Below are 109,009 nucleotides of genomic sequence, written 5' to 3'. Positions count from 1 at the left end.
CGCCGCGATGGGCGGGTTGGCGGGACAGTCCGCGCGTTCGCAAAGACCGCGGCCGGCGCGGGCGGAAGGGCCGGCCCCGATCGTTTTGGCGACGGTGATAGAAAGCGCGGTTCCCGAAAGTTGCCTGCTGGCGCCGCGTGAAGAAGACGATTCCGCCGAGTCCTCCGGCAAAGTCCAGGCCAATCCCGACCGGCAGCCGGCGAGCGGCGAACGCGCCAAAAAGAAAGTCATCGCCTGCGGCTGAAAGCGTTTGCGAATACGAAAACTCATGGCCTTTTCCGATCCGGTTGAACCGGATCGGAGGGCATATGGATTTTTACGGCAGCGGAAATTCGAGCCGGGTCCGCACGCCGTTCGGCGAGACATCTCGTGTGCAGGTTGCGCCCAGCGTCCGGGTCATCGCCACGAGGATTTTCGACCCCAGTCCGGTGCCCTTGCTCCGCTCGGCGGGATCGAAACCCTTGCCGTCATCCTCCACGTTGAGAAAACCGCCTTCGGCGGTCCCGCCGACGGAGACGCGGATCACACCCTTCTGCTGCGGCGGATAGGCGTATTTGAAGGAGTTGGTGACCAGTTCTCCGACGATGACGCCAAGCGAAACCGCCTTGTCGGTGGGAACGACGAATTTTTCGGCGTTCAGCTCGACACGATGGTCATGATCGCTGTCGCGCAGGGATTCCGCCAGTTCCGCTGTCAAATGCCCAAGATAATCGTCGATTTCGACCAGACCGAGCTGGTCCGAGACGTAAAGCCGGCGATGGACACTGGCTATGGCGACGATGCGCCGCTGCGTTTCGTGCAAAGCCGCGATGGCGGCGGGATCCGACAGGGCGCTGGCCTGCATCCGGACCATGGCGGCGGCGAGGGCGAGACTGTTGGCGATGCGATGGTTGACCTCGCGAAGCAGGGTCTCGGCGCGGTCGCGGGCCGCGCGGACTTCCTTCTCGTTGCGCTCGCGCAGCCTTTGCCAGCGCCATCGATCGAGAACCTGTTCGATGGCGACGGCCAGCAATTCGAAAAACGCCCCGTCCATGTCCTTGACGACATATTCGTCGGCGCCGGCGTGGATCGCCTGGATCGCAGTCTTGGCGTCCCTGGCGGCGGTGACATAGACGACAGGCGGCCTCGCCCCGCGCGGCCCTAACTGGCAAAGCACGTCAAATCCGGTCTCGCCTTCCAGCGTGTGATCGAGCGCAATCACGTCGACGCCGCCTTGTGCGAGAAGCGCCAGGCCCTCGCTCCCGCTCTGCGCGTGCGCGACCTCGTGTCCGCGCTTTGACAGCGCCCTCTGCGCCAAGGCGGCGAAGCCGGGATCGTCGTCGATATAAAGCACCCGGATGGGATCGTTGGCCTCTGCGCCATAGGACATGTCAATCGACCTCCGGAACCTGCATGACGGACAAGAACAACCCAAGCTGCCGGATGGCGTGTGCGAAGTTTTCATAGACCAGCGGCTTGGTGATGAAGGCGTTTGCGCCGAGATCGTAGCAGCGCTGGATTTCGCGCTGGTCGTCGGCGGTGGTCAGGACGATGGCGGGAGAGCGGCGCAGATGGGCGTCGCCTTTGATCCGGGCGAGGATGTCGATCCCGGTCATGTCCGGCAGGTTCAGATCGAGCAGGATAAGGCACGGCGCGCCGGATTTCTTCCGCCCGCAGCCCTCGCCGAACAGGAAGGCCAGCGCGCTGGCGCCGTCGCGGAAGCAGGCGATGTCGTTGCTCACGCCGGCGCGCCTGATATGTTTCTCGATCAGTCGCGCATGACCTTCGTCATCCTCGATCATGACGATCAAAACCGGCTTTTCGTCCCTGATGTTCATCATTTCGCCACATCGCGATTTTGGTCGATGATCGTGTCGAGATTGCGAGCCAGAGAGAAGCGGAACACCGAGCCCGAAACGCCATCCGATTCGACGTTTATTTCGCCTCCGAGCCGGCGCACCAGCGAGCGGACATGGGCGAGACCAACGCCTTCGCCGGGTCGATCCTGCGCGCCGGCGCGGCGGAACAGGTCGAAAATACGCTCCTGGTCCTTTGGCGCGACCCCTCTTCCATTGTCGCGGATTTCGAACCAGGCCAGCGCGCCGCGTCCCTCGCCGCTGATCGTGATTTGTCCGGCGCGGTCGCGGGCGAAATATTTCACCGCATTGTCGAAGAGGTTGGTGAAAATCTGCTTCACCGCATTGGCGTCGCTGACGATGTCGGGCAGGGGCGCCACGATGGTCGCCTCGCCGCCGCTCTCCACCAGCCGGCGCCGGATTTGCGACAGGCAATCCTCGACCAGTTCGCGCATATCGATGCGCTGGGGATGCAGGGGCGCGCGTCCCAGCCGGGACAATTGCAGAATGGCGGTAATGAGCGCATCCATCCGCGCCAGAGAGGATTGGATGAAGCGCAAGGCCTCCGGCCCGTCTTCGTCGACGGCGGCGTAAACTTCCTTCATCCGCTTGAACGGCGCTCCGGCGCGTTCGGCGTCGACATAGGCTTTGAGCACCTGGCCGGCATTTTCCAGTTCGCGCGTAAAACCCATGATATTGATCAACGGCGCGCGCAGGTCGTGGCCGACGATATGGGTGTAGCGCTGGATTTCCTCATTCGAACGCACGAGCTGGCGGGTGCGCTCGGCCACACGGGCTTCGAGCTGCTGGTTGGCTTCGCGCAGATCGCTCCGCGCATGGAGCAGCTGGCGATTGTGCCAGGCCATGGCGCCGATGGACAATATGGACAGCGCCAGAATGCCGAACGCGCCTTCCAGATTGGTCCAGCGCAGCTCTGCCGCCGTCACGCTCAATTCGTCACGATAATGAAGGCGGACCTCGCCGAGTTTTTCCCGCGCTTCATTCACCGCCGCCCTGATCCGCAGCTTCGCCTCGGCGCCGGTTCCCCCCCGCACGATATCCAAGGCGGCCTCGACGTCACCGGCGCGGGCGAGATCGACCGTCCTGGCCAGCTCCGCGAATTTCGCCTCGACCTCGTCGCGCAGCGACGCATCGATGGCGGGGGCGGCCTCGCCAAGCTCGGAGCGCAGGCTGCGATAGTCGGTGACAGTGGCCAAAGCCTTTTCCCTGGCGGCGGCAAGATCAGCCAGAAAGGAATCCTTTCGCGTCAGAAGATAGCCGCGCTGCCCCGTTTCGGCCTCGAGAATGGTCTCCATGAGATCGGCCAGTTCGCGATCGGCTTTCGCCACAGCGGTCGCCTGGCGCAGGTCCTCCTGAACCTTCAGCGCATATTCATTGGCCTTGACCGAAATCCACAACAGGATCGCCGCTGCCGCCGCCGCCAGCAGGACATTGTAACCGAGAAGGCGCTTGTCGACATTTTTTATCATGCGCATTCCCTTCGTCGCCGCTTGAATACCCAGGGACGACGGCGGCATTATAGCGGGCGCGGACCGGCGGCGACGCCCAACCGCCGCGAGGCTCAGGAGCGCCCGACCAGTTGCATGACCAGCGAAACCAGGAAAAGTATCAGGAACAGGCCGAAAAGGATTCGCGCGATGGAGGACGAAGCGGAGGCGACGCCGCCAAAGCCGAGGGCGCCGGCGATTACGGCGACGACAAGAAAAACCAGCGTATAGTAAAGCATGACGCGGCTCCGTGGCTCGGAGAAGAAGAAAGAGCCGCAAGCACCCGGGATGGCGTACGAAGCTCGCGCCCTTGACGATCAAACGCCTTGGAACTCGCGTCGTTCCGGGGGCGTGGCCTTGATGAAACTTTTACGCCGGCTGCAAGTAAGGAAGGGAGCACCTTCTCAAGCTTGAGGGATGGGGAGTCGCATGTCGAAGAAAACGGTGGTCGTAGGCATCGCCTTGATGAGCGCGATAGCGGCTTATGCCGAGGCTGGCGCGCGAACCGACACCGAATGGCGCCTGCCAGGCGTATTGTTCAACGCCATGGTCAGCGAAAAAAACGTCGCGATCACGCGGGCCGTCGCCTATGGCCCAGGGCCACGGCAGAAGCTCGACATCTATCGTCCGGCGCCGGAGGCCGACCGCAAGGCCATCGTCATGTTCTTTTACGGCGGCGGCTGGCGCCGGGGCGAGCGCGCCACTTACCGCTTCATCGGCGCGGCTTTGGCGGCGCAGGGCTATACCGCGGTGATTCCGGACTACCGGCTCTATCCCCAATCCGTCTTTCCCGCCTTCATGGAGGATGCGGCGCTGGCCTATGCCTATGTGGCGAAAAACCTGGCCACCGGCGCCGAAAAGCGGCGGATCGTGCTGATGGGCCATTCCGCCGGCGGCTATATCGCGGCGCTTCTGGCGCTCGACAAGCGTTATCTGGCCGAAGCCGCGCCGGACGCGCCGCCGCCCGCAGCCGTGGTGGGACTGGCTGGACCCTATTCGTTCGATCCGACCACCTGGCCGCGCACGCGTAAAATTTTCGCCGCCGCCGCCGCAAATCCGGACCGCGCGCGTCCCGTGGCCTTCGCCTCGGCCGAGACGCCGCCGATGTTCTTTTCGCGCGGCGCCAACGATCAGGTCGTCGCCGCCTTCAACGCCGACGATCTGGCCAGCGCCTTGCGCGCGAAAGGCGTTTTTGTCGAGAACAAACTCTATCCGGGGCTCGGCCATGTCGGCCTTTTGCTGACTTTGTCGCGGCCTTTCCGCTGGCGCGCGCCGGTTCTCGACGACAGCATCGCCTTCATGGATCAAGCGCTTGGCGAGGCGAAGGTTACGGCGCTTCGTTGATCGGGCGGAAAGGCTTTGGCAGCTCTCCCTTTTGCCTCAGGCTATCGAATCTGTTCAGCCCGAAAGGCTCATTGCCATTGGCGTGGACCAGCAGGATGGCCCCGCCAGGCGGTTTTGCCGGCGAAACCGCCAGCCAGGCGTCGGAGCCGAGCGGAATCAGATGGTCGCGCCGCAGCGTCGCCATCCACTCGCGGTCGGAAATCAGGCCGGGGAAGCGGAAGAACACCGAAGGCGTCTCGCCATTGGCGATCAGCAGCCGCTCCAGATCGAGGACTTCGCGGTCTTTGTCCAGCCCCGGCTCAAGCAGGAAATTCTGTCCGTCGGGCAGTCCCGGACGGTAAGGATGGCTATAGGAATGGTTGACGAAAGTGATCGCCAGCCGGCCTTCCGCTTTTTCCCGCCGCAGCCAGGCGAAATCCGCCGGATGATGCGTGAGCCACAGGCCGGAGACCGCCAGGGCGACGGGGGCGGCTTCGCCCGGCTTTTCGAGCGATTGCAGGAATGCCCGGTCCAACGGCTTGCGCGAGGGACAAAGATCGCCGGTGAGATAGGCGCCTTCGCCGCGGCCGTGTTTAAGGCCGGCGTTTTCCAGCCAGGTCGCGCCAGCGCTCGGTTGTTTTCCCATGTCCGCAGCGTAATGATCGACCAGTTCGAGAAAGCGGCTCGTTCCTTGCGCCTCGCTGCAGTCCGAGCCGTCGGCGTACTCCAGGCTTGCAGCGAGGGTTTGGGGATCCACCGTCAGCAGCAGCTTTTCGCCGCCGACGCGCATTTCGCGGACGGCCACCCTCTGCTTCCCCGCCGCGCTGCAGGTTTTCAGGATCACCCGATAATCTTCCACCCGCTGCAGGGGCTGCAAGGGTGCGCCCAGCGGAGCCTCGACCTTTGCCGGGGATGGGCGATCGGTGGCCCTTGCGCCGGTGGCGGCGAGCGGCCAGAGTGCGAGCAGGAGAGCCAAAGCTTTATTCATGCGTGGATCAATGACAAAAAAAAATGTCCGGACCAAGCCTTTTCATATTGCAAGAGAAGTCCCCGGAAGCGAGGCGTCAAAACTGGTTTCGGCGCGTCTCGGGCGGGAAATCGCCGGAAACCATGGCCCTCGCGACGAAAAACTCTTCACACTGGCGGCGCGCGATGAAAACGGCGACTGGATCGGGGGCGTCAACGGCGTGATGCACTGGCGCTGGCTTTATGTCAGCCAGTTCTACCTGGCGCCGGGCTGGCGCCGCAACGGCCTTGGCCGCGCCCTCCTCGCAGAGGTGGAAAATTTCGCCCGCGAAAACGCCTGCGTCGGGCTCTATCTCGACACGTTCGAAGCGGGCGCGATGGATTTCTATCTCAAATGCGGCTTTGCCATCGCCGGACGAATCGAAAATTTCCCCCCCGGCGCGGCGCGGACTTTTCTCAGCAAGGCGCTTTAGAAAATTCAGCGTTTTCGCGCGGCGAGCGCTTTTTCGATCTCCGGCCCCAAAATTTCACCCACGACATATTCGGAGCCGCGCTGCGAAAAATGGCCGTAATCGATGGCCATCAGATCGTCGGGAAGATCGTCGCCAAGCCGGCGGCGGCAGCCTTCGTCCTCGCACAGCTTTTCGACCAGCGACACATAAGTCGCTCCCGCGCCAAAATCCCTTTGGCGCAAGGCGGCGTCGACGGCGAGGTTTTTCGTGTCGAGGCCGCTTGTGGAGAAGACGGGAGACATCCCGTCATTCAAAAGCTCGTTGGCCGCCAGTTGCGGCAGGCTCGGCGTCCATGTCGGAATCTGGCCGGAAATGATGACATGGCCGACGCCGCGCGCGCGCAGGGCCGAGGCGCCGGCGCGGAAATTTTGCAGGAAATCGCGATAGGCCCAGGCCGGCGAATTCAGGAAAAGGCCGAAATAAGCGCCGACGACCACAATCTCGGGTTTCAGCGCTTCGACCTGGGCAAACACATAGTCGTTGATCACACGGCAGCGTTGCGTCGCCGTCACGCCCCCCGCCGACAGATCGATCTTTTCGACCAGCGGCGCGCAATAGCTGGCGTTGAGTTGCAGGATATTGGCCCTGTCGCCGAATCTGGCCTTGAGCCCGGGATAAAGATGCGCCCCGTGCGAGTCGCCCAGCAGCAGGATGGTCGGCTTGGCGGGATCGGCTTTTTGCAGGCATTGCGGCGCGAAAGCTTCGGCCACATTCGCGGCGGTCAGGGCCTCATCCTGCCGATCGTCGTAACATTGGCCGGCGCGATAGAACTTCTGGTCGAACCCATGCGGCGGAAAGGCGAAAATCGCCGCGACCTGGGCGGGATAGCGGCCAGGAAAGCCTTTTTCCGCTCGCGTCAGCATTCCGATCAATCCGAGCGCGATGAGAACCGAGGCCAGTCCCGCGACGGTTTTTCGCGGACGCCGCACGGAAAAGGCGAATACGGGACGCTCAATGAGGCGATTGGTCAAGACGGCGAGAATCAGCGCCAGAACGGCCAAAGCCAGCCGCAGGCCCAACGGCGTCAGGTCGCCCCAGCGCAAAAAGGCGAAAGCCAGCAAAGGCCAGTGCCAGAGGTAGAAGGGATAGGACAGGCTGCCGAAAAACTGCATCGGCGGCGCGCGCAGGATTTTCTCGCTCCACCGGCCCGGAAAGGCGATGACCAGCGCGCAGCCCAGCGTCGGAACCGCGGCGCGCCAGCCGGGAAAAGGCTGGCTTTCCTCGAACAGGAAAATCGCGCCTGCCATCAGCGCGATTCCAAGGAGCGCCAATCCTCCTTGTCGCGAAGTGGCGAGCGGCTCACGTAAGAACTCGAAGCGCGCCACGGCGGCGCCCAGCGCCAGTTCCCAGGCGCGGCCCCAGGGAAGATAGAATGCGGCGGTGGGGTTTTCGACCGTCTGATGGAGATTGAAGCCGAACGACAGCGCCATGAACAGCAGGATCATCGCGCCGATTGGCAGGCGCAGCCGGGCGGCGACCAGCAGCAGCGCCGGCCAGACGATGTAGAATTGCTCCTCGATGCTCAGCGACCACAAATGCAGCAGCGGATTGCCCTGCGTCGCCGGGGCGAAATAATTGGCCTCCGACGCCAGGCTGAAATTGAGGATATAGGCTGCGGCTTCAAGCTGATGCTGGCCGAGCACGGTCAGCGCGGGCGGACTGAGCCAAAGCAGTCCGCAAACCCAGACAAAGCCGAGCACCACCGCCAGGGCCGGAAAAATGCGCCGCACCCTTCGCGCGTAGAAGCGGCGCAAGTTGAAACGGTCCGCCGCAATTTCCGAAAGAATGATCCGCGAGATCAGATAGCCGGAAATGACGAAAAAAATATCGACGCCGACGAAGCCTCCGGGCGCCAGCCGCCGCTCGACGTGAAAGGCGACCACGCTGACCACCGCGATGGCGCGCAAGCCGTTGATGTCGGGGCGAAAATTCAGGCGCGGAAGGGACGGGGCCACCACTGCCGGGCGAGCCGCGCCGCGGGACTCGTCGATCTTTAAACCCTCATGGGCATCAGCACGTAAAGCGCGCTGGCGCCGTCACGGTCCTGCACGATGGTCGGCGAGCCGGAATCGTTGAGCTTGAACAAAGCCGTATCACTGTCGAGCTGGTTGGCGATGTCGATCAGGTAACGGGCGTTGAAGCCGATTTCCAATGGCGCCGCGTTGTAATCGACCTCCAGCTCCTCGATCGCCGAGCCGGAATCCGGATTGGTGACGGAAAGCACCAGCTTGCCTTCGGAAACCGCGAGTTTGACCGCCCGCCCGCGTTCCGAGGAAATGGTCGAGACGCGGTCTACCGCGTCGGCGAAATCGCGGCGCTCGACGGTGAGGAACTTGTCGTTATGCGCCGGAATGACCCGGGCGTAATCGGGAAAGGAGCCGTCGATCAGTTTCGAGGTCAGCACCACCGCGCCGAGGGTGAAGCGGATTTTCGCCGCGGAAAGCTCGACTTCGACTTCAATATCGGGGTCTTCGATCAGCTTCTGCACTTCTGCAACCGCCTTGCGCGGCACGATGATGCCCGGCATGCCTACGGCGCCCGCCGGGGCCGCGGTCTCAAGCCGCGCCAGCCGGTGGCCGTCGGTCGCCACCGCCCGCAACACGGGCTGTCCGTCGGCCTCGGAGACATGCATGAACACCCCATTGAGGTAATAGCGGGTTTCTTCGTTGGAGATGGCGAATTGCGTCTTGTCGATCAGGCGGCGCAGATCGCCGGCCGGCAGCTTGAAGCGATGGCTGAGTTCGCCCGCCGCGAGATCGGGGAAATCGCTCTCCGGCAGGGATTGCAGGCTGAAGCGCGAACGGCCCGAGCGCAATTGCAACTGGCTGTTGTCGCTCCCCGTCTCCAGCGAGACCTGCGCGCCGTCAGGCAATTTGCGCACAATTTCATAGAGCGTATGGGCCGGCAGGGTGGTGGCGCCGGCCTGGCCGACATCGGCGGGAACCGTTTCGGTCACTTCAAGATCGAGATCGGTCGCCTTGAGCTGCACTCCGGCGCCGCCGGCGCTGAGCAGGACATTGGAGAGGATCGGGATCGTCGTGCGCCGCTCGACGACGCGATGCACGTGGCCCAGCGATTTGAGCAGAGCCGATCTCTCAAGCGTGACTTTCATGGGGCGGCGATCCGAATTCACAAATTTCCGTTTTGCGGGGGCGCAACTTTGCAGCGGCTCGGCCGCCAAAGCAAGGAGGCGGGTGGCGATTGCCTGAAGTTTTAGCAGGTTTTAGCGGCGCCGCAGCGGAAGCGACGCAGGAAAAACTTAACCGGCCCTTAATTCGCCGACTTTAGCATCAAAACAGACCCCTCATCTCGGGAGTCGGACGGCGGAATCATGGCGCGGAAAAGATCGGGCGGCGAGCGCATCGAGCCTGGCTTCGGGGCCAGGGCTGGAGGCGCGCCTCGCGTCGAGGCGGAGGCCCGCTCTGGGAAAAGGGCGAGAGGCGACGAAAAGCCGGCGGCTAAAAAACGCAAAAGCTCTTTTCTTGGCCGGCTGTTCTATTGGGGCTTCGTCTTCGCGGTCTGGGGTCTGATCGGCGCCGGCGGGCTGGTCGTCTATTACGGCTCGCAACTGCCGCATATCGACCATCTCGCGGTTCCCAAGCGCCCGCCCAATATAGCCGTGCTCGGCGTCGACGGCAGCCTGCTCGCCAATCGCGGCGATACGGGCGGCGCGGCTGTTCGTCTACAGGACCTGCCTCCCTATCTGCCGAAGGCCTTTGTCGCGATCGAGGACCGCCGCTTTTACAGCCATTGGGGCGTAGACCCCGTCGGCATTTTCCGCGCCATGTTCCGCAATGTCCTGGGCCGGGGAGGAATCCAGGGCGGCTCGACCCTGACGCAGCAATTGGCGAAGAACCTGTTCCTGACGCAAGAACGCACGGTCTCGCGGAAAATCCAGGAGGCGATCCTGGCGCTCTGGCTGGAGCATCGCTATTCCAAGGATCAGATTCTCGAACTTTACCTCAACCGCGTCTATTTCGGTTCCGGCGCCTATGGCGTCGACGCGGCGGCCGAGAAATATTTCGGGCATACCGCCAGGCAGGTGACGCTTCCCGAGGCGGCGATGCTCGCCGGACTGATGAAGGCGCCGACCAAGCTCGCGCCGAACCATAACGAGGCGGCGGCGGTCGAGCGGGCCAATCAGGTCATTGCGGCCATGGCGCAGGAGGGTCATATCACCGAGGCCATGGCGCAGGTGGCCCTGTCCCGCCCGGCCCGTGCGGTGCGCGGAAGAGCCGGCGGCTCGCTCAATTACGCCGCAGACTACGTCATGGACGTGCTCGACGACACCATTGGCGCCATTGACGAGGATATCGTCGTCACCTCGACCATCGACCCGGCGATGCAGGCTTCCGCCGAGCGCGCGCTCACCGACGTCATGTCGAAACAGGGCCCGAAATACGGCGTGTCGCAGGGCGCGCTGGTTTCGCTCGACGGCAATGGAGCGATCCGCGCCCTGATCGGCGGCCGCGATTACGAGGACAGCCAGTTCGACCGCGCGGTTTCCGCGCGTCGCCAACCCGGCTCCTCGTTCAAGCCCTTCGTCTATCTGACGGCGCTCGAACATGGACTGACGCCCGACACTGTGCGGGAAGACGCGCCGATCAATGTCCGCGGTTGGCAGCCGGAAAACTCGACCCACAGATACATGGGCCCGGTCAATCTCACCACGGCGCTCGCTTTGTCGCTGAATACCGTGGCGGTGCGGCTGGGGCTGGAGGTCGGTCCGCGCGCCATTATCCAGACCGCGCGCCGGCTTGGCGTCAACTCGGATTTGCAGCCCAACGCCTCGATCGCGCTCGGCACCTCCGAAGTCACGCCGCTGGAGCTGGTTTCCGCCTATGCGCCCTTCGCCAATGGCGGCATTGGCGTGCAGCCGCATATCATCACCAAGGTGCGCACGGCCGACGGCAAGCTGCTTTACGCGCGAAAGGGCTCAAGCAACGGGCGCGTCGTCGAGCCGCAATATGTGGCGATGATGAATTCCATGCTGGAGCAGACGCTGGCCATCGGCACGGGCAAGAAAGCCGATCTGCCGGGCTGGGAGGCGGCGGGAAAGACCGGCACCAGCCAGGACTACCGCGACGCCTGGTTCGTCGGCTACACCAGCCAGCTGATTACCGGCGTCTGGATCGGCAATGACGATAATTCGCCCACCAAAAAAGCCTCGGGCGCCAATCTCCCGGTCGAGATCTGGTCGCGTTTTATGCGCGAGGCCTTGAAGGGGATGGTGGTGGCTGGTTTGCCGAGCGGCGGCTGGCGCAGCGAGAGCCTGACCGGGGGGCCGGCGGCCTCGCTATGGCCGCAGGCGGCGCCGCCCGCCGAGGCGCCGCGTGCCGCCGCGGTCCATATGGACACCTCGAACCCCGGCTTGCCGGTGGTGATCAACGGTCCTGGCCGCGTCGTCACGGAAGCGCCCGAACGCGACGAGGAGCCGACGCCGCCGGAAAACATCCCCAACGGGCCACCGGGCCGCCGCCCGCGACAGGCCGCCGACGACGGCAATATTTTCCAGCAGCTGTTTGGGCGGTAAAGGTATAGCCTATTGAAATTGTTAAAAAAATTTTAGTTCATTTTGATTGCCAAACGGGGTCCGCAGACGCAACCATAATCCCGCTCAATCATTGGGAGTGTGGAAGGAGTCGCGCCGGCAGAGGCGTGACGGGAGCGAGGAGAAATCCGATGAAACATCGGTTTGGCATCGCAAAATCGGCGGCCGTATCAGCGGCCATGCTCGCGGCCACCGCCCTGGCGGCGATGACGCCCGTGCAGGCGCAAAGCATGAGGACGGTCAATGGCCAGGCTTATTGGCGGGGCGATCCCGGCCCCATCGATCCGGGCGCTTTCTGGGCCGGCGGCGAATATAGATACGACCCGCATCATTATCTCGGATACTGGAGCCAGGATCCGGCCGATTATACCGACGTGATTTATGCCGATCATGCGGGACCGGCGCGTTGCGTCTGGCGCAAGCGCGTCGTCAACTCCAACTGGGAATATATGCATCCTTATGTGAAAGTGTGCCGCCCGTCCTGACGGGCGCTACGCACGCGCTGGCGATGGCGAGATCATCGAACGAAAGGCCGGCGACCAGCCGGCCTTTTTGTCGATCGGCCTCCTTTGTCGTCTCGCGCCGCCATGAGATTGCGTATATGGATTCCGCCCGCGGGCGTGGCAATGAAGGACCGATCGCATGCAAAATCGGGCTTGGTTTGTGAAAATATCCCTGGTTGGCGCGTACGCGCTCATGGCCGCCAGTCTCGCCTCGCCGGCGCAGGCGCAAAACATCAAAACCGCCAATGGCACGGCCTATTGGGACAAGGACCCGGGGCCGATCGATCCCGGCTCCTACTGGACCTCAGGTCAGTATAAATACGATCCCAATGGCTATATGGAAAGAAATTGGCGTGACCCCGACCAATTCCATCTGATGACGCTCTATGCCGATCATGCCGGCAAGCAGAACTGCGTCTTTCGCAGGCGCGTCGTCGTCAGCACCTGGGATTTCCAGCACCCCTATCTGCGGGTCTGCCGCCGTCCGCAGACCGACTAGCAGCGGCGCTCTGAAAAGCTTTGGTCAGAGGGCCTTGTCGAAGCGGTCGACCACCATGCCGAAGCGTTGCTCCCAGAAGGTTTCAGCCATCGGCATGGTGATTTTCCCGCCCTCGGACAAAGCGGCGAAAAACCGCTCAGCTTCCTCCGGCGTATCGACGGTGATCGAAACAGTGAGGCCCTGCGCCTTATCGTAAAGATGGTCGGCGCGATCGGAGCCCATCAACCGTGCGCCGCCGATGTCGATCTGCGCGTGCATGACCTTGTCGCCCCAGCTTTCCGGCGTCTGCGTCAGGCCAGGTAAATCCTTGAAGCGCATCAGGACGCTCGGCGTTGCGCCGAAAATCGCGGCGTAGGACGCGAAGGCTTCTTCGCAATTGCCGTCGAAGGTCAGTTGGGGCTGATCCGCATGGGTCAAGCTCCGGGCGGTGAAAGGGGAGAGCGAATAGAACTCAAAGCGCCTCGAGAAAGCGGATCGGCTTGCCCGTGGAAGGCGTCAGAACCTCGCCCTCCCACATCACGCGGGCGCCGCGCACAAAGGTCCCCACCGGCCAGCCGGTTACTTCCTTGCCGTCATAGGGGGTCCAACCGCAGCGCGAGGCGATCCAGCCGTTGCGGATGGTTTCGCGCCGCTTCAGATCGACGACGGTCAGGTCGGCGTCGTAGCCGACGGCGACGCGTCCCTTTCGCGCCAGCTGGAACAGGCGGGCCGGGCCGGCGCTGGTCAGGTCGACAAAACGCGCCAGGGTGAGACGGCCGGCCGCGACATGGTCGAGCATGATCGGCACGAGCGTTTGCACGCCGGTCATGCCTGAGGGGCTGTCGGGATAGGGCTTGGCTTTTTCTTCCAGCGTGTGCGGCGCATGGTCGGAGCCGAGCACGTCGACCACGCCCTGGTCGAGTCCGCGCCAGATTTTTTCGCGATGCCCGGCGTCGCGCACCGGCGGGTTCATCTGGATTTTCGTCCCCAACCTTGCGTAATCGTCGGCTGACAGGGTCAGGTGGTGAGGCGTAACCTCGACGCTGGCAACGTCCTTGTGCTGGCTCAAAAAGGCGATCTCTTCGCCGGTCGAGACATGCAGCACGTGAATGCGGGCGCGTTGCTCCCGCGCGATGGCGATCAGCCGTTTCGTGCAGGTCAGCGCGGTCTCGGCGTCGCGCCAGACCGGATGCGAGGCGGGGTCGCCGGGGACGCGCTCGCCCATGCGCTCATTGAGGCGAAATTCGTCCTCGCTGTGGAAGGCGGCGCGCCGGCGTGCGTGGCGCAAAATTTCCGCGACGCCGGCGTCGTCGGCGACCAGCAGCGAGCCGGTGGATGAGCCCATGAAGACCTTTATGCCCGCGGCGCCGGGCAGGCGCTCCAGTTCCGCGACATGCCTGGCGTTTTCATGGGTGCCGCCGACATAAAAGGCGAAATCGCAGTGCATCCGCCCGGTTCCCCGGGCCACCTTGTCGGCCAGCGCCTCCGGCGTCGTGGTCAGCGGATTGGTGTTGGGCATTTCGAACACGCCGGTGACGCCGCCGAGCACTGCGGCGCGCGAGCCGGTTTCGAGATCTTCCTTGTGGGTTGGGCCGGGTTCGCGGAAATGCACCTGGGTGTCGATGACGCCGGGCAATATGTGCAGTCCGGCGCAATCGACAATCGTCCGGGCGCTCGCCTGCGACAAGTCGCCAATGGCGGCGATGGTCTCGCCGATGACGCCGATGTCGCGTGCGCCGGCGCCGTCATGGTTGACCAGGACGCCGCCCCGAAGGATGAAATCGAAGCTTTGTTGCGGCATGGGGCCTCCGGGAAAAATTTTGCCCCGGCCGCGGACCGAAGCTTGCATGGTTACGTTATTATCACGACGTTCTTGAGTTTGCAGCGTACGTATACATCTACAATGTGCTGGGGGCGAAAGCCGCGCTCGGCCAAGAGGAATGTGGGGAAGGGAATGAAAGCGTCGCATTTGTCGGGTCGTGGACTCGTTCGCGTCGGCGGGGCGGAAGCGCGCGCCTTTTTGCAAGGGCTGGTAACCGGCAATGTGCTGACGCTCGGCGCCGACGAGGCGCGCTGGGCGGCGCTGCTAACGCCGCAGGGCAAGATATTGTTCGATTTCCTGATGGTGGCCAAATCTGAAATCAATGGCCAGGACGCCATTTTGCTCGACGTTAAGCACGAGAAAATTCCGGAACTTATCAAGCGCCTGTCGATGTACAAGTTGCGCGCGAAAGTGGACATCGCCGACGTCAGCGACCGTTTCGGCGTGATCGCGCTTTATGGCGGCCCAGTCGCCGAGGGCGCGCGCGATGGTCGTCATCCCGACATGGGAACGCGGTTGGTCGCGCCGGCGGCCGACATTCCGGCTCTGATGCCGACATTCGGCGGCGACGCCGGGGTCGAAGATTATGACGCGCATCGAATAGCGCTCGGCGTGCCCGAGGGCGGCGTCGATTTCGTCTATGGCGACGCTTTTCCGCATGAGGCGGATATGGATCAACTTAATGGCGTCGACTTCAAGAAGGGCTGTTTCGTCGGCCAGGAAGTCGTGGCGCGGATGCAGTATCGCGGCCTCACCCGCAATCGGGTGATGAAGGTTTTCCTCGAAGGCGCGCGGCCGGCGCCCGGCGCCGTCGTCATGGCCGGCGACATCAGGATCGGTGTGATGGGGTCGAGCGCCGGCGCGCGAGGCTTGGCGCTGCTGCGCCTCGACCGGGCGGAAGAGGCGGCGCAGGCCGGTCAGGCCCTTGTCAGCGGCGAGACAAGGTTGCGGCTGACCTGATCAAGCTTCGGTCTTCACCGCGGCGAATTGACTGAAAGCCTGCAGCGCGTGGCTGGCGTACATGACCGAGGGACCGGCGCCCATATAGATCGCCATGCCCAAAGTCTCCAGAATCTCCTCGCGCGTCGCGCCAAGGTTGGCGGCGGCCTTGCTGTGGAAGGCGATGCAGTCGTCGCAGCGCGTCGCCACGCCGATGGCCAATGCGATCAATTCCTTGGTCTTGGCGTCGAGCGCGCCGGTTTTTGTGGCGCTCTGGGCCATGGCGGAAAAGCTCTTCATCACTTCCGCCGCGCCTTCGCCGGCGCGCAGATCGCGCAATTGGGCGGAGAGCTTTTTCGCGGTCTCGGGCCATTCGAAAATCATCTTGAACCTCGCTGCTTGTGCACGCATATATATGCGAAACAGCGAATATATCAAGAAAAATGCGCCGCAACGTCGCCGCTCCGGCGCAACGCCTCTGGTTCGCCGCGTTTTCGGCGGGTTTTTGATCAGGTGTGGACCATTCGTTGATGCGAACTGACAGTCAGAAAATAAAAGCTGCCGATCGCTCCGAACAGAAAGATCGCCACGCCGGTCCAGCCCATGGCGTTCATGACGCCGGACATGGTCCCCATCGTCGCAACGATGACGCCAGCGCTGTGCGCGACGCCCGAGGGGGCCAGCACATGGCGCAGGTCGCTTTCGTCATGGAAGTCCTTGGCGAACCATGTGATCAGAGCCCAGCCCAAAAGCGCGACGCCGAAAAATCGCGCCATCAGTTCTGCGGAGCGCGACGCCTCCATGCCGTAAATCGCGCCGATCCTGTCGGGAATCAGCAGGTCGCCAATGCCGAACAGCAGGCCCAGTATTGAAATGATGGTCAGAAAAGTCTTGACGGACATGACGAGTCTCCCTGTATTTCCCTTCGGGCGACAAACGGTCGCCCTCGCGTGTGGGCAACAAGTCCAACCAAGTATAATCGGGAACCCAGGGGTTAAGTTCCTGAAGGGCAGGACGCCATCAATCGCGCCGGTCGATCCAGCGCCGTCCTTGGCTTCGTCCCGCGGATTGGCTAAATCTGGCGCATGACCGAGGCCCCGAAACGAATCGATGCTCCGAACAGGATCGCCCTCGCCCATCCCGACGGGCTGAATCGCTGCCCTTGGCCGGGACATGACCCAGCCTATCTCGCCTATCACGACGCGGAATGGGGGACGCCGGAATTCGATTCCCGCGCCTTGTTCGAAAAGCTGGTGCTCGACGGCTTTCAGGCCGGCCTGTCGTGGATCGCCATTTTGCGCAAGCGTGAGAATTTTCGCGCGGCCTTCGATGGCTTCGACCCGCTGAAAATAGCGGCCTATGACGCAGCCAAAGTCGAAAGCCTGATGCAGGACGCCGGGATCGTCCGCAATCGCGCCAAGATAACCGGCGCGATCGCCTCCTCCCGGCTCTATCTCGACATCGAGGCGAAGCAAGGTTTCGCCAATTATCTTTGGGATTTTGTCGACGGCCGGATGACGGTCAATCGATTTCGTTGCATGGAGCAGGTTCCGGCGCAAACGCCCGCGTCGGAAAAAATGGCGCGCGACCTCAAGGCGCGCGGCTTTACGTTCTGCGGCCCGACCATCGTCTATGCCTTCATGCAGGCGGTCGGCATGGTCAACGATCATCTCGTCGACTGCCATCGACACGAGGCCTGTCAGGCCCTTTACAAGCAGACGGGGCGCCGATGAACGACAAAAACCCGCGCGCCTGGCAACGCATGCTCTCCGGGCGGCGGCTCGACATTCTCAATCCTTCGCCGCTCGACGTCGAGATCGAGGACATCGCCCATGGCCTGGCCCGCGTCGCGCGCTGGAACGGCCAGACCCGCGGCGGGGTGATTTTTTCGGTGGCGCAGCATTCGGTGCTGGTCGCGGAAATCCTCGGCCTGCTCGATCCCGCCGCCCCGGCGCGCTGGCGCCTGTTCGCCCTGCTGCACGACGCGCCGGAATATGTCATCGGCGACATGATCACGCCGTTCAAGGCGGCGCTCGGCGAGGTTTACCGCGAGGTCGAGGCGCGGCTAGCCCACGCCATTTTCCTGCGCTTCTCGCTCAATCCCGAACCGTCGCCGGCGCTGCGGAAAATGACCAAACAGGCCGACCGCATTTCCGCTTATTTCGAGGCGACGCTCTACGCCGGTTTCGACGCCGACGAGGCGGCGCGTCTGTTCGGCGACCCGGCCGTCGACGCGAAACGCGTCGAAAGTCTTCTCGCGCCCATGCCGCCGGAAACCGCGCAGGCTTTGTTCCTGCGGCATTTCCGGGCTTACGACGGAGGGCTTTGAATGAGCCTCGTCTATGTCTGCCCGCTGAGCCGGGTCGAGCAGGTGGTCGCGCAAAGCGGGGCCGATTCTCTGGTGTCGCTGCTCAGCCCGTCACACCAACCGCCGCGTGTCGCCGCCATCGCGCCGGAACGCCACTTGATGCTCGGCCTGTCCGATATCGTCGCGCCGCTTGAGGGCCATGTGCTGCCGCAGCCAGGCCATGTCGCAAGCCTGATTGAATTCTTCCTCCGCTGGGAGCGCGCCCGTCCGCTGGTCGTGCATTGCTACGCGGGCGTCAGCCGCTCCCCGGCGGCGGCGTTCATAGGGCTTTGCGCGCTGGACGTCGCGCCGGAAATCGAGATCGCGAAAAAATTGCGCCGGTTGTCGCCTTCAGCTACGCCAAACAAGCGCCTGGTGGCGCTCGCCGACTCAAAGCTGTCGCGCCAGGGCCGGATGATGGCGGCGATCGATTCGATCGGACGCGGGGCGGATTGTTTCGAGGGCGAGGTTTTCTGCATGGAGACGGCATGAGCGAACTTCCGCATCCGTCGTTTGCAGTCGAAATCGGCCTGACCGCGGCCATTGTCGCGGTGCGCGGCGATACGCCGCTGATTCTGGTGGCGCGCGGCGCCGACGGCAAGGACGTTCGCGGCGGCGGCGCGGCTTTGCCTTCCGGTCCCTTCGATCCGGTCAATCACCGCACTTTCGAGATGGGCTTGCGCGCTTGGGTGGCGGAACAGACCGGCGTGCCGGTCGGCTATGTCGAACAGCTCTACACGTTCGGCGACCGCGGCCGCCACAGCCGCGCCGGCAGCCGCGATCCGCATGAAGTATCGGTCGGCTATCTCGCGCTCACCCGCCTTTGCGGCAAGGACATGGCCACCGCGCCCGGCGCCGGCTTTCGCGAATGGTATCGTTTTTTCCCATGGGAGGATTGGCGCAACGGCCGCCCGGCGCTGATCGATTTGACCATCATGCCGGGGCTGCGCGCCTTCGTGGAGCGCGGCAAACACGCTGGCGCCTCGACGCGTCGGCGCGGCCTGACGCGAATTGAGCGGGTGCGGCAATTGTTCGGCGAGGAGGGCGACCGTTTCGACGAGGAAAACGTCCTCGATCGCTACGAACTGCTTTATGAGGCCGGCCTGGTTGAGGAAAGCGTGCGCGACGGGCGCGAGCCAGCGCCCGGCGTCGAAGAATGGCCGCCGCTCGGCGAGAGCATGCAGGCCGACCATCGCCGCATCCTCGCCACCGCCATGGGCCGCCTGCGCGCCAAGATGAAATATCGCCCGGTGATTTTCGAACTGATGCCGGAAAGTTTCACTTTGACCGCCTTGCAGACCACGGTCGAGGCTATTTCCGGGCGCCACCTGCACAAGCAGAATTTCCGCCGTCTGGTCGAAGCCGCCGCCGTGGTGGAGGCGACCGGCGAAATGTCGCACGCCACCGGCGGCCGCCCGGCGGCATTGTTTCGTTTCCGCCGCGAAGTCTTGCAGGAGCGCCCCGCGCCCGGCCTGCGCGTCGGCATCAGGGGATGAGCTTGTGCCGCGGGCCTGGGGTGACTAGATTCGTTGCAGGACTCAGCATCGAGACAGGATTTTGCCGTGAGCGCAGCCGAAAACGCAACTGAACTGAGTTTTGAGGCCGCCATGCGCGAACTGGAGGAAATCGTCTCCGCGCTCGAAAAGGGCAATGTCGATCTCGACAAATCCATCGCGCTTTACGAGCGCGGCGAGTTTCTCAAGAAGCACTGCGACAGCCTGTTGAAAAGCGCCGAGGCGCGGATCGAGAAAATCGTCCAGGGCGCCGACGGAGCCGCCAAGGGAGTCGCGCCGCTCGACGTGGAGTAAGGCCAGGCCTCAGGCGGAGCCTTTGAGGTTCTGCAGGAGCGAATGCGACCAAAAGGCTCGTCTTTAAACGGTCGTCTAAAGACACCCTGTGGAGCTTACGCGAGGGTTTAGAGGGTGCAAAATGTCGGTTCTGACGCCTGCTTCGGTTGATGTCGTCGTCGTTCCGCAGGCGCGGGACATCGGCGGCTTCGGCGTGCGCCGCGCTTTGCCCGCCGCCCAGAAAAGGATGGTCGGGCCTTTCGTTTTCCTCGACGAAATGGGTCCGGCCGATTTGGCCGCCGGCGCGGGAATGGACGTGCGGCCGCATCCCCATATCGGTCTCGCCACCCTCACCTATCTGCTGGAAGGCGAGATCTTTCATCGCGATTCGCTTGGCAGCGCGCAGAATATCACGCCGGGCGCGGTCAACCTGATGGTCGCGGGGCGCGGCATCGTTCATTCCGAACGTTCGCCGCCTGATTTCCGCGCAACGGGGGGGCGCATGGCCGGCCTGCAATGCTGGCTCGGACTGCCGCTGGCCGCCGAGGAGACCGATCCGAGTTTCGATCATTTTCCGCGGGAAAGCTTGCCAATGCTTGACGGCGACGGTTTTTCCCTGCGTCTCGCCATTGGCTCGCTGCACGGCCTGCGTTCGCCGGTAAAGAGTTTTTCGCCCTGCTTTTTCGCCGATGTCGACCTCTCGGCCGGCGCAACCTATGTCTTGACCGCCGAACATGAGGAGCGGGCCTTTTATCTGGTCTCCGGCGAAATCGAGATCGCGGGCGTGTTGTTCGAGCCGGGGCGGCTGGTGGTCGTGCGTCCGGACGCGGAAGTCGCGCTGCGGGCGGTGGCGAAAAGCCGGCTCGTGGCCTTGGGGGGCGACATTCTGGAGGGGCCGCGATTTGTGTGGTGGAATTTTGTGTCGTCCAGCCGCGAGCGCATCCGCGCCGCCCGCGCCGACTGGGAATCGGGCAAGTTTTCCGCTATCGAGGGCGATCCCGAGTTCATCCCGGCGCCGGAATTGAAGGCTTTATGAGTTTTTCGAAATTTTTCGCCACGCGCGCGCCGGCAAAAATCAACCTGACCCTGCATATCGAGGGACGGCGCGATGACGGCTATCATGAATTGCACAGCCTGGTCGCCTTCGCCGGCGCCGCCGACTATCTGACGTTGGCGCCGGGCGAAGAATTTGCGCTGACCCTCGAAGGGCCGACCGCGCAAGCCGCCGGCGAGGGCGGCGACAATCTGGTGGCGCGGGCCGAGCGCGCCTTGCGCGAGGAAAAGCCCGGCCTGCGCTCCGGGGCCTTTCATCTGGTGAAGCGCCTGCCGGTGGCGGCGGGCGTGGGCGGCGGCTCCTCCGACGCGGCGGCGGCCTTGCGCCTGCTGGCTCGGGCCAATGGTCTTTCGCCCGACGATCCGGCGCTTTACGCGGCGGCGCGCAAAACCGGGGCGGACGTGCCGGTCTGCCTGACGCCTCGGGGAAAAATGATGAGCGGGATCGGCGAGCGGCTCGGGCCGCCAATAAAACTGCCGCCCCTGTTCGCGGTTCTGGTCAATCCGCGCCAACCGGTGGAAACGCGGGCGGTCTTCGCCAAGCTTGGTCTCAAGCCCGGCGAGAACAATGGTTTCGGAGGGCATCCCGCGATCGCCGAGAATATGGATTTCGAGAGCCTGCTGCGGTCGCTGAAAAAGGGCCGCAACGACATGGAGGACGCCGCCTGCGTGCTGGCGCCGGTGATCGGCCATGTGCTGGCGGTGCTTTCCGGAGCGCGCGGCTGTCGTCTCGCCCGCATGTCGGGATCGGGCGCGACCTGTTTCGCGCTGTTCGAAACCTGCCGGCAGGCGGGCGTGGCGGCGCGGGCGATTTCGCGCGGCCACCCCGAATGGTGGGTCAAGACGACGATCTTGCGGTGAAGGGGTTTCTTTCTCTCAAGTCGCAAAACGTTGCAGCAATTCAAACCTGGAGCCCGAGCATGCGTTACCTGCACACGATGATCCGCGTCGCCGATCTCGACGCCGCGCTGGAATTTTTCGTCCAGAAAATGGGCATGGTCGAAATTCGCCGGATGGAGAGCGAGAAAGGCCGCTTCACCCTGGTCTACCTCGCCACGCCGGGCGATGTGTCGCGCGCCGCCGCCACCCGGACGCCGGAGCTGGAGCTGACCTATAACTGGGACCGCGAAGATTATACCGGCGGCCGCAATTTCGGCCATCTCGCCTATGAGGTCGACGATATCTACGCTTATTGCGAAAAACTCGCCAAGGCCGGGGTGGTCATCAACCGCCCGCCGCGCGATGGCCGCATGGCCTTCATCCGTACTCCGGACGGAATTTCCATCGAATTGCTGCAAAGTGGCGAGGCGCTGCCGGCGCAGGAGCCCTGGGCCAGCGCGCAGAATATCGGAAGCTGGTGATGGGTTTTTCGACGAAGGAAGAGGCGCAAGCGCGAAAAGATATCGTCGAAGCTTGCCGGGCGATGAACGCTTCGGGGATCAACCAGGGCGCCGCGGGCAATATTTCGCTGCGGTTCGGTCAGTCCATGCTGATCACGCCGAGCGGCGTCGATTATCAGGGCCTGGCGCCGGAAATGATCGTCGCCATGGATCTGTCCGCCGACGAGGCGGCGCGCGACGAAAACACCGGCCTGCGCGCCTCCAGCGAATGGCGTTTTCACCGCGATATTTTTTTCGCCAGGCCGGATGTCGGGGCCATCGTGCACACCCATGCCCCTTACGCCACGGTGATGTCCATGCTGCGCCGGCCGATCCCGGCCAGTCACTACATGATCGCCGCTTTCGGCGGCGCCTCGGTCGAATGCACGGACTACGCCCCTTTCGGCACGCAGGAGCTTTCCGAACTCGCCGTGCGGGGGCTCGGGCCGCGGCAGGGGGTGCTGCTCGGCAGCCATGGCATGATCGCGGTGGGGCCGGATCTGGCCCGCGCGCTGTGGCTGGCGGGCGAACTGGAGACTTTGGCGAAACTGCATTATCTCGCCTCTCTCGCCGGCGCGCCGGTCATCCTGCCGGAGGCGGAGACCCTGGCCTTGTGCGAAAGATTCGCCGGTTACGGCCCCGGCGCCGCAAAAGCTTAACAAAAGGTTAACGCCAGCGACCCGCCCACCGCTCAATGGCTCCGATCACGGGAATTTGATTCGAGCGATGGGAGGCGCCGCTGCTATTTTGACCAAGTTCCCAGACAATGTTGGGGCTGCCTTTGGCGAGGCGTCCTTGGCCAGACGGTTTGAGCCGGCTTGGCGCAGTTTATTCTCGAAAACGGAGAAATTCATGCGATCGAATGAATTGTTCCGCTCTTGCGCCAACGAACATGTCGCGGCCGCGGCCTTGGCCTGCATCGGCGGCCCCTTGGAGAAGCGAGTCGCCATCGCAGCGCAGCGGGCCGGTCTGTCGTCCGGCGCTTTTGTTGCGCGCTTGGTGGCGGATTATGATCGCAAGGCTAGTCCAGGGCGGCGGAAAAGTCTCGAAAAGGGCATGTTTCGCAACCAAACGCCGATCCTCGCCGGGTTGCGGCATGTGGTCCAGGTGGCGCTCGAAGGGGCTTGGGACAATGCTCGAGACGTCGCTCAGGACGTCGCTCAGGACGTCCCTTGGGATATTGCCGGGGAAAGAGCGGTCGTCGATGGCAAAATTCGCTGGTCGGGCCAGTGCGCTGCGGTCATGCGAAACCAACCGGTTTTAAAGGGGCTCTGCAACTGAGCCCGTGACGGCGGCGTTTAGCGCCGGCACTTTGCCGGATCCCGAGGATGTTTGGTTGGAACATCCTCGGGGTCCGGCAATTTGTTTGGAGGCGCCTTTTTCAGATCGCGGCCTTTTCGTCGGAAATGGTCTTCCGGCGGCGCTCTCGCCAAAAACGGTCCTTTGCTCAATATAGGTCCTTGACCAAAGCGAGGGCCCTGTGCCGCATCTCCATTCCTTGATTGTTCAATATGGTCCCTGGGCAGTCTTCGCGCTGGTGGCGCTGGAAAGCACCGGCATTCCGCTGCCGGGCGAGACGATATTGATCACGGCCGCAATCCTCGCCGGCCGGACGCATGAAGGGTCGATCGTCGAAATCATCGGGCTGGCGGCCGCTGGCGCGATATTCGGCGACAATATCGGCTTCTGGGTCGGGCGCGAATTCGGCCTGAGACTCCTGGTCAAGCATGGCGGGCGCATCGGCCTGACTGAGGACAAGCTCAAGCTGGGGCAATATATGTTCATGCGCTTTGGCGGCGCCATCGTGTTTTTTGGCCGCTTTATCGCGGTGCTGCGCGCTTTCGCCGCCGTTCTGGCCGGGGCCAACAAGTTGGCGCCCGGGCGTTTTTTCATGTTCAACGCGGCCGGCGGCATCGTCTGGGCCAGTCTGTTTGGCCTCGGCGGCTATTTTCTCGGCCAGGATTTCCACAAGATCGCCGGTCCCCTCGGCATGACGGGGCTTGTCGCCGCGCTCGGCCTGATGGTGTTTTTCTGGTTCTATTACCGCAAGCACGAGGCGCAATTGATTGAAATGGCCAAGGCAGCCTTGCCGGGGCCGGTAGGGCTGGTCAAACGCGGCGCCGTCACGTCCTGAACTTGCTATCGCCAACAAGAACGCAACTTTTTTCCGCTATCTTTTTTTGGCGTCGCATCCTATCGGGTTCGACTCATTCGCATTTTTCGAAGTGACGCCACCAGGACGCCAATGCTCATCGACATGATAAGACCCTTGATCGCCCAGCATGGTTATCTGGCGGTTTTCTGCATTGTCGCGTTGGAAAGTTCCGGCATTCCGCTGCCCGGCGAAACCGCGCTGGTGCTGGCCGCGCTCTATGCCGGCGCGACGGGCGAACTCGACATCAAATGGATCATCGCCCTGGCCGCCGCCGGCGCCATTCTCGGCGACAACGTCGGTTTCTGGGCCGGACGGCGTTTCGGCTTGCCGTTGCTGCTGCGTCACGGCGCCAAGCTGGGCCTCACCGACGACCGGATCAAGCTTGGGCAGTATCTGTTCGAGCATCACGGCGCGAAAATTGTGTTTTTCGGACGTTTCGTCGCGCTGCTGCGGATTTTCGCCGCTTTTCTCGCCGGCGTGAATCGCTATGGCTGGGGGCTTTTCACGTTCTACAACGCCTCCGGCGGCGTGATCTGGGCGCTGGTTTTCGGCCTTGGCGGCTATGCCTTCGGCGATGCTTTCGAACATGTCGCCGGGCCCCTGGGCAAGATCGCGCTGGGCCTCGCCGTCATCGGCGTGGCCATCGGCTGGTGGGTCATCCACAGCCAGGAAAAAAAGCTGATCGCGCGCGCCGTCGCCGCCTATCCCGGCCCCCTGCGGCGCGACGTGCCCGCGGTCAGAGCGAAAGCCTGAACTTCGCGGCTATTTCGCCCATCACGCCGCGTCCGAAGGCAAGGGCATGAACGTCGGAAGGGTAGATCAGCAGGCGCCGCCAGTTTAAGATCATTCTCGACCATCAGCACGGTGCGGCTGGCGGCCGCGCGCTTGATCAACCCGGCGATCCGTCGAGGTTGAGCTCTTCGAGCAGCGCCTGCGCCCTCTCGCTCCCTCATCATATTGTCTTAGACGCCGTTCGGAGCGGCAGAAATCGAACGATGTGCCGCGTCCGCGCTGCAGCAGCGGCCCTCCCCCGGACCAGCTTTCGGCATTCAAGTCGTCGCACCTTGACCGGGGCGGTCATTCCGCCTTTTCCAAGACGGCAGCGCCGCCGTAAAAAGCAATCACAGACTGGGCCGCGTTTGCCCGAAGAATCAAGGGAGGGAGAGGGCGCGAAGCTTCGGTTTTCGACCAATAGCGGCCGACGACAGCGGCGAAAACCCGCCAAAACCGTGGCGCCATTGCGGCGCCTCCAATGGTCGCAAGTATTACGCAGATCGGCCGTCGCCCTATCGCCTAAAAACTTTTTTTCCGCTAATCATGCGTTCAGGTGCTTGAATTGACATGAGTCAATGAAAGCGTTGTAGGGGCGGGCGATGGTCCGCCCAATGGCGAGTCGGCGTTTTCGAATGCGCCGGCGCGATTTCATTGGGGCGAAAACATGGCGCAAGCAAATTCAGTCGCGGCGCCGCCGCAAGGCGGCAAGTCATTAAGCTTCGGAGAGCTGTCGGGGATCGTCCTGTCGCTCCTCGGCGCGTTTCTGGCTTTATTCATCGCATCGAAGGCCTATACGGCCCCCTATGCGTTCCACATGTTCGTGTTCGCCCTGGCGGGTCTGGGCTCGGCCTTCTTCATCTTCAAGCGCCACACGCTTCGTCCCGCGGTCATTCCGCAGGAAATCAACGGCAAGCCCAACTATAATTACGGGCCTATTCAGTTCGCCAGCCTCGCCGCCGTGTTCTGGGGCATCGCCGGCTTCCTCGTCGGCCTGATCATCGCCCTGGAGCTGGCCTTTCCCGATCTGTCCATGGGCCTGCCCTGGATCAATTTCGGCCGGTTGCGCCCGCTGCACACTTCGGCGGTGATTTTCGCCTTCGGCGGCAATGTCCTGCTGGCGACCTCGCTTTATGTCGTGCAGCGCACCTGCCGCGCGCGTCTGGCCGGCGATCTTGCTCCCTGGTTCGTCGTTCTCGGCTTCAACCTGTTCATTGTCATCGCCGGCACGGGCTACCTGCTCGGCATCACCCAGGGCAAGGAATACGCCGAGCCGGAATGGTATTCCGACCTCTGGCTGACCATCGTCTGGGTGGTTTACCTGCTGGTGTTCCTGGCGACCTTGTGGAAGCGCAAGGAGCCCCACATTTTCGTCGCCAACTGGTTCACCCTGGCGATGATCATCACCATCGCCATGCTGCACCTGGGCAACAACGCCTCGGTTCCGATTTCGATCTTCTCGCCAAAGTCCTACATCGTTTGGTCCGGCGTGCAGGACGCGATGTTCCAGTGGTGGTACGGCCATAACGCGGTGGGCTTCTTCCTGACCGCCGGCTTCCTCGCCATCATGTATTATTTCGTGCCCAAGCGCGCGGAACGTCCGATCTATTCCTACCGCCTGTCGATCATCCACTTCTGGGCCTTGATCTTCATGTACATCTGGGCCGGCCCGCATCATTTGCACTATACGGCTTTGCCGGACTGGGCGCAGACGCTGGGCATGACCTTCTCTATCATGCTGTGGATGCCTTCATGGGGCGGCATGATCAATGGCCTGCTCACTCTGGCGGGCGCGTGGGACAAGCTGCGCACCGATCCCGTGCTGCGCATGCTGGTCGTGTCGGTCGCCTTCTACGGCATGTCGACCTTCGAAGGCCCACTGATGTCGATCAAAGTGGTCAATTCGCTGTCGCACTATACCGACTGGACCATCGGCCACGTTCATTCCGGCGCTCTCGGCTGGGTAGGCTTCGTCTCCTTCGGCGCGCTCTACTGCCTGATCCCCTGGGTGTTCAACCGCCGGCTCTATTCGCTGAAGCTGGTGAACTGGCACTTCTGGATCGCGACCATCGGCATCGTTCTCTACATTACCGCGATGTGGGTGTCGGGCATCCTGCAGGGTCTGATGTGGCGCGCCTATACTTCGAACGGGTTCCTGGAATATTCCTTCATCGAAACCGTCGAGGCCATGCATCCCTTCTATGTGATCCGTGCGATCGGCGGCGGCCTGTTCCTGGTCGGCTCCCTGATCATGGCCTTCAACTTCTACAAGACCATCGCTTCGCCTGAAGAGGCGGGGGCCCCCGAAATCAATCCCGCGCTCGCGCCGGCCGAGTGAGGAGTTTGACAATGTCACTTTGGAACAAACACGCGATCTTTGAGAAGAATTCGATCGTCCTGGTCGTCGGCATCCTCTTGGTCGTCGCCATCGGCGGTCTGGTGGAAATCGCGCCGCTCTTTTACCTGAAGAGCACGATCGAAACCGTCGACGGCGTGCGGCCTTATACGCCGCTCGAACTGGCGGGGCGCAACATCTACGTCCGCGAGGGCTGCTATCTCTGCCATTCGCAGATGATCCGCTCGCTGCGCGACGAAGTGGAGCGCTACGGCCATTACTCGTTGGCGGCGGAGTCGAAATATGACCATCCGTTCCAGTGGGGCTCCAAGCGCACCGGCCCGGACCTCGCCCGCGTCGGCGGCAAATATTCCGACGATTGGCAGCGCGGCCATCTGACCAATCCGCGTTCGGTCGTCCCTGGCTCGGTCATGCCGCGCTACGGCTTCCTCGCCGAATCAGCGCTCGACTACAAGCATATCCAGGAGGACATGTCGGTCCTGGCGCTCGAAGGCGTGCCCTATACGCCGGAAATGATCGCCAAGGCGGACGCCGACATCAAGGCGCAGCTCAACCCCGACGATCCGTCGGCGGCCGATCTCGCCAAGCGCTATCCCAAAGCCGTCGCTCACGCGAGCCTCGGCGGCGACATCGGCGTGACAGAACAGGACGCCCTGGTGGCCTATCTGCAAATGCTTGGCACCACGGTCGATTTCAAACTCTACAATGACAAGGCCGATTTGCGCTAAAGGGGGCGAAATGGACATCGAAGCCATTCTGGGACCGCTGAAAATAGTGAGTCTGTTTTCGGTCATCATCGCATTCGCGGGCGTTGTCGCCTTTGCGCTGTGGCCGTCCAAAAAGAAGAGCTTCGATGAGGCCGCCCGTCTGCCGCTGAACGAGGATTGAACGATGGTTGACAACACGCATCAAGATATTGACGCGGCCACGGGTACGGCTACCACGGGCCACGCATGGGACGGCATCAAGGAATTGAACACGCCGCTTCCGAAATGGTGGCTATATGTGCTCTACGCCACCATCATCTGGGCCGTCGGTTACTGGGTTCTCTATCCGGCCATCCCGTTGCCCGGCGGCCACACCCAGGGCATACTGGGCTGGTCGTCGCGCGGCGCCGTGAAGCAGGATCTCGCCGATCTCGCGACTCAGCGCGCCGGCATCGTGGACCAGCTGAACAAGGCCACCCTTCAGCAGATCGACGCCGATCCCAAACTGGCGGAATTCGCCCGCGCTTACGGCCGGTCGGCATTCGGCAATAATTGCGCGCCCTGCCACGGTTCCGGCGGCCAGGGTTCGAAGGGCTATCCCAACCTCAACGCCGACCGCTGGTTGTGGGGCGGCTCCCTCGACCAGATCAGCGCCACCATTACCCATGGCGCGCGCTCCGGCGACGCCAACGGCCACGAAGGCAACATGCCCGACTTCGGCAAATCCGGCGTCCTGACCAAGGACCAGATCAACGCCGTCGCCGATTATGTGGTTTCGCTGTCGAACCCGGCCGCCGCCGGCGCCGGCGTCGCCGCCGGCAAGAAGATCTTCGCGGAGAATTGTTCGCCTTGTCATGGCGACAACGCCAAGGGCAATTCGGAAGTCGGCGCGCCGAACCTGACGACGAAGATCTGGCTCTACGGCGGCGACAAGGAGACCATCGTCGAGACCGTGACCAACGGTCGCGGCGGTCATATGCCGGCCTGGGGCGAAAAGCTCGATCCCGCCACGATCAAATCGCTCACCATCTTCGTCCATTCGCTGGGCGGCGGTCAGTAAGCTTCGAAAAACGGGCGCGCCGGACGGCTGGGTTTCCCTCCGTCCGGCGTCGCCGCTTTCTCAAGATCGGTCGCGATAGACTATGCGACCGCGGCCGACGGAATCATCGGCTCCCGCCTGAGGCGGCGATCCTCAAAGGCGTCGTCGGCCCAAAAGCGACGCGCGCCCATTTGCCGGCATGAAAACGCCGGAAAAATGCGCCGAAACGTGCGCCGCTTGCGCCGCGACAAACCACGCAAAAAAAGATCGACTCGGACGGCCCGCTTCGGCTTATAAGAGCGGAAAGAGCGTATCATGCCGGGGCGCGGGACGCTCGTTTATGGCGCAGCCGAGCCTTCGCCGACGAGCCCTTCGCTGACGAGCCATTCGCCCCGTAGCACCATTCGAGATGACACGATGAGCGCAATTCCGGGGCTAGCGCCCAAGCCGAAAACCGACGTCGCCGCGGCGGCGAGCGACGAGCTTTACGAAACGCGCAAGCAGATCTATCCGCAAAGCGTCTCTGGCACATTCCGCAACATCAAATGGGCTTTGCTCGTCGTCGGCATGCTCGTCTATTATTTCTTGCCCTTCGTGCGCTGGGATCGCGGGCCGGAGCAACCGGCGCAGGCGGTGCTGGTCGACCTGGCGCATCAAAGATTCTTCTTCTTCGGCATCACCATCTGGCCGCAGGAAGTCTATTACCTCACCGGCCTTTTGATCCTCGCGTCGTTCACTTTGTTCCTGATGAACGCCGTGGCCGGGCGCATCTGGTGCGGCTATCTCTGTCCGCAGACCGTGTGGACCGATCTTTTCCTGCTGATCGAGCGCTGGACGCAGGGCGACCGCCGCGACCGCATGAAAAAGGCCAAGCAGCCGCAAAATCTCGAAACAATCGTCGAGGCGATCCTCAAACATTCGCTGTGGCTGATGATCGCCTGGTGGACCGGCGGCGCCTGGGTGCTGTATTTCGCCGACGCGCCGACCCTGGTGAAGCAATTGGCGACCTTCCAGGCTCCGGCGCAGGCCTATATCTGGGTTTTGATCCTGACCGCCTCGACCTATCTGCTCGCCGGTTTCGCCCGCGAACAGGTCTGCGTCTACATGTGTCCCTGGCCGCGCATCCAGGCGGCGCTGACCGACGAATGGGCGCTCAACGTCACCTATCGGACCGATCGCGGCGAACCGCGCGGCTCCATGAAGAAGAACAAGGCGCTGCGCGCCGCCGGCAAGCCGGCGGGCGACTGCGTCGATTGCGGCCAGTGCGTCGCGGTCTGTCCCACTGGCGTCGACATTCGCGGGGGCCTGAACATGGGCTGCATCCAATGCGGCCTGTGCATCGACGCCTGCGACAATGTGATGACCAAGATCGGCAAGCCGACGCGCCTGATCGCCTATGACACCGACGAAAACATCCGCCGCCGCAGCATCGGCCTGCCCGCGCTGAAGCCGAAAATCTTTCGCGCCCGCACCATCGTCTATATGGTCCTGATCGTCGGCGTCGCCGCCCTGATGGGCTTCACCCTGGCGACCCGGCGCAGCCTCGGCGTCGACGTGATGCACGACCGCAATCCGATTTACGTCGCCTTGTCGGACGGCTCGATCCGCAACGCCTATACGGTGCGCATCCTCAACCAGAAGGGCGCGACCCGCGATTTCAAATTGTCGCTGGCCGGCCTGCCGCAAGGCAAAATCGAAGTCCAGGGCCATCCGGATGACGCTGACGGCTCCGTTCCGATCACTGTGGGAGCCGATCAGACGCTTGAGTTGCGCGCTCTCGTCACCATACCGGACGGCATACAATTGCCGCAAAGCACGACGATCCAGATCGTCCTGACCGACGTCACAACGGGCGAGGTCGCCAAAAAGGTGGATTTCTTCAAGAGCCCCTGAACGAACCGAAGGTTTGAGTAGAGATGAAAGAGGAAAGCGACTACCGGCCGGGTGGCCGGCCTCTGACCGGGCGCACGGTGCTGGCTATGCTCGCGGCGTTTTTCGGCGTGATGCTGCTCGCCAATTTCATCATGGCCCGCCAGGCGATCAAAACCTTCAGCGGCCTCGACACCAACAATCCCTACGACACCGGCCTCGCCTACAACAGCGAGATCGCCGCCGCCAAGGCCCAGGCGGCGCTCGGCTGGAGCGTCGAACTCACGCGGACGCCGGGCGGATCGGCGACGCAATTGACGGCGACGGTCAAGGACAAGGCTGGGCAGCCGGTGACCGGCCTCGATGTGTCGATGCATTTCTTCTATCCGGCGACCAGCAAGTTCGACCGCGAAATCGTCGCCGGCGCCGTCGCCGATGGCATTTATTCCGGCGCAGCCGAATTGCCGCCGGGGCGCTGGGATGTCGAGTTGAACCTCAAGCGCAATGGCGAGCGGCAATTCCGCTCGCGTAATTCACTGACCATCGAGTGAGGCGATGGCCGCCACCCCGGACTATTCGCATTTCGTCAAGACCGACAAGGAAGGGCGCTCGCGGCTCGACCTGGCGATAGACGGCATCACCTGCGCCGCCTGTCTTGACGATATCGAAACGGCGATGAAACGCCTGCCGGGGGTTATTCTGGCGCGGCTCAATCTCACCAGCCACCGCCTCGCCGTGACGTTCGACGCCGCGCGCATCGACAGCGGCGCGCTCACCGGCGCGCTGGAGGCGATCGGCTATCGCGCCTATCCTTTCGAGCAGCGCAAGGTCGAGGCCGACGAGGCCGCGCGCTTTTCCCTGCTGCTGAAATGCCTCGGCGTCGCCGTTTTCGCGGCGATGAACATCATGCTGCTGTCGATCTCGGTATGGTCGGGCGAAGCGGAAAGCATGACGCCGGAAACGCGCGATTTCTTCCATTTGCTCTCGGCGCTCATCGCCTTGCCGGCGGCCGCCTACGCCGGCCAGCCTTTCTACATCAGCGCCTGGACCGCCTTGCGGCAGGGCCGCCTCAACATGGACGTGCCGATCACCATCGGCGTTTTCCTCGCCTTGGCGCTGTCCGTCTACGAGACCGAGCATCACGCTCTGCACGCCTATTTCGATTCGGCGATCATGTTGCTGACCTTTCTGCTCGCCGGACGCGTGATGGATCAGGCGATGCGGCGCAAAACCCGTGCGGCGGCGGGGAATCTGGCGGCGCTGAAAGGCGAGAACGCCCTGCGTTTCGAATCCGGCGCCGAAGAGGAAAAGCTGGTTCTGGTGCCGGTGGCGGCGCTGGCGGCGGGCGACCGGGTGCTGGTGCGCGCCGGCGAACGCATTCCGGCCGACGGCGAGATTGAACAGGGCTCATCCGCCTTGGACGAGAGCGCGATTACCGGCGAAACCACCGGTAAAAAGGTCGGCGTCGGCGACATGGCCTATGCCGGCTCGATCAACGCCGAGGGGGCGTTGACCTTGCGCGTGACGGCGGCGGGCCATGCCGCCCTGATCGACGAGGCGGCGCGGCTGATCGAAGCGGCTAGCGCCGCGCGCTCGCGCTACATGCGGCTGTCCGACCGGGTGTCGCGGCTCTACGCTCCCGCCGTGCATCTGACCGCTCTGGCCACCGGACTGGTCTGGCTGGCTCTGGGCGCCTCCGCCCATGACGCGCTGGTCACCGCCATTTCCGTGCTGATCATCACCTGTCCCTGCGCTCTCGCGCTGGCCGTGCCGACGGTTCAGGCCATGGCCTCGGGCGCCTTTTTCCGCTCCAGCCTGTTCCTTAATGACGCCACCGGACTGGAAAAACTCGGCGAGGTCGACGCGATCGTCTTCGACAAGACCGGCACGCTGACCCTGCCGGAGCCCCGCGTCGCCAACGCGCAGGAAATTGCGCCGGACCTGCTCGAACTCGCGGCAAGGCTGGCGCGCTCCAGCCATCATCCCCTGGCATTGGCCCTGGCCAGATCGGTCGGCGCCAGCGCGCCGCTGCCCGACGCGCGCGAGACGCCGGGGCAGGGCGTCGCCGCGCCGTTCGATGACGGCGAAGTCCGGCTCGGCTCCGCCGCTTTCTGTGGCGTCGAAGGGGGGGCGGGCCCCGACGAAGCCAGCTCGATTTTCGTTCGCAAAGGGGAGCGCTGGGCGAGGATGCTGATCCGCCAGACGCTGCGCCCCGACGCCGCCGAGGTGGTCGCCGGTCTGCGCAAGAAGAAATTCAAGATTTTCATCCTCTCGGGAGACCGTCCGGAGGCGGTAGCGCCGATCGCGGCGCATCTTGGCGTCACGGACTGGCGCGGGGGCCAAAAGCCCGCGGACAAGATCGCCTTCATCGAGGACCTGAAGGCGCAGGGCGCCCGTGTGTTGATGGTCGGCGACGGCCTCAATGACGCGCCGGCGCTCGCCGCCGCCTATGCCTCGCTCTCGCCGATCGACGCGGTTCATCTGACCCAGACCCAGGCCGACGCGGTGTTTCTCGGCGAACGACTGGCGCCGGTCGCGGCGGCGCTGGAAATCGCCCGGCGCGCGCGGGCGCTGATGCGGCAGAATCTGGCTTTGGCCATAGGCTATAATACGATTGCCGTCCCGGTGGCCATGTCGGGCCATGCTTCGCCGCTTTTCGCCGCCCTGGCCATGTCGGGATCGTCGATTCTGGTGACGATCAACGCGCTGCGCTTGCGCGGACCCGGCAAAAGCGCCAATCTGGCGCCCAAGGACGCAAAGGGAGAGGGCGCGGGCGCGCCCCGATTGAGCAGGCTGGCGTCATGAATGTTCTGGTCTTTCTCATTCCCGCCGCGCTGGCGCTCGGCCTGCTTGCGCTCTACGGCCTGTTCTGGTCGCTCAAGCGCAATCAATATGAGGATCTCGACGGCGCCGCCTATCGCGTCCTGCAAGACGACGATCTCCAGGACGACGATCTGCAAGCCGGCAATCTCGAAATCAAGAAATGACCGTGCTCGATCCTCGCGTCCCGACGGCGGGGAATGAGCCGGCCGATTCCACTGCCAGTCTCGCCCGCGCGGGCCGGCTGGCCTGTTTCTGCCCGCCCGGCGCTCCAACGCCCGGGTTGGCGCTCGACAGCGATCGCTGGAGTCCGGGCGTGGCGACGCTGGCCGCCGGTTTCGCTCTGTCGGTGCTGTCGCAAAGCCTTGCGCTCGGGGTATTGCCGCTGGCGGGACGGCTGCTGGCGCCCAACCCGCATTATATGGCCGCGCCTTACATCGCCATGCTGCTTGGCGCGGCCACCGCGACTTTTCCCGCTTCTTTCCTGCTGGACGCCTTCGGCCGCCGCGCGGCCCTGGCTTTGGGCGCCAGCCTCGGCGTCGCTGGCGGGCTGATAATGGCCTGGGCCTTGACGGTCAACCTGTTCGCGCCCTTCTGCCTCGGCGCCTTCTGGCTCGGCGTCGCGCAAGGTTTTTCGCTGTTCTACCGCCACGAGGCGGCGCTCGGCGCGACCGGAACCAGCCGCGCCCGTGCGGCGCTGATCGTGTTCGGCTCGGGCGCGCTGGCGGGCCTCGCCGGCCCGGCTCTCGCCTATCAGGTGGCGCGCATCGCGCCCGCCTCGCTTTTCGCCGCCACGGCGCTCGCCGCCGCCTTGACCCAGGTTCTGGTGCTGGCGCTGGCGGTATTCGCCACTGCCCGCGCGCCGGTGCTGCCGCATCATTTCGCCACAGCGCAAGCGCAGCCAAACTGGCGGGCCTTCATCGGGCCGAGCCTGATCGCCGCTCTCGCCTGGTTCGGCATGACCGCGGCGATGGTCGCGGCGCCCGGCGCCATGGCCGGTTGCGGCATTGGCGCGCCCATCGTGTTCAGCGCCATTTCCTGGCATGTCGTCGCGATGTATGCGCCAGCCTTTTTCACGGGCTTCTTCGCCCGCCGCCTCGGCGCCCTGGCCACGGCGGCGCTGGGACTGGCGCTGATCGCCGTCGCCTGGGCCATCGAGAGCGCGGCCAACGACTACTGGCGTTTCGCTTCCGCTTTGATCGTCGTCGCTATCGGCTGGAGCTTCGCCACCGCCGGCGCCTCGCTGCGGCTTTACGCCAGGGCCAATCCGTCTCGCGGAATGCTGGCGGCGCATGACGCCCTGCTGTTCCTGTCGGCCATAGCCGGGGCGATGGCGGCGGCTTACTGGCTGCCGGTGTAGGATCGGAATTCCATCCGGACGATATCTGCTATATGGAGGCGGAACGGGGCATGGCCGCGCAAGTCCCGTTGGTCAGCCGCGTGATCGATCGTCAAGAACATTTGCCCATGATTTTAACAGCGCCTTCCGATGAACGTCTGATTGAGGCTCCACAGCCGTCGATCCAGGCTGACAAACGCCGCGCTACGCTCATTCTCGCGCTCTGCTTTCTATTGCATGCGATCCCGATCGGGTTTTTGATCCACCAGGGCGTTCCAGACAATTTGGCGCCGGATGAACAGGAAATTCCTGTCGAAGTCATCGTCGAGCCGCCGCCCCCCAAAGAGCCGGAGCCGGCCCCGCCCAAGGCCGAAAAAAAACAGGCCGAACAAACGCCCTTCGACGAGAAGCCGGCCACGGACGCGCCGCGCGCTCCCAATGAAGAAAAAGTCAAAAGAGATTCGGAGGACAAGGTTACGCATGCTCCGGAGGCTAATCCGGAACCCAAGCCCGCCGACAAGACGCCGCCGGGCGAACCGGCCCCGACGGCGGAAAAGACCAGCGACTACAAGAACGTGGAGGCCTCGGCCCCTAAATTGAAAGACGATCGCCCTGACGGGGAGCCCCTCAACGCCGCCGAGGAGCAGCATCCCGATAAGCCGGAACAGACGAAAGCGGAAAAGGCCGCGCCCAAGCCGGAAAAACAACAGACGGCGGCGCAGCAACCGACGACGGCCTTTGCCGCCACGCCAGATTATAGTTTCGCTCCCGCCTCCACATACACGCCCATTGCCGGGGGGAACGCGGCTTCGACCTATCTTTCGATCGTCTATGGCATGGTGACTTCTCACATGCATAAGCCGAACGTCGCGGCCGGTCGCGCGCACACGGTGGGCGAGATCGCCTTCGATGTCGATTTCGGCGGCAGTCTTATCGGCGCGCGTATTCTCAAGTCGAGCGGATCACGCGAACTGGACACCGCCGCTTTGGCCGCCATCCGCGCCTCCGCGCCTTTCCCGATGCCGCCAACGGGAAACGGGCTCAGTCTGCGCCTTCATTACAATGGTAATTAGGGCACTGGGGATTTGCTGGAACCGGAGGTCCTTGCGGCCGTAAATTTGGGCGTCTCGCGGTTATCCTGCTCTGAGCGCTTTCATCATAACTACCCCAAGGAACTCCGTTATAGCCCGTTCGGAATCACGCGCGCTTGTTCTCTGTTATGTTTGAGCACTGCCGAGCTAAAGAGATGCGAATAGGCGTTGCCAACTTTCGAGCTGGCGAATTAGTTTTAGCTCCGTGGCCTTAGTCGAACAGGCAAGAATCAACCATCCGGGGAAATGACCACGACGCCAAACGGCGGCAGAGTCAGCGCCACGCTTTGCGCCTCGCCATGCGCGGAAACCTCCGCGGTTTTGCCGCCGCCGAGATTGCCCATGCCGGAGCCGCCATAGATTTCCGCGTCGGAATTCAGCACCTCTCGCCAAGCGCCCTGAAAAGGAACGCCAAGGACATAATTTTCGCGCGGCGCCGGGGTGAAATTCAGCACCACGACCAGGTCATTTTCGCGCGCGCCCGTCGAGCGGCGGAAAGCGACGACGCAGTTCTCGCGGTCGTCGGCGACGATCCAGGAAAAGCCCTCAGGAGACGCGTCGAGGCGATGCATCGGCGCGAAATCGCGGTAAAGCGCGTTCAGGTCGCGCACCCACTTGCGCACGCCGTTCTTCAGCTCATTGAACGGATGCGGCCAGGGAAAGGGCGCGTCGTGATTCCATTCGCTGTCCTGCGCCAGTTCGCCGCCCATGAACAAAAGCTTCTTGCCGGGATGCGTCCACATCAGCCCGTAAAGCAGGCGCAATTGCGCGTGACGGCGCCAATCGTCGCCCGGCAATTTGGCGACCAGCGCGCCTTTGCCGTGCACCGCTTCATCATGCGACAGCGGCAGCACGAATTTTTCCGAAAATGCGTAGCAGAGGCCGAAAAGTATATCGTCGAGATGCCAGTGGCGATGGACGGGGTCGCGCTGGAAAAAGCGCAAGGTGTCGTTCATCCAGCCCATGTTCCATTTGTAATGGAAGCCGAGGCCGCCGTGCTCCACCTTTTGCGTCACCCCGGGAAAGGCGGTGGATTCCTCGGCTATGGTGATGGCGCCGGGACAGCGCTCGGCAAGCACGCCATTCATCTCGCGCAAAAAAGCGATGGCTTCGAGATTTTCGCGGCCGCCGTGAATATTGGGCGTCCATTCGCCCGCCTCGCGCGAATAATCGCGGTAGAGCATGGAGGCGACGGCGTCGACGCGCAGAGCGTCGACATGGAAAGTCTCGATCCAGTAGAGCGCGCTGGCGATCAGGAAATTGCGGACCTCGTGGCGGCCGTAATTATAAATCAGGGTGTTCCAGTCGCGATGGAAACCCTCGCGCGGATCGGCATGTTCATAGAGCGGATTGCCGTCGAAAGCGACGAGGCCGTATTCGTCATTGGGAAAATGGCCGGGCACCCAGTCGAGCGCCACGCCGATCCCCGCCGCGTGGCAGGCGTTGACGAAACGGGCGAAATCGTCCGGCCCTCCAAGCCGCGAGGTCGGCGCGAACAGGCCGAGCGGCTGATAGCCCCAGGAGCCGCCAAAAGGATGCTCCATGATCGGCATCATCTCGATATGGGTGAAACCCAGCTCGACCACGTAAGGGATGAGGCGCTCGATCGCGCCGTCCCAGGACAGCGGGCAATCGTGCTGGCCGCGCAGCCAGGATTCGATATGGACCTCGTAGAAACTCAGCGGCGCGTCCGGCGCCTGGTTTTTGGCGCGGCTTTCCAGCCAGTCCGCGTCGGTCCATTTTTCCTGCGGCGGCGCTGCGACGATCGAGGCGGTCAGAGGCGCGGGCTCGGCGAGTTTGGCCAGCGGATCGGCCTTCCACGGCAATTTTTTGCCGCCATAGCCGGTGATGGCGAATTTGTAGCGCGCTCCCGCCTCGACGCCGGGCAGGAACAATTCCCACACGCCGGCTTCGATGCGCAGCCGCATGGGATGGCGGCAGGGGTTCCAGCCGTTGAAATCGCCGACCACCGACACGCTATGCGCGTCCGGCGCCCAGACGGCGAACAGCGCGCCTTTTTCGCCGCCGAATTCGCGTAAATTGGCGCCAAAACTGTCGGCCATGCGGAACAGCCGTCCCTGGCGGAACAGGAACAGGTCGTAATCGCTGAGCAGCGGGCCAAAACCATAGGGGTCGACCAGGATTTGCTGGGTGTGACCCCAATCGACTTTCAGCCGATAGGCGCCAGGTTCGAGCCCTTCGGGGCCGGCGACGCCGGCGGTGAAAAAGACGCCGTCTCCGCGCGGCTGCATGGCGATTTCGCGGTCGCCGCCCAAGATTTTGACGCTGACGGCGAAGGGCAGGAAGACCGTCAGGTCGGTCCTGTCGCCGGCCTTCTGCGGGCCGAGGATACGGAACGGATCGCGGCACTGCCCGGCGACAATCTGGGCTAGTTCCGCTTCGCTGGTCTGGACGTTCATTTTCGCTTCCTGCTTCCGCCGGTTCTTATACTCCTTTCGCAACCGCTGCGGCAAAAAGGCGCGTCGTTTCGCGCGAACTTGTTCCTGGCGGAAAAGTCTGCGAGCTTTCGTGCGCTTTAAAGGAGCCCCCGCATGACCGGCCTGGCCAAAATTCTTTCCATCGCCGGATCCGACCCGTCCGGCGGCGCCGGCGCGCAGGGTGACCTGAAGACTTTTTCGGCGCTGGGCTGTTATGGCATGGCGGCCTTGAGCGCGCTGACGGCGCAGAACACGCTCGGCGTCCAGGCGGTTCAAGCCGTCTCGGCCGACTTCGTCGCGCTGCAGATCGAAGCGATCTTCGCCGACATCAATGTCGATGCGGTCAAGATCGGCATGATCGGCGCGACGAAGAATGTCGAGGCCATCGCCACGCAACTGCGTCGATTCGCCGCAAAAAACGTTGTGTTCGATCCGGTTCTGGTCGCCAGCGGCGGTCATAATCTCGGCGGCGCGAAACTGGCGGCGCCGATGCGCGAAAAACTGTTTCCGTTGACCCGGCTGGTGACGCCCAATCTGATCGAAAGCGCGCTGCTGGCGGGCGGACGCATGCCGGAAAATCCGGGCGAGATGCGCGCCATCGCGTTACGGCTTCACGCGCTAGGCGCGCCGGCAGTGCTGGTCAAGGGCGGCCATCTGCCCGATGGCGAAGCGCTCGACCTGCTCTATGACGGCGCCGATTTCACCGAATTTTCAGCGCCGCGGGTGGATACGCGCAATACGCACGGCACCGGCTGCATGCTGTCCGCCGCCATAGCCGCGCGTCTCGGGCAGGGCGCCGAATTGAAGCAAGCCATCGCCGACGCGAAGAAATTTTTGAGCGCGGCTCTGGTTGCCGGGAAAAGTCTCGAAATCGGCGCCGGCCACGGGCCGCCACAGCCCTTTTTCGCGCTGTGGGGCGACCGCTGAGTGCGCTGAGGTCCCATTGCGGCGCCGCGACATAAAGGCCGCGTCGGCGGCTGTCGCGCAATCAACGGACCTTTTTGCAGTGTCGCGCGTCAGGGTGCAGCGAACACCGCCTGCCGAAGTCCGACCGGATCGGCGATGCCGCGGATTGGATCGATAGTTGTCCCCACGCCCCGAATGGTCACGGTCCCAAAGCCAAAAATGCGACCGAGAGCGGATTGGTCGACGTCGACGCTCTCGATCTTGTCGAGGTTCATTTCGACGGTGTGACGAGAGATAAGGCCGTTTTTGCAGATCAAGCGATGGTTGGTCACGGCGATGACCGTCGCCACTCGGCGAATCCAGCCGAAGAAAGCGGCTATGACGGCGAGCGGGACCAGGAAAAGTGCGATGACGAATTTTTCGCCGTGGAGGTTCTGGGGCAGCGCAAGACTCGCGACGAGCAATGCGAGCATGAAGATAGCGTAGCCATAGACGAGCCAATGCCGCCGCGTTTTGAAACGGATGGTTTCGTCGGAGGCAAGCAGCGAATTCACGTATTTCATTGCAGGTTCAATTCGGCGGTTGGCTCGGCGCTGTCGTCGATCGGCTAATCACATTCGCTATATAGGACGGCGGTCCATCATTGCCCGCATCGCGTGAAGCGGAAAACGATCGGCGCGGCGGTATATTCGAGGCCGGTCTGTAACGGAGATTAAGGCCACGTTCTCGTTGCAACTAAAATGCTGCACAGATGTTTCATCTGGAAAGGAGCCGTGAGTATATTCCGATTCTGTCGCGCATCGAATGAACGCCGGCATTTTGCGAAGGCGTCGGAGTCCAAGGGGTTCATTACGAGTTCGGCTGAAACGCCGTGGAGGAGGCTGCGATGCGCATGCTTATCACCCTGTTAGTGATTGCTTATCTTGTTGGCGTCGGCGTCACGCTGGCGCCCACGATCAAAGCAAACTGGAGCACCGCTCCCGCGTCGCAATTCGCCGAGAGCGTTTTAGCGGACCTGCCGAGAGCTTTGTCTTGGCCTGCGACGGCATATCGCAGCATTGCAGAGAGCCCCAGCGCTCCTGACAAGCCAAGCGCTCCTGACAAGCCCAGTTCTGCCCCGTAGCGTGGAGACGGGAGCCGGACACACGTTCGACCTTGGGCAGATTGAGAAGGCGGCTCTTTGTCGAAGGCGCGGATTCTTTTCTCCATCGGGATTCTTTTCTCCATCCCAGAACCTCACCTCATGGCGCCGAACCGACGTCTCGGCGCTGTCTGCAATCCCGCGTGAAACCGCCCCGACCTGATCAATTTTCTTCCACCATGTGCAAGCAGGCTCATAGCCGCCGGATCGAGGTGATTTCGCCGAGGTTGTTCGAGCGCACCCGGTCGCAGACCACAGAAAGCGGCTCGCTGGACACAACCATATGATGCGCGTTGGCGTGGAGCAGCACTTCCTCGTTCTGCATCATGCCGACGTGGCCGCGCCAGAAAACCAGATCGCCGCGCCGCAAGCCGCGCAGCCTTTCGTCGACGTCGGCGCGGCGGCCGAGCGCGGCCTCCATCATGTCGGTGTCGCGCGGCGAAGCTATGCCGGCCGCCGCCAGCGCCACCTGGGTCAGGCCGGAGCAATCGATGCCGATATCGGTCTTGCCGCCCCATAAATAGGGCGTGTGCAGAAAAATTTCGGCCAGTCCGACGAAATCGCGCAAGGGCCGGTCGAGCGGCGCGAGATGGCGCGAATAAATATGACCGCCGGAAGCGATCTGAGAAAACGGTCCGCTCTCAGCGACGATATGAACCTCCGCGGCAAAAGGCAGAGCGTCGAGCGGCGGCGATTTGATGTCCGGCGCCGAATAGATCATGGTGTGGCGGGCGCGCACGCGATGACTTGTTTTGATGATTTCCTCAGTAAGCGCGTCGGCGTCGATATAGCCGACATAGCGGTCGCGATCGAGCTGGCCCCAGCACCAGCCGTTTTTTTCCTCATAGACGATCAGGGTCTCGCCATGCAGCGCCTGGGTGTCGGTGGCGGCGTCCTCGGAAGGGCGGCGGCGCAGGTCGACATGAGAGGCGCGGACCTGCATGCGGCGGCCGGGCGCATAGGCCTGGGCCTGGACGCTGTCGCGCAAATGTTCCGCCGCGAGGTCGGGGCGGGCCGGCGTCAGTCGTTTGTCGTAGTCCAATGAATCTCTCTCGTTTTTGCTCGCTCGAAGCCTATCCGGTTGGGGTTACCGAAGCTTTGCCCGCCCGAACTTTTCGCTGGCCAGACTGAACACCAGGCGCGCCGCCTGCGCCTCGCCGCCTTCGGGACGTCCCGGCCGGGCGGTGGGCGTCCAGCCGTAAATATCGAAATGCGCCCAGGAGACGCCCGGCGAAACGAAGCGGCGCAGGAACAGGGCGGCGGTGATCGAGCCGGCCATGCCGCCCGCCGGCGCATTGTTCAGATCGGCGGTTTTGCCATCGAGCTTCGCCGCGTAGGGCTTCCACAAAGGCAGGCGCCAGACCGGATCGTTGACCGCGAACCCGTGCCGGGAAATGGCTTCGGCGAGCGCGTCGTCGTCGGTGTAGAAAGGCGGCAGGTCCGGCCCCAGCGCCACCCGCGCCGCGCCGGTCAAAGTGGCGAAATCGATCAGCAGCTCCGGTTTCTCGTCGTCGGCCAAAGCCAGCGCGTCGGCGAGGATCAGCCGCCCCTCGGCGTCGGTATTGCCTATTTCGACGGTCAGGCCCTTGCGGCTGGGATAGACGTCGCCGGGGCGGAAAGCCTCGCCGGAGACCGAATTTTCGACGATCGGGATCAGCAGCCGCAGCGCCACGTCGAGATCGGCCGCCATGATCATCGCCGCCGCCGCAAGAGCCGTCGCCGCGCCGCCCATGTCCTTTTTCATCAAGCCCATGGCGCTGTCGGGCTTGATGTCGAGGCCGCCCGAATCGAAACATACCCCCTTGCCGACCAGGGTCATTTTGCGCGCCCGCTTCGGGTTCCAGCGCAATTCGACCAGGCGCGGCTCGCGCGGCGAGCCCTTGCCGACGGCATGGATCAAAGGGAAGTCGCGCGCGAGGGTCTTGCCGCGGAAAACCTTCGCCTTGGCGCCGAATTCAGCGGCGAGACCCAGCGCCGCCGCCTCCAGTTCGTCCGGTCCAAGATCATTGGCTGGCGTGTCGATCAGGTCGCGGGCGAAAGCGACGCAGGAGGCGATCGATTCGATGGCCGCCGCATCGACGTTTTTTGGCGCGACAAGGGCGGCGCGCGAGCGGGGAGCCTTGTAGCGGGTGAAGGAATGCGAGCCGAGCAGGAAGGCCAGAGCGGCGAGTTCGGGCTTTTCGGGATTATTCATCCATCGATAGGCCCCGGCGGGCAGAAGGGTAGCCAAGGCGCCGGGCTGGAACGGGTCGGCGGCGGGATCGTCGTCGAGACAGAAGATCACGCCCGGCGCGCCGTCTTGTTGCGTGAACCAGAAATGGCGACCGGGTTTCGGGTCGAAGGACATGGCGGCGGCGAAACGCAGGGCTTCGGCCGGCAGGCCGGAAATACTCCCCGGCTCCTTCAGCGACGCCGCGAGTTTTTTGGCGCCGGCGAGCCAGACGGGAACGCATTTTTCGCTCGCCTCGGCAAACTTGGGTTTGGGCATTTCGAACATCGGAGGACCTTCAATGGGCGCGCCGTTAACGCTCCATTAGGGTTAACGAATTATTCCTTGGCATAGAAGTCCAAAAGCGAGGGATGGTCAGTTGAGGATTTTTGGCGGGCGCCCGCGCGTTCTCGATCCGCTGATGCTGGGCGTCGCCGCCATGCTTGCCCTTTCCGGCTGCAAACCCGTCGACATGGACACGATCACCGGCTCCATCGGCTCCCCGTCGCAGCCGGCCTCCTCGTCACCCGAGGGTTTGCGCCAGTTTTCCGAAAAATTGCGGCAGCGCTACGAGCAGCATCCCGACGACAAGGCGACGGCGATGGCCTATGCGAAGTCGCTGCGCGCGCGCGACCTCAACGAACAGGCGGCGGCGGTGTTGCAGAATCTGGCGATCAAAAATTCGCGCGACCGCGAAGTGCTCGCCGCCTATGGCAAGACGCTGGCGGACGCCGGCCAGCTGCAGCGGGCGCAAAGCGTGCTGGAACAGGCCGATTCGCCGGATAATCCCAATTGGTCGGTGGTTTCCGCCAGAGGCTCGATTTCCGATCAGCTCGGCGATCACGCCGCGGCGCAGGCCTATTACGACACGGCGTTGAAAATTTCGCCCGGAGAGCCGTCGGTCCTGTCCAATCTCGGCTTGTCCTACGCGCTGTCGCGCGATCTTCCCCGGGCGGAAAATGTGTTGCGCGAGGCGGCGGCGAGCCCGAAGGCCGACATGCGGGAACGCCAGAATCTCGCGCTGGTGCTGGCGCTCGAAGGCAAGTTCGCAGAAGCGGAACAAGTGTCGGCGCGCGATCTGCCGCCGCAGCAGGCGAGGGAGAATATCGCCGCCATCCGCCAGATGATTTCGCAGTCCAATCCCTGGCGCGACATCCAGACGCCCAATGCGCGCAAGCCAAGGCGCATAAACCTCGACACGACGGCGGGCTGAGCGTCGTCGTTCAGGCCGCGGCTTTTTCCTGTTCGTTCGACCATCGTCCTTGTGTGGCGAGGGCGTTCATATGGGCTCGGTGCGCGAAGGCCGCCTGTGCCGCCCGCAGGTTTTCGAACTTGCCCGCCCAGAGTTTCAAAGGCGTATTCTGCAACGCGCGGCCATAGCTGAAGGTCAAGGGCCAGGGTCCCCCGAGGCGATTGATCGCGTTGAGATTGGCTGTGGCTTCGACTTCCGACTGGCCGCCGGAAAGGAAGGCTATTCCGGGAACGGCCGCCGGCGCGCAGTTGCGCAAAACCCGCAAGGTCGCGCTGGCCACCTGCTCCGGCGACGCCTGGCGCGCGCATTTTTTACCGGGAACCGCCATATTCGGCTTCAGCACCATCCCTTCCAGCAGCACGCGGGCTTCATAGAGCCGCATGAACACCGTCTTCAGCACGAATTCAGTTACTTCCATGCTGCGTTCGATGTCGTGCGACCCATCCATCAATACCTCGGGCTCGACGATGGGAACGATGTCGGCTTCCTGGCAAAGCGCGGCATATCGCGCCAGCGCATGGGCATTGGCTTCTACTGCATAAGCGGTGGGGATGTTTTCGCCGATATCGATGGTGGCGCGCCATTTCGCAAAACGCGCGCCGAGGATAAAATATTCGCGCAGTCGCTCCCGCAGACCGTCGAGGCCTTCCGTGATGGCCTCGCCGGGAAAGCCGGCAAGCGGCTTGGCCCCGTCGTCGACCTTGATCCCGGGAATGGCGCCGGCCTCCTCGATCAACTTGACCAGCGGCGTTCCGTCCGTGGCGGTCTGGCGGATCGTTTCGTCGAACAGAATGACGCCGGAAATGTTCGCGCTGATTGCTTCCTGTGAGCGAAACAGCATTTCGCGGTAGTCGCGACGGGTCTCGGCGGAGGTTTCGATCCCGCTCGCTGCGAAACGCCGGGTGATCGTGGGCGTGCTTTCGTCCGCCGCTAGAATGCCCTTTCCGGGCGCAACCATCGCGCGCGCGACGTTGACGAGTTGGTCACGGTCCATCGGGGCCCTCCTTTATGCGGGGTTACTTTCGAACTGGAGGAACTTGGCGCGGCGGCTTTAGGTTCGGGAACGCGTCATCACATTTTGCAGGCCCTCGGAGCTCGGCTTGACCTCGATCGTTTCGTCATCGGACCGCCGCCTCACCGAGACGGATATTCCAGCGAGACTGGAGCGCTTGCCCTGGGCCGGCTTCCACCGGCTCGTGGTCGCGGCGCTGGGCATAACCTGGATACTCGACGGGCTCGAAGTCACCTTGGCCGGCTCGGTCGCCGGGGCTCTGCGCGCCAGCCCGGCTCTGGCTTTTTCCGATGTCGATGTCGGCCTTGCCGGCAGCGCCTATCTCCTTGGCGCCGTAACCGGCGCCATTTTTTTTGGCTGGCTGACCGATCGCCTGGGCCGAAAAAAGCTGTTCTTCATCACCATCGCGACCTATCTTTTGGCGACCGCGCTCACCGGCCTGTCATGGAGCCGCACGAGCTTTTTCCTGTTCCGGTTTCTGACCGGCGCGGGGATAGGCGGCGAATATTCCGCGATCAATTCGGCGATCCAGGAACTTGTCCCCGCGCGTTATCGCGGCTTCACCGATCTCGTCATCAACGGCAGCTTCTGGCTCGGCGCTGCGCTCGGCGCGCTGGTCGCCGTCGCGCTTTTAAACCCTGCGCTGATCGATCCGGAGCTTGGCTGGCGTCTGGCTTTTTTTTCCGGCGCCGGTCTCGGCTGCGTCGTCTTTTTCATGCGCATGTGGATTCCGGAAAGTCCTCGCTGGCTGGTGATTCATGGCCGCGCCGCCGAGGCCAAAGCCGTGGTCGAGCAGATCGAGCGGCAATTCATCGATTCGGGAATCGAGCTTGCGCAGGTCGGCGACGAGGCGCGCATGAAACTGCGCGCCCGTGACCACACGCCGCTGGCGGAAGCGTTTCGCGCCTTGTTTGTCACCTATCGTTCGCGCACATTCGTCGGCCTGGTTCTGATGGCGGCGCAGGCGTGTTTCTTCAACGCGATCTTCTTCACCTATGCGCTGGTGCTGACGAAATTCTACCAGGTCAGGAGCGACCATGTCGGCTGGTATATCCTGCCCTTCGCCATCGGCAATTTCCTCGGCCCTGTCGTTCTCGGGCGGCTTTTCGATACGGTCGGACGGCGTGCGATGATCGCCTTGACCTACGCCATGTCGGGATTGCTGCTGCTTGGCTGGGGCGTTTTGTTCGAGCGCGACATGTTGACGGCGATCACCCAGACTCTGGGCTGGATGACCGTCTTCTTCTTTGCCTCGCCGGCCGCCTGCGCCGCCTATCTCACGGTCAGCGAAACCTTCCCGATCGAGATCCGCGCGTTGGCCATCGCTTTGTTCTACGCTTTCGCCACGGCGATTGGCGGCGTCGCCGCGCCGTTCATTTTCGGCAAGCTGATCGAAAGCGGTTCGAGGTCGATTCTGTTCGAAGGTTACGTTTCTGTCGCTTTCCTGATGCTCGCGGCATCGCTGGTCGCCGCATTTTTTGCAGTCCCTGCCGAACGCAAGTCGCTGGAGGAAGTCGCGGCGCCGCTGTCGATGGATCGGTGAAGTTCAGCTCCGCCGATTCGGCGCCAGCGACTTTCGAATGGCGTCCTGAAGATCTTCCGGCCTGAACGGCTTGGCCAAAACGGTGATTCTCTCGTCGGGAAGCTCGTCAAAGCTAAAACTGGCGCCCGACGCGAGGATGACCGCGAGGTCAGGCTTTTCGACCAATGCTTTCCGGATCAGTTCGATACCGTTCATTTCCGGAAGGATGAAATCGGTGACCAGCACATCGATTGGCGCGCCGCCGGCGAGGACGCTCAGCGCCTGGGAAGGCTTCGCTACCTCCCTTACCTGGTAGCCGGCTTCCTCGCACAGGCTGACCATGAGGAAGCGGACCATTTCGTCGTCCTCGACAATGAGGAGGGACGGGCGAAGTTCCGCGTCTTGCGGGCTGCCGCCGGACTGCCTTTGTGCGGGCTCCACCGTCGATCCCATGGGCGGCCGGGCCGAGGCCGAAAGCACCGAACGGATGGTCTGAGCAAGTTGCGATTCACGGTAAGGCTTGCTCAACAGCACGACGCCTTCGAGCAGGCGGCCGTCGCGCATGATCATGTTCTCGGAATATCCGGAAGTGTAGAGCACGGGCAGGTTTGGGATAATCTTTCGGGCCTCGTCGGCCAGGGACCGACCGTTCCACGCGCCAGGCATGACCATGTCGGTGAAGAGCAAATCGACCGTGCCTCCAGCCGCCAGGATCTGCGACGCTTCCTCGCCATTGGCCGCGACTAGGACGCGATAGCCCAGCTCGGCCAGCAAGGCGGTCACCGAATTGCGGACATCGGCTTCGTCCTCGACGACGAGAATGGTCTCGCCACGACCCCGCTCGATCACGGGCGCCTCGACGGCGCGAGTTGTTTCGTCCACCAGGCTGCGCGGCAGATAGAGTTTTATGGCGGTCCCTTCGCCTGGACGGCTCTCGATCCGGATATGCCCGCCCGATTGCCTGATGAATCCATAAACCATTGCGAGGCCGAGGCCTGTGCCGACGCCCTCCGGCTTCGTCGTGAAGAACGGCTCGTAGACGCGATCGAGTATCTCCGGGGCCATCCCGATCCCTCTGTCGCGCACCGTCAATTGGACATATTCCCCGGCCGTCACGTCGCGATGGGCCGCCGCATAGGCCTCATCGAGGATGCGGTTTTTCAGCTTTATCGTCAGTTTGCCGCCGTCAGGCATCGCGTCGCGCGCATTGATCGCCAGATTGAGCAAGGCGTTCTGCAGTTGGTCGGGATCGATCAGAGCCGTCCATAATCCGGCTGCGGCGACCAGTTCTATCGTGACGCGTTCGCCGAGACAGCGGCGCAGCAGGTCCATCATTTCGCCGACCATGCGGTCGAGGCGCGATGGTTCCGGACGCAGGGGCTGGCGGCGGGCGATGGCCAATAGCTGGCTGGTCAGTTTCGCGCCCTGTCGCGCGCCGTTCATGGCGTTTCGCAGAAAGGGCGAGGCCTGGCCGCCGCCGTCCAGAACGCGCAGGCCGAGGTCAAGGTTGGAGAGAATGACCTGGAGGTGATTATTGAAATCGTGGGCGATGCCGCCGGTCAGCTGGCCGAGCGCCTCCATCTTCTGGGCGCGGCAAAGCGATTTCTGGATCTCGTCACGCTCGCGGCGGGTGCGCAGAGCGATGACGCCGTAGGCGAGATTGTCGGCGAGCTGGACGAGCAGCGCCAGTTCCTCCGGGCCGAAGGCATAGGTTTCGCCCGCATATATCACCAGGGCGCCGAATACTCCCGCCCCATCCTTGAGCGGCAGGGAGAGGCTCGACAGATAGCCCCTCTCCGCCGCGGCGGCGCGCCAGGGACTCATGACCGCGTTGTTGACGAAATCATTATTGACCTGGGGCACGCCGGTGCGGATGGACATTCCGGACGGACCCCGGCCGAACGGGTCATTCTCCTCCCAGCTCAGCCGGATCGCCGCGAGGTAGCCAGCTTCGCGCCCGGCGTGCGCGACAGGCCGTATCGTCTTTGCCTCATCATGATCGACCATGCCGACGAAGGCCATTCGGTAGCCGCCAAACTCGATGATCACCCGGCACATGACCTCGAAGAGGTCATGCTCGTTGTCGGCGCGAACCAGGGCCTGATTGCCTTCGCCCAATGTCCTCAGGATTCGTCCAAGCCGCAGATTTTTGCGCTCGGTCCGCCAACGTTGGGTGGCGTCCAAGAGACGGGCGACAAGGAGGGCTTCCTTTCCGGCGCCAACAACATAAAGCTCGCCCTCAAGATGCAAAGTCGGGCCTTCCGCGCGGGAAAATTCAAATTCGAACCTGTCGGGAGGAAAAGCTTCGTCGGCTTTGAGCCGACCCAAGGATTCGGCCAGGCGGGTTCGCAATGCCTCCGGTAGACGGCTTTCGGCGGCGACGCATCCCAACAACTCGGATACAGGAATGGCGAACATCTTTTCGGCGCCGCCATTGATCGCCGCCACGCGCCCCTGCAAGTCCAGGCCGATGAACGTGTCCGAAGCGCCGCCGAGGATCGCGCGAATGCGCGCTTCATTGCTCCAGAACGCCGTCAGTTCCATGAACGCTCTCCGGCGAGAACTTCGATCGGTGGTCAATAAGCGATTACGACAAGGAATTCCATCACGACAACTACTGAAGGAAATCGCCTCGGTCTCCGACCTGCGGCGATGATGGATCGTCAACCTGGAGGCCTGTCCCGTTTCGTTCGGCTCGAGACTTCAGCTTGAACACGGCCATTAATTGCTTCAAGACGCTTGTACTTTAGCCGTTTAACGTCACAAAAATTCTACCGGATCTTGTTCGACTTTTATGTGACAACGCGCTTCGTCGCGTCGGCCTTCAATAAGTTTGTCCCGAAATCTGGATGATCGCCGGAGTCAGGATCACCGCGAAAAGCACCGGCAAAAAAAACAGGATCATCGGCACCGTCAGTTTGGGCGGCAGCGAGGCGGCCTTTTTTTCCGCCTCCATCATTCGCGCGTCGCGCGCCTCTTGCGACACCACCCGCAAGGCCGAGCCGAGCGGCGTGCCGTATTTCTCCGCCTGCACCAGCGATGTGGCGATGGCCTTCACCGCCTCCAGCCCGGTGCGTTTGTGGAAATTGTCGTAAGCCGCGCGCCGGTCGGGCAGATAGGACAGTTCCGCCGTGGTCAAGGTGAATTCCTCGGCCAGCGGAATGGAGCGGACGCCGATTTCCTGGCTGACGCGCCGAAACGCGTGTTCGATCGACATGCCGGATTCGACGCAGATCAGCAAAAGGTCCATCGCGTCGGGGAAGGCGCGCTTCATGCTTTGCTGGCGCTTGACGATGGTGTTGGTCAGATAGATTTCCGGGGCCTTCAGGCCGGCGAAAGCGAGTGCGATCACGCAAGCCAGCCGGCCGGGCAAGGTCAGCTCGACCCGGAGAATCACGAACAGGTAGATCGCGCCGAACAGCAGCAGCCCGATCGGCGTCACCAGGCGGAAAAACAAAAAGCCGATTTCCGCTTGCGGGCCGCGATAGCCCGCCATCGCCAGTTTCGCCTTGGCGCCCGCGGCGCCGAGCCATTTCGACAGGCCGTAGCGCTCGACAATATCGCGCATATAGGCCTTGGGCGTCTGGCGCAGATTGCCGCCGCCATTCTTGGCCTGCAGCTTTTCGCGTTCGCGTGCGCGGATGCGTTCGCGCTCCGAGGCGACCAGTTTCATTCTCTCGCCAAGGCGGTCGCCTTCGAGCAGGGGCAGCCCGATCGAGATCAGGCTGGCGATGGTAAAGCAGCCGACCAGCAGGGCCTCGAGGAACCTGGCGTTGGTGAGTTTTTCGAGGAGCAGTGAAAACATCGCTTCGGCCTTGCGTGGCAATGGACAACGGGGATGGTCAGGAGCGAAGCGTCGCCAAGCTTGCGCGAGAAAAGATCAGATATCGAAGGCGATCATCTTCTGCATGATGAAGATGCCGATCCCCATCACCACGGCGCAGACGCCGAGCACGATGCGGCCCGTGTCGGTGATCCACAAAAGCTCGATGTAATGGGGGCTGGTGAGATAGACCAGCGCCGCCACCACGATCGGCAGCGAGCCGATGATCATCGCCGAGGCCTTGGCCTCCGAGGAAATGGCCTTGACCTTGTCGCGCATCTTCTTGCGCTCGCGCAGCACGCGTGAAAGGTTGGCCAGCGCCTCGGCGAGATTGCCGCCCGCCTTCTGCTGAATGGCGACGACAATGGCGAAGAAGTTGGCTTCCGGGGTCGGGATGCGCTGCGGCATCCGCTCGACCGCCTCGGCGGCCGACAGGCCGAGTGTCTGCGCCTCGACGATCCGGCGAAATTCCGAGCGCACCGGCTCGCCGGCTTCGGCGGCGATGACGCGCAGGCAGTCTCCGAGCGGAAGGCCGGCCCTGACGCCGCGAATGATGATGTCGATGGAATTGGGAAATTCCTGCGCGAATTTCTTCAGTCGACGCCGCGTCAGGAAGCCGAGCGCGAAATTGGGCAGGCCCAGGCCGCCGATGATCAGGCCGCCGAGAGCCAACAGCGGACTACCGCTTAAGCCCAGCAGCGCCAGCGCCGTCACTGTCGCGGCGCAACCGGCGGCAAGGAAAAAATTCAGCCTGGTCAGGTTCAGGCCCGCCCGGGCGATGCGCGTTTCAATGCCGATCCTGTTTTTTTCGGCGTTGCGCTGCTCCAGTTCCTTGAGGCTTTCCGAGACCTGCTTGCGCCGGGTGGCGGCGTCGGCGGCGCGATGGTCGCCGCGCCGCCCCGTTCCCTTGGCGACGACATGGGCGTGGCGCTTTTCCGCCTTCGCCTCGCCGGTCAGGAAGGGAAAAATCAGGACGTAAAACGCGCCGGCGCAGGCGGCGACGGCGAGCAGGACGATCAGAATCGAGCGTGTGTCCATGGTAATACCTTCCCCTCATTCGCCGATATCCGACGCGTCGAGCGCAGCGGCGAGACGTTCCTCCTCGCCGAAATAGCGGGCGCGGTCCCAGAAGCGGGGACGGCCGATTCCGGTGGAGCGATGGCGCCCCAGCAGCCTGCCGTTGGCGTCCTCGCCGGTGATGTCATAAAGAAAAAGATCCTGGGTGAGCGCGACGTCGCCCTCCAGCCCCATCACCTCGGTGATGTGGGTGATGCGGCGCGAGCCGTCGCGCAGGCGCGCCGCCTGAATGATTACGTCCACCGAGGAAACGATCATTTCGAGAATGGTGCGCGACGGCAGCGTGAAACCGCCCATGGTGATCATCGATTCGAGGCGGCTGAGCGCCTCGCGCGGCGAATTGGCGTGCAAGGTTCCCATCGAGCCGTCGTGGCCGGTGTTCATCGCCTGAAGCAGGTCGAAGGCCTCCGCGCCGCGCACTTCGCCGACGATGATGCGTTCGGGACGCATGCGCAGGCAGTTCCTGACCAGATCGCGCATGGTGATCGCGCCCTGGCCTTCGAGATTGGGCGGCCGCGTTTCGAGGCGAACCACATGCGGCTGCTGCAATTGCAGTTCGGCGGCGTCTTCGCAGGTGATGACGCGCTCGTCGAGATCGATGTAATTGGTCAAGCAGTTCAGCAAGGTGGTCTTGCCGGAGCCGGTGCCGCCGGAAATCACCACATTGCAGCGCACCCGGCCGATGACCTTCAGGATCTCCGCGCCCGCCGGCGAAATCGCGCCGAATCGCGTCAGCTGGTCGAGGGTCAGCTTGTCTTTCCGGAACTTGCGGATGGTCAGCGCCGGACCGTCGATCGCCAGCGGCGGCGCGATGACATTTACGCGCGAGCCATCGGCCAGGCGGGCGTCGCAGATCGGCGAGGCGTCGTCGACGCGGCGGCCGACCTGGCTGACGATGCGCTGGCAGATGTTCATCAATTGCGTATTGTCGCGGAAGCGCACGCCGGTCAGCTGGATCTTGCCGCCGACTTCGATGAAGGTGCGCGTCGCGCCGTTGACCATGATGTCGGCTATGTCGTCGCGCGCCAGCAGCGGCTCCAGCGGACCATAGCCGAGCACGTCGTTGCAGATGTCGTCGAGCAGATCCTCCTGTTCGGCGATCGACAGCACGACATTCTTGATCTGGATGATTTCATTGACGATGTCGCGGATTTCCTCGCGCGCGCTGTCGGCGTCGAGCCGCGACAATTGCGACAGGTCGATGGCCTCGATCAGCGCGCCGAAAATCATGCTCTTGGTGAGGTAATAATCGTCCGAACGGCGTTTTTCCGACTGCGCCGCCGCCACGGCCAAAGGCGCCGCCGGCATGACGATAGCCTGCGGCGCAACGGAAGCCGCGATCGCCTCGACGCGCGAGGCGGACGGTCCCTGCGGCGCGCGCGGGGGGGCGCTGCTGGCGGAGCGCTTTCCAAACATCGTTGTTCCCGTCCTCCCGATTCCCGATGCCCCGATTATCCTCTGAACGCCGCCAGCAACGGTTCGAGAAAGCCTTTCGATCCGCGCCTGACTGCGCCGCGTCCGGTAACGAGGCGCGCGAGATCGTTGAAAACCTGCGCTGTTTTGGCGCCGTCTTCCATTTCGGCGATCATCTGGCCGTTGTTGGCCGCCGTCCCGAACAGCCGGGCGTCGTGAGCAATAATGGCGCACGGCTCGGCCTCGACCGCCTTGGCGAAATCGGCGGCCGCGATCTCCGGCCGTTTCGGCAAGCCGACGCCGTTGAGCACCAGCCTGGGGGCGGGATCGCTCCTGCGCGCGGCGCGGAGAACGTCGAGCAGGCTCTTGGCGTTGCGCAGGCTCGCCAGCTCGGGCGAGGCGACCAGCACGGCTTCGTCCGCGGCCGCCAGCATCCGCCGCGACCAGGCGGTCCAGACATGGGGCAGGTCGAGAACGATGTAGGGCGTGGAGGCGCGCAACAGGTCGAGGAGGCCGTCGAAGGCGTTTTCGTGCAGATCGTAACAGCGATCGACCGTCGCCGGCGCGGCGAGGATCGACAGCTTGTCGCTGCATTTCGACAGCAGCCGGTCAAGCAGATTGGCGTCGAGCCGATCGGGCGCGAACACCGCTTCCGCTATTCCCTGCGGCGGGTCCTGATTGAAGTCGAGGCCGGCGGTGCCGAAGGGCAGGTCAAAATCGGCGATGACGGTCGAGGCGTCCAGTTCGCGCGCGATCGACCAGGCGAGATTATGCGCCACGCAGGAGGCGCCAACTCCGCCCTTGCAGCCGGCGACGGCGATGATGCGGCCGAGCGGAACGGCAGAATCGTGATGATATTGCGCCGACACGGCCGCGATGAAATCCATCATGGCGAAAGGCTGGACGAGATAATCGCCGACGCCGCGGGAAATCAGTTCGCGGTAGAGCGTGATGTCGTTGACCCGGCCGATCACCATCACCTTGGTGCCGCTGTCGCAATATTCGGCCAAAGTTTCGAGCTGTTCCATCAATTCGCGGCGCGCGCCCGAGGATTCAAGGACGATGACATTGGGCGTCGGCGCGGCGCGATAGGCTTCGACGGCGGCAGGGGCGCCGCCCATGTTGACCTTGACATGGGCCTTTTCCATGCGGCGGTCCTTTGCCGCGTCGCCGATCAGCGCCGCGATTTCCGGCGTTTCGCAAAAGGCCTGCAGGGATATCCGCGGAGCAGGAGGGATCTGCGCGGTCCCCGTGGACGATGGTCTGGCTTGGCTGGTCATGGTCAGTTCCCGAGGCCGCCGATATTGCTGTTCTGAACGAGCCAGTCCGTGCCGGGATCCTTGCCGGCGCGCACGGCGTCGATGGCGCGGCCGCGCATGTGCGAATCCGCCGGCGTGTCGGCGGCGGGGCCGATGAGGTCGCGCGGGTCGGCGGTCTGGGCGGCGAGCATCTGCTGGCTGGCGCAGCCGAAATTCCAGTAGGGCTTGTTTTCCCAGCCGTCGACCGACGAGCCCGACGCGAGATCTGTCGGCCATTGGCCGCAGCGCGAGCGAATCTGGGCGACGACGGAGGCGTAGGAGAAACGGATCGGCGAGGCCAGCGACGGATTGGCCACCGGATAGGTCGAGACCAGCACATAGCCGCGCGCGCCGCCCGCCACGAGAGCCCGGCGCAGTCCCGGCAGGGCGGCGCGGGCTTCCGCCTCGCCGGGGCCGCCCTGCGGCAGGGCGATTGCTATGTCGCCGGAACCGTTGGCGCGGTATTGGCCGGCGAACTGGCGGACCTGCGCCCGCGTCCTCGGATCGAGTTCGCCGCCTCTTGTTTCCGCCATGACATCGAGATTTACGCGCCCGCGCGTCAGTTCGATCGGGTGGAGAGCGCGCACATCCCGTGGCTCGACGGAGCTGGTGACGATACGGTCGGCGCCGCCACATGCGGCCAGGGGCGCGGTCAGCGCCAGCAGGAGCATGACCCGCCATTTTCGCGCGCTGCTGTTACGTCTCGGCGCCGATCGAAGCTGCGACATGCGGTCTTTCCGTTCAGTCATGGATGAAGCCGACGCGGCCGTTGAAACGCCGGAAGGCTTGGGGATTGTCGGCGGTCGAATAGAGCTTGTTGACGCGGCCGAGCAGCCAGGCCTGAGGGTCGCTGGCGTCGGCGAAGTTTTCGTCGGGCCGCGCCAGCGCGCTGGCTGGAACCGATTTGGCGATATAGGGCGTGACGACGATCATCAGTTCGGTCTCCTGCCGCTGGTAGTCGCGCGAGCGGAACAGGGCGCCGAGGATCGGCAGGTCCATCGCTCCCGGCGTGCCGTTGATCGCCTGGTTGGACATGGACTGGATCAGGCCCGCGGTGGCGATCGAGCCGCCGGTGGGCAATTCGACGGTGGTGTCGTGCCGCCGGGTGCGAAAGCCGGGCACGGTCTCGCCATTGATATTGGCCGAAGTGCTCGGATCGATTTCTGCGACCTCGGTGGCGACCCGCAGCGAAATGCGTCCCGAGGCGAGGACGACCGGGGTGAAGTTCAGCGTCACGCCATAGGTCTTGTAGGTGACGGCGGCGCTGCAGGTGGAGCCGGTCGAGCCGGTGGCGCCGACGCAGGTCATGCCGCCGGATATCGGCACTTCGCCGCCGACGGTAAAATGCGCGCTTTCGCCGGAAACCGCGGTGACGGTGGGCTCGGCGAGGGTTCTCGCGACGCCGTTTCGCTCAAAGGCCTGCAGGGTCTGGGTGAGCATGGAAGGGCCGCCGAATTTGGTCAGCGTGTTGAGCGCCCCGGTGGTCATCGGGCCGCCATTGACCGAATAGGGATTGTTCTGGGCGAACGAGCCCCAGTTGCCGGCCAGCGTCGAGGAACTGATGCCGAGCTGCTTGGAAATGCTGCGCTGGATTTCGGCGATGGTGACCTTGATCATCACCTGGTCGCGGCCCCTGATGGTGATGGCGTTGACCACCATGCCGGGAGCGCTCCCGGGGGCGCCGCCGACGCCGGATTTTCCGCTTTCGGCGAAGCCTTTGGCGATGTCGAGGGCGGTCTGCATGTCGCCCGGCGACTCGACTTCTCCGGTCAGGATGATCGAATCGTTGACGGTCCGCGCGAGAATTCGGGAATGGGGCAGGGCAGTCTGGAGAATGTTCTGCAATTGCCCGATGTCGCGGCCGATCGATAGTTCCAGGGTGGCGATGCGCCTTCCCTGCCGGTCCATGGCGTAGATCGTCGTCTGACCCGCCGACTGGCCTATGATGTAGATTTTTCGGGCCGAGCGGACGACGGCGTTGGCGATGGCGGGATTGCCGACGAAAATCTCGCCGGCGTCGGTGGGCAGTTCGACGATCATCGACTTGCCGACGCCCATCGTCATGCGGCGCGAGGCGTCGCCGGCCTGCAGCGAGATAAGGTCGCCGTCGCCGGCGCGCGCGCTTTCCGCCAGCGGCGCCGCAAAGGCGAGCCATGCGACCAATCCTGCGAGCAGCCTGGGACGCGTCCTGTGCATCATGCCTTGCTCCTGCGCGCGGCCGGTCATTTGCCGCGCGATTGGGTGGCGACGCCGGCGCGCACGACGGTGACGGCGCCATCGTGGCTTTCCTGCGCCGGGCTGAGCGGGGCGATCTCCCGGCCGTCCTGCATCGAACGAAGAACCAGCGACAATTGCCCGACGCGCTGCGCCAGAATCACGGCTTCGGACTGATGCGGATCGAGTTCCAGCGTCGCCGTCGAGCCGGTGACATAGGCCTGCCCACCCTTGTCCTGAGCGTTCTGGCCGATGGCCAGCACACGAACATTGGTGATCAGGGTCTCGCTGACATAGGCGTCGCCGCCGCCGGTCTTGGCGGCGTCCTCGTCCCGGTAGATGCGGATGACGTCGACGCGGTCGTTGGGCAGGATGAAATTGCCGGCGGTGGTCGAGCCGCTGCCTTCGATATTGATGGCGACGGCGCGATAGCCCGGCGCCAGAATCGCCGAAAGAAAGCCGGAATTGGCGCCCTTGAACAATTTTTCCTTGCGGATCGGCTCGCCGGCGAGAAAGGCGCCGCGAACGACGGAATCCTTCATTTCCTCGATGGCGTCGGCATTATCGGATTTGCGGACCATTCCCCGGACGGTCGACTCCTTCGGCCAGTCCTGCCAGGCGAAGTCGCCCGGCTGGGTCACCACGCCGAAGGTCAGTTCATGCGCCGCCACCAGCACCTGATCCTGCTTCACGGGCGTCGGCGCCAAGGCCGCCGGCGGCGTCGGCTCCGGCCTGTCGAGCACGAGGTAGGTGGCGCCCCCGCCGCAGGCGATGACAAAGGCCAGGAAAATGAGCCGCGATTTTTTCATGACCGATTCGACAATCCGCGAGGACGCTCCCGGGAGGAGCAGTAGCCGGATTTAGGCAGTAAAAAGTCAACTTATAGTTAATATAACATTTAAGTTGCTGACGTAACGGCAGTTATAGTACGTATTAAATGATAATAATAAATCTGTAGTCTTGAAGGCTCGGCAAAATTAAAAAGGCGTTACTAAATCTTGTCTTCAAGTAGCGAGGCAGATGTTCCGCAGCGTAAGCTTAAATATCGAAAAACAGCGGCTATTTGGGCTTTTTCTTCAGAAGCTCATCCGCCGAGGACGCGGACGAAGACTCCCGTTTCGGGATAGAGGGCGAGGCCTGCGGCGGCCAGGGCGATGCCATAGGGCACACCAACATCCTTGTCGTGCAGCCGCATGATCCAAAGCCGGGTGCGCGCCCAGCCGGGCATCGGCCAGCGGCGAAACTGCAAAAGGGCCAAGGTGAGCGCGCCGCCCGCAAGCGCCGAGCCCATGCCATATTCGGCGAGATGTTCGACGCCCATCCAGACCGCCGTGGTCGCCGCCAGCTTGGCGTCGCCGCCGCCGATCCAGCCGAAGCAGAACAGGCTGAAAGTCAGGACCAGCACGCCGAAGCCGCAGGCCAGATGCAGTCCGATCGTCGAAACCGGCATTCCCGCCAGCAACCCAACGCCGACGAAGGCGATGACGAGCAGGATCGAAATCCAGTTCGAAATGGTCATGGTGAAGAGATCGGAAAAGGCGGCATAGGCCATGAGGGACGGAAAAACCAAAAGCATGGGCGCATCGAACATGGGCGCGTCGGGCATGGGCTGATCCGCCGTGTTGTCGGGGCGCGCCCACGTCGGGCGCGCCCCAGGGTTCGAGAAAAAGCCCCGAACGAAGTCCGGGGCTCTCGGCTATGTGACGCCCGCTTTTGGCGCCTTTGCGAAGGCCGCGGCCTTTCGGAAAACGCCTCAGTTCAGGCCGTTGGAGATCGAGGTGAACTTGTTGTTCAGCTTGCTGCCGACGGCGGTGAGGGTGGTGATGGCGACGACCGAGATGAGCGCGGCGATTAGGCCATATTCAATGGCGGTGGCGCCGGACTGGTCGTTGAAGAAACGGAAAAAAAGCGACTTCATGGTTGGCTCCAGGTTGGATCTGACTCGGCGCCGGAATTTGCTCGGAACCAGCGGCGATGGAGTGACTATATCCGATGATAATTTCGTTATTATTAAAGCAAATGCGTCAATTTACGATCAAAAAAGCAAGGTAAATACATTATTTATATTTGCATTACGCGCGTAATATTACTAATTTTGGTCAGTTAAGACAGTATTAACCGATATGTTCACTAAACGCTGAGGCGCGGCGCACGGAAGGTCATTGGATCGCGGCTGGCGCCTATCGGCGCCGCCGCGTCGGACGATTTAGTTCAGGCCGCTGGAAATCGAGGTGAACTTGTTGTTCAGGTTGCTGCCTACGGTGGTCAGGACGCCGATGCAGACGACAGCGATCAATGCGGCGATGAGGCCATATTCGATGGCGGTGGCGCCGGACTGGTCCTGCGTGAAACGGAGGAAAAGCGACTTCATCATTGGCTCCCTGGGACGCGGGCTTGCGGGACAACGCCCGCACGCGCTAGGGGCGCACGTCGAGCAAGAAGAGGATAGATCGCATCTATTACAGCATAGTTAAGTTGTCATTTAAAAACTCCTTGGTATGCCTTACGTTGGTAAGTTACGTTCAAGCTATCGCTGACTGAGACGTTGGTTAGATAGGCTTTGATCATGCCGTTTTATGATGACGTAACGTAATCTAGTTTTTTAATATACGCTGATATCCAGGTATTTTACTCTAAATTCAGCAATCCTTCACCAATGTGCTGTCTAACATAGGCGGTGGCGCCATCGGAGCATCAGGAGGGTTTCATGCGTCTTCGTGCGGCAAGGATTTCCATCGGCCTATGGCTGGCGATCGCCGGAGCGACTGCGCCAGGCGGAACGCCCTGCGGGGGCATTTTCGCACCTGGCGGGGCTTGGGCGGCTTCGGTCGATCTGGTGCAGGTCTCGGTCGACAAGGCGCGGGTCGCGCGCATCCCCGACCATACCCAGATCCTGGTGATCGGCCAGCCTGGCATAGCCGACGTCACCATGCTCAAGAACAGCGGGATGGGCGTCATCACAGGGAAAAGCTTTGGCGAAACCAATCTGGTCGCGCTGGACGCCCAGGGCAACCTGCTCGGCGAATGGACGGTGCGGGTAGGCGCCGATGCGGGCGGTCTGCTGGTGCAGAACGGCCTCAACCGCGAAAGCTATATCTGCTCGCCCAATTGCCTGCCGACCATCGATCTGGCCGACGCCAAGACGATCGCTTCCGAGCGGGCCGCCGCCGCCGCCCAGCACACCGTCTTCGCCGCCGGCCGATAAGCAGCGCCAAACATGGATCAATCGATGGGTCAAAGCGAAAAAAGGCGAGGGGCGAGGCCGCGTCGCCTGATCTTGCGCCGTTTCGCCCGGGGCCACGAGGGCGCGGCGATGGTGGAATTCGCCTTGGTGGCGATTCCCTTTCTCGGCCTGCTCTGCGCCATTTTTGAAACCGCCTTCGTTTTTTTCACCCATGAAGTGTTCGACAATGCGGTCGCCACCGTCGCGCGGCAGGTTCTGGTCAATAATTACACAGCGAATTCGACTCAGACGGCCTCTTCCTTTCTCACCAACACCTTCTGTCCTACGCTCCCTTCCTTCATCAACTGCGCCAATGTGACGCTGAATATTCAGGCCTATAATCCGGCGACCAGCAATTTTTCGTCGGTGGCGGGTTCGATCAATCAAAGCTGGTACAATTCGCCCGCGACCAGCGTGAACCTCGGCCAACCCGGCTATATCGTGGTGTTCCAGGCCTTTTACCCGATGCCGGTCTATCTCTCGCTTCTGGTGGCCACGGGAACGCAGGGCGGCGGCGCGGCCAATCTTTACGCTCACGCGTCGAATTCGGTTTACGCCAATCCGAACGGATCGGGTTTCGTCCATGCGATCTTCTCGACCGTGGTTTTCAGGAACGAGCCGACATGAACGCGCCCTTGCCGCCCAAGGCGCTGTCGATCTTGGCGCGCCGCCTCGGTCGCGCGAAAAGCGGCGTCGCCGCTGTCGAATTCGCCCTGATCCTGCCGATGATGCTGGCGCTCTATTTCGGCTGCGTCGTGTTGTGCCAAGGCCTCGAAGCCGGGCGCAAAACGCAGGCGCTGTCGCGCACCCTCGCCGACGTGACGGCGCAGACGCTGCCGGTGAGCGGCGCGAGTAATCCGGTTTTGGCCGACGCCGACATTCTCAACATTTTCGCCGCCGCCTCCGCCGTGCTCTATCCCTTTGCCGGCGCGACCAACATGACGATTTCGGAGATCGTCTTCGACAATGTCTCCGCCAGCAACAGCCAATGCTGCGTCGCCAAGGTGCTTTGGAGCGTCGGCTCCGGTCCCGGTCCGGCCTTGCGCCGGTGCCCGACCCTGAGCCAATCGGCCAATGGGGTGAACGGCGCGTCACTGATGCCGGCAGGCGCCTATCCGCCCAATGTCGCCAGCGGCAACGCCGTCGACACTTATCTGATCGTCGCCGACGTGACCTATGGCTATAATCCCGGCTTCGGCATCCAGAACAATAACTGGAGCCAGACCACCACGACCGGCGCAACCGGCTATGTGATCGCCCAGACGACCTATATGTCGCCGCGCAATGGCGCCAACACGCCGATCCTGTGGACGCCCGGCGGAACCATTCCCACCACGAACTACGTCGTCTGCACGCCGAACAAGCCGTAATCAGCTATTCTTCGATACTTGCGTTTCATCGCGGCTGGCGATGCTGGCCAGCAGCACGGCTAACAGGCCGGTGACGAAAATGCCGTCAAAAGTGCCGGCGCCGCCGATCGATGCGACCGGCGCGCCGAGTCCCTGTATCTTGTCGAGGTTGGTGAGGTCGGCGCCGATCAACACTCCGAGGCTGCCGCCGACATAGGCCAGCGGCGCCAGTTCTCGCCAAGACACCAAAGCCGCGACCAGGGCGGCGGCGAGCGGCGGCGCGAAGGTCGGCAGGGCGATGCCGACGCCGGCGACCGGGCGCGCCAGGGCATGGCAGATAAAAGCCATGATCGCGGTGGCGATCAGTCCCTCGCCCCAGATGCGGCGCCGCGCCAGAAGATGGAGCGACAATAGCGTCGGGATCACCGCGCCCCCGACATTTACCGCGAGAATGACGCCCTCCGCGCCGGTCGGCTCCGGCACGACATAGGGCATGCCGTAGAACATCACTTCGCCGCTCTCCGCCATGGGTTCGGGAGCGAGCTGGGCGATGGGAATGTTGATCGCGCTGCCGATCAGCGAGCCGAAAAGCAGGAACATGGCGGCGCCGGAACTGACGCCGAGCCGCATATAGGCGAAGCGCAGCACGCGAACCTGCACCAGCACGATCAGCAGCGCCAGCGCGAAAGCGAAAGCGGCGAAAAAAGGTAGCGCGATGGGAAAATAATGGGTGTGGGAATAATACATTTCGCGCCGGCTGTTGAGGCGTGTTCAAGCGAAGCGGAATTATTTTCGCATATAAAGGCGCGTCAGGACAGGATCAGTTGGCGCTGGTCTCTTCTTTGTCCGTCTCGTCTTCGATGGTCTCAAATTGATCGTCGGGCGCGCCCCAGACCACCAGTTGCGGGCCAAAACGCACGTCGAGCCGATGGGCCTGGTTTTCGCCGCGCAGCAGGCGGTAACGGCAGAGCACCGCGCCTTGCGCGTCGCGCGGAATATTCAGTTGCAGGCTGAGGGGCGAAGCCGCCTTGAAGCGTACTTTCTGTCCGGTTTGCATGACGGCCTCCCTGAGGGGCTGCAGCCCATGTTTCGCGGCTGGATGCCGCAATCGAATGCTTGATTATAATCATTCTATTTCCGCAGTGCAGCATGGCAAGAGAAAATCGTCATTTCTTTCAATCTTGATACTTTTTACCAATTCGTTCATCCCCCAGAGTCTCCGCGACGAGGGCGCGCAGCATCGGCACGATTTCGTCCTCGAACCAGGGATGGCGCTTCAGCCAGCCGCTGTTGCGCCATGAAGGGTGCGGCAAGGCGAGGATTCGCGGCGTTGAAGCGTCAGGCGTGGCAAGAAGGCGAACGATTTCGTCCAGCGGCAGCTTTTTCGGCAGCGGCCGTCCCAGTCGGGCGCAATGATAATTCTGCGCGGGGCGGCCGACCGCCAGAATGATTCGGATTTGCGGCATGAGGGCGAAAAGCCCGTCGTGCCAGCGCTCGCGGCATTCGCGGCGCGGCGGCAGGTCGCCGCCCTTGGCGTCGTTGCCGGGAAAGCAGAAGCCCATCGGCGCGATGGCGATCTTCGCTTCATCATAGAATTGCGCGCGGTCGATTCCCATCCACAGGCGCAGCCGGTCCCCGGAGGGGTCGTCGAACGGCAAGCCGGAGGCATGGACGCGCACGCCGGGCGCCTGGCCGGCGATCAACAGCCGCGCCGTCGCCGAGACTCGCAGCACCGGTCGAGGCTGGTGCGGCAGCGGCTGCCCGTTAGGCGCCTCGACGCAGAGGCGGCAGGCGCGGATTTTTTCCGCATAGGCTGTCAGCGCGTCCATCGAACCAACGTCAAGCAGCGGCGCTGGGGCGGGCGGCGACCTCCGCCCGCCAGCGGGCGAAATGGACGAGGTCTTCGGGAAAGGCGATGCGGGCGAATTTGGCGAAATCGGCGGCGATGAATGCGGTGATGTCGGCGATGGTGAAGGCGTCGCCGGCGAGGAAACGGCGGTTCGCCAGTTTGCCGTCAAGAAATTTCGCGAAGGCCACGGCGCGCGGCCGGGCGGTTTCGGCCAGTTCGGCGATCTGCGGCTTCTCCATCTCGCGCATCGCGGGGTGGCTGTGGCGGAAAGCCTGGGCGACGGGAAGAAAAAACTCCAGTTCCGCGCGTCGCTGCCACATTTCCACGCGGGCTTTTTCCAGCGCGCCGGTCCCGAACAACGGCGGCTGCGGCTGGGTTTCCTCGAAATAGCGGCAGATCGCCACCGATTCGCAAAGAATTTCGCCGGAATCGAGCACGAGCGCCGGGATGCGCTGAAGCGGATTGATGGCGGCGTATTCCGGCTCCTTCTGCTGCAATTTCGCGAGGTCTACCGTCTCGGTGGGGACGATGATCCCCTTTTCGGCAAGAAAGATGCGGACACGGCGCGGGTTGGGCGCCACCGGGGAGTCGTAAAGCTTCATGCCGCGCGCCTCGGTCGGGGGGAAGACGAAGACCAGCAGACAGGGACGCAAGGCCGCTGTCAATCGCCGGAAACCTCGACAATTGTCCATTTTGCGTCAGTCGCCCATTAAGGTTTTTACGTCAGGGTGAGGTCGTCCCGTCACGCAAAATCTGGCCTTTCATCGGAATGTCCGAAGTCACCGCAGAAATGATCGCGCGCGGGCGTTTCGCCGACGCCGGCGCCCCGGATCGGCGCCGGCGGGCCAATCGCCTGCGGGAGGCGCGGGAGCGGCTGACCACCTCCGGCGCCGGTTCCCGCGTTTTCGACCTGGAGCTGCTGCGTCTTTACGCTGACGGGCGCCGGGCGGCGATCCTGCCGCAACTTCTGCTGTGTTTCGCCATTGCGACGATGACCACGCTATGGCTTCCGCCGATGGTGGTCGCGGTTTGGTTCGCCGTGCAATTGAGCGCGGTGGGCATGGCGCATATGCTGGCGATCCGCCTGCTTGGACAGGACAGGACGACGATCCGGCCGCGCAACTGGCGCGCCCGCTTCGTTTTCGCCGAGGGCGCCAACGGGCTTGGCTGGGGCCTTTTCGCCGTGCTGATGATCGGCGTCGCCGACCCCTGGGCGACGACCTACGTCATGGTGGTGTTCATGCTGGCGGCGGCCGTCCACACCGTGGTCACCGCCTTTGTTCCGGCGGCGGTCTATGCCGCCCTTACGCCCATGGCTTTGGGGGAGCTCATCTATATGCGGCCGTCGAGCTTTTACGGCCCGATCGCGCCGATGACCCTGCTGGCGCTTGGCGCCTTGCTCTGTTTCGTGGCTCTGGCGCGGCGCACCTACGCCAGCCAGCTCGACTCCCTGGCCTTCCAGGCGGACAAGGATCTGGCGATCGTCGAACTGGAGCAGTCCAAGGCGATATCCGACGAGGCGCGGCGGCGCGCCGAAGAGGCCAGCCTCGCCAAATCGCGTTTCCTCGCCACCATGTCGCATGAACTGCGCACGCCGCTGAACGCCATTCTCGGCTTTTCGGAAGTGATGAAGTCCGAATTGTTCGGCCGGCACGCCGTCGCCGCCTATCGCGACTATTCCCAGGACATCCATTCGAGCGGCGAACATCTCTTGATGCTCATCAATGAAATACTGGACCTGTCGCGAGTCGAGGCCGGACGTTACGAACTCAGGGAGGAGGCGGTCCTCCTTTCGGAAATCGTCGAGGACTGCCGGCGCCTGCTGGCCTTGCGCGCCGGCAAGCGCGGCGTCAGCCTGGAGGAAGTCGTCGAGCCGGACATGCCGCGCATCTGGGCGGATGAGCGGGCCCTGCGCCAGATCGCGCTCAATCTGCTGACCAACGCCATCAAATTCACCCCGCAGGGCGGCGGGGTGCAGATCAAGGTCGGCTGGACGCTGGCCGGCGGCCAGTATTTCGCGATCAGGGACAATGGACCGGGGATTCCCGAGGAGGAAATTCCGGTGATCATGGGATCATTCGGGCGCGGCTCGATGGCGCAGAAAAACGCCGACGAAGGCGCCGGCCTGGGCCTGCCCATCGTCAAGGCGCTGGTCGAGTTGCACGGCGGCGTATTCAATCTGCGTTCCAAATTGCGCGAAGGCACGGAAGTGATCGTGGTCTTGCCGCCGGAAAGGGTGATGAACGCCCTTTCGCAACTCGATCCCGACGCGCCGGAACCCGAACGCGTCGTCCGCCGTCGCCGGATGGCCCGCAGCGCGGCTTGATAAAGGGAGCGGTGCAGGTCGGGATTGAAATGCTCGTCGCACAGCAACAGATTCGGCTTCAAAAGCGTTTCCATTTCGCATCGCCCGATGTTTGTCATCGTGGAAAAAACGGCGAGGATCGCCATGCAGGAAACCGAAATCCAGGATTACGCGCGCCAATTGTTCGACGCCCACGGCGACAAGGCCCTGGTGGAAGCCGCCCAGAAGGCTCGTTCGCTCGAAGAGAAGGGCGACAAAGAGGAAGCTGAGACCTGGCGGCGGATAGAGGCGGCCATCAAGCTGATGCGCGGTCCACACGTGAGCTGAACCGGGCGCATCAATCCGCCTTGTTGTCCACCCCGGCGGCGGCAAAGGTCGCCATGTCGTTGTGGCAGGCCAGGGCCGCCCTCACGAGGCCGATCGCCAGAGCGGCGCCGGAGCCTTCGCCGAGCCTCATGCCGAGATCGAGCAGCGGCTTCTTGCCCAGTTTCCGCAAGATCTCGGCGTGGGCGCCCTCCGCCGAGACATGGCCGGCGAGGCAATGATCGATGCTGGCTGGATCGATGGCGTGGAGGATCGCCGCCGCGGCGCAGACCACGTAGCCGTCGAGCAGAACCGGGGTCCGCTCCATCCGCGCCGCCAGGATCGCGCCCGCCATCGCGGCGATTTCGCGCCCGCCGAGCCGGCGCAAGACCTCGAACGGATCGTCGAGATGTTCCTTGTGCAAGGCGACCGCGCGAAAAACCGCGTCGGTCTTGCGGCGCAGGCCCTCGTCGTCGACGCCGGTTCCGCGCCCGACCCAGTCGGCGGCCTCGCCGCCATAGAGCGCGTGATAGACGGCGGCGGCGATGGTGGTGTTGCCAATGCCCATTTCGCCGAGCGCCAGCAGATCGGCGCCCCCGGCGATGGCCTCCATGCCGAAGGCGATGGTCGCCGCGCATTCGCGCGCTTCCATGGCCGGCGCCTCGGTAATGTCGCGGGTCGGCAGGTCGAGCGCCAGTTCGAACACTTTCAGGCCGGCGCCGTGGATGGCGCAGATCTGGTTGACGGCGCCGCCGCCGGAGGAAAAATTTTTCAGCATCTGCGCGGTGACGCTGGCTGGATAGGGCGAAACGCCCTGCGCGACGACGCCATGATTCGCGGCGAAAACGACCACGGTCGGACGATCGAGCGTCGGCTCGGCCTTGTCCTGCCAGGCGGCGAGCCATTCGACCAGTTCCTCCAGCCGCCCCAACGCGCCGGGCGGCTTGGTCAATTGCGCGTCGCGCGCGCGGACCGCGGCGACGGCGCTGGCGGAAGCCGGCGGCAGTTGCGCCAGCAGGGCGCGAAAGGCGTCGAAAGGATGTTCGGCGGCGAGTTTGGGTTGCATTTTCTTGCCCGCGAGATTGGGACGGCTCAGGCGGCCGGATAAGGCGACGGTCTTAGAACAGGATCGCGCAAAGGGGAAACCGGTTTTTGAACAGCCGAGCTGGCGGCGGGTGAATATTGGCTGAACGGGGCGCTCAGCCGATGTTCAGGCCGCTTGGCGCATCCTCCTTTTTGTCGGCAAAAAGACCGAAACAGGAGCTTAGCATGCTGAACGTCAGAAACGCCCTCTCGGCTGCGCTCGTTCTGGGCGCGACCGCACTGGCCCTCCCGGCCTCGACAACTTCCGCCGCCGCGCTTCCGCTCGCCAGCCTCGACCCGGCCGTCGTGCGTGACGGCCAGACCGTGCAGATCGACCAGGTTCGCTGGGTCTGCGGCCCTTATCGCTGCTTCTGGCGGCCCAATTACTACGCTTATGGCGGCTGGGGCGGTCCGCGCTGGGGATATGGTCCCGGCTGGGGCTATCGCCGTCCCTGGCGCCGCTGGTGAAGTCTGGAACCGAATTTGAAAAACCCGCCGAGAAAATCCGGCGGGTTTTTCTCACGCTACTTTTTCGCGCAGGTTTCGCGGCAGCGGAAAGGAGACGTCCTCCGTCGCCGTGGTCACCGTATCGATGACCAGTTCGTATTTCTCGCCAACCGCCGCAAGGATTTCCTCGACCAGGATTTCCGGCGCGGAAGCGCCCGCCGTCACGCCCAGCGACCGAATGTCCTGCAACTGGCTCCAGTCGATGTCGGAAGCGCGGAGAACCAGTTGCGCGGAGCGGCAGCCATTGCGCTCCGCCACTTCCTTCAGCCGCTGCGAATTGGAGGAATTGGGCGAACCGACGACGATGAAAGCGTCGACCTTGTGGGCGATCTCCTTCACCGCCTCCTGGCGGTTGGTGGTGGCGTAGCAGATGTCCTGCCTGTGCGGGCCGACGATCTGCGGAAACCGGGCCTTCAAAGCGTTGACCACCGCGGCCATGTCGTCGACCGAAAGGGTGGTCTGGGTGACGAAGGCGAGGGCGTCCTCGGCCGTGAAGGGCAAGGCCGCGACATCTTCGGCGCTTTCCACCAAAGTCACGGCGCCTTCCGGCAATTGCCCCATCGTGCCGATCACTTCCGGATGGCCCTTGTGGCCGACCAGGATGACCTTGCGGTCGCGCCGGAAATGAATTTCCGCCTCGCGATGGACCTTGGTCACCAGCGGGCAGGTGGCGTCTATGGCGAGCAGGTTTCGCTGTTCCGCTTCGGCGGGCACGGCTTTCGGCACGCCATGCGCCGAAAACACCACCGGCGCGCCATTGTCGGGCACTTCGTCGAGTTCCTCGACGAAGATCGCGCCCTTGCGCTTCAAACCCTCGACCACATAGCGGTTATGCACGATTTCGTGGCGCACATAGACCGGGGCGCCGAACTTGTGCAGGGCGTGCTCGACAATGTCGATGGCGCGCACGACGCCGGCGCAGAAACCCCTCGGCGCGCAGAGAAAAACTTTCAGGGTGGGTTTGGCGCTCATCTCATCCTCAATTCATGGAACCCGGTTCAACCGCGACGCGAGGGGCCAGAAGGGCTGATTTTGGCTCGATCTTGTGGGCGCGGTCCGGTTTCCTGTCAAGCGGCGACGGTTTGGGCGCTTGTTCGGCAAGAAGTTCTGCGGATCGGCAGGCGCGCTCGCTCAGCAGCTATAGGTTCCGCGAAGGAACAGCAACTTCTGATCCATCTCGGTCTCCTGGAAAATGCGTTCGAAATAGGCGATCCTCGCGGCCAACAGATCGGCTTCCGACAGCAGACCGACCAGCCGGCCCTGGTCGAGAACGGCCAAATGCGTGACATGCCGCTCGTTCATCAGGCTCTGGCAGCGCCGCAGGGTGTCCGCCGGGGCGACACCCGCCACGAATGGGGTCATGATGTCGACGACCGGCGTGTCTTTCGCTGTGCGGTTCGCCGGCAGACAATTGCGCGCATGGTCACGCTCGGAAAAAATTCCGACGATACCGGCCGGCGACACCACGGCGACCGCGGCGGTATCGCGCTCGGCCATGACCTTAAGCGCATCGAGCACGGTCGCTTCCTCGCCGACTGTGGCGACATTCAATGGACCCGAACGCGCCAGCGCCGTTTTCCCGGTGGGTTCGGGCACGCGCGGATGTTGCGCTTCCGGGATCGCCAGTCGCGCCGCGAGCACGCCCTGCTCGCCGCTTTCGGTTCGTGGGGATGCGGCCATGGTCAGCCTCTCTGCTGTGCGGACTGCAACCGTTAACATGGCGCCACAAGTCCTCCGATACAGCCCCACCCCCGCGCTATTGTCGGAAAAGTGCAATCAAGCGCCCCTAAGCTCGGCCGGCGACGCGGCGCGCTCGCACAGGAGCGCGCCTTGCGCTAGGTATGGCTTGGATTTCGACGGGTCTCCGTTTTTCCGATTCGCCGCGTTATTGAAATGAGGACAAAATGGTCGACCTTTCCGAACTCTTGCAGGCCGCCCATGGCGGCGACGCCGTCACCGCGCTCGCGCAAAAATATGGAATTTCGCAGGAACAGGCCAAAGCGGCGCTCGCCGCGCTGTCGCCCGCTCTCGCGCAGGGCGTGCAGAATCACCTGCAGAACCCGGAAGGGTTCAGTCAGATTCTCGGCCATTTGAACGACCCGGCGCACCAGGCGGCTTATGGCGACGTCGCCGGCGTCGATGCGCCCGCCGCCGCCAATGCCGGCGGCGACCTGCTCGGCCAGATTTTCGGCGGTTCGGCCAATGTCGAACAGATCGTCCAGCATATCGGCCAGGAAACCGGTCTCAGCCCCGACCTGCTCAACAAGCTCATGCCGGTCGTCGCCTCGATGACCATGGGCGGCGTCGCCAAGTCCTTGCAGGAAGGCGGGCTCGGCGGACTTCTGCAGCAGTTTGGCGGCGCGGCTGGTCAGAACGGCGTCCTCGGCGGCATTTTCGGCCAGCTGGCTTCCGCGCTTGGCCAGAGCGCCCAGAACGCCCAGGCCCAGGCGGGTCAGGCTGCGGGTCAGGCGCAGGCTGGCGGGCTCGGCGGCATTTTCGGCGCGGTCGTAGGCGCGATTTTCGGCCAGTCCACTCCGGAGGCGGGCGCTTCCGCGGCGCCGCAATCTGGCGCGGCTCCTGCTGCCGGCGGCATCGACCCGGCTTTGGCGCAGGCGGCGATGAATGCGCTCGGCGGCCTGTTCCAGTCCGCCTCGGCCTCTCCCGGCCTGCAGAACGTGTTGGGTCAGATTCTCGTCAAGCGCTGAATGAGCTGAGCCTGAACTGGCGCAAAACCTGCTTGCTTCGCGGCACGATTGCGGCCGGCCTCGCTTCGCCCTAAATAGGGCGAAGTGGGCGAGAGGAAAGGGCGTCATTGCGACGCCCTTTTTTCGCCGCCAGTAATTTCGTTTGAAAGCAGCCGATGGCCCGCGACGTTGTCGATGAAACCCCTATCTCGTCGCGCGACGAACTGGTCAGCTGGCTCGAGGCGGGATGCAAGCCGCAGGGCCCGTTCCTGGTTGGGACGGAACACGAAAAAATCCCGTTTTATCGCGCCGATCTCCGACCCGTGCCCTACGAGGGGCGTCCCGAGTTTGGCCAAGCAGGAATAAGAGCGCTGCTCGAAGGCCTTCGCCAGTCGCAGGACTGGGAGGCGATCGAGGACGGCGGCGCCGTCATCGGCCTCTACGACCCGCGCGGCGGCGGCGCCATTTCGCTGGAGCCGGGGGGCCAGTTCGAACTATCCGGCGCGCCGCTCGATTCGGTCCATGAAACAGCTGCTGAATTGCAGGCGCATTTCGCCGCCCTCGCGCCCCTGTGCGAAAAACTCGGAGTTGGCTTCCTCGATCTTGGCGTTTCCCCGCTGTGGACGCGCGAGGAAACCCCGGTCATGCCGAAACAGCGCTATGCGATCATGGCCCGCTATATGCGGAAAGTCGGCGGGCTCGGCCTCGACATGATGTTTCGCACCTCGACGGTGCAAACCAATATAGATTTCGCCTCGGAAGCCGACATGGTCGCGAAAATGCGGCTTGCTCTGGCCGTTCAACCGATGATCACCGCGCTTTTCGCCAATTCGCCTTTTACCGGCGGCAAGCCCAACGGTTTTCTTTCGCTGCGCTCGCATATCTGGACCGACACCGATCCGGCGCGCACGGGCATGCTGCCCTTCGTGTTCGAGCCAGGCATGGGGTTCGAGGCTTACGTCGATTATGCGCTCGATGTGCCGCTCTATTTCGTCAAGCGCGGCGACGTCTATCACGATGTGGCCGGGGCCTCCTTCCGCGATCTGCTGGAAGGACGGCTGCACGAGCTGCCCGGCGTCCGCGCCACGCTTTCCGACTGGGCCAACCATCTGTCGACCTTGTTTCCGGAAGTTCGGCTGAAGCGCTACATGGAAATGCGCGGCGCCGATGTCGGCCCGCGCGAAAACATTGTGGGCCTGGCCGCGCTCTGCGCCGGTCTGTTCTACGACGATCAGGCCAGCGCGGCCGCGTGGGAGCTGGTGAAGGGTCTTTCCGCCGAAGACCGCCAGAAGCTTCGCGACGACGCGCCGAAACTCGGTCTTCGGGCGACGGCGGGGGGAATCGGCCTGCTCGATCTGGCGCGAAAAATCCTGCCTCTGGCGCGAGGCGGTCTTTCGCGCCGCGGTCGCCTCGATGCAGCGGGCGAGGACGAAGGGCGCCATCTGCTGGCTTTGGAGGAAATCGCCGAAAGCGGGATCAATCTCGCCGAGCGCCGGCTGGCGCTATTCCATGGCAGATGGAAGGAAAACATCGCGCCGGTTTTCGCCGAATGCGTGTTTTAGCAGCTCACATCCCGTCGAAATTCATCGGTTTCAGCCGCAGCCGGTCCTGCGGCGCAGCCGCCTGGGCGTTCTGCATATGGCCGTAATTGGCGTGGGCCGGCCCAGTGGGCAGTGGCGCATGGGAACCCTTGTGCGGCTCGATCTCGCTCCAGTCGGAGCCGCCACTGAACTCTACGCGGAGATGCCCGCTTTCTTGCGCGGCGGCGGAAGAAACCAGCATCAATGGCGGCAGACAAGGCGACAGGACGGCGATTACGCATAAATGACGCAAATTCCCTCGCTTTGTTGGCGCCATGAAAGAATCGCTCCGAATTAAGGCGCCTTTTTTGACCGCAACATGATGGCGACATCATGACCTTGAGTGGTTTTGCTTATCCGCGCCAGTCGCCCAGCGCCGTCTGGACCAGGGCCAAGGCCGCCACAGCCGCGGTGTCGGCGCGCAAGACACGGGGCCCGAGCGAAATGCGCGCCGTGGTCTTGAGGTCGTTGAGCATCTCGCGCTCGGCCTCGTCAAAGCCGCCTTCGGGACCGATCAGCACCGCGAATTTGCCGAAATTCACCCCGGCGGCGCGCAAGGCGGCGACGGGGTCGGCGGTATCCGCCGCTTCGTCGCAGAAGATCAGCAGGCGGTCTTCCGGCCAGTTCGACAGGACTCTCTCCAGCCGCTCTTCGGCCAGCACTTCCGCGAGCGACAATATGCCGCATTGCTCCGCCGCCTCGACAACATTGGCGCGCATCCGCTCCAGATTGACGCGGCTCGACTGGGTGCGGCGGGTCAGCACCGGGCGCAGCCGCCGCGCCCCCATTTCCACCGCCTTTTGCGCCATGTAATCGAGCCGCGCATGTTTCAGCGGCGCGAACAGGTAGTCGAGATCGGGCAGGAAATCCTGCGCCCGCGCCTGTTCCTCGATCCGCAGGGCGGCGGCCTTCTTCCCCGCGGGCGCGAGCGAGGCCCGCCATTCGCCGTCGCGCCCGTTGAACACCAACAGCCGCGCGCCCTCGCCAAGCCGCAGCACATTGACCAGATAATTGGTCTGTTCGCGCGTCAGCTCGACTCTTGCGCCGGACGCCAGCGGCGCCTCGACGCAAAGGCGATGGCTCGTGAAATCCAGCCTGGACATTGCTTTTCCTGATCTCAGGGCCGGCCCTGCGGCAAGGCTAGGTCGAATTCGATCGGCGCCGAACCGGCGACGGTGACGCGAATAGGCGCGTCGAGCGTCGGCTTTTTGGCCGGATGTTCAGCCAAAGTCAGCACAAAAGCGTTTTTTTCGCCGGCCGCGCGGGTTTCGACATAAAATCCCGGGGGGGGCTCGACGAAAATATTTTCCGCCTCGCCCTGCAGCAGTCGAAGCAGCCATTGCGGCTTGTCGTTTTCGCCTGCGACAGGGGAAACCCTTGCGAAAAGCTTGGTTTGCTCCGCGTCGAGCGGCCGAGGAATTTGTCGCAGCGCTCTAGCGAGCAAAGCGGGCGCCTCGGCGCCGGTTTGCGGTTCGGGCGGCATGTCGAGCCGCATCCGGGCGTGAACCGGCAGGCAGATCGCCTCGCAGACGGCGTAATCGAGGCTCAGGTCCAGCACGACCGGCTGGCCTTTTTGGCGCCACGCGATGCGGACGGGAAACAAAACCTCATGCTGGTAGCCGAATGCCACGACGCCATCCTCGTCGATGCGCGCCGGCTGCGGGAAAAGCACTTTGGCCTCGCCAAGATTTTCCGAGCCTGCGAAATCGAAAGTCGGGGCGGCGCCGGCCTCGCCGGGATCGCGCCAATAGGTGACCGCCGCGCCGTCCAGGCGGATCTGCACCCCGGCATAGCGAAGGCCGTCGATCACGCCGCCGTCGATCAGCCGCGCCTGCGATTTGGCGGAAGAAACCCATTCCGCGCGGGCCGCCGGCGCGGACAAGGCGGCCAAGGCGACCAAAGCGCCGGCGAGCGCGTTACGAAAATTAACGGGTGTTGCTGCTTCACTTTGCGCGCGCATCCTTTAGCATGTCTCCTGCCGCGGCGATTTGGCTGGAATGCCGGGTCGAAGCCCAACATAGGGAAGTCTCAAACGTGAGCAAAGCTGGACCCGGTCCCTATCTTGAAGGCAAATGTCTTGTCGCCATGCCCGGCCTGCAGGACGGCTCTTTCGTGCGGTCGGTGGTCTATATCTGCGCCCATTCCGAGGACGGGGCGATGGGAATCATCCTCAACCATCCCGCCGAAGGCGTCAATTTCGTCGATCTCCTGCTCCAGCTCAAGGTGATCGAGGAAGAGGAAAAATCGCGCGTCATGGAATCGGCGGGCGAGACCCGCGTTCTGGCCGGCGGACCGGTGGACGCCAGTCGCGGCTTCGTGCTGCATTCGCCCGACTACCGCGCCGACGACGCCACCATGGCGATCGACTCCGCCGTGTCGATGACCGCCACGCTCGACGTTTTACGCGCCATTGCTCAAGGAGAGGGACCGAAACAGGCGGTTCTGGCGCTGGGTTACGCCGGCTGGTCGCCCGGCCAGCTCGAACAGGAAATCCTGGCCAATAGCTGGATGATCTGCCCGGCCGATTCGCTTTTGCTGTTCGATCAGGATTACGAATCGAAATATGAGCGGGCTCTGGGGACGATCGGCGTCGATCTGGGATTTCTGTCGGACGACGCGGGACACGCTTGAGGTAAGGAAATTCAGATCGCCACCTGGCGGCCGATCTCCACCACGCCGTCTTCGGGCAGGCGGAAGAAATCCGAAACATGCGCGGCGTTTCGCTCCATCAGGGCGAACAAAGCGGTCTCCTGTCCGAACAGGCCCTTGCCATCCTCGCGCGAAATCACCGTTTCGTGCCCGACAAAATAGGTGATGTCGTCGAGCGGCAGGGTGCAGCCGGCCGCGTCGGCCTGTTTGAGCAAGCCTGGAATGTCCGGCCGCTCCATGAAGCCATAGCGCGCCGTCCCGCGCCAGAAATTCGGAGCCAGGGTGGTGATCGTCAGGCGTTCGTCCGGCTTGGTCCAGGGAACCGACAGCGTGTTCACCGTCAGCACGATGAGTTTTTCATGCAGCGCCCGGTTGTGCCTGATGTGCCAGAGCATGATCGGCGGAACATCGGCGTTGGTGCGGGTCAGGAAGACGGCGCCGCCCGGAACGCGAGCGATTTTTTTCGCCGCGACCTCCGCGAGGAACGGGCCAACAGCGACACCCTTTTGCTGGGCCGCCTGCGTCACCGCGTTCATGCCGCGATGCCAGACCAGCATGATCGTATAGACTGAAGCGGCAAGGATCAGCGGCACATAGCCGCCATCGGCGATCTTGGCCAAATTGGCGAGGAAAAAAGCGGCATCAACCACGAGAAAGGCGCCGGCAATGGCGGCGCTGCGGAGAAAACTCCAGTTCCAGATTTCGCGCATGGCGATATAGAGCAGCGCCGAAGTCATCAGCATCGTAGCCGAAACCGCGATGCCATAGGCGGAGGCGAGGTTATCGGATTTCTTGAAGATCAGCGCCAGGCCGACGGTGACCGCCATCAGAAGCCAGTTGACGACGCCGACATAGATCTGGCCATAGCCTTCCTGCGAGGTCTGGGCGATGCGCAGGCGCGGCAGCCAGCCAAGCTGGATCGCCTGCCGCGTCATGGAAAAGGCGCCGGTGATGATCGACTGGCTGGCGATGATGGTGGCGACGGTCGCCAGCAGGATGAAGGGCAGAAGCAAGGGCGCGGGGCAAAGCTGGTAGAATATATTGCTTTCGGTCGACGCCCCGTCGAGCACGATGGCGCACTGGCCGGCGTAATTGAGCAAAAGGCTGGGAAAGACGATGAAGGACCAGGCCAGCCGGATCGGCCGCGCGCCGAAATGCCCCATGTCGGCGTAAAGCGCCTCGGCGCCGGTAACGCAGAGAAAGACGCCGCCGAGCGCCAGAAAAGACGTCATCCCGTGCGAGGCGAGAAATCTCAGACCATATAGCGGGTTGAGGGCTAAAAGCACGCTGGGATGCAACAGCAGGCCGCGCACGCCGAGAGCGGCCATGACCGCGAACCAGACCAGCATGATCGGCCCGAAAGCCTTGCCGATTTTGGCGGTTCCCAAAGGCTGCAAGGCGAAAAGACCGATCAGGATGACAACCGTCGCCGGCAGCACGAAAGGCTTCAGCGCGGGAGCGGCGACATCCAGCCCTTCCATCGCGGAGAGCACGGAAATCGCGGGGGTGATGGCGCCGTCGCCATAAATCAGCGCCGCGCCGAACAGGCCGAGCGCGACAATCGCCGGACGCTGCTGCTTCTTGATCCCGAGCAGAGCCATGAGCGCGAGAATGCCGCCTTCGCCGTCATTGTCGATGCTCATGGCGAAAATGACATATTTGATCGAGGTGATGACGATCAGCGTCCACAACAGCAGCGATAACAGGCCGAGCACGATATCCGCCGATGGCGCGCTTCCGGTCAGGTTGAGCACGGTCTTCAGCGTATAGAGCGGACTGGTGCCGATGTCGCCGAACACCACGCCCAGAGCTGAAAGCCCCGTGGCGGCGACGCCCGCGCGCGCGCCGTTCTGCGGTGCTTCGATGGATTGGCTCGCGGTCATGTGGCGAATCCTTTTCGCGTCGCAGTTCGCTGTCGCGCCAAGCTCAAAAAAGCCCGCGCGAAAGCGCAACGCGCGGATCAGATCGCCGGTTCGGCCGCCGCCCCCACCAGTTTGCGCGCGTCGGCTGCGCTCAAGGGATGGCCGAAGGCGAAGCCCTGCGCATATTCGCAGCCGATCTGCGAAAATTCGATGACATCTGATTCGCTTTCCGCGCCTTCAGCGACAGCTTCCATGCCGAAATCATGCGCCAACGCCACGACGGAGCGCAGCATGGAGGCGCGGTCGTTCTGGCCCAAAGCCTCCTGGCTTCGGGCGAAGGAGCGGTCGATCTTGATCGTGTCGAAGGGGAAACGCTGGAGATAGGCAAGCGATGAATAGCCCGAGCCGAAATCGTCGAGTGCGAGGCCCGCGCCCAATTCCTTGATCCGGCCGAGTATCTGCGCCGAATACTCGGGATTTTCCATCACCAGGCTTTCGCTCAGTTCCAGCTTCAGCGAATAGGGCAGGACATTGGTGCGGGTGAGGACGTTTTTCACGTCGGTCAGCAGGTCGTGGCGCAGCAATTGCCGCGACGAGACGTTGACGCAAACGAAAATCGGCGGCTGGACGTCGAGCGCCTTCTGCCAGGCCGCAAGTTCGCGCGCCGCGCGTTGCAAGGCGAACAGGCCGAGATCGACGATCAGCCCGGTCTCTTCGGCGATGGGCAGGAATTCGGCTGGCTCGACACGCCCGAGGCGGGGATGGCGCCAGCGCAGGAGCGCCTCGAAACCGGCGACGGTGCGGTCTTCCAGCCGCACCACCGGCTGGAAGAACAATTTGATTTCGTCGCGCTCGAGCGCGTGGCGCAATTCGTTTTCCAGCGCCTGGCGATTGGAGCCCTGCGTGCGCATCGAGGGACGGTAAACTTCTATACGGCCGCCGCCTTCGCGCTTGGCGTGGCGCATGGCGATTTCGGCGTCCTTGAGCATGTCCTCACGCTTGGGATGCCATTGCGGATCGAACAGGGCGATCCCGACCGAAACGCTCAAGGCGATTTCGCGATTGGCGAAGGTCACCGGCGTCGAAATCGCGCGACGGATGCGGTCGGCGAAATTGACGATCTGCTCGGTCTGGCTTTCCGAAACCAGGATGATGGCGAAGAGATCGCCGGAAATGCGCGCCAGCGTGTCACGCGGCTGCAGCAGGCGTCCCAGCCGGCGCGCCACGGTCAACAGGATCGAATCGCCGGCGGAAACGCCGACCGTTTCGTTGATCTTGCGGAAGCGGTCGATATCGACACAGATCACGGTCGGCCGCAGCTCGGCCAGGCTTTCGGCCTGGACCAGCGCCAGTTCGAGCCGGTCGAAGAAAATTTCGCGGTTGGGCAAGCCCGTCAGGTTGTCGTGAACGGCGTCGTGCAGCAGACGCTCCAGCGCGTTTTTCTGGTCGGTCACATCGGCCAGGGTGCCGACGAGGCGCACCACGTCGCCGTCTTGCCCAACCACGGGGCGGGCGCGCAGCCGGAACCAGAAATAATGCCCATCGGAGGCGTGCAGGCGAAAATCCTGGCAGACGCGGCCGCGCCTTTGCTCCAGCACGGTGTCGAGACAGGCGCGATAGCGGTCGCGCTCCAGCGGATGCAGCAGATCCATCCACGAAGCGGCCGGACCCTCCAGCTCACCACGCTTGAGGCCAAGCTGGTCCTCGATTTCCGGGCTGACGAAGATCTGGTCGTTGGCGACGTCCCAGTCGAAAATGATGTCATTGGCCCCGGTCAGGGCGAGCGCTTTTCGTTCGACGTCGGTGATGGCGCCGTGCGCCACGCCGCCGGAAGCGAAGGCGCTCTGCATGATGGTGAAGCCGATCAACATCACCAAAAGCACCAGGCCGCCGAGCAAGGCGGGCGAAGCGAGATCATTGGCCAGCGAGCCGTTGACGGCGAATCCGGCGGCGCAGACCCACACCACCAGCAACAGCCAGGTAGGAATGAGCATGACGGCGCGCTCGACCCCATGGGTGGCCAGATAAAGCACGAGAATGAGGCCGACCGCGGCGATCGTCGCCAGCGAAATGCGCGCCACGCCGGCGGCCACCGGCGCGTCATAGACGGCGAGCCCGGCCAGCGCCAGCAGGAACATCAGCCAGATGCCGGCGACATGCGACGCGCGCACATGCCAGCGGCTCAGGTTGAGATAGGCGAAAAGGAAGACCACGAGTGTCGCCGAAAGCACGGTTTCCGCGCCGGCGCGCCATATTCGATCGGCGTTGACGTCGCTGCCGAAGACCTTGCCCCAGAAGCCGAAATCAATGCAGATATAGGCCAGCACCGCCCAGGCCAGCGCGGCGGCGGCGGGAAAGATCACCGCGCCCTTGACCACGAAGACGATGGTGAGGAATAGCGCCAGCAGCCCGGCGATGCCGATGACGATGCCCTTGTAGAGCGTCAGGCTGGTGTTCTTGTCCTTGTAGGCTTCCGGTTCCCACAGATAGAGCTGCGGCAGTTTCGGCGTCTTGAGCTCGGCGACATAGGTGACGGTGGCGCCGGGATCGAGGGTCAGCCGGAACACGTCGGCGTCGGTCGATTCCTCTTTTTCCGGCGCTATGCCCTGGCTGGCGGTAATCTCGGCGATGCGCTCCGAGCCGAGATCGGGCCAGATCACCCCGGAGCCGACCAGCCGGAAATGCGGCGCGACGATCAGCCGCTCCATCTGCTCGTCGGTGTCGTTGGTCAAGGCGAAGACGATCCAGGCGGGATGGCCGCCGGATTCGCGCGCGTGAACTTCGATGCGGCGGACGATGCCGTCCGAGCCGGGCGCGGTCGAAACCTGGATACGGTCGCCCTGCGACGAATAATTCTCGACCCAGCGGGTGAGATCGATCGCCGACGCGTCGGCCGGCACGCGCACGGACTCGACTGCGCCAGCAGGAAAAATTCCGGCGAGCAGCAACAGAAGCAGCGTCAGGATCGGATAAGCGAAACGAAACAGGCGCACGTGACCTTGAAGGAGGGACGGTTGAGCAAGAAGCGGATTGGATGGAGCGGGACGCGTGCGCCTCGTTCGTGTCGAAACTTTGTCTGGGGTCAATCCAATAGCTGGGCCGGGGCGGGGGCGTCCAGCGGAAAAGGCGCTGCTGCGTGGTCGGGGCTGGATCACAACTGACGTTCCGCGCCGTCGACCGTCTCGGTTTCGTGCAAAAACTCGCGTTCGAGCATGGCGAACAACAGATGGTCCTGCCAGGCGCCGTCGATCAGCAGATAGGCGCGGGCAAAACCTTCGCGCTGGAAGCCGACGCCTTCGAGCAGGCGCCGCGAACGTTCGTTGTTCGGGGCGCAGGCGGCTTCGACGCGATGCAGGCGCATTTCGAGAAAAGCATGCCGCAGCACGGCGCGCACCGCCCGGCTCATGAAACCCTGGCCGGCGTGCCGCTCGCCGATCCAATAGCCGAGAGTGGCGCATTGGGCGACGCCGCGACGCACATTGCCAAGGGTGAGGCCGCCAAGCAGCGCATCGTCTTTTCCGCGGAAAATCAGGTAGCCATAGGCCTGGTCGTCGAGCCGTTCGCGGTCCTGGCGCGCCAGCCGACGCTGGAAGGAGCCCTTGGAGAGATCGTCGAGCGGCCAGGTCGGCTCCCAGGGGGTAAGAAAGCTCCGGCTGGCGGAGCGCAATTGCCGCCATTCATCGAAATCGCCGATCTTCGCCGGGCGCAAATAGACGCCCTCGCCGTCGACACGGACGGAAGGCGGTTTTTTGCGCGGCAGGTGAAAGAGGTCCATGGCTGCACTCTGGATGGATGTGCCTGATTAGCACAGGACAGCGGGATTTTCGACCGGAGCCGCTTATACTCCCGCCAATCTTGCGGAAATTTCGGCAGCGCCCGGCGCCTTGGCTGTCGCGCCGAGAATGGCGACGGTCGGAGGCGTGCGCAACAAGCTGGCGCCGGCTGCGCGCACGTCGGCAAGGCTAAGGCGATCGATCTTCTCGATCATTTCCTGGCGCGGGATGACCCGGTCGAAAATCATGATCTGGCGGGCGATCTGCTCGGCCCGCGCGGACGAACTTTCCAGCGCCGTCAGCAGCGCGACCTTGGTTTGCGCCTTGGCGCGGGACATGTCTGCTTCGCTCAAGCCGTGGGCTGCTTCGGCGAGAGCGTCGAGGCTGACGCTGACCAGTTCCTTCACTTCGCGCCCGCCAGTCGCCGCCTCGAAACCGAACAGGCCGGCGTCGAGATAAGACCAGTGAAAGGCGGCGATGGAATAGGCCAGGCCGCGTTTTTCGCGCACCTCCTGAAACAGGATCGAGGCCATGCCGCCGCCCACCGCATTGGCGAAAATATGCGCGGCGTAGTTCTGCGGATCGGCATAGGCCAGCCCCTCGAATCCGACGACGACCTGGGTCTGCTCCAGTCTTTTCGCGACCTTGATTTCGCCGCCGACGTAATGCGCCGGCGTGGAAGCGACTGGCGCGGCGGTTGGGAGAAGGCCAAATTTTTCCGCTGCCTCGTCGCAGATCTTGCGATGGTCGACCGCGCCGGCGCCGGCGATGACGATATTGGGAGCGACATAATGGCGTTGCAGGTAGGTGCGAATAGCGTCCCGGTCGAAGCGGCGCACGCTCTCGGGTGTGCCGAGAATTGCGCGGCCGACCGGCTGGCCGGGAAAGGCGGCGGCGTTGAACAGGTCGAACACCAATTCGTCCGGCGTATCCTGCAAGGCGGCGATTTCCTGGAGTATGACGTCTTTTTCCCGCTCCAGTTCGCGCGGGTCGAACAGGCTGTTGATCAGGATATCGGCGAGCACATCCAGCGCCAGCCCCGAATCCTCGCGCAAGACGCGGGCGTAAAAGGCGGTGCTTTCGACGCTGGTGGCCGCGTTGAGGTCGCCGCCGGCGCTCTCGATGGCTTCGGCGATGGCGCGGGCGTCGCGCCGCGCTGTGCCCTTGAAAGCCATATGTTCGAGAAGATGCGACAGGCCCTGTTCGGCCTGGCTCTCGCTGCGCGCGCCCGCTGCGACGAAAACGCCGAGCGAGGCCGTTTCCAGCCCTTCCATGGCGTCGGTGACGACCCGCAGGCCGGAGGGCAATTGCGTTAATTCAACCGCCATTTGCGGCCAGGGTCACGGCGCGGGCGCGGGCGCTGATGAAAGCCTCGACCGCCTTGGCGTCATTGGGCAAAACGTCGAAACGCTCAGCTCGCTCGAACAGATCGGCGAGATGCGCCGGCAAGGGCGCCGAAACTCCCGTCGCCGCGCGCACGGCGTCGGGAAACTTGGCCGGATGGGCGGTGCCGAGCGCCACCATCGGCACATGCGGATTCTTTGCAAGATTCTTCCGCGCGACATGGACGGCGACGGCGGTGTGGGGATCGAGCAATGTCTCGGTCTCGCGCCAGGTCCGGGCGATCTCGGCGGAGGTTTCGGCCTCGCTGGCGGCGCCGGCGGAAAAATTCTCGCGGATCTTCTGCATCGCTCCAGCGGGAATGTCGAAGGCGCCGGACTGGTCGAGACGGGCCATCAAGCCGCGAATCGCCTGGGGGTCGCGGTCGAGCGCGTCGAACAGCAGCCGTTCGAAATTGGAGGAGACCTGTATGTCCATCGACGGCGACTGGGTGGCGTGGACGCCGCGCACTTCATAGCGCCCCGTGTCGAGCGCGCGGGCGAGAATGTCGTTGGAATTGGTGGCGACGATCAGCCTTTCAACGGGCAGGCCCATCTGCCTGGCCATGTAGCCGGCGAGAATATCGCCGAAATTACCCGTCGGCACGGTGAAGGACACCGGCCGCCAGGGTCCGCCAAGAACGGCGGCGGCGGTGAAATAATAGACCGTCTGCGCCGCGACGCGGGCGAAATTGATCGAATTGACGCCGGAAAGGCCAAGCTTTTCGCGCAAGGACTTGTCGCGGAAAAAGCTTTTGAGCATGGCCTGGGCGTCGTCGAAGGTTCCTTCGAGGGCGATGGCGTGGATGTTGTCGGCATCCACCGTGGTCATCTGCCGGCGCTGCACGTCCGAGACGCGGCCGTGCGGATAGAGAATGAACACATCGACCTGTTCAAGCCCGCGAAAGGCTTCGATGGCGGCGGCGCCGGTGTCGCCGGAAGTCGCTCCGACGATGGTGGCGCGCTGGCCGTGGGCTTTCAGGGCGCGGTCCATCAGGCGGCCGAGCAGTTGCATCGCCACATCCTTGAAGGCGAGCGTGGGCCCGTGAAAAAGTTCGAGCACGAAAAGATTGTCGTCGATCTGGGCGAGCGGCGTCACCGCCTTATGGCGGAAAGTGGCGTAAGCCGAAGCCAGCATTTTACGGAAATCGCCGGCGGGAAGCGTGTCATCGAGAAAGGGCGAAATGACGGCCTGCGCCACGTCGACGTAAGGCGCGCCAGCGAAGCCGAGCAGGGTTTTCCGCGACAGCGACGGCGTGGTTTCCGGCACATAGAGGCCGCCGTCAGGCGCAAGGCCGGCGAGCAAAGCTTCGGTGAAGGAAAGCGCGGGCGCTTCGCCGCGGGTCGAAATATAGGCCACGATTTTGGGTTTCCGGCTTGGGATCAGCGCGTCTTCTAGCGCCTTGCCGCGCCGCTGTCATGTGCGGGCGCGTTTTTGCCGCCGCGAGCCATGAAAACCAGCGACACCGCGGCCAAAGTCGCGGCCAGCGCGAACCAGGTCAGGGCATAGGACAGATGATTGTTAGGGATTTTCAGCACCGTCGCGCCGCCTTTCGGCCAGCCGCCCGGGTTTTCCGCCGCGTCGGCGTCAATGGAAAAGGGCGCGACCCCGTCGAGGCCCCAATGGGCGGCCAAAGCCGAGGGGTCGCGGGTGAACCACAGGTTTTCTTGCGGTTCGTCGGCGGGGGTGAAGGAATTGCGCGTTTCCGGGCGGCGCATCAGGCCGGTGAGGGTCGTCTCGCCGGCGATCTGGCCGGCCGCGCGGCGCGCCGGATCCTTCAATTCCGCGGGAACGAAACCGCGATTGACAATGACCACGCCGCCGTCTCTGAGTTCCAGCGGGGTGAGGACTTCATAGCCCGGCCCGTCGCCGGCCGCGCCGGTGGCGGAGGCGCGGAAGAGATAAGACTCTTTGGCGTGATCGAAGATTCCGCGCAGAACGACGTGGCGGTAATCGTAATCGTCGGGGTTGAGGGAAGCCCAGGCCTCGCGCGGCGGCAGGGGCACAGCGGGCGCGTCGATGCGGCTGGAGATTTGCGCGAGCAGCGCCTCCTTCCAGTGCAGCCGCTGCAATTGCCAGAATCCGAGCCCTGACAGCAGGCCGGCGCCGATCAGGGTCGACACCAGCAGCAGCCAGTGGCGGCGCAACAGGCCCCGAAAACTCATTTTTCCAGCCGGCCCTCTTCAGCCTTGTGGTGATATTGCATCGCCACCATGAAGCTTTTCAGCGGCCGCAACATGCCAAGGCAGACGATGACGGTCAGGGGAAGGAAGATGACCAGATGGACCCAATACGGCGGCTCGAAAGCCAGCTCCACCCAGAGGGCGAGGCCGAGCACAACGCATCCGGCCAGCAGGATGACGAACACCGCCGGCCCGTCGCCGGAATCAGCAAAACCATAGTCGAGCCCGCATTGGTCGCAAGCCGGGGCGAGTTTGAGAAAGCCCTCGAACAGCTTCCCTTCGCCGCACTGCGGACATTTGCCGAACAAGGCGGCGCGGGTGGGGAAAGGCTGGGACATTTGCTTCCGGTCGTTTCAGTGAATTCGGACGCAACATAACAGCTTGGCGCCCTGGCGGGAAAACAAACCGGCCCGAAAATGGTTCGGGCCGGTCGCAATCCAGTGGCTCGGAAGAACCAATTCCAAGCTTATTCCAAAGCTTTTATTCCATGGCCATGGTCGCGCCCCAGGATCCCCAGACATAGATCGCCGAGAACAGGAACAGCCAGACCACGTCGACGAAATGCCAGTACCAGGCGGCGAATTCAAAGCCGAGATGCTGCTTGGGGGTGAATTGCCCGGCATTGGCGCGAAACAGGCAGACCAGCAGGAAGATGGTGCCGACGATCACATGAAAACCGTGGAAGCCGGTGGCCATGAAGAAGGTCGCGCCATAGATCGAATCTTTGAAGGGGAAGGGCGCGTGAATATATTCATAGGCTTGGATGCTGGTGAACAGCATGCCGAGCAGGATGGTCATCAGCAGGCCCTTTTTCAGGCCCTCGCGGTCGTTTTCCAGCAGTGCGTGATGCGCCCAGGTGACGGTGGTGCCGGAGGTCAAGAGTATAAGGGTGTTGATCAGCGGAAAATGCCACGGATCAATCACCTCGATGCCCTTGGGCGGCCAGTGGCCGCCGGTGAAGGCGACGCGGGCATATTGCTGCGCCTCGCCGGCAAAAAGGCTGGCGTCGAAAAAGGCCCAGAACCAGGCGACGAAGAACATCACTTCCGAAGCGATGAACAGGATCATGCCGTAACGCAGGCTGATCTGGACCACCGGCGTGTGGTCGCCTTCCTGCGCCTCGTTCACCACGTCGATCCACCAGAAGGCGAAAATGGCGAGCAGGCCGATGAAGCCGGCGCCAAATATCAGGCCGCCCAGTTTCAGGCCGCCCACATCGAGATGTTTCATCCAGAAGATGGCGCCGACGGCGGTGGTGAAGGCGAACAGCGAGGCGAGAATAGGCCAGGGGCTGGGCGGCACCAGGTGATAATCGTGACTCGGCTTGGCGTGACCGTCGGCCATTTTCATTCTCCCCTTACGCCCGGTTTTGCCGGCGCGTAGCTAACAATTTTCGGACTGTATTCGCGCTCAACTCTTGCCCGCCTGGCGGAGCAAACCCTCCGCCGCGCCGGATTTCGCCGCCTTGGGCGGCGCAAAAAAAGTGTAGGACAGGGTGATGGCTTCGATCCTGGCCATGGATTCGTCCTGCTCCAGTTTTGGATCGAGGAAGAACACCACCGGCCATTCCGCCTTTTCATGCGGCCCGAGCTTCTGCTCGCTGAAGCAGAAACAAGATATCTTGTCGAACCACGCGCCCGCCTGATCGGGCGTGACATTGAAACGCGCCGCGCCTTCGCTGGCGTGGTCAGACAAATTCTCCGCCTTGAAGAACACTGTCGTCGTCTCGCCGGGGCGCACCTGGATTTCCGCGACCTCCGGCGCAAAGCGCCAGTCGAGGCCGGGCGCGACATTGGCGTCGAAACGCACGGAAATCTTGCGCAGGCCCCGCGATTCGGGCGCGCGCTCCGCGGTTTGCGTGGTTCCACCGTAGCCGGTGACGGAGCAGTACAGCCGATAAAGCGGCACGGCGGCGAAAGAGGCGCCGAGCATCGCCACCGCGAGCAGGCCGATCGCGGCGGCGGTTTTCCGCTGCGCGTCGGTGGAGTTTTTGCGGTCCGGCTCGCGTTGCATGGTCAATCCGGACGGATGAAGACGTTGGAGCCGAGCTTGACCAGCGTCATGGCGTAGAAGATCGCGATCAGTGCGGCGATGGCCAAGGCAATGGCGACATTGCGCTGGCGGCGGCGCTTTTCCTGCTCGGGGGTCAGCGGTTTCACGATGAAAGGCGTTGGCGTCAAAGCAGGGCTCCCGTCCAGATCGCGATCAGCCGTTCAACGACCAGCACGGCGAAAAGCGCGAAAAGATAGAGGATCGAGAAGCCGAAATTGCGCATGGCGATCCTTTTCGCCCGATCGCCTTCCCGGATGCGGAAAACCGCGAGGCAGCCGAAGATCATGCCGGCGCCCCCGAGCGCGGCGACGACGCCATAGGCCGGTCCGGCAAAGCCGAGAATCCACGGCAGCAGGCCGACCGGAGCGAGGACCAGCGAATAAGCCAGGATCTGCGTCCGCGTCGCATCCGGGCCCCAGACATTGGGCGCCATCGGAATCCCGGCGCGGCCGTAATCGCGCGATTTGACCAGGGCCAGCGACCAGAAATGCGGCGGCGTCCACACGAAGATGATGGCGAAAAGCACGAGGCTGGACAGGCTGAGCGAACCGGTCGCCGCCGCATAGCCGACCATCGGCGGCAAGGCGCCGGCGGCCCCGCCGACGACGATGTTCTGCGGCGTCGAGCGCTTGAGCCACATCGTATAAACGACAACATAGTAGAAAATGGTGAAGGCGAGCAGGCCGGCGGCCAGCCAGTTGGCGGCAAGGCCCAGCGTCAGCACCGAGAAACAGGACAGGACCAGTCCGAAGGCCAGAGCCTCGCCGCCGCTCATCCGCCCGGCGGGAATCGGGCGGCCGGCGGTGCGCGCCATCAACCGGTCGATGTCGGCGTCGTACCACATGTTGAGCGCGCCGGAGGCGCCGGCTCCGACCGCGATCGCCAGCAGCGAAATAAGGCCTAGCACCGGATGGACCGGATGCGGCGCGAGCAGGATGCCGGCGACGGCGGTGAACACCACCAGCGACATGACGCGCGGCTTCAGCAGCGCGACATAATCGGAGGGGCTGGCGCCGGAGGCGGCAAGGCCGACTTCGCTTTCGCTAACGAGACTCATAGGCGTTTCGCTCCATTGGCGGGCGAATAGGGAGCGACGGCGCCGCTCCCCAGGCTAAATCAGTGGCCGGCTTCTTCCGCGATGCGCGGCAGTTCGTTGAACTGGTGGAAGGGCGGCGGCGAAGACAGCGTCCACTCCAGCGTCGTCGCGCCGGGACCCCAGGGATTGTCGCCCGCGACGACCTTCTGTTTGAAGGCGTCATAGACGCAATAGAAGAAGATCAGCATGGAGCCGCCGGCGATGAAGGAGCCGATCGACGAGACCTCGTTCCACAGGTGGAAGGCCACGGGATAGTCGATATAGCGGCGCGGCATGCCGGCCAGACCGAGGAAATGCTGCGGGAAAAAGGTCAGGTTGATGCCGATGAACAGCACCCAGAAGTGCAGTTTAGCCACCGTCTCATTGTACATGTAGCCTGTCATCTTCGGGAACCAGTAGTAGAAACCGGCGAAAATGGCGAAGACCGCGCCGAGCGACATCGTGTAGTGGAAATGCGCCACGACGTAATAGGTTTCATGCAGCGCGCGGTCGACGCCGGCGTTGGACAGCACCACGCCGGTGACGCCGCCGATGGTGAACAGGAAGATGAAGCCGATCGCCCAATACATCGGGGCGCGCAGCGAGATCGAGCCGCCCCACATGGTGGCGATCCACGAAAAGATCTTCACGCCGGTCGGCACCGCGATGACCATGGTGGCGAAGACGAAGTAGCGCTGGGTGTTGAGCGACAGGCCCACCGTATACATGTGATGCGCCCAGACGACGAAGCCGACGACGCCGATCGCCACCATGGCGTAAGCCATGCCCAGGTAACCGAAAATCGGCTTGCGCGAGAAGGTCGAGATGATGTGGGAGATGATGCCGAAGCCGGGCAGGATCAGGATATAGACTTCCGGGTGGCCGAAGAACCAGAACAGATGCTGGAACAGGATCGGGTCGCCGCCGCCGGCCGGGTCGAAAAAGGTGGTGCCGAAATTACGGTCGGTGAGCAGCATGGTGATGGCGCCGGCGAGCACCGGAAGCGACAGCACCAGCAGGAAGGCGGTGACCAGCACCGACCAGGCGAACAGCGGCATTTTATGCAGGGTCATGCCCGGCGCGCGCATGTTGAAAATGGTGGTGATGAAATTGATCGCGCCGAGGATTGACGAGGCGCCGGCGAGATGCAGCGACAGGATGACGAAATCCATCGCCGGGCCGGGTGAGCCGGTATTGGAGGAGAACGGCGGATAGATCACCCAGCCGCCGCCAAAGCCCTTCATGCCCGGCGAGCCCTCGAAGAACAGCGACATGCAGAGAAGCATGAAGGAGGCGGGCAACAGCCAGAACGACACATTGTTCATGCGCGGGAAGGCCATGTCCGGAGCGCCGATCATGATCGGCACGAACCAGTTGCCGAAACCGCCGATCAGGGCGGGCATGACCATGAAGAAGATCATGATCACGCCATGGGCGGTGATGAAGACATTGTAGAGATTCTTGCCCGCGTCGAGGCCGAGCGCCGGGTCGGCGCCCTGCAGCAAATGGGCGAGAGCGGGGAAGATCTGGATGCCAGGGTTCAGAAGCTCGGCGCGGATGGCCATCGACATCAGGCCGCCGATCACGCCGGCGATCACCGCGAAGATCAGGTAGAGCGTGCCGATGTCCTTGTGATTGGTCGAAAACAGGTAACGCCGCCAGCCGGTCGGATGGTCGTGGGAGGCGGGCTGGTGCAAGGTCGCGGCGTCGTGCAGGGTTTCGAATTGGGCCGACATGGTGGATTTCCTCGAAATCAGGTCTTAAATGGCGGGCGCCTCGGCGCCGGCCCATTCACTGTTGGCCAATTCAATTCCGGACTGGCGAGGCTTCGGCGAATTGCCCGGCGGCGGGGACGGAGGCGAATTTCTTCTGCGCCTGCGCCAGCCAGTCGGCATAGTCCTTCTCGCTGACCACGCGAACGGCGATCGGCATGAAGGCATGGTCCTTGCCGCAGATTTTCGAGCATTGGCCGTAATAGACGCCGACCCGCTCGGCGCGGAACCAGGCCGTGTTCAGCCGTCCGGGCACCGCGTCGATGCGCACGCCGAAGGCCGGAACAGTAAAGGAATGGATCACATCGGAAGCGGTGACCTCGATGAGCACATTTTTACCGACCGGCACGACGGCCTCGTTGTCCACCGACAACAGCCAGATGTCGCCCTTCGCTGGGTCGATCTGGTCCTCCGGCTTGAGCAGCGAATCGAAGCTGAAGCCGCCGCCCTGGTCCTTGGGATAGGCATAGGACCAATACCATTGATTGGCGGTGACCTTGACCGTCACGTCGGGCTGCGGATTCACCAGTTGGTGGGTGAGCAGGCGGAAGGAGGGAATGGCGATCACCACCAGGATCATCACCGGAATTATGGTCCACGCCACTTCCAGCAAAGTGTGATGGGTGGTGCGCGAGGCAACCGGATTGGCCTTTTCGTTGAAGCGCCACACGACATAGATCAGCAGCGCCAGCACGAACAGGCTGATGAGGGTGATGATCGGCAGCAAAACGTCGTTATGGAAGAAATGGATTTCTTCGGCGATCGGCGAATTGGCCAGCTGCATGCCGATTTCGCCCGGCGCGGGCTTGCCGTCGCCGGGAGGCTGGATATTCGCTTGTTCCGCCATGGCGGCCAAGGGGACCCAAAGGGCCAACGGCGCAAGGCCGAGCAGGCTTAGGCCGGCGACCAGGAAAAAGCGCCTGAGCGCAGACAAAACCGACCGTTCGCCGGAATCCGGACGTGTAATGCGCATTTCGATTTTCCGCTCTCCTGGCGCGAACCGCTATGGCCGCAATTTCCCGCCGCCTGCTGGCGGACTTCTGATTTTGTCGAACCCAACCACAAAGTTTGACTTAGATCAATATGCCTTGGGGATTAAGGTCGCGCTTTCGTCACCGAAGCTCGCCCGTCGTCGCTCGGCGCTTGACAGGAGCGGCTCTTTTGATACGCGTGTCTCGCGGCGGCTTGTTCAAAGAATTGGTCCGGCCGCCGCGGAAAATCGGAGGAATCATGGCGTTCGATCGCAACGGTCCGGGATGGGCCGGCAGGCTTTTTTATGCGACTTTGCTCGTCATGGGTCTGATTTTCGGTTTTGCCGCCGTTCCTGCGGAAGCTCAGGGCGTGGTCAAGGGCAAATATGGCGACTGGGAAATGCGCTGCGAGACGCCGCCCGGCGCCGCGAAGGACCAATGCGCCCTGATGCAGAGCGTCGCCGCCGAGGACAAGCCCAACGTCAATCTGGTGGTGATCGTGCTGAAGACCGCCGATGGCAAGAGCCGTCTGTTGCGCGTTATCGCGCCGCTTGGCGTATTATTGCCGTCGGGCCTGGGCCTGAAGGTCGATCAGGCCGATATCGGCCGGGCCGGTTTCGTCCGCTGCCTGCCCTCCGGCTGCGTCGCCGAAGTGGTGATGGAAGACAAATTGCTCGACCAGTTGCGCGCCGGGACCAACGCCACTTTCATCATTTTCCAGACGCCGGAAGAGGGCATCGGCATTCCGCTGGCGCTCAACGGTTTCAAGGACGGTTTCGACAAACTGCCCTGAGCCGGCGCCCCACGCGGCGCTCTTTCCGGTTTCAGGACAGATGGGGCGAATCGCTCCGCCGGCTTTCCCGGCGGCGAATCGCTTAATTCTGGAGAGCGCATGACCAGCCAAGATGATTCGCCCCCTGCGCGCACGCCGCTTTACGCCCGCCATATCGCCCTGGGGGGGCGCATGACGCCTTTCGCCGGCTATGAATTGCCGGTCAATTACAGCGGCGGCATACTCGGAGAACATCTTTTCACCCGGGAAAGCGCCGGCCTGTTCGACGTTTCCCATATGGGCCAGGCGATTCTCTGCGGTCCGGACGCCGCGCGAAGATTCGAGAGCCTCGTTCCCGGCGATATTCTGGCGCTGGCGATTGGGCGCATCCGCTACACCCAGTTCACCAACGATCAGGGCGGCATTTACGACGATCTGATGGTGACCAAACTCCCGGCGGACGCCCGCGGCGAACGCCTGTTCCTGGTCGTCAACGCCGCCTGCAAATCCGACGACTTCGCTCGGCTGCACGAAAAATTGCCCGAACTGAATCTGGAAATTCTCGACAGCCGCGCGCTTCTGGCGCTGCAGGGACCGCTGGCCGCCGCCGCGCTGGAGCGCCATGCGCCCGGCGTCGCCGACATGGAGTTCATGTCGCTGCAGAATTTCTCCTGGAACGGCGCCGAACTGTTCATCACCCGCTCCGGCTATACCGGCGAGGACGGCTACGAGATTTCGGTTCCGGCGGAAAAGGCCGAGGAACTAGCCGACGCCTTGCTGGCCGACGAGAAGGTGAGGGCCATTGGCCTTGGCGCCCGCGATTCTTTGCGGCTCGAAGCCGGGCTTTGCCTTTACGGCCATGACATCGACTTGGCCACCAGCCCGATCGAGGCGGGCCTGGTCTGGTCGATTTCCCGCCGCCGCCGCGAGGAGGGCGGTTTTCCTGGCGCCGCGCGAATCCAGCGCGAATTGGCCGAGGGCGTGACGCGCCGGCGCGTCGGCCTGCTGCTGGACGGCAGGGCGCCGGCGCGGGAAGGAGCGGAAATCGTCGATGCGCAAGGCGCAACAATCGGGATCGTCACCTCTGGCGGCTTTTCGCCGTCGCTCGGCCGCCCCATCGCCATGGGCTATGTGCCGCCGGCTTTTTCCGCGCCGGGGACCGCCTTGTCCCTGATGGTGCGCGGAAGGCCATTGGCCGCCCATGTCGTCGCGCTGCCCTTCGTCCCGACCCGCTATCACCGTTCCCCGAAATAGCTCCGGAGCCTGCGATGACCAAGACCTTCTACAGTAAGGATCATGAATATATCCACGTCGATGGCGACATCGGCGCGGTCGGCATTACCGATTTCGCGCAAGGCCAGCTCGGCGACGTGGTCTTCGTCGAATTGCCGGCAATCGGCGCCACGCCGAAAAAAGGCGAGCAGGCCGCCGTAGTCGAAAGCGTCAAGGCGGCGAGCGAGGTTTATTCGCCGGTCGCCGGCGAAGTGGTCGAAGTCAACGCCGAGCTGGAGGACAATCCGGCTATCGTCAATGAACAGGCTTTGGGCAAAGGCTGGTTCTTCAAGATCAAAATTGCCGATCCGACCGATCTTGACGGACTGCTCGACGAGGACGCCTACCAGGCGCTTGTCGCCTCGCTGGCGTGAGGCGCCACCGCCTCTCAAGGTGAAGAGCGGCGCTTAAGGCGCCGCTTCGCGAATCATCGGCGACCTCCGATCAGTACGCTTGGGACTCAGCGCTTGGCGAGAATGTCGCGGATTTCCTCCAGCAGGACTTCTTCGCGCGGCGGCGGCGGCGGTGCGGCCGGCGCGGCGGGCTTGGCCGTCAGTCTGTTGACGCCGCGGATCAGCAGGAACAAGGCGAAGGCGACGATCAGGAAATTGAGAGCGGCGGTCAGGAACGAGCCATAGCCGAAAACCGCGCCCATCTTCTTGGCGTCGGCATAGGCCGGATGGCCTTCGAGATGGGCGGTGAGCGGGAGATAATAGTTCGAGAAGTCGAGGCCGCCGAATATGGCGCCGATCACCGGCATGATCAGGTCGCTGACGATCGAATCGACGATCTTGCCGAAGGCGGCGCCGATGATCACGCCGATCGCGAGATCGAGCACATTGCCGCGCATGGCGAATTTTTTAAATTCTTCTAACATGTGACACGTCCCTTGGGGCGGCGGGCGAAAAAGCTATGGCTTTTTTCACCAAAAACGCCGCATGTTCAGAAAATTCGGATCCTTCCCGCTTTCGGGCGAAAAGCGCAAGGATCGGCGGAGGTTAAGCCGCTGTCGACCGCCAGGTCAATTGCTTCGCCAGGTCAATTGCTCCGCAAGGTCAATTGGCCCGCTAAGTCAATTGGCCGGCAGTTCCATCGGTCGAAAGGCGGCGGTCGTTCCGGCGCGAAGCGTCAAAGGAGTCTTATGCTGGCGAGTTGGATCAGCATTGCGGTGACGGCGGGTTATTTCCTGGGCCTGCTGGCGCTCGCCTTCTATGGCGACCGACATGCGGCGCGTTTCCAGAACGGCCCTGCGCGCAAATTCATCTACGCCCTCGGCCTCTGCGTCTATTGCACGTCCTGGACTTTCTTCGGCTCCGTCGGCATGGCCTCGTCCAACGGCCTGGATTTCCTGCCGATCTACATCGGCCCGATGCTGGTGTTTGGCTTCGGCTGGCCCGTGGTGGCGCGGGTGGCGCGGCTGGCCCATGCGCAGAATTCGACCTCCATCGCCGATTTCCTCGCCGCCCGCTATGGCAAGTCGGAAGCGGTGGCCGCCGTGACGGCGATGATTTCAGTGATCGGTCTCGTGCCCTATATCGCCTTGCAGCTCAAGGCGATCGCCGCGACCCTGACCACAGGCTTCGACCTCGGCGCGGCCCCGCTGGAAGGCCTGGACCGCCTGGCGCTCGGCGTCGCCATCCTGCTCGCCGGTTTCGCCATGGCTTTCGGCACGCGCCGCGTCGACGCCGGCGAGCACCAGAACGGGCTGATGCTGACGATCGCCGCCGAATCCACGATGAAGCTCTTCGCCATTCTCGCGGTGGGCGCCTTCGTGGTCTGGGGCATGTTCGACGGCCTGGGCGATCTCTTCCATCGCGCGGCTGGCAGTCCTCGCATCCGCGCCGTTTTCGCCTCGCCGCCGGATCTTTCCGTCTGGATCACTTTGACGGTGCTTTCCAGCGGCGCCATGCTTTTCCTGCCTCGCCAGTTCCATGTCGCGGTGGTGGAAAATCGTGACGAAAACGACATACGCTCGGCCTCGCTGGCCTTTCCGCTCTATCTGCTGGCGGCGATTTTCTTCGTCGCGCCCCTGGCGGTAGCCGGCCTCCTGCTGTTTCCTGAAGCGATGGACCGCGACATCAGCGTCATGGCCCTGCCGATCTACGCCGAAAACGGTGTAATCACGCTGGCCGCCATGCTCGGCGGCCTGTCGGCTGCGACCGCCATGGTCATTGTCGAATCCATCGCCCTGTCGATCATGGTGTCGAACGATCTGGTCATTCCGCTGCTGCTGCGCCTTGGCCGCTGGCGCAATGGCGCGGCGTCGGGCGCGGCGGGCATGCGCATCCTGATCGTGCGCCGTCTGGCCATATTGGTCGTGTTGCTGCTCGCTTACGGCTATTACCGGCTGTCGGGTGAAACCCTGCTCGCCTCGATCGGCATCCTGTCCTTCGCCTGCGTCGCGCAATTGGGTCCGGCCTTCATCGGGGCGCTGACGTGGCGGCGCGGCACGGCGTTGGGCGCCATCGCCGGACTGTTGACAGGCGTCGCCATCTGGGCCTTCGCCCTGCTCGCGCCCTCGCTCGACGCGGGAATGATGCGCTCCGTCATCGCCGCCGCGCAATTCCCGCCGCGTCCCGACCTCCCGGCGCCGGACATTTTCAATCTGCAGATGGCGACGCTGACCCATGGCGTGTTCTGGAGCCTTTTGGGCAATTCGCTCGCCTATGTGGTGTTTTCGCTGGTGCGCCGTCCGACGCCGATCGAAAGGCTGCAAGCCGATATTTTCGTCGGCAAGAACGCGGCGCCGATGGCGCAGGCTTTCCGGCTCTGGCGCACTACCGTGGCGGCTTCGGAAGTCGAGGCCACCGTCGCCCGTTACCTCGGCGAACGGCGCACCCACGAGGCTTTCGCGACCTTTTATCTCGGCCGCGGCCTGGTTTACGATCCGCGCGCCGAAGCCGACATCCATCTCCTGCGCATCGCCGAACATCTGCTCGCCTCGGCGATCGGCGCGGCCTCCTCGCGCCTGGTGCTGTCGCTGCTCCTGCGCCGGCGCAATGTTTCCAGCGCGGCGGCCTTGCGGCTGGTCGACGACGCTTCCGCCGCGCTCCTCTACAACCGCGACATGCTGCAACATGCGCTGGATTTCGCTCGGCAGGGCATTTCGGTTTTCGACGCCGACCTGCGGCTGACTTGCTGGAATCGCGAATTCCACGACATGTTCGACCTGCCGGCGAGTTTTACGCGTGTCGGGGTCGCGCTTGACGATATCCTGCGGTTCAACGCCGAGCGCGGCCTTTACGGCCTGGGTCCGGCCGACGAACTGGTGGCCGGCAGGCTGGAGCGCCTGACCAACAGCGAGCCTTTCCGCATTCCGCTGGCCTCATCCGGCAAGGTGATTGAAACGCGCGCCGCGCGCATGCCGGACGGCGGCCTGGTCGTCACCTATACCGACGTCACCGAACAATATGCCGCAGAACAGGCGCTGGAGGCGGCGAACGAGACGCTGGAGCGACGGGTGCGCGAACGCACCGAGCAATTGACCCGGCTCAACGACGAACTCGCCCGCGCCAAGAGCGAAGCCGAGGAGGCCAATATTTCCAAGACGCGCTTTCTCGCGGCGGCTGGCCACGACATATTGCAGCCGCTGAACGCGGCGCGGCTTTATACGGCCTCGCTGCTGCAACGCGCCGAGGCTGGGGCGCCGAAGGAGGAAACCGGCTCGCTGGCGCGCAATGTCGATTCCGCGCTCGAAGCCGTCGAGGATATTTTTTCCGCTTTGCTCGAAATGTCGCGACTCGACGCCGGCGCGATGAAAGTAGAGTTCTCCAATTTCCGCATCGACGAATTGTTCCGGCAGCTGAAAATCGAATTCGCGCCTTTGGCCGAAAAGAAAGGGTTGAAACTGACCTTCGCGCCATGTTCGCTCGCCGTGCGCTCAGACCGGCGGTTGTTGCGGCGGCTGTTGCAGAATCTGATTTCCAACGCTCTCAAATACACGCCGAAAGGCCGGGTGCTGGTGGGCGTGAGACGCAAGCGCGGCAAGGTGAGGCTGGAAGTCTGGGACACCGGGATGGGCATTCCAGCCGACAAGCAGAGGGCGGTGTTCCGAGAATTCGAGCGGCTGGACTCGGGCATCGGCGTGGCGCCCGGCCTCGGTCTGGGCCTGTCGATCGTCGAGCGCATGGCGCGGGTGCTTGGTCACGCCATTTCGGTGCGGTCGACGCCAAAAAAAGGCTCGGTTTTCGCGGTGGCCGCGCCGATGGCCGCGCCCGAGCCGATGGCGCCCCATCGCGAAGTTGCGCCGGCGCCGGCGCCGCGCCTGTCGCCTCTCGCCGACATGGTGGTGGTGGCGATCGACAACGACCCGCGCATCATCGAGGGCATGAGAACCCTGCTGGCGGCCTGGGGCTGCGCGCCGATCGTCGCGGCAAGCCAGCGAGAGGCCCTGGCGGAACTGGCGCGGCAGAAACGCGTCCCTGACGTCATTCTCGCCGATTATCATCTGGACGAGGGCGATGGCGTCGACGCCATCGTCGCCCTGCGCTGGAAATTCGGGCCGCAAGTGCCGGCGGCGCTGATCACCGCCGACCGCTCCGACGACATGCGGCTGCGCGCCTGCGAAAAGGATGTGATTGTGCTCAACAAGCCGGTGAAACCGGCGAGCTTGCGGGCGCTGTTGGCGCAATGGCGGGCGGCGACCGTGGCCTGAGCCCTGAGAGCGGGCCGCCGCTCAATGCGGTTTGTTGGCGTCGACCTTGGCATGGAAGGCGCAGACGCGCGGCGCGATTTCCTTGCGGAAGCGTGAGCCGTTGAATACGCCGTAATGGCCGACGTCCTTCTGCAGGTAATGCAGGCGCAGCTCCGGCGGAATGTTGGCGCAGAGGTCCTGCGCCGCCTCGGTCTGGCCGACGCCGGAAATATCGTCCTTTTCGCCTTCCACCGTCATCAGACCGACGCGGCGGATAGCCTTGAGGTCGACGAACGCGCCGCGATGCTTCATTTCGCCCTTCGGCAGCAAGTGATGCACGAAGACCGTATCGATGGTCTGAAGGTAAAATTCGGCGGTCAGATCCATCACCGCCAGATATTCGTCGTAAAAGTCACGGTGCTTTTCCGCCGAATCGCCATCGCCCTCCACCAGATGATTGAACATTTCGAGATGGGCGTTGACGTGGCGATCGAAATTCATCGCCATGAAGCCGGAAAGCTGGAGGAAGCCCGGATAGACCTTGCGGCCGACGCCGGGATAAGGGAAGGGCACCGTATGGATGCAATTCTGGCGGAACCATTGCGGCCCGCGCTTTTCCGCCAGCTTGTTGACCCCTGTGGGGTTGCGGCGCGTGTCGATCGGGCCGCCTTCGAGCGTCATCGAGGCGGGAACATGCGGGCTGTTCTCGGACTCCATGCGCGCCACCGCCGCCAGAACCGGCACCGAAGGCTGGCAGACCGCGAGAATGTGGAAGGGCGGCCCGCCGGCTTCGTTCAAGTGCTGGCACATGTCGGCGACGTAATCGATATAGTCATCGAGATCGAACTTGCCAAAGCTCAACGGGACGAGCCGGGCGTCTACCCAGTCGGTGATATGGACGTCATGGGTCTGCAGAAAAGTTTCAACCGTCCCGCGCAACAACGTCGCGTAATGACCGGACATGGGCGCGACGATCAGCAGGCGCGGCTGCCCAACCGCCGTCTCGGGCAGGAAACGCCGCTTGAAATGCAGCAATTGGCAAAAGGGCCGCAGCCAGACGATTTCCTCTTCGATCTCGACTTCCTGGCCCTCGACCATAGCCTTGTCCACACCAAAGGCCGGCTTGCCGTAGCGGCGCGTCATGCGCTCGAACAATTCCGCCGACGCGGCGAGATTGCGGCCCACGGCGGTGTAAGTGATGGGATTGACCGGATTCTTGAACGTCAGCCGGGTGAAATCGGAAAACGCCCGCGCCGGCGCCATCGCCAATTGAGCCATCTCAAAGAAATGATACGCGTAACGGTTCATTGTGCGACCTCATAACCCACGGCTCCATCTCTGGAGGGAGGGGTCAGCATGCTAGAGGAGAACATTTCTTCGGGCAAATAAAGCTTTGCTTCGCGCGCTAGGAACCAGGTGGAATTTGGTCGTAGAGAGGAGAACGTGAGCTTGCTTTTGTGCAAAGCCAAGCTGGCGTTCACAGGAACGTCCTTATTTTCTGGCAGGCGCGCACGGCTCCCGCTATCATGGCGGCGAAGGAGAGCGCCATGTCGCAGATAAAGGTGGCCATTGTTCCGGTTACGCCCTTCCAGCAAAACTGCGCCATCCTGATCTGTCAGTCCACGAATTTGGCGGCAGTGGTCGATCCAGGCGGAGACGTGCCGCTGATCCGTCGCGCCATCGAACAGACCGGCGCGAAAGTCGAAAAAATCTTTCTCACCCACGGCCATGCGGACCACGCCGGCGGCGCCGCGGAAATGCGCGAGATTTTCGGCGCGCCGATCGAAGGGCCGCACATCGCCGACAAGTTCCTGCTCGATAGCCTGGAGGCCGCTTCCGCAAGGTTCGGCTTTGCGTGCCGGAACGTCGTGCCGGACCGCTGGCTCGCCGAGGGCGACCAGGTGAGTTTTGGCGAGGCGAAACTCGACGTGCGTCACTGTCCCGGCCATACGCCGGGAAGCGTGGTTTTCATCAACGAGCCCATGCAATTCTGCCTGGTCGGCGACGTGCTGTTCGAGGGGTCGATCGGCCGCACCGACCTGCCGGGCGGCGATCACGCGGCCCTGATCCGGTCGATCGAGAATAAGCTGTTGACGCTGAATGATAAGATGACTTTTATCAGTGGTCACGGCCCCCTGAGCACCATCGGCGCCGAAAAGGCGCATAATCCGTTTCTTCAGCGACAAGCCTGACCGCGCATGACAGCGCGGCTTGGAGAAAGCCTGTTCCAGCCATGCCCCTTTGCAATCTCCTGATCCATCTGACCGGCGACGACAAAACGGAAAAGCGGCTGCGCTTCGCGGCCGAACTGGCGCGAAGCCGTGGCGCGCGGCTTACCGGGTTGTTCGCCCGCATCGCGCCAGCGCGCGAGGTCGGCGTTGTGAGCGACTGGCCGCCGGCTGATTATCTCGAGGCGGCCACCGCCTGCCGGGCCGCTTTTGACGCAGCCACCCAGGGAATCGACGCCGACTGGCAGGATCTCAACCGCGGCGCGGAAGGGGAGCTGATACCGCAATTCGTCGATTTTTGTCGCCATTTCGACCTGATCGTGCTCGACCAGCCGCGTGGCGAAGATCCGTTGACGCCACCCGATCTAGCCGAACAGGTGATCGTTCAGTCGGGCCGGCCGGTTTTGGTCCTGCCCTTCGCCGGCCAATTCGAGCGCGTGGGGGCCAGGCCGGTGTTCGGCTGGTCGGATTCGCGTTCCTCGGCGCGCGGCTTTTACGATGGCATGATGCTGGCGGCGGATGGGGCGGAGGCCGTGGTCGTCGGTCTTTCCAAGCCGGGCGACACCCAGGTGATGGCCTATCAGAAGGAATCCTTGCGTCTCGCCGTCGCCCACCTCGCCGCGCATCAAATCACCGCGAAGCCCGAGCAATTGTCGCTAAGCGAAATCGGCCTGATGGACGCCCTGCTCAACCTCGCGGCCGACCACAGCGCCGATCTGCTGGCGATCGGCGCCTTCGGCGGCGGCGGCTATCCGCTGTTTTCGCGCGGCAGCGGCTCGCGCTATATGCTCAAGCATATGACCTTGCCGGTATTGTTCTCGCACTGATTTGTTTTCGAGGGCCGCGACGGGTCGCGGGCGCCGCCCTTTATCGGCAAAGCAAAGCCCCGCGGGCGGGGCTTTGCTATCGAGACTGACTTGGCTTATCGAGACTGACTTGGGATCACTGGCAGACGCGCATCCGGCGGCGGCCGATGAAATTGCCGTATTCGTCGTAGACCGGCCGGCGCTCGACCCAGCAGGCGGGGCCGGGGCCATAAACGGGGTGAGCGGCGCTGGCCGCGGCGGCGCCCAGGGCCATGCCGCCGAGGACGCCGGCCGCTACGGCGGGGCCTGGGCCCCAGCCCCAACCGCCGCCGCGATAATAATATTGCGCGGAAGCCGGCGTCGCGAGCGACAGGCCGAGAGTCAGGGCGGCGAGCGCGCCGACGGTGACTTTTTTCCAGGAAACGTTCATTGCAACGCTCATTTATCTCTCCTTCGAATCACTTGCCCCCCGGCGCAAAACCCGCTTGATGCGCAACATGCCGCGATCCGCCTGAACATGGGCTGAACGGATTGCATCGCAAATTTGTCCTTTTTAGGCAAATATCTCAGATTGATACATGACACACGAAAATTCCTCCGGCGACCTCGCCGCCGACCGCCGTTATCAATGGGGCCTGGGCGCCAATGAACGCGGCGATTTCGACGCCGCGCGCGATCTTTTCGTCCAGACGCTCGAACTCGCGCCGTCCTGGGCCCCCGGCTGGTTTGCCTTGGCGCAGGCGCTGGAATCGCTCGGCCGCTTTGATGAGGCCATCGAGGCCTATGCAAAAACGCTGGCCCTTGACGCGGAAGACGCGTTCGGCTCCGCTTTGTGCCTGGCCAATCTCGGCGCCCGCGCCGCGCCGAAAACCGCGCCGCGCGCCTATGTGAAAACCCTGTTCGACCAATATGCGCCGCGTTTCGACCGTCATCTGGTCGAGTCGCTGGCCTATCGCGGTCCGCAAATCCTCGCCGAGGCGGTGGAGAGGGCGGCGCCGGGCCAGACTTTCGCCCATGCGCTCGACCTCGGCTGCGGCGCCGGCCTTTTTGGCGCGACGTTCCGGCAAAAGGCGCGATTCCTGACCGGGGTGGACCTGTCGCCGGCGATGATTTTTCAGGCGCAGGGAAAAGGGCTTTACGACCGGCTGGCCGTAGCCGATCTGGTCGAGTTTTTGCAGGCCGAGCCCGAGGCGAGCGCCGGTTTCGTCGCCGCCGCCGATGTCTTCGTCTACATCGGCGATCTCGCCCCGGTTTTTTCCGCCGTTTCGCGTGTCCTCGCGCCGGGCGGCCTTTTCGCCTTCACCGCGCAGGATAGCGGCGAAGATGGATTTCGCGTTGGTGCGGACCGGCGCTTTTCCCACGGTGAACCCTATCTGGCGGCCTGCGCCGGGCAAAGCCGGTTCACCGTCTTGGAAATTTCCGCCGCCTCGACGCGCAAGGATCGCGGCGTCGACACGCCAGGATGGGTCGCAGTCCTTCGTCGGATCTAGACCGACGTGCGACTACATCGGATCGCTCAGTCTAGTCTTTTGTTTTACGCCTTTTCTTCAGGTCCAGGGATGGTCGCTTCGCCCGTAAACGCTATGGACCGGAACGAATCGCGGCTTTAAGGTGGCGCCGCAAGAATTTCCTAGAATCGGGATGGAAACATGAAGAAAGTTTTTCCAGACGCCAGGTCCGCCATGGACGGCCTGGTCAAGGACGGAATGACGTTGATGGCCGGGGGGTTCGGCCTCTGCGGCATTCCCGAAACCTTGATCGAGGCGGTCAAGGAATCGGGCGCGAAAAACCTCACCTTCATCTCCAATAACGCCGGGGTGGACGGGATCGGCCTCGGCGTCCTGCTCGCGACCAGGCAGGTCAAGAAAATGATCTCGTCCTATGTCGGCGAGAACAAGCTGTTCGCCCAGCAATTCCTCGGCGGCGAACTGGAGATCGAATTCAACCCGCAAGGCACCCTGGCCGAGCGCATCCGCGCCGGCGGCGCCGGCATTCCCGCTTTCTTCACCAAGACCGGCTATGGCACGATTATCGCCGAGGGCAAGGAAACCCGGGCATTCAACGGCGAAAATTACGTCATGGAGACGGGTCTGGTCGCCGATGTTTCAATCGTCCACGCCTGGAAGGGCGACACCGAAGGCAATCTAATCTTCCGCAAGACCGCGCGTAATTTCAATCCGATGATGGCCACGGCAGGCAAGATCACGGTGGCCGAGGTCGAACATTTGTTCGAGGCCGGCCAGCTCGATCCGGACACCATTCACACGCCAGGCATTTACGTGAAGCGGATCGTGCACGTGCCCCACCCGACCAAGCATATCGAACAGCGCACCACGCGCAAGCATACCAGCCCGGCGGCCGCTGCTGGAGGAGACATCTGATGGCCTGGACACGCGATCAAATGGCCGCCCGCGCGGCGAAAGAGCTGCGCGACGGTTTCTACGTCAATCTCGGCATCGGCATTCCGACGCTGGTCTCCAACTTCATCCCCGAGGGGATGAATGTGCAGTTGCAGAGCGAAAACGGCATGCTCGGCATGGGTCCCTTCCCCTATGAGGGGCAGGAGGACGCCGATCTGATCAACGCAGGCAAGCAGACCATCACCGAACTGCCGACAACCAGCTATTTCTCGTCCGCCGACAGTTTCGCGATGATTCGCGGCGGCCATATCGACCTGTCGATTCTCGGCGCGATGCAGGTGGCGGAGAACGGCGATCTCGCCAACTGGATGATCCCCGGCAAGATGGTCAAGGGCATGGGCGGCGCGATGGATCTGGTCGCCGGCGTCAAGAAGGTCGTGGTGGTGATGGAGCATGTCGCCAAGGACGGCCCGAAATTTCTGCACGCCTGCAACCTGCCGCTGACCGGCGCGAAGGTCGTCGATCTGCTGATCACCGATCTGGGCGTCTTCTCCATCGACAAGCATGGAAACGGCGGCGCGAAACTGATCGAACTGGCCGAAGGCGTGACGGTGGACGAAATCAAGGCCAACACCGAAGCGACTTTTGTCGTCGCGCTGTAAATCTTTGCGGCGGGGTTCGCCCCGCCGAATTCTTTCCGCCGCATTTGAACAAGACGTGGTTTCTGCTTGTTTTTAGGAGCACCCGCTCCAGCCTCGGCGTTGCAAGAGGTGAAATGGTATTTCCTCTTTATGTTTTCGACGCCTACGGCACTTTGTTCGACGTGCATTCCGCCGTCGCGCGCCACAGGGTGCTGGTCGGTTCGCAGGCCGAGCGCCTGTCGGAACTCTGGCGCACGAAACAGCTCGAATATGCCTGGACGCGCTCTTTGATGGGCGCCTATCGCGACTTCGACGCCCTGACCCGCGACGCGCTGGATTTCGCCGCCGCCCGCTGCGGCGGCATTTCCGCCGAGGCGCGGGAAAAACTGCTTGAAGCCTACGAGACGCTCGACCCCTATGCCGACGCCGCCCCGGTGCTGGCGGCGTTGCGGGCGCAAGGGGCCAAGACCGTGATTCTGTCCAATGGAACGACGGCGGGGCTCGAACGCGCCGTCCATTCGGCCGGACTGGCGGATTTGCTCGACCCATCGCTCTCGGCTGACGCGCTGCGCGTCTTCAAGACCGCGCCCGCCGTCTACCAGATGGTCTGCGATCGCTATGGGTTCCGGCCGGAACAGATTTCCTTCCAGTCTTCCAATCGCTGGGATGTGGCGGGGGCGGCGAAGTTCGGCTTTCGCACGGTCTGGATCAATCGATCCGGCGCTCCGGATGAATATCTGGACCTGCCGCCGACGCTGATCGCCGCCAGTTTGGCGGCTTTGCTCGACGCATAAAAAAGAGGCCGCCGGAAGATCCAGCGGCCCAAGTCTAGGGAGGAAACGCCCAAGGAGGGCATGCGGAACAGGCAAGGCCCGTTCCACAATTCGAAATCTATGCTGCGTCGCACAATATGTCAAGGGGTTTTGCTGCAGCGCAGCAAAAATTTTGTGCAACACTGCGGTGTTGGCTGAAAACATTGCGAAATCGAAGGAGAAACTGGAGCGGGGCCTTCACCTGCCGCCCCAACAAACCTGTCCGCGAGTCCCGGCGCGCATCTGCGGCGCGGAAAATCGCGCTCTGGTTGCAAAAATTTGCGGACGTGGCGAAGGTCGAAAAAAGTTAAAAAACGCGCGATTTTACGATTAATCTGCGATAAAACGCGTCAATTTCTCTCCTTTTTCGTTCGTTTTAGCCCTGTTTAGCCGACTCAACCGCAAGGTTGCGCTTTGTGGCCCAGGAGGCGCGGACTGAAGGTTTGCCAACAGAAAATCGTTTTATTTCAAAGCGGAAAAGCGGCGGGAGCCGGCCGGGAACAGGCAAAGTTTCACGTGAAACAAAACGAGAACAAAGCTCACGGCGGTTAATTGCGCTTTTCACTCCCCATTTTCACTTTCACTTTTTCATCTCCACGCGCAGATGAGGCCAAACCCGATTATGTCGCGCACTTCGCAGGGCCGGATTCGCAAGCGGCTGGATCTGTACAGAACTATTGCTGCGACAGGACGCGATATTCTTCGTCGTTATAACCGCGCTGGATCATGATCGCGTGTTCAGCGCCTGAGTGGTCGCGCCATTTCGCCTTGCAAAGCTGCGGCCCGCACAGGACTTCGGGAAAACGATAGAGCGGCCTGCCGGAATTGATCATTTTCAAGCCGTAATTGGCGTCGGGCTTCCAGCCATGCGCCAACAGGGTCTCGCGCAATTCGCGGTAGCTTTGTCCCGAATGAATGTCCTGCGCCGAGCCGGGGAGTGCGGCCAGCACCAGAACGAGGCCGCCGACAAGGGCCGCAACATTTCGCCGATTCGTCTTCATGCCGTCTCCTGTTCGAGTTTATCTCAATGAAGCACAAAAATCCTGGATCTTCGCGCAGGCTTTTTCCAACGCCTCGTTGGAGGTGGCGTAGCTGACGCGGAAATTCGGCCCCATGCCGAAGGCTGAGCCCTGTACCACCGCGACGCCCTGTTCTTCCAGCAGCGCCGTAACGAAATCCACGTCGCTGTTGATTATTCTTCCTCCGGCGGAAGTCCGGCCGATGGCTTGCGCGCAGGAAGGATAGACGTAAAAGGCGCCTTCCGGGCAGTGGGCGGAAAGATGCTTCGCCTGATTGAGCATGGAGACGACGAGATCACGCCGGATTTCGAAAATCTTGCGGCTTTCGGCGATGAAATCCTGCGGCCCGTTCAACGCCTCCACCGCCGCCCATTGCGCGATGGAGCAGGCGCCCGAAGTCTGCTGCCCCTGGATCAGGTCCATCGCCTTGATCAGCTTTTCCGGGCCGCCGGCATAGCCGATGCGCCAGCCGGTCATGGCATAGGCTTTGGATACGCCGTTCATCGTCAAAGTGCGGTCGTAAAGCGCCGGCTCGACCTGCGCCGGCGTTTTATAAACGAAATCGCCATAGACGAGATGTTCGTAGATGTCGTCGGTAAGGATCCACACCTGCGGATGGCGCAGCAGAACATCGGTCAGCGCCTTCAGTTCGGTCTCGCTATAGGCGGCCCCGGAAGGGTTGGAAGGCGAATTCAGGATCGCCCATTTCGTGCGCGACGTAATCGCCTGTTCCAGCGCTTCCGGCAGCAGTTTGTAGGATTGTTCCGCCTGCGTTTCGACGATGACCGCGGTCCCGCCGCAAAGAGCGACGATTTCCGGATAGGACACCCAATAGGGCGCCGATACGATCACTTCATCGCCCGGATTAAGGCTGGCCATCAAGGCGTTAAACAATATCTGCTTGCCGCCCGCGCCGACGATGCACTGCGACGGCGCGTAATCAAGCCCGTTCTCGCGTTTGAATTTTTTGACGATGGCCTCGCGCAGCGGGAGAATGCCGGCGACCGGACCATATTTGGTCTCGCCGCGCCGGATCGCGTCGACGGCCGCCGCCTTGATATTGTCCGGCGTGTCGAAATCCGGCTCGCCAACGGAAAGGCTGATGATTTCGCGCCCCTGCGCTCTCAATTCCCGCGCCTTCTGCGTCACCGCAATGGTGGCGGAAGGTTTCACACGGGAAAGGGCGTCCGCGAGGAAGGCCATTGTTTGCCCTGGGGGTGCAAAATTGTGCGCGACCTTACTGCCGGGAGGAAAAAAGGGAAGCCGGAATCTTTTACAGCCGTGTCGGCGCTGTTCGCTGGCGCCCCCTGCTTTGCGCAGGCGGAGAAAGGGGAAGGGCCTCAGGCAACCAGTCCCGCCAGTGGTTTCACCGCCGCACTGTCGGGAAACACATTCGTTGCCAATATCCCCGCAGGCGCCTCGAAATGTTCGGCCAGCACGCCCTTGAGCACAGCGCGAAGGTCGGTCGTCGGCGTGAGGTCGCGGGTTTGGTAGAGTTTGGAATCGGCGAGGCCCGGCCAGTCGTAGACGCCGCGTCCGCCTTTGACCGCGCCGCCGGCCAGCAAGGCGAGGGTTCCGACGCCGTGATCGGCTCCCGCCGTGCCGTTGATGCGCACGGTGCGGCCGAATTCGGTCACCGCGACGATAATGGTCGCACCCCATATATCGCCGAGGCCGCCTTGCAATTCGTCGAAAGCGCCGTCGAGGCCGGTGAGAAGCTGCGCCAGCCGGCCGCCGACCGGGCCTTCGTTGACATGGGTGTCCCAGCCCTCGAAGGACAGGGTGGCGATGCGCGGTCCGTCCGGCGCACGCATCAGCCGCGCCGCGCCCTGCGCCGCCTGTCTCATGCCGGCGACGGAATCCAGGCCGCCCCGCGGGCGCTGATCGCCGCCCATGCCGGAATCGCGCGCCAGAACCTCGACATGCAATCCCTCGGCGAGCGCCTTTTGCAGGACGGGATCGCGCTGGCCATAGAGGTCGAGCAGGCGGCTGGCGAGATCGTCGGAGGCCGGAGCGATATTCTGCGGCGCCCAGCCGAGCGCCGGCGCTGCGCCGCGCAATATCAGCGGCGCGGTGGCGCCGACGCCCAGCCCTTCGCCGGAAGCGCGAACGCCGCGCGCGGGCAAAGCGGCGATGAAACGGTTGAGCCAGCCGTCGCGGACGAGGCCGGGAATAGGCTGGCCGCTCTCCAGCACGTCCTGACCGTCGAAATGCGAACGTTCGCGATAGGGCGTGGCGACCGCCTGGACGAAAAGCGCCTGTCTCGCGTCATAGAGCTTCTTGAACGTCGGCAGCGCGGGGTTGAGCGCGAACAGCGCGTCGAGCGGCAGGGCAGCCTTGTCGCCGGAAGTCTGCAACGCCAGGCCGCCGCGCTGGCGGAGATAATCTGGATCGCCGACCGGGGCCACGGCGCCCAGCCCATCGAGCGCGCCGCGTAAAATGATGACGATCAGGCGAGGATCGCGCGTCGCGGCGCTCGCCCAGTTCGGGAGGGTGGCGGCGACGAACAGGCTGGCCGAGCCGATCAGGGCCTGACGGCGATTGACGGAATGGGTCATCTTCTTTGCGCCTCCGGCGCCATCAGCAGAAGGGCGAGGCCCTGCGCCCTGGTTTCGGCGCGGGCGACGGTTTTCCGCGTTTCGTCGGAAGCGCCTGCCCCGAAAGCGGCGTCGAGCAATTCGCGGGGGTCCGGTGGATCGCGCAGGCGATTGGCCCATTGCGACGCCAGATCGAGCCGCAATTTCATGCCTTCCGGCGAGGTCCAGGCGGCGGAATCGTCAGGAAAGCCGTTGGGGCCGGGCGGCCGCCACAATGGCTGGCCGAGCATGGCGAGGCTGGAGAGAACGGGTCCGGGATCGTCGGGCGCGCGCCCGAACAGCCGGGCGCTGGCGAGGCAATATTCCCAGGGCGTGCGCATTTTAGTCGGCGGCGCGGCGAAGGCTTCCGGCGAATCGACCAAAGCCAGCGATACGGCGCGAAGGTCGCCGTCGGTTTTGACGAAGACCTGTGCGAGACGATCGACCAGAGCCTGCGGCGGCGCGTCGGCGATGAAATGCTTAGTTAGTTTTGTCGCCAGATGGCGCGCGGTTTCCGGCCGGCGGGCAAGGGCGAGCAGGGCGGCCTGCGCCTGGTCCTGCCCGGCCTGCAGATAGTCGGCGCCGAGCAGTTTTTGCGCCCCCGGCTCATGAATATGGGGTTGGAAGACAAAAGAGCCGGGCGTCCCCAGCTTTCCCTCGCGTCCGACGAAACGCCAGCCGGTGAGCATGTTGGACAAAGCGATCACATCGGCCTGGCTGTAGCCGCCGTTGACCCCGAGCGTGTGCAATTCGAGGATTTCGCGGCCGAGATTTTCGTTGCGGCCGCGATGCTGCTTCTGGCCGGCGGGGGAGTCCGGTCCGATGCTCTGCTGGTTGTCGAGATAGAACAGCATGGCCGGATGGCTTTCGACCGCCAGCAGCATGTCGGAGAAACGGCCAAGCACATTTGGCCGGATCGCTTCGCGCTCGAAGGCTCCAGCGGCGGCGCGGGTCGGGCCGCCCTTGGCGACGGAAATGGCAAAATGATTCGACCAGAAGGCGACTAGCCGTTCGACCAGGCCAACTCGGGCGATGAAGGCGCGGTTGATGCGGGCGCGGGCGTCGGCGCGAAAGAACATATGGTCTGCCGAGGGCGGCTTTGGCGGCTTGGCCGCCATGGCGCCGGGCGGGTTGGCGCTCGGCGGCGCGACCGCTTCGGGCATGGTTTTTTGCGCGGCGATATCATTTTCCATGGCGAGATTTTGCGCGAGTTTTTCACGCTCGGCCTTTTTCGCGTCTTCTTCGGCGAAAAAAGTTTGCAGCGCGGCGTCGCCGCTGGGCAGGCCCGGGCCGGCGAGCAGGGCCGCTCCCGGCGATTCGAGTTCGGCGTGCAGGAATCCGCGCGGATCCAGGCTGGCGGCGGCGAGGTCGCCGTCGCCGCAAGCGCCGAAACCGAAGCGCGTCAGGGCGATAAATCCCTGTCTTTCATCTCTCACGGCCATGGCGCTCTTTCGTTCCAGCTTGTCGGACCAATAAAGCACCGCCTGTCTGAAAGCGGCATGAACGAATCGAGCTGAAAAACACTGCGGCAGAATTTCTAAACCTCTCGCTGGCAGTATGCAGCCATGAATCCAAAAGCCACCTTCGGCCGTCGAAGCCGTAACACCAAGATTCCCGCCGCGTCCGCCGTCTCGTTAGAACCGGCGCTGCGCCCGGAACAGCGCGCCTTGCTGTTCGATGGCCGTGAGGCGCTCTCGTCTAAAAAACCTGTATCGACCGGAGAAATTGCGCCTTGGTCGGGTCTCGCCGCCTTCGCCGCCGGTTTCGCGGTCACCGGCCTCGTCGTCGTTTCCCTTCTGGTGAGCGGCCCGCAGGAGCCGGTCGCGCTCGCCAGTTCGATTTTCGCCACCGGCTCCAATCTCTCCGCCAATCTCTGGCTGACGCAAAAATTCTGCGCCTGGGCCCGACGTCCCGGCTTGCCGGCCTTCGCCCTGACCGGCGCGGCGCTGGGCGTCGGCGTGCCCTTCGTCACCGAACAACTCGGCTTCGGCGAGACGGAATTGGGCTTTGGAATGGAGGCCCTATCCGGCGCCGGCGCAGCGCTGCTTTACCGATTGCTGGCCGGACGAACTGCTTTTCCCCGAATTTCGGGTGAAATAGCAAAAAATGAAAATGGCAAAAAGTGAAAATGACGAGGTGAAAACGCCTGATTTGCCTCAGTCCCGGCTCGGTCTGCTTGCGGCTCGCATAATAGGCGAAAAAGGCGGGACCGGTGGACGCCCAATCGGGAAGCACGATTTCCAGGGCGCCTGAGGACACTTCCTGTTGCGCACGCCGTTCGAGAACATAGCCCAGGCCGACGCCTTGCCGCGCGGCGTCGACTGTTGTTTCAGTGTCGTTCGCCGCCAGCGGGCCTTGCACTTCGAGGCGAACCATGTCGTCGCCGTCGCCCAGTTCCCATTTGAAAACGGAATTGTCGCCCAGACGCATCCTGATGCAATCGTGATTTAGCAGATCGGCTGGAGTTTGCGGGTATCCGCGTTGCTGGAGATATTCCGGTGACCCGATCACGACCCAGCTCAGCGGAGGCGTCAGCGCGACCGCGACCATGTCTTCCGGCGCCGTGCCACCATACCGCACTCCCAGATCGAAGCCTTCCGCGATGATATCGACGGGCCTGTCTTCGGCGGTGATAATCAGCTCAACCTGGGGATAGGCGGCGACGAACGCGCGCAAGATCGGTCCGATTAGCAGGCGCCCCGCGTCGCGGGGAATGTTGATGCGAAGTTCGCCGACAGGGTTCTCCCGAAAGGTCTCGATTTCGCCCAAAGCTTTGGCGATGGTCTCAAACCCTTGATCGAGGCGTTGGGCCAGGCGCTTGCCGATCAGGGTCGG

At 63.3% G+C, this 109,009-nt stretch carries 111 protein-coding genes and 1 pseudogene (1 of these 112 cut by a window edge); 54 read left to right on the top strand and 58 right to left on the bottom strand.

Annotated elements, in window-relative coordinates; genetic code table 11:
* Positions 1 to 244, top strand: partial view of a hypothetical protein gene (locus ACLP2E_RS06940; protein WP_442465496.1) — the 3' portion only. 53 nt of this gene lie to the left of the window's left edge; only the last 244 of its 297 coding nucleotides appear in the window; its start codon lies off the left edge, out of view; it ends in the stop codon at positions 242 to 244.
* A gap of 72 nt (positions 245 to 316) precedes the next feature.
* Here the strand turns inward: ACLP2E_RS06940 and ACLP2E_RS06935 are convergent, their stop codons facing one another.
* From ACLP2E_RS06935 to ACLP2E_RS06920, 4 genes are all read right to left on the bottom strand, one after another.
* Positions 317 to 1,369 carry a sensor histidine kinase gene (locus tag ACLP2E_RS06935; protein WP_442463882.1) on the bottom strand — a complete coding sequence of 351 codons (1,053 nt, stop codon included), beginning with the start codon at positions 1,367 to 1,369 and terminating at the stop codon, positions 317 to 319.
* Position 1,370: 1 nt separating this feature from the next.
* Complete coding sequence (locus ACLP2E_RS06930; RefSeq protein ID WP_442463883.1) at positions 1,371 to 1,817, bottom strand: response regulator; 447 nt, start codon at positions 1,815 to 1,817, stop codon at positions 1,371 to 1,373.
* The gene (locus ACLP2E_RS06925) at positions 1,817 to 3,331 is read right to left on the bottom strand and encodes a sensor histidine kinase (protein ID WP_442465495.1); all 1,515 of its coding nucleotides are present in this window, start codon (positions 3,329 to 3,331) and stop codon (positions 1,817 to 1,819) included. The genes ACLP2E_RS06930 and ACLP2E_RS06925 overlap by 1 nt, the downstream gene beginning before the upstream one ends.
* An 86-nt stretch (positions 3,332 to 3,417) precedes the next feature.
* A complete protein-coding gene (locus tag ACLP2E_RS06920; RefSeq protein ID WP_442463885.1) occupies positions 3,418 to 3,582 on the bottom strand; it encodes a DUF1328 domain-containing protein in 165 nt (54 codons plus the stop codon).
* A gap of 190 nt (positions 3,583 to 3,772) precedes the next feature.
* Between ACLP2E_RS06920 and ACLP2E_RS06915 the strand changes: the two genes are divergently transcribed.
* A complete protein-coding gene (locus tag ACLP2E_RS06915) occupies positions 3,773 to 4,687 on the top strand; it encodes an alpha/beta hydrolase (protein ID WP_442465494.1) in 915 nt (304 codons plus the stop codon).
* Here ACLP2E_RS06915 and ACLP2E_RS06910 read toward each other — a convergent pair.
* Positions 4,671 to 5,654, bottom strand: coding sequence for a polysaccharide deacetylase (locus ACLP2E_RS06910; protein ID WP_442465493.1), 984 nt, complete (start codon positions 5,652 to 5,654; stop codon positions 4,671 to 4,673). The two genes, ACLP2E_RS06915 and ACLP2E_RS06910, sit on opposite strands and share 17 nt — an antisense overlap.
* A gap of 10 nt (positions 5,655 to 5,664) precedes the next feature.
* On the opposite strand from ACLP2E_RS06910, the gene ACLP2E_RS06905 reads away from it, so the two are divergent.
* The gene (locus ACLP2E_RS06905) at positions 5,665 to 6,105 is read left to right on the top strand and encodes a GNAT family N-acetyltransferase (protein WP_442463888.1); all 441 of its coding nucleotides are present in this window, start codon (positions 5,665 to 5,667) and stop codon (positions 6,103 to 6,105) included.
* Positions 6,106 to 6,110: 5 nt separating this feature from the next.
* Here ACLP2E_RS06905 and ACLP2E_RS06900 read toward each other — a convergent pair whose 3' ends face one another.
* Complete coding sequence (locus ACLP2E_RS06900; RefSeq protein WP_442465492.1) at positions 6,111 to 8,099, bottom strand: acyltransferase family protein; 1,989 nt, start codon at positions 8,097 to 8,099, stop codon at positions 6,111 to 6,113.
* 38 nt (positions 8,100 to 8,137) lie between these two features.
* Positions 8,138 to 9,256 carry a DNA polymerase III subunit beta gene (gene dnaN / locus ACLP2E_RS06895; RefSeq protein WP_442465491.1) on the bottom strand — a complete coding sequence of 373 codons (1,119 nt, stop codon included), beginning with the start codon at positions 9,254 to 9,256 and terminating at the stop codon, positions 8,138 to 8,140.
* 219 nt (positions 9,257 to 9,475) lie between these two features.
* On the opposite strand from dnaN, the gene ACLP2E_RS06890 reads away from it, so the two are divergent.
* The 3 genes from ACLP2E_RS06890 to ACLP2E_RS06880 all read left to right on the top strand — a co-directional run bounded on the left by ACLP2E_RS06890 (position 9,476) and on the right by ACLP2E_RS06880 (position 12,697).
* On the top strand, positions 9,476 to 11,677 hold the full coding sequence (locus tag ACLP2E_RS06890) for a transglycosylase domain-containing protein (protein ID WP_442463891.1): 2,202 nt from the start codon (positions 9,476 to 9,478) through the stop codon (positions 11,675 to 11,677).
* A gap of 149 nt (positions 11,678 to 11,826) precedes the next feature.
* Positions 11,827 to 12,180, top strand: coding sequence for a hypothetical protein (locus ACLP2E_RS06885; protein WP_442465490.1), 354 nt, complete (start codon positions 11,827 to 11,829; stop codon positions 12,178 to 12,180).
* Between the two features lie 211 nt (positions 12,181 to 12,391).
* Positions 12,392 to 12,697: a hypothetical protein gene (locus tag ACLP2E_RS06880; RefSeq protein WP_442463740.1), complete on the top strand. Its 306-nt coding sequence runs from the start codon at positions 12,392 to 12,394 to the stop codon at positions 12,695 to 12,697.
* A 24-nt stretch (positions 12,698 to 12,721) separates the two neighbouring features.
* On the opposite strand, the gene ACLP2E_RS06875 is transcribed toward ACLP2E_RS06880, so the two are convergent.
* Entirely contained in the window at positions 12,722 to 13,114 is a 393-nt protein-coding gene (locus tag ACLP2E_RS06875; RefSeq protein ID WP_442465489.1) for a VOC family protein, read from the bottom strand.
* 34 nt (positions 13,115 to 13,148) lie between these two features.
* Entirely contained in the window at positions 13,149 to 14,477 is a 1,329-nt protein-coding gene (locus tag ACLP2E_RS06870; RefSeq protein WP_442463743.1) for a dihydroorotase, read from the bottom strand.
* Positions 14,478 to 14,630: 153 nt separating this feature from the next.
* Here ACLP2E_RS06870 and ygfZ point away from each other — a divergent pair, with 153 nt between their 5' ends.
* The gene (gene ygfZ / locus ACLP2E_RS06865) at positions 14,631 to 15,458 is read left to right on the top strand and encodes a CAF17-like 4Fe-4S cluster assembly/insertion protein YgfZ (RefSeq protein ID WP_442465488.1); all 828 of its coding nucleotides are present in this window, start codon (positions 14,631 to 14,633) and stop codon (positions 15,456 to 15,458) included.
* On the opposite strand, the gene ACLP2E_RS06860 is transcribed toward ygfZ, so the two are convergent.
* Together ACLP2E_RS06860 and ACLP2E_RS06855 are read right to left on the bottom strand one after the other, a co-directional pair.
* Entirely contained in the window at positions 15,459 to 15,821 is a 363-nt protein-coding gene (locus ACLP2E_RS06860) for a carboxymuconolactone decarboxylase family protein (protein WP_442463745.1), read from the bottom strand.
* Between the two features lie 125 nt (positions 15,822 to 15,946).
* A complete protein-coding gene (locus ACLP2E_RS06855) occupies positions 15,947 to 16,339 on the bottom strand; it encodes a hypothetical protein (protein ID WP_442465487.1) in 393 nt (130 codons plus the stop codon).
* 183 nt (positions 16,340 to 16,522) lie between these two features.
* Here ACLP2E_RS06855 and ACLP2E_RS06850 point away from each other — a divergent pair, with 183 nt between their 5' ends.
* The 22 genes from ACLP2E_RS06850 (at position 16,523) to ACLP2E_RS06745 (ending at position 36,132) form a co-directional block, all read left to right on the top strand.
* Entirely contained in the window at positions 16,523 to 17,170 is a 648-nt protein-coding gene (locus ACLP2E_RS06850; RefSeq protein ID WP_442463747.1) for a DNA-3-methyladenine glycosylase I, read from the top strand.
* On the top strand, positions 17,167 to 17,766 hold the full coding sequence (locus ACLP2E_RS06845) for a YfbR-like 5'-deoxynucleotidase (RefSeq protein WP_442463748.1): 600 nt from the start codon (positions 17,167 to 17,169) through the stop codon (positions 17,764 to 17,766). The genes ACLP2E_RS06850 and ACLP2E_RS06845 overlap by 4 nt, the downstream gene beginning before the upstream one ends.
* The gene (locus ACLP2E_RS06840) at positions 17,767 to 18,276 is read left to right on the top strand and encodes a tyrosine phosphatase family protein (protein WP_442465486.1); all 510 of its coding nucleotides are present in this window, start codon (positions 17,767 to 17,769) and stop codon (positions 18,274 to 18,276) included.
* Positions 18,273 to 19,280: an NUDIX hydrolase gene (locus tag ACLP2E_RS06835; protein ID WP_442463750.1), complete on the top strand. Its 1,008-nt coding sequence runs from the start codon at positions 18,273 to 18,275 to the stop codon at positions 19,278 to 19,280. The genes ACLP2E_RS06840 and ACLP2E_RS06835 overlap by 4 nt, the downstream gene beginning before the upstream one ends.
* Positions 19,281 to 19,346: 66 nt before the next feature.
* Entirely contained in the window at positions 19,347 to 19,592 is a 246-nt protein-coding gene (locus ACLP2E_RS06830) for an exodeoxyribonuclease VII small subunit (RefSeq protein ID WP_442465485.1), read from the top strand.
* A 121-nt stretch (positions 19,593 to 19,713) separates the two neighbouring features.
* Positions 19,714 to 20,607 (top strand): pirin family protein, encoded by an 894-nt coding sequence (locus ACLP2E_RS06825; protein WP_442465484.1) that lies wholly within the window; start codon positions 19,714 to 19,716, stop codon positions 20,605 to 20,607.
* Positions 20,604 to 21,485: a 4-(cytidine 5'-diphospho)-2-C-methyl-D-erythritol kinase gene (locus ACLP2E_RS06820; protein WP_442465483.1), complete on the top strand. Its 882-nt coding sequence runs from the start codon at positions 20,604 to 20,606 to the stop codon at positions 21,483 to 21,485. The genes ACLP2E_RS06825 and ACLP2E_RS06820 overlap by 4 nt, the downstream gene beginning before the upstream one ends.
* 59 nt (positions 21,486 to 21,544) lie before the next feature.
* Positions 21,545 to 21,985: a VOC family protein gene (locus ACLP2E_RS06815; RefSeq protein ID WP_442463754.1), complete on the top strand. Its 441-nt coding sequence runs from the start codon at positions 21,545 to 21,547 to the stop codon at positions 21,983 to 21,985.
* Positions 21,985 to 22,662 carry a class II aldolase/adducin family protein gene (locus ACLP2E_RS06810; RefSeq protein WP_442463755.1) on the top strand — a complete coding sequence of 226 codons (678 nt, stop codon included), beginning with the start codon at positions 21,985 to 21,987 and terminating at the stop codon, positions 22,660 to 22,662. Before ACLP2E_RS06815 ends, ACLP2E_RS06810 begins: the two co-directional genes overlap by 1 nt.
* A gap of 193 nt (positions 22,663 to 22,855) precedes the next feature.
* The gene (locus ACLP2E_RS06805) at positions 22,856 to 23,284 is read left to right on the top strand and encodes a hypothetical protein (RefSeq protein ID WP_442465482.1); all 429 of its coding nucleotides are present in this window, start codon (positions 22,856 to 22,858) and stop codon (positions 23,282 to 23,284) included.
* Between the two features lie 199 nt (positions 23,285 to 23,483).
* The gene (locus ACLP2E_RS06800) at positions 23,484 to 24,137 is read left to right on the top strand and encodes a DedA family protein (protein ID WP_442463757.1); all 654 of its coding nucleotides are present in this window, start codon (positions 23,484 to 23,486) and stop codon (positions 24,135 to 24,137) included.
* A gap of 111 nt (positions 24,138 to 24,248) precedes the next feature.
* Positions 24,249 to 24,911: a DedA family protein gene (locus tag ACLP2E_RS06795; protein ID WP_442465481.1), complete on the top strand. Its 663-nt coding sequence runs from the start codon at positions 24,249 to 24,251 to the stop codon at positions 24,909 to 24,911.
* Between the two features lie 685 nt (positions 24,912 to 25,596).
* Positions 25,597 to 27,267: a cytochrome-c oxidase, cbb3-type subunit I gene (ccoN, locus tag ACLP2E_RS06790; protein ID WP_442465480.1), complete on the top strand. Its 1,671-nt coding sequence runs from the start codon at positions 25,597 to 25,599 to the stop codon at positions 27,265 to 27,267.
* Between the two features lie 11 nt (positions 27,268 to 27,278).
* Positions 27,279 to 28,013 (top strand): cytochrome-c oxidase, cbb3-type subunit II, encoded by a 735-nt coding sequence (gene ccoO / locus ACLP2E_RS06785; RefSeq protein WP_442463406.1) that lies wholly within the window; start codon positions 27,279 to 27,281, stop codon positions 28,011 to 28,013.
* A 10-nt stretch (positions 28,014 to 28,023) separates the two neighbouring features.
* Positions 28,024 to 28,173 carry a cbb3-type cytochrome oxidase subunit 3 gene (locus ACLP2E_RS06780; RefSeq protein ID WP_442463407.1) on the top strand — a complete coding sequence of 50 codons (150 nt, stop codon included), beginning with the start codon at positions 28,024 to 28,026 and terminating at the stop codon, positions 28,171 to 28,173.
* A gap of 3 nt (positions 28,174 to 28,176) precedes the next feature.
* Entirely contained in the window at positions 28,177 to 29,052 is an 876-nt protein-coding gene (ccoP, locus tag ACLP2E_RS06775; RefSeq protein WP_442465479.1) for a cytochrome-c oxidase, cbb3-type subunit III, read from the top strand.
* 396 nt (positions 29,053 to 29,448) lie between these two features.
* A complete protein-coding gene (gene ccoG, locus ACLP2E_RS06770) occupies positions 29,449 to 30,924 on the top strand; it encodes a cytochrome c oxidase accessory protein CcoG (RefSeq protein ID WP_442463409.1) in 1,476 nt (491 codons plus the stop codon).
* A gap of 23 nt (positions 30,925 to 30,947) precedes the next feature.
* Complete coding sequence (locus ACLP2E_RS06765) at positions 30,948 to 31,451, top strand: FixH family protein (protein WP_442465478.1); 504 nt, start codon at positions 30,948 to 30,950, stop codon at positions 31,449 to 31,451.
* A 4-nt stretch (positions 31,452 to 31,455) separates the two neighbouring features.
* The gene (locus tag ACLP2E_RS06760) at positions 31,456 to 33,705 is read left to right on the top strand and encodes a heavy metal translocating P-type ATPase (RefSeq protein WP_442465477.1); all 2,250 of its coding nucleotides are present in this window, start codon (positions 31,456 to 31,458) and stop codon (positions 33,703 to 33,705) included.
* Entirely contained in the window at positions 33,702 to 33,887 is a 186-nt protein-coding gene (gene ccoS / locus ACLP2E_RS06755) for a cbb3-type cytochrome oxidase assembly protein CcoS (RefSeq protein WP_442463412.1), read from the top strand. The genes ACLP2E_RS06760 and ccoS overlap by 4 nt, the downstream gene beginning before the upstream one ends.
* On the top strand, positions 33,884 to 35,080 hold the full coding sequence (locus ACLP2E_RS06750; protein WP_442463413.1) for a hypothetical protein: 1,197 nt from the start codon (positions 33,884 to 33,886) through the stop codon (positions 35,078 to 35,080). The genes ccoS and ACLP2E_RS06750 overlap by 4 nt, the downstream gene beginning before the upstream one ends.
* 50 nt (positions 35,081 to 35,130) lie before the next feature.
* Positions 35,131 to 36,132: a TonB family protein gene (locus ACLP2E_RS06745; protein ID WP_442465476.1), complete on the top strand. Its 1,002-nt coding sequence runs from the start codon at positions 35,131 to 35,133 to the stop codon at positions 36,130 to 36,132.
* A gap of 248 nt (positions 36,133 to 36,380) precedes the next feature.
* On the opposite strand, the gene glgB is transcribed toward ACLP2E_RS06745, so the two are convergent.
* Positions 36,381 to 38,570, bottom strand: coding sequence for a 1,4-alpha-glucan branching protein GlgB (gene glgB / locus ACLP2E_RS06740; RefSeq protein WP_442465475.1), 2,190 nt, complete (start codon positions 38,568 to 38,570; stop codon positions 36,381 to 36,383).
* Positions 38,571 to 38,702: 132 nt separating this feature from the next.
* On the opposite strand from glgB, the gene thiD reads away from it, so the two are divergent.
* Positions 38,703 to 39,515 (top strand): bifunctional hydroxymethylpyrimidine kinase/phosphomethylpyrimidine kinase, encoded by an 813-nt coding sequence (gene thiD, locus ACLP2E_RS06735; RefSeq protein ID WP_442463416.1) that lies wholly within the window; start codon positions 38,703 to 38,705, stop codon positions 39,513 to 39,515.
* 89 nt (positions 39,516 to 39,604) lie between these two features.
* On the opposite strand, the gene ACLP2E_RS06730 is transcribed toward thiD, so the two are convergent.
* Positions 39,605 to 39,826 carry a PH domain-containing protein gene (locus ACLP2E_RS06730; protein ID WP_442465500.1) on the bottom strand — a complete coding sequence of 74 codons (222 nt, stop codon included), beginning with the start codon at positions 39,824 to 39,826 and terminating at the stop codon, positions 39,605 to 39,607.
* Between ACLP2E_RS06730 and ACLP2E_RS06725 the strand changes: the two genes are divergently transcribed.
* Together ACLP2E_RS06725 and ACLP2E_RS06720 are read left to right on the top strand one after the other, a co-directional pair.
* Complete coding sequence (locus ACLP2E_RS06725; protein WP_442465501.1) at positions 39,731 to 40,105, top strand: hypothetical protein; 375 nt, start codon at positions 39,731 to 39,733, stop codon at positions 40,103 to 40,105. The genes ACLP2E_RS06730 and ACLP2E_RS06725 overlap by 96 nt on opposite strands.
* 275 nt (positions 40,106 to 40,380) lie before the next feature.
* The gene (locus ACLP2E_RS06720; protein ID WP_442463417.1) at positions 40,381 to 40,617 is read left to right on the top strand and encodes a hypothetical protein; all 237 of its coding nucleotides are present in this window, start codon (positions 40,381 to 40,383) and stop codon (positions 40,615 to 40,617) included.
* Between the two features lie 211 nt (positions 40,618 to 40,828).
* On the opposite strand, the gene ACLP2E_RS06715 is transcribed toward ACLP2E_RS06720, so the two are convergent.
* The gene (locus ACLP2E_RS06715) at positions 40,829 to 41,677 is read right to left on the bottom strand and encodes a C40 family peptidase (RefSeq protein WP_442463418.1); all 849 of its coding nucleotides are present in this window, start codon (positions 41,675 to 41,677) and stop codon (positions 40,829 to 40,831) included.
* Between the two features lie 45 nt (positions 41,678 to 41,722).
* Entirely contained in the window at positions 41,723 to 43,123 is a 1,401-nt protein-coding gene (locus ACLP2E_RS06710; RefSeq protein ID WP_442463419.1) for a leucyl aminopeptidase family protein, read from the bottom strand.
* A gap of 100 nt (positions 43,124 to 43,223) precedes the next feature.
* On the opposite strand from ACLP2E_RS06710, the gene ACLP2E_RS06705 reads away from it, so the two are divergent.
* Positions 43,224 to 44,057 (top strand): tetratricopeptide repeat protein, encoded by an 834-nt coding sequence (locus ACLP2E_RS06705; RefSeq protein ID WP_442463420.1) that lies wholly within the window; start codon positions 43,224 to 43,226, stop codon positions 44,055 to 44,057.
* A gap of 10 nt (positions 44,058 to 44,067) precedes the next feature.
* Here the strand turns inward: ACLP2E_RS06705 and ACLP2E_RS06700 are convergent, their stop codons facing one another.
* A complete protein-coding gene (locus ACLP2E_RS06700) occupies positions 44,068 to 45,090 on the bottom strand; it encodes a class I fructose-bisphosphate aldolase (protein ID WP_442463421.1) in 1,023 nt (340 codons plus the stop codon).
* 106 nt (positions 45,091 to 45,196) lie between these two features.
* Between ACLP2E_RS06700 and ACLP2E_RS06695 the strand changes: the two genes are divergently transcribed.
* A complete protein-coding gene (locus tag ACLP2E_RS06695; RefSeq protein ID WP_442465474.1) occupies positions 45,197 to 46,651 on the top strand; it encodes an MFS transporter in 1,455 nt (484 codons plus the stop codon).
* 3 nt (positions 46,652 to 46,654) lie between these two features.
* Here the strand turns inward: ACLP2E_RS06695 and ACLP2E_RS06690 are convergent, their stop codons facing one another.
* The 11 genes from ACLP2E_RS06690 to ACLP2E_RS06640 form a co-directional block, all read right to left on the bottom strand.
* Positions 46,655 to 49,174 carry a response regulator gene (locus ACLP2E_RS06690; RefSeq protein ID WP_442465473.1) on the bottom strand — a complete coding sequence of 840 codons (2,520 nt, stop codon included), beginning with the start codon at positions 49,172 to 49,174 and terminating at the stop codon, positions 46,655 to 46,657.
* A 280-nt stretch (positions 49,175 to 49,454) separates the two neighbouring features.
* On the bottom strand, positions 49,455 to 50,435 hold the full coding sequence (locus ACLP2E_RS06685) for a type II secretion system F family protein (RefSeq protein WP_442463424.1): 981 nt from the start codon (positions 50,433 to 50,435) through the stop codon (positions 49,455 to 49,457).
* Between the two features lie 75 nt (positions 50,436 to 50,510).
* Positions 50,511 to 51,491, bottom strand: coding sequence for a type II secretion system F family protein (locus ACLP2E_RS06680; RefSeq protein WP_442465472.1), 981 nt, complete (start codon positions 51,489 to 51,491; stop codon positions 50,511 to 50,513).
* Between the two features lie 15 nt (positions 51,492 to 51,506).
* Positions 51,507 to 52,946, bottom strand: a complete 1,440-nt coding sequence (locus ACLP2E_RS06675) for a CpaF family protein (RefSeq protein ID WP_442465471.1) — start codon at positions 52,944 to 52,946, stop codon at positions 51,507 to 51,509.
* Between the two features lie 35 nt (positions 52,947 to 52,981).
* On the bottom strand, positions 52,982 to 54,223 hold the full coding sequence (locus ACLP2E_RS06670; RefSeq protein ID WP_442463674.1) for an AAA family ATPase: 1,242 nt from the start codon (positions 54,221 to 54,223) through the stop codon (positions 52,982 to 52,984).
* A 2-nt stretch (positions 54,224 to 54,225) separates the two neighbouring features.
* A complete protein-coding gene (locus ACLP2E_RS06665; protein ID WP_442463673.1) occupies positions 54,226 to 54,969 on the bottom strand; it encodes a CpaD family pilus assembly protein in 744 nt (247 codons plus the stop codon).
* 13 nt (positions 54,970 to 54,982) lie between these two features.
* Positions 54,983 to 56,440 (bottom strand): type II and III secretion system protein family protein, encoded by a 1,458-nt coding sequence (locus ACLP2E_RS06660; protein ID WP_442465470.1) that lies wholly within the window; start codon positions 56,438 to 56,440, stop codon positions 54,983 to 54,985.
* Between the two features lie 23 nt (positions 56,441 to 56,463).
* Positions 56,464 to 57,264 carry a Flp pilus assembly protein CpaB gene (gene cpaB, locus ACLP2E_RS06655; protein WP_442465469.1) on the bottom strand — a complete coding sequence of 267 codons (801 nt, stop codon included), beginning with the start codon at positions 57,262 to 57,264 and terminating at the stop codon, positions 56,464 to 56,466.
* 275 nt (positions 57,265 to 57,539) lie between these two features.
* Positions 57,540 to 58,061, bottom strand: a complete 522-nt coding sequence (locus ACLP2E_RS06650) for an A24 family peptidase (protein ID WP_442463670.1) — start codon at positions 58,059 to 58,061, stop codon at positions 57,540 to 57,542.
* A 147-nt stretch (positions 58,062 to 58,208) separates the two neighbouring features.
* Positions 58,209 to 58,373 (bottom strand): Flp family type IVb pilin, encoded by a 165-nt coding sequence (locus tag ACLP2E_RS06645; protein ID WP_442463669.1) that lies wholly within the window; start codon positions 58,371 to 58,373, stop codon positions 58,209 to 58,211.
* Positions 58,374 to 58,661: 288 nt separating this feature from the next.
* Entirely contained in the window at positions 58,662 to 58,826 is a 165-nt protein-coding gene (locus ACLP2E_RS06640; RefSeq protein WP_442463668.1) for a Flp family type IVb pilin, read from the bottom strand.
* Between the two features lie 336 nt (positions 58,827 to 59,162).
* On the opposite strand from ACLP2E_RS06640, the gene ACLP2E_RS06635 reads away from it, so the two are divergent.
* From ACLP2E_RS06635 to ACLP2E_RS06625, 3 genes are read left to right on the top strand one after another with little or no spacing between them, the layout of a single operon-like run.
* Positions 59,163 to 59,660, top strand: a complete 498-nt coding sequence (locus ACLP2E_RS06635; RefSeq protein ID WP_442465468.1) for a pilus assembly protein N-terminal domain-containing protein — start codon at positions 59,163 to 59,165, stop codon at positions 59,658 to 59,660.
* Between the two features lie 24 nt (positions 59,661 to 59,684).
* Positions 59,685 to 60,305, top strand: coding sequence for a TadE/TadG family type IV pilus assembly protein (locus tag ACLP2E_RS06630; RefSeq protein WP_442463666.1), 621 nt, complete (start codon positions 59,685 to 59,687; stop codon positions 60,303 to 60,305).
* Complete coding sequence (locus ACLP2E_RS06625) at positions 60,302 to 61,048, top strand: TadE/TadG family type IV pilus assembly protein (protein ID WP_442463665.1); 747 nt, start codon at positions 60,302 to 60,304, stop codon at positions 61,046 to 61,048. Before ACLP2E_RS06630 ends, ACLP2E_RS06625 begins: the two co-directional genes overlap by 4 nt.
* Here the strand turns inward: ACLP2E_RS06625 and ACLP2E_RS06620 are convergent, their stop codons facing one another.
* From ACLP2E_RS06620 to ACLP2E_RS06605, 4 genes are all read right to left on the bottom strand, one after another.
* Positions 61,049 to 61,774 carry a DUF1614 domain-containing protein gene (locus ACLP2E_RS06620; RefSeq protein WP_442463664.1) on the bottom strand — a complete coding sequence of 242 codons (726 nt, stop codon included), beginning with the start codon at positions 61,772 to 61,774 and terminating at the stop codon, positions 61,049 to 61,051. It lies immediately after the preceding gene.
* A gap of 73 nt (positions 61,775 to 61,847) precedes the next feature.
* Positions 61,848 to 62,084, bottom strand: a complete 237-nt coding sequence (locus ACLP2E_RS06615) for a hypothetical protein (protein WP_442463663.1) — start codon at positions 62,082 to 62,084, stop codon at positions 61,848 to 61,850.
* Positions 62,085 to 62,202: 118 nt separating this feature from the next.
* Positions 62,203 to 62,856, bottom strand: a complete 654-nt coding sequence (locus ACLP2E_RS06610; protein ID WP_442465467.1) for a uracil-DNA glycosylase family protein — start codon at positions 62,854 to 62,856, stop codon at positions 62,203 to 62,205.
* Between the two features lie 10 nt (positions 62,857 to 62,866).
* A complete protein-coding gene (locus ACLP2E_RS06605; protein ID WP_442463677.1) occupies positions 62,867 to 63,478 on the bottom strand; it encodes a glutathione S-transferase family protein in 612 nt (203 codons plus the stop codon).
* A gap of 167 nt (positions 63,479 to 63,645) precedes the next feature.
* Here ACLP2E_RS06605 and ACLP2E_RS06600 point away from each other — a divergent pair, with 167 nt between their 5' ends.
* A complete protein-coding gene (locus tag ACLP2E_RS06600) occupies positions 63,646 to 65,202 on the top strand; it encodes a sensor histidine kinase (RefSeq protein WP_442465466.1) in 1,557 nt (518 codons plus the stop codon).
* Positions 65,203 to 65,325: 123 nt separating this feature from the next.
* Positions 65,326 to 65,508: a hypothetical protein gene (locus ACLP2E_RS06595; RefSeq protein ID WP_442463660.1), complete on the top strand. Its 183-nt coding sequence runs from the start codon at positions 65,326 to 65,328 to the stop codon at positions 65,506 to 65,508.
* 10 nt (positions 65,509 to 65,518) lie between these two features.
* On the opposite strand, the gene cobT is transcribed toward ACLP2E_RS06595, so the two are convergent.
* Complete coding sequence (gene cobT / locus ACLP2E_RS06590; RefSeq protein ID WP_442463659.1) at positions 65,519 to 66,550, bottom strand: nicotinate-nucleotide--dimethylbenzimidazole phosphoribosyltransferase; 1,032 nt, start codon at positions 66,548 to 66,550, stop codon at positions 65,519 to 65,521.
* 203 nt (positions 66,551 to 66,753) lie between these two features.
* On the opposite strand from cobT, the gene ACLP2E_RS06585 reads away from it, so the two are divergent.
* Positions 66,754 to 67,035: a hypothetical protein gene (locus tag ACLP2E_RS06585; protein ID WP_442465465.1), complete on the top strand. Its 282-nt coding sequence runs from the start codon at positions 66,754 to 66,756 to the stop codon at positions 67,033 to 67,035.
* Positions 67,036 to 67,086: 51 nt separating this feature from the next.
* Here ACLP2E_RS06585 and ispH read toward each other — a convergent pair whose 3' ends face one another.
* Both ispH and ACLP2E_RS06575 read right to left on the bottom strand, forming a co-directional pair.
* A complete protein-coding gene (gene ispH, locus ACLP2E_RS06580; protein ID WP_442463657.1) occupies positions 67,087 to 68,046 on the bottom strand; it encodes a 4-hydroxy-3-methylbut-2-enyl diphosphate reductase in 960 nt (319 codons plus the stop codon).
* 159 nt (positions 68,047 to 68,205) lie between these two features.
* On the bottom strand, positions 68,206 to 68,754 hold the full coding sequence (locus ACLP2E_RS06575; RefSeq protein ID WP_442463656.1) for a CBS domain-containing protein: 549 nt from the start codon (positions 68,752 to 68,754) through the stop codon (positions 68,206 to 68,208).
* Positions 68,755 to 68,978: 224 nt separating this feature from the next.
* On the opposite strand from ACLP2E_RS06575, the gene ACLP2E_RS06570 reads away from it, so the two are divergent.
* Together ACLP2E_RS06570 and ACLP2E_RS06565 are read left to right on the top strand one after the other, a co-directional pair.
* Positions 68,979 to 69,779, top strand: a complete 801-nt coding sequence (locus tag ACLP2E_RS06570; protein ID WP_442465464.1) for a DUF937 domain-containing protein — start codon at positions 68,979 to 68,981, stop codon at positions 69,777 to 69,779.
* Positions 69,780 to 69,934: 155 nt separating this feature from the next.
* Positions 69,935 to 71,320: a glutamate--cysteine ligase gene (locus ACLP2E_RS06565; RefSeq protein WP_442463654.1), complete on the top strand. Its 1,386-nt coding sequence runs from the start codon at positions 69,935 to 69,937 to the stop codon at positions 71,318 to 71,320.
* 4 nt (positions 71,321 to 71,324) lie between these two features.
* On the opposite strand, the gene ACLP2E_RS06560 is transcribed toward ACLP2E_RS06565, so the two are convergent.
* The 3 genes from ACLP2E_RS06560 to ACLP2E_RS06550 all read right to left on the bottom strand — a co-directional run bounded on the left by ACLP2E_RS06560 (position 71,325) and on the right by ACLP2E_RS06550 (position 73,298).
* Positions 71,325 to 71,615: a hypothetical protein gene (locus ACLP2E_RS06560; protein WP_442463653.1), complete on the bottom strand. Its 291-nt coding sequence runs from the start codon at positions 71,613 to 71,615 to the stop codon at positions 71,325 to 71,327.
* Positions 71,616 to 71,691: 76 nt separating this feature from the next.
* Positions 71,692 to 72,441: a 16S rRNA (uracil(1498)-N(3))-methyltransferase gene (locus ACLP2E_RS06555; protein ID WP_442463652.1), complete on the bottom strand. Its 750-nt coding sequence runs from the start codon at positions 72,439 to 72,441 to the stop codon at positions 71,692 to 71,694.
* Positions 72,442 to 72,455: 14 nt separating this feature from the next.
* Complete coding sequence (locus ACLP2E_RS06550) at positions 72,456 to 73,298, bottom strand: protein-disulfide reductase DsbD domain-containing protein (protein WP_442465463.1); 843 nt, start codon at positions 73,296 to 73,298, stop codon at positions 72,456 to 72,458.
* Between the two features lie 74 nt (positions 73,299 to 73,372).
* Between ACLP2E_RS06550 and ACLP2E_RS06545 the strand changes: the two genes are divergently transcribed.
* Positions 73,373 to 73,969 (top strand): YqgE/AlgH family protein, encoded by a 597-nt coding sequence (locus ACLP2E_RS06545; RefSeq protein ID WP_442463650.1) that lies wholly within the window; start codon positions 73,373 to 73,375, stop codon positions 73,967 to 73,969.
* An 11-nt stretch (positions 73,970 to 73,980) separates the two neighbouring features.
* On the opposite strand, the gene ACLP2E_RS06540 is transcribed toward ACLP2E_RS06545, so the two are convergent.
* From ACLP2E_RS06540 to coxB, 13 genes are all read right to left on the bottom strand, one after another.
* Positions 73,981 to 75,870: a potassium transporter Kup gene (locus tag ACLP2E_RS06540; RefSeq protein ID WP_442465462.1), complete on the bottom strand. Its 1,890-nt coding sequence runs from the start codon at positions 75,868 to 75,870 to the stop codon at positions 73,981 to 73,983.
* A gap of 77 nt (positions 75,871 to 75,947) precedes the next feature.
* Positions 75,948 to 78,836: an EAL domain-containing protein gene (locus ACLP2E_RS06535; RefSeq protein WP_442465499.1), complete on the bottom strand. Its 2,889-nt coding sequence runs from the start codon at positions 78,834 to 78,836 to the stop codon at positions 75,948 to 75,950.
* 164 nt (positions 78,837 to 79,000) lie between these two features.
* Positions 79,001 to 79,624: a GNAT family N-acetyltransferase gene (locus ACLP2E_RS06530; RefSeq protein ID WP_442465461.1), complete on the bottom strand. Its 624-nt coding sequence runs from the start codon at positions 79,622 to 79,624 to the stop codon at positions 79,001 to 79,003.
* 63 nt (positions 79,625 to 79,687) lie between these two features.
* Complete coding sequence (locus ACLP2E_RS06525; protein ID WP_442463647.1) at positions 79,688 to 80,950, bottom strand: M16 family metallopeptidase; 1,263 nt, start codon at positions 80,948 to 80,950, stop codon at positions 79,688 to 79,690.
* Entirely contained in the window at positions 80,940 to 82,361 is a 1,422-nt protein-coding gene (thrC, locus tag ACLP2E_RS06520; protein WP_442465460.1) for a threonine synthase, read from the bottom strand. The genes ACLP2E_RS06525 and thrC overlap by 11 nt, the downstream gene beginning before the upstream one ends.
* Before the next feature lie 35 nt (positions 82,362 to 82,396).
* Positions 82,397 to 83,167 carry an SURF1 family protein gene (locus ACLP2E_RS06515; RefSeq protein ID WP_442465459.1) on the bottom strand — a complete coding sequence of 257 codons (771 nt, stop codon included), beginning with the start codon at positions 83,165 to 83,167 and terminating at the stop codon, positions 82,397 to 82,399.
* The gene (locus tag ACLP2E_RS06510; RefSeq protein ID WP_442465458.1) at positions 83,164 to 83,523 is read right to left on the bottom strand and encodes a DUF983 domain-containing protein; all 360 of its coding nucleotides are present in this window, start codon (positions 83,521 to 83,523) and stop codon (positions 83,164 to 83,166) included. The genes ACLP2E_RS06515 and ACLP2E_RS06510 overlap by 4 nt, the downstream gene beginning before the upstream one ends.
* Before the next feature lie 142 nt (positions 83,524 to 83,665).
* Positions 83,666 to 84,529: a cytochrome c oxidase subunit 3 gene (locus ACLP2E_RS06505; protein ID WP_442465457.1), complete on the bottom strand. Its 864-nt coding sequence runs from the start codon at positions 84,527 to 84,529 to the stop codon at positions 83,666 to 83,668.
* A 66-nt stretch (positions 84,530 to 84,595) separates the two neighbouring features.
* On the bottom strand, positions 84,596 to 85,198 hold the full coding sequence (locus ACLP2E_RS06500; protein WP_442463642.1) for a cytochrome c oxidase assembly protein: 603 nt from the start codon (positions 85,196 to 85,198) through the stop codon (positions 84,596 to 84,598).
* A 2-nt stretch (positions 85,199 to 85,200) separates the two neighbouring features.
* The gene (locus tag ACLP2E_RS06495) at positions 85,201 to 85,365 is read right to left on the bottom strand and encodes a hypothetical protein (protein ID WP_442463641.1); all 165 of its coding nucleotides are present in this window, start codon (positions 85,363 to 85,365) and stop codon (positions 85,201 to 85,203) included.
* Entirely contained in the window at positions 85,362 to 86,294 is a 933-nt protein-coding gene (locus tag ACLP2E_RS06490) for a heme o synthase (protein WP_442465456.1), read from the bottom strand. Before ACLP2E_RS06490 ends, ACLP2E_RS06495 begins: the two co-directional genes overlap by 4 nt.
* A gap of 59 nt (positions 86,295 to 86,353) precedes the next feature.
* Positions 86,354 to 88,048 (bottom strand): cytochrome c oxidase subunit I, encoded by a 1,695-nt coding sequence (gene ctaD, locus ACLP2E_RS06485; protein ID WP_442465455.1) that lies wholly within the window; start codon positions 88,046 to 88,048, stop codon positions 86,354 to 86,356.
* A gap of 70 nt (positions 88,049 to 88,118) precedes the next feature.
* Entirely contained in the window at positions 88,119 to 88,931 is an 813-nt protein-coding gene (gene coxB / locus ACLP2E_RS06480) for a cytochrome c oxidase subunit II (protein ID WP_442463771.1), read from the bottom strand.
* 446 nt (positions 88,932 to 89,377) lie between these two features.
* On the opposite strand from coxB, the gene ACLP2E_RS06475 reads away from it, so the two are divergent.
* The 3 genes from ACLP2E_RS06475 to gcvH all read left to right on the top strand — a co-directional run bounded on the left by ACLP2E_RS06475 (position 89,378) and on the right by gcvH (position 91,473).
* Entirely contained in the window at positions 89,378 to 89,848 is a 471-nt protein-coding gene (locus ACLP2E_RS06475) for an invasion associated locus B family protein (RefSeq protein WP_442463770.1), read from the top strand.
* Positions 89,849 to 89,947: 99 nt separating this feature from the next.
* Positions 89,948 to 91,081, top strand: a complete 1,134-nt coding sequence (gene gcvT / locus ACLP2E_RS06470; protein WP_442465454.1) for a glycine cleavage system aminomethyltransferase GcvT — start codon at positions 89,948 to 89,950, stop codon at positions 91,079 to 91,081.
* Between the two features lie 14 nt (positions 91,082 to 91,095).
* Complete coding sequence (gcvH, locus tag ACLP2E_RS06465; RefSeq protein ID WP_442465453.1) at positions 91,096 to 91,473, top strand: glycine cleavage system protein GcvH; 378 nt, start codon at positions 91,096 to 91,098, stop codon at positions 91,471 to 91,473.
* Positions 91,474 to 91,559: 86 nt separating this feature from the next.
* Here gcvH and mscL read toward each other — a convergent pair whose 3' ends face one another.
* On the bottom strand, positions 91,560 to 91,976 hold the full coding sequence (gene mscL, locus ACLP2E_RS06460) for a large conductance mechanosensitive channel protein MscL (protein WP_442463766.1): 417 nt from the start codon (positions 91,974 to 91,976) through the stop codon (positions 91,560 to 91,562).
* 264 nt (positions 91,977 to 92,240) lie between these two features.
* On the opposite strand from mscL, the gene ACLP2E_RS06455 reads away from it, so the two are divergent.
* The gene (locus ACLP2E_RS06455) at positions 92,241 to 95,753 is read left to right on the top strand and encodes a hybrid sensor histidine kinase/response regulator (RefSeq protein WP_442465452.1); all 3,513 of its coding nucleotides are present in this window, start codon (positions 92,241 to 92,243) and stop codon (positions 95,751 to 95,753) included.
* Between the two features lie 21 nt (positions 95,754 to 95,774).
* Here ACLP2E_RS06455 and ACLP2E_RS06450 read toward each other — a convergent pair whose 3' ends face one another.
* On the bottom strand, positions 95,775 to 97,040 hold the full coding sequence (locus tag ACLP2E_RS06450) for a polyhydroxyalkanoate depolymerase (protein WP_442463764.1): 1,266 nt from the start codon (positions 97,038 to 97,040) through the stop codon (positions 95,775 to 95,777).
* A gap of 218 nt (positions 97,041 to 97,258) precedes the next feature.
* On the opposite strand from ACLP2E_RS06450, the gene ACLP2E_RS06445 reads away from it, so the two are divergent.
* A complete protein-coding gene (locus tag ACLP2E_RS06445) occupies positions 97,259 to 97,924 on the top strand; it encodes an MBL fold metallo-hydrolase (protein ID WP_442463763.1) in 666 nt (221 codons plus the stop codon).
* Positions 97,925 to 97,965: 41 nt separating this feature from the next.
* Entirely contained in the window at positions 97,966 to 98,787 is an 822-nt protein-coding gene (locus ACLP2E_RS06440; protein ID WP_442465451.1) for a hypothetical protein, read from the top strand.
* A gap of 115 nt (positions 98,788 to 98,902) precedes the next feature.
* Here ACLP2E_RS06440 and ACLP2E_RS06435 read toward each other — a convergent pair whose 3' ends face one another.
* A complete protein-coding gene (locus ACLP2E_RS06435; protein ID WP_442464585.1) occupies positions 98,903 to 99,208 on the bottom strand; it encodes a hypothetical protein in 306 nt (101 codons plus the stop codon).
* Positions 99,209 to 99,344: 136 nt separating this feature from the next.
* On the opposite strand from ACLP2E_RS06435, the gene ACLP2E_RS06430 reads away from it, so the two are divergent.
* The 4 genes from ACLP2E_RS06430 to ACLP2E_RS06415 all read left to right on the top strand — a co-directional run bounded on the left by ACLP2E_RS06430 (position 99,345) and on the right by ACLP2E_RS06415 (position 102,561).
* Positions 99,345 to 100,256 (top strand): methyltransferase domain-containing protein, encoded by a 912-nt coding sequence (locus ACLP2E_RS06430; RefSeq protein ID WP_442465450.1) that lies wholly within the window; start codon positions 99,345 to 99,347, stop codon positions 100,254 to 100,256.
* 159 nt (positions 100,257 to 100,415) lie between these two features.
* A complete protein-coding gene (locus tag ACLP2E_RS06425) occupies positions 100,416 to 101,147 on the top strand; it encodes a CoA transferase subunit A (RefSeq protein ID WP_442464587.1) in 732 nt (243 codons plus the stop codon).
* Positions 101,147 to 101,788: a 3-oxoacid CoA-transferase subunit B gene (locus ACLP2E_RS06420; protein WP_442465449.1), complete on the top strand. Its 642-nt coding sequence runs from the start codon at positions 101,147 to 101,149 to the stop codon at positions 101,786 to 101,788. The genes ACLP2E_RS06425 and ACLP2E_RS06420 overlap by 1 nt, the downstream gene beginning before the upstream one ends.
* Positions 101,789 to 101,901: 113 nt before the next feature.
* Positions 101,902 to 102,561 (top strand): haloacid dehalogenase type II, encoded by a 660-nt coding sequence (locus ACLP2E_RS06415; protein WP_442463589.1) that lies wholly within the window; start codon positions 101,902 to 101,904, stop codon positions 102,559 to 102,561.
* Between the two features lie 692 nt (positions 102,562 to 103,253).
* Here the strand turns inward: ACLP2E_RS06415 and ACLP2E_RS06410 are convergent.
* The 4 genes from ACLP2E_RS06410 to ACLP2E_RS06395 form a co-directional block, all read right to left on the bottom strand.
* Complete coding sequence (locus ACLP2E_RS06410; protein WP_442463590.1) at positions 103,254 to 103,580, bottom strand: hypothetical protein; 327 nt, start codon at positions 103,578 to 103,580, stop codon at positions 103,254 to 103,256.
* An 18-nt stretch (positions 103,581 to 103,598) separates the two neighbouring features.
* The gene (locus tag ACLP2E_RS06405) at positions 103,599 to 104,801 is read right to left on the bottom strand and encodes a pyridoxal phosphate-dependent aminotransferase (RefSeq protein WP_442465448.1); all 1,203 of its coding nucleotides are present in this window, start codon (positions 104,799 to 104,801) and stop codon (positions 103,599 to 103,601) included.
* 137 nt (positions 104,802 to 104,938) lie between these two features.
* On the bottom strand, positions 104,939 to 106,156 hold the full coding sequence (locus ACLP2E_RS06400) for a DUF1501 domain-containing protein (RefSeq protein WP_442463592.1): 1,218 nt from the start codon (positions 106,154 to 106,156) through the stop codon (positions 104,939 to 104,941).
* The gene (locus ACLP2E_RS06395) at positions 106,153 to 107,616 is read right to left on the bottom strand and encodes a DUF1800 domain-containing protein (RefSeq protein WP_442463593.1); all 1,464 of its coding nucleotides are present in this window, start codon (positions 107,614 to 107,616) and stop codon (positions 106,153 to 106,155) included. Before ACLP2E_RS06395 ends, ACLP2E_RS06400 begins: the two co-directional genes overlap by 4 nt.
* Positions 107,617 to 107,739: 123 nt before the next feature.
* On the opposite strand from ACLP2E_RS06395, the gene ACLP2E_RS06390 reads away from it, so the two are divergent.
* Complete coding sequence (locus ACLP2E_RS06390; protein WP_442465447.1) at positions 107,740 to 108,300, top strand: hypothetical protein; 561 nt, start codon at positions 107,740 to 107,742, stop codon at positions 108,298 to 108,300.
* Positions 108,301 to 108,373: 73 nt separating this feature from the next.
* Here the strand turns inward: ACLP2E_RS06390 and ACLP2E_RS06385 are convergent.
* A pseudogene (locus ACLP2E_RS06385) lies at positions 108,374 to 108,943 on the bottom strand (LysR substrate-binding domain-containing protein); the annotation flags it as partial.
* Positions 108,944 to 109,009 lie beyond the last annotated feature (66 nt).

The sequence above is a fragment of the Rhodoblastus sp. genome (assembly GCF_052145335.1).
Classification (GTDB): domain Bacteria; phylum Pseudomonadota; class Alphaproteobacteria; order Rhizobiales; family Beijerinckiaceae; genus Rhodoblastus.
Note: the sequence above shows the minus strand (reverse complement) of the source record. Positions and strands in the feature narration are given on the sequence as shown.

What these genes read in the sequence shown, in the direction of transcription:
- ACLP2E_RS06935 (WP_442463882.1), bottom strand. Translation starts at nt 1,369, where the DNA reads ATGTCCTATGGCGCAGAGGCCAACGATCCCATCCGGGTGCTTTATATC.
- ACLP2E_RS06930 (WP_442463883.1), bottom strand. Translation starts at nt 1,817, where the DNA reads ATGAACATCAGGGACGAAAAGCCGGTTTTGATCGTCATGATCGAGGAT.
- ACLP2E_RS06925 (WP_442465495.1), bottom strand. Translation starts at nt 3,331, where the DNA reads ATGCGCATGATAAAAAATGTCGACAAGCGCCTTCTCGGTTACAATGTC.
- ACLP2E_RS06920 (WP_442463885.1), bottom strand. Translation starts at nt 3,582, where the DNA reads ATGCTTTACTATACGCTGGTTTTTCTTGTCGTCGCCGTAATCGCCGGC.
- ACLP2E_RS06915 (WP_442465494.1), top strand. Translation starts at nt 3,773, where the DNA reads ATGTCGAAGAAAACGGTGGTCGTAGGCATCGCCTTGATGAGCGCGATA.
- ACLP2E_RS06910 (WP_442465493.1), bottom strand. Translation starts at nt 5,654, where the DNA reads ATGAATAAAGCTTTGGCTCTCCTGCTCGCACTCTGGCCGCTCGCCGCC.
- ACLP2E_RS06905 (WP_442463888.1), top strand. Translation starts at nt 5,665, where the DNA reads ATGACAAAAAAAAATGTCCGGACCAAGCCTTTTCATATTGCAAGAGAA.
- dnaN (WP_442465491.1), bottom strand. Translation starts at nt 9,256, where the DNA reads ATGAAAGTCACGCTTGAGAGATCGGCTCTGCTCAAATCGCTGGGCCAC.
- ACLP2E_RS06890 (WP_442463891.1), top strand. Translation starts at nt 9,476, where the DNA reads ATGGCGCGGAAAAGATCGGGCGGCGAGCGCATCGAGCCTGGCTTCGGG.
- ACLP2E_RS06885 (WP_442465490.1), top strand. Translation starts at nt 11,827, where the DNA reads ATGAAACATCGGTTTGGCATCGCAAAATCGGCGGCCGTATCAGCGGCC.
- ACLP2E_RS06880 (WP_442463740.1), top strand. Translation starts at nt 12,392, where the DNA reads ATGGCCGCCAGTCTCGCCTCGCCGGCGCAGGCGCAAAACATCAAAACC.
- ACLP2E_RS06870 (WP_442463743.1), bottom strand. Translation starts at nt 14,477, where the DNA reads ATGCCGCAACAAAGCTTCGATTTCATCCTTCGGGGCGGCGTCCTGGTC.
- ygfZ (WP_442465488.1), top strand. Translation starts at nt 14,631, where the DNA reads ATGAAAGCGTCGCATTTGTCGGGTCGTGGACTCGTTCGCGTCGGCGGG.
- ACLP2E_RS06860 (WP_442463745.1), bottom strand. Translation starts at nt 15,821, where the DNA reads ATGATTTTCGAATGGCCCGAGACCGCGAAAAAGCTCTCCGCCCAATTG.
- ACLP2E_RS06855 (WP_442465487.1), bottom strand. Translation starts at nt 16,339, where the DNA reads ATGTCCGTCAAGACTTTTCTGACCATCATTTCAATACTGGGCCTGCTG.
- ACLP2E_RS06850 (WP_442463747.1), top strand. Translation starts at nt 16,523, where the DNA reads ATGACCGAGGCCCCGAAACGAATCGATGCTCCGAACAGGATCGCCCTC.
- ACLP2E_RS06845 (WP_442463748.1), top strand. Translation starts at nt 17,167, where the DNA reads ATGAACGACAAAAACCCGCGCGCCTGGCAACGCATGCTCTCCGGGCGG.
- ACLP2E_RS06840 (WP_442465486.1), top strand. Translation starts at nt 17,767, where the DNA reads ATGAGCCTCGTCTATGTCTGCCCGCTGAGCCGGGTCGAGCAGGTGGTC.
- ACLP2E_RS06835 (WP_442463750.1), top strand. Translation starts at nt 18,273, where the DNA reads ATGAGCGAACTTCCGCATCCGTCGTTTGCAGTCGAAATCGGCCTGACC.
- ACLP2E_RS06825 (WP_442465484.1), top strand. Translation starts at nt 19,714, where the DNA reads ATGTCGGTTCTGACGCCTGCTTCGGTTGATGTCGTCGTCGTTCCGCAG.
- ACLP2E_RS06820 (WP_442465483.1), top strand. Translation starts at nt 20,604, where the DNA reads ATGAGTTTTTCGAAATTTTTCGCCACGCGCGCGCCGGCAAAAATCAAC.
- ACLP2E_RS06815 (WP_442463754.1), top strand. Translation starts at nt 21,545, where the DNA reads ATGCGTTACCTGCACACGATGATCCGCGTCGCCGATCTCGACGCCGCG.
- ACLP2E_RS06810 (WP_442463755.1), top strand. Translation starts at nt 21,985, where the DNA reads ATGGGTTTTTCGACGAAGGAAGAGGCGCAAGCGCGAAAAGATATCGTC.
- ACLP2E_RS06805 (WP_442465482.1), top strand. Translation starts at nt 22,856, where the DNA reads ATGCGATCGAATGAATTGTTCCGCTCTTGCGCCAACGAACATGTCGCG.
- ACLP2E_RS06795 (WP_442465481.1), top strand. Translation starts at nt 24,249, where the DNA reads ATGCTCATCGACATGATAAGACCCTTGATCGCCCAGCATGGTTATCTG.
- ccoN (WP_442465480.1), top strand. Translation starts at nt 25,597, where the DNA reads ATGGCGCAAGCAAATTCAGTCGCGGCGCCGCCGCAAGGCGGCAAGTCA.
- ccoO (WP_442463406.1), top strand. Translation starts at nt 27,279, where the DNA reads ATGTCACTTTGGAACAAACACGCGATCTTTGAGAAGAATTCGATCGTC.
- ACLP2E_RS06780 (WP_442463407.1), top strand. Translation starts at nt 28,024, where the DNA reads ATGGACATCGAAGCCATTCTGGGACCGCTGAAAATAGTGAGTCTGTTT.
- ccoP (WP_442465479.1), top strand. Translation starts at nt 28,177, where the DNA reads ATGGTTGACAACACGCATCAAGATATTGACGCGGCCACGGGTACGGCT.
- ccoG (WP_442463409.1), top strand. Translation starts at nt 29,449, where the DNA reads ATGAGCGCAATTCCGGGGCTAGCGCCCAAGCCGAAAACCGACGTCGCC.
- ACLP2E_RS06765 (WP_442465478.1), top strand. Translation starts at nt 30,948, where the DNA reads ATGAAAGAGGAAAGCGACTACCGGCCGGGTGGCCGGCCTCTGACCGGG.
- ACLP2E_RS06760 (WP_442465477.1), top strand. Translation starts at nt 31,456, where the DNA reads ATGGCCGCCACCCCGGACTATTCGCATTTCGTCAAGACCGACAAGGAA.
- ccoS (WP_442463412.1), top strand. Translation starts at nt 33,702, where the DNA reads ATGAATGTTCTGGTCTTTCTCATTCCCGCCGCGCTGGCGCTCGGCCTG.
- ACLP2E_RS06750 (WP_442463413.1), top strand. Translation starts at nt 33,884, where the DNA reads ATGACCGTGCTCGATCCTCGCGTCCCGACGGCGGGGAATGAGCCGGCC.
- ACLP2E_RS06745 (WP_442465476.1), top strand. Translation starts at nt 35,131, where the DNA reads ATGGCCGCGCAAGTCCCGTTGGTCAGCCGCGTGATCGATCGTCAAGAA.
- glgB (WP_442465475.1), bottom strand. Translation starts at nt 38,570, where the DNA reads ATGAACGTCCAGACCAGCGAAGCGGAACTAGCCCAGATTGTCGCCGGG.
- thiD (WP_442463416.1), top strand. Translation starts at nt 38,703, where the DNA reads ATGACCGGCCTGGCCAAAATTCTTTCCATCGCCGGATCCGACCCGTCC.
- ACLP2E_RS06720 (WP_442463417.1), top strand. Translation starts at nt 40,381, where the DNA reads ATGCGCATGCTTATCACCCTGTTAGTGATTGCTTATCTTGTTGGCGTC.
- ACLP2E_RS06710 (WP_442463419.1), bottom strand. Translation starts at nt 43,123, where the DNA reads ATGCCCAAACCCAAGTTTGCCGAGGCGAGCGAAAAATGCGTTCCCGTC.
- ACLP2E_RS06700 (WP_442463421.1), bottom strand. Translation starts at nt 45,090, where the DNA reads ATGGACCGTGACCAACTCGTCAACGTCGCGCGCGCGATGGTTGCGCCC.
- ACLP2E_RS06690 (WP_442465473.1), bottom strand. Translation starts at nt 49,174, where the DNA reads ATGGAACTGACGGCGTTCTGGAGCAATGAAGCGCGCATTCGCGCGATC.
- ACLP2E_RS06685 (WP_442463424.1), bottom strand. Translation starts at nt 50,435, where the DNA reads ATGTTTTCACTGCTCCTCGAAAAACTCACCAACGCCAGGTTCCTCGAG.
- ACLP2E_RS06680 (WP_442465472.1), bottom strand. Translation starts at nt 51,491, where the DNA reads ATGGACACACGCTCGATTCTGATCGTCCTGCTCGCCGTCGCCGCCTGC.
- ACLP2E_RS06675 (WP_442465471.1), bottom strand. Translation starts at nt 52,946, where the DNA reads ATGTTTGGAAAGCGCTCCGCCAGCAGCGCCCCCCCGCGCGCGCCGCAG.
- ACLP2E_RS06670 (WP_442463674.1), bottom strand. Translation starts at nt 54,223, where the DNA reads ATGACCAGCCAAGCCAGACCATCGTCCACGGGGACCGCGCAGATCCCT.
- ACLP2E_RS06665 (WP_442463673.1), bottom strand. Translation starts at nt 54,969, where the DNA reads ATGTCGCAGCTTCGATCGGCGCCGAGACGTAACAGCAGCGCGCGAAAA.
- ACLP2E_RS06660 (WP_442465470.1), bottom strand. Translation starts at nt 56,440, where the DNA reads ATGATGCACAGGACGCGTCCCAGGCTGCTCGCAGGATTGGTCGCATGG.
- cpaB (WP_442465469.1), bottom strand. Translation starts at nt 57,264, where the DNA reads ATGAAAAAATCGCGGCTCATTTTCCTGGCCTTTGTCATCGCCTGCGGC.
- ACLP2E_RS06650 (WP_442463670.1), bottom strand. Translation starts at nt 58,061, where the DNA reads ATGCCCGACGCGCCCATGTTCGATGCGCCCATGCTTTTGGTTTTTCCG.
- ACLP2E_RS06645 (WP_442463669.1), bottom strand. Translation starts at nt 58,373, where the DNA reads ATGAAGTCGCTTTTTTTCCGTTTCTTCAACGACCAGTCCGGCGCCACC.
- ACLP2E_RS06640 (WP_442463668.1), bottom strand. Translation starts at nt 58,826, where the DNA reads ATGAAGTCGCTTTTCCTCCGTTTCACGCAGGACCAGTCCGGCGCCACC.
- ACLP2E_RS06635 (WP_442465468.1), top strand. Translation starts at nt 59,163, where the DNA reads ATGCGTCTTCGTGCGGCAAGGATTTCCATCGGCCTATGGCTGGCGATC.
- ACLP2E_RS06630 (WP_442463666.1), top strand. Translation starts at nt 59,685, where the DNA reads ATGGGTCAAAGCGAAAAAAGGCGAGGGGCGAGGCCGCGTCGCCTGATC.
- ACLP2E_RS06625 (WP_442463665.1), top strand. Translation starts at nt 60,302, where the DNA reads ATGAACGCGCCCTTGCCGCCCAAGGCGCTGTCGATCTTGGCGCGCCGC.
- ACLP2E_RS06620 (WP_442463664.1), bottom strand. Translation starts at nt 61,774, where the DNA reads ATGTATTATTCCCACACCCATTATTTTCCCATCGCGCTACCTTTTTTC.
- ACLP2E_RS06615 (WP_442463663.1), bottom strand. Translation starts at nt 62,084, where the DNA reads ATGCAAACCGGACAGAAAGTACGCTTCAAGGCGGCTTCGCCCCTCAGC.
- ACLP2E_RS06610 (WP_442465467.1), bottom strand. Translation starts at nt 62,856, where the DNA reads ATGGACGCGCTGACAGCCTATGCGGAAAAAATCCGCGCCTGCCGCCTC.
- ACLP2E_RS06605 (WP_442463677.1), bottom strand. Translation starts at nt 63,478, where the DNA reads ATGAAGCTTTACGACTCCCCGGTGGCGCCCAACCCGCGCCGTGTCCGC.
- ACLP2E_RS06600 (WP_442465466.1), top strand. Translation starts at nt 63,646, where the DNA reads ATGTCCGAAGTCACCGCAGAAATGATCGCGCGCGGGCGTTTCGCCGAC.
- ACLP2E_RS06595 (WP_442463660.1), top strand. Translation starts at nt 65,326, where the DNA reads ATGCAGGAAACCGAAATCCAGGATTACGCGCGCCAATTGTTCGACGCC.
- cobT (WP_442463659.1), bottom strand. Translation starts at nt 66,550, where the DNA reads ATGCAACCCAAACTCGCCGCCGAACATCCTTTCGACGCCTTTCGCGCC.
- ACLP2E_RS06585 (WP_442465465.1), top strand. Translation starts at nt 66,754, where the DNA reads ATGCTGAACGTCAGAAACGCCCTCTCGGCTGCGCTCGTTCTGGGCGCG.
- ispH (WP_442463657.1), bottom strand. Translation starts at nt 68,046, where the DNA reads ATGAGCGCCAAACCCACCCTGAAAGTTTTTCTCTGCGCGCCGAGGGGT.
- ACLP2E_RS06575 (WP_442463656.1), bottom strand. Translation starts at nt 68,754, where the DNA reads ATGGCCGCATCCCCACGAACCGAAAGCGGCGAGCAGGGCGTGCTCGCG.
- ACLP2E_RS06570 (WP_442465464.1), top strand. Translation starts at nt 68,979, where the DNA reads ATGGTCGACCTTTCCGAACTCTTGCAGGCCGCCCATGGCGGCGACGCC.
- ACLP2E_RS06565 (WP_442463654.1), top strand. Translation starts at nt 69,935, where the DNA reads ATGGCCCGCGACGTTGTCGATGAAACCCCTATCTCGTCGCGCGACGAA.
- ACLP2E_RS06560 (WP_442463653.1), bottom strand. Translation starts at nt 71,615, where the DNA reads ATGGCGCCAACAAAGCGAGGGAATTTGCGTCATTTATGCGTAATCGCC.
- ACLP2E_RS06555 (WP_442463652.1), bottom strand. Translation starts at nt 72,441, where the DNA reads ATGTCCAGGCTGGATTTCACGAGCCATCGCCTTTGCGTCGAGGCGCCG.
- ACLP2E_RS06550 (WP_442465463.1), bottom strand. Translation starts at nt 73,298, where the DNA reads ATGCGCGCGCAAAGTGAAGCAGCAACACCCGTTAATTTTCGTAACGCG.
- ACLP2E_RS06540 (WP_442465462.1), bottom strand. Translation starts at nt 75,870, where the DNA reads ATGACCGCGAGCCAATCCATCGAAGCACCGCAGAACGGCGCGCGCGCG.
- ACLP2E_RS06530 (WP_442465461.1), bottom strand. Translation starts at nt 79,624, where the DNA reads ATGGACCTCTTTCACCTGCCGCGCAAAAAACCGCCTTCCGTCCGTGTC.
- ACLP2E_RS06525 (WP_442463647.1), bottom strand. Translation starts at nt 80,950, where the DNA reads ATGGCGGTTGAATTAACGCAATTGCCCTCCGGCCTGCGGGTCGTCACC.
- ACLP2E_RS06515 (WP_442465459.1), bottom strand. Translation starts at nt 83,167, where the DNA reads ATGAGTTTTCGGGGCCTGTTGCGCCGCCACTGGCTGCTGCTGGTGTCG.
- ACLP2E_RS06510 (WP_442465458.1), bottom strand. Translation starts at nt 83,523, where the DNA reads ATGTCCCAGCCTTTCCCCACCCGCGCCGCCTTGTTCGGCAAATGTCCG.
- ACLP2E_RS06505 (WP_442465457.1), bottom strand. Translation starts at nt 84,529, where the DNA reads ATGGCCGACGGTCACGCCAAGCCGAGTCACGATTATCACCTGGTGCCG.
- ACLP2E_RS06500 (WP_442463642.1), bottom strand. Translation starts at nt 85,198, where the DNA reads ATGCAACGCGAGCCGGACCGCAAAAACTCCACCGACGCGCAGCGGAAA.
- ACLP2E_RS06490 (WP_442465456.1), bottom strand. Translation starts at nt 86,294, where the DNA reads ATGAGTCTCGTTAGCGAAAGCGAAGTCGGCCTTGCCGCCTCCGGCGCC.
- ctaD (WP_442465455.1), bottom strand. Translation starts at nt 88,048, where the DNA reads ATGTCGGCCCAATTCGAAACCCTGCACGACGCCGCGACCTTGCACCAG.
- coxB (WP_442463771.1), bottom strand. Translation starts at nt 88,931, where the DNA reads ATGGCGGAACAAGCGAATATCCAGCCTCCCGGCGACGGCAAGCCCGCG.
- ACLP2E_RS06475 (WP_442463770.1), top strand. Translation starts at nt 89,378, where the DNA reads ATGGGTCTGATTTTCGGTTTTGCCGCCGTTCCTGCGGAAGCTCAGGGC.
- gcvT (WP_442465454.1), top strand. Translation starts at nt 89,948, where the DNA reads ATGACCAGCCAAGATGATTCGCCCCCTGCGCGCACGCCGCTTTACGCC.
- gcvH (WP_442465453.1), top strand. Translation starts at nt 91,096, where the DNA reads ATGACCAAGACCTTCTACAGTAAGGATCATGAATATATCCACGTCGAT.
- mscL (WP_442463766.1), bottom strand. Translation starts at nt 91,976, where the DNA reads ATGTTAGAAGAATTTAAAAAATTCGCCATGCGCGGCAATGTGCTCGAT.
- ACLP2E_RS06455 (WP_442465452.1), top strand. Translation starts at nt 92,241, where the DNA reads ATGCTGGCGAGTTGGATCAGCATTGCGGTGACGGCGGGTTATTTCCTG.
- ACLP2E_RS06450 (WP_442463764.1), bottom strand. Translation starts at nt 97,040, where the DNA reads ATGAACCGTTACGCGTATCATTTCTTTGAGATGGCTCAATTGGCGATG.
- ACLP2E_RS06445 (WP_442463763.1), top strand. Translation starts at nt 97,259, where the DNA reads ATGGCGGCGAAGGAGAGCGCCATGTCGCAGATAAAGGTGGCCATTGTT.
- ACLP2E_RS06440 (WP_442465451.1), top strand. Translation starts at nt 97,966, where the DNA reads ATGCCCCTTTGCAATCTCCTGATCCATCTGACCGGCGACGACAAAACG.
- ACLP2E_RS06435 (WP_442464585.1), bottom strand. Translation starts at nt 99,208, where the DNA reads ATGAGCGTTGCAATGAACGTTTCCTGGAAAAAAGTCACCGTCGGCGCG.
- ACLP2E_RS06430 (WP_442465450.1), top strand. Translation starts at nt 99,345, where the DNA reads ATGACACACGAAAATTCCTCCGGCGACCTCGCCGCCGACCGCCGTTAT.
- ACLP2E_RS06425 (WP_442464587.1), top strand. Translation starts at nt 100,416, where the DNA reads ATGAAGAAAGTTTTTCCAGACGCCAGGTCCGCCATGGACGGCCTGGTC.
- ACLP2E_RS06420 (WP_442465449.1), top strand. Translation starts at nt 101,147, where the DNA reads ATGGCCTGGACACGCGATCAAATGGCCGCCCGCGCGGCGAAAGAGCTG.
- ACLP2E_RS06415 (WP_442463589.1), top strand. Translation starts at nt 101,902, where the DNA reads ATGGTATTTCCTCTTTATGTTTTCGACGCCTACGGCACTTTGTTCGAC.
- ACLP2E_RS06410 (WP_442463590.1), bottom strand. Translation starts at nt 103,580, where the DNA reads ATGAAGACGAATCGGCGAAATGTTGCGGCCCTTGTCGGCGGCCTCGTT.
- ACLP2E_RS06405 (WP_442465448.1), bottom strand. Translation starts at nt 104,801, where the DNA reads ATGGCCTTCCTCGCGGACGCCCTTTCCCGTGTGAAACCTTCCGCCACC.
- ACLP2E_RS06400 (WP_442463592.1), bottom strand. Translation starts at nt 106,156, where the DNA reads ATGACCCATTCCGTCAATCGCCGTCAGGCCCTGATCGGCTCGGCCAGC.
- ACLP2E_RS06395 (WP_442463593.1), bottom strand. Translation starts at nt 107,616, where the DNA reads ATGGCCGTGAGAGATGAAAGACAGGGATTTATCGCCCTGACGCGCTTC.
- ACLP2E_RS06390 (WP_442465447.1), top strand. Translation starts at nt 107,740, where the DNA reads ATGAATCCAAAAGCCACCTTCGGCCGTCGAAGCCGTAACACCAAGATT.